General features: G+C 38.4%; 105 protein-coding genes (1 of these 105 only partly in view). 48 read left to right on the forward strand and 57 right to left on the reverse strand.

All coding sequences use genetic code 11. The features are described from left to right. The 44 genes from G592_RS0106045 to G592_RS0106260 form a co-directional block, all read left to right on the forward strand. Nucleotides 1–257, forward strand: the 3' portion of a protein-coding gene (locus tag G592_RS0106045; protein WP_015549795.1) for a co-chaperone GroES. Its footprint begins 28 nt before the window's first position; only the last 257 of its 285 coding nucleotides appear in the window; the start codon falls outside the window, past its left edge; its stop codon occupies nucleotides 255–257. Between the two features lie 36 nt (nucleotides 258–293). Further along, a complete protein-coding gene (gene groL, locus G592_RS0106050; protein WP_028247031.1) occupies nucleotides 294–1928 on the forward strand; it encodes a chaperonin GroEL in 1635 nt (544 codons plus the stop codon). Between the two features lie 92 nt (nucleotides 1929–2020). Then, nucleotides 2021–2893: a DegV family protein gene (locus tag G592_RS0106055; RefSeq protein ID WP_028247032.1), complete on the forward strand. Its 873-nt coding sequence runs from the start codon at nucleotides 2021–2023 to the stop codon at nucleotides 2891–2893. Between the two features lie 27 nt (nucleotides 2894–2920). After that, nucleotides 2921–4195 (forward strand): adenylosuccinate synthase, encoded by a 1275-nt coding sequence (locus G592_RS0106060; RefSeq protein WP_028247033.1) that lies wholly within the window; start codon nucleotides 2921–2923, stop codon nucleotides 4193–4195. A 65-nt stretch (nucleotides 4196–4260) separates the two neighbouring features. Beyond that, entirely contained in the window at nucleotides 4261–4884 is a 624-nt protein-coding gene (locus G592_RS0106065) for a DUF4340 domain-containing protein (protein WP_028247034.1), read from the forward strand. Between the two features lie 150 nt (nucleotides 4885–5034). Continuing rightward, nucleotides 5035–5301 carry a 30S ribosomal protein S15 gene (gene rpsO / locus G592_RS0106070; protein WP_028247035.1) on the forward strand — a complete coding sequence of 89 codons (267 nt, stop codon included), beginning with the start codon at nucleotides 5035–5037 and terminating at the stop codon, nucleotides 5299–5301. A gap of 181 nt (nucleotides 5302–5482) precedes the next feature. After that, nucleotides 5483–7564, forward strand: coding sequence for a polyribonucleotide nucleotidyltransferase (locus G592_RS0106075; protein ID WP_028247036.1), 2082 nt, complete (start codon nucleotides 5483–5485; stop codon nucleotides 7562–7564). 59 nt (nucleotides 7565–7623) lie between these two features. Continuing rightward, entirely contained in the window at nucleotides 7624–9543 is a 1920-nt protein-coding gene (locus G592_RS0106080; RefSeq protein ID WP_028247037.1) for an ABC-F family ATP-binding cassette domain-containing protein, read from the forward strand. A gap of 76 nt (nucleotides 9544–9619) precedes the next feature. Beyond that, entirely contained in the window at nucleotides 9620–10249 is a 630-nt protein-coding gene (locus tag G592_RS0106085) for a redox-sensing transcriptional repressor Rex (RefSeq protein WP_028247038.1), read from the forward strand. 12 nt (nucleotides 10250–10261) lie between these two features. After that, nucleotides 10262–11023 (forward strand): hypothetical protein, encoded by a 762-nt coding sequence (locus G592_RS15790; protein ID WP_051194777.1) that lies wholly within the window; start codon nucleotides 10262–10264, stop codon nucleotides 11021–11023. Nucleotides 11024–11126: 103 nt separating this feature from the next. Then, nucleotides 11127–12011, forward strand: a complete 885-nt coding sequence (locus G592_RS0106095; RefSeq protein WP_028247039.1) for a hemolysin family protein — start codon at nucleotides 11127–11129, stop codon at nucleotides 12009–12011. A 61-nt stretch (nucleotides 12012–12072) separates the two neighbouring features. After that, a complete protein-coding gene (locus G592_RS0106100; RefSeq protein ID WP_028247040.1) occupies nucleotides 12073–12801 on the forward strand; it encodes a YebC/PmpR family DNA-binding transcriptional regulator in 729 nt (242 codons plus the stop codon). 37 nt (nucleotides 12802–12838) lie between these two features. After that, the gene (locus tag G592_RS0106105) at nucleotides 12839–14287 is read left to right on the forward strand and encodes a glycogen synthase (protein WP_028247041.1); all 1449 of its coding nucleotides are present in this window, start codon (nucleotides 12839–12841) and stop codon (nucleotides 14285–14287) included. Nucleotides 14288–14395: 108 nt separating this feature from the next. Beyond that, complete coding sequence (locus G592_RS15795) at nucleotides 14396–17122, forward strand: FtsK/SpoIIIE family DNA translocase (RefSeq protein WP_036951836.1); 2727 nt, start codon at nucleotides 14396–14398, stop codon at nucleotides 17120–17122. Between the two features lie 16 nt (nucleotides 17123–17138). After that, on the forward strand, nucleotides 17139–18809 hold the full coding sequence (locus G592_RS0106115) for a formate--tetrahydrofolate ligase (RefSeq protein ID WP_028247042.1): 1671 nt from the start codon (nucleotides 17139–17141) through the stop codon (nucleotides 18807–18809). Between the two features lies 1 nt (nucleotide 18810). Further along, on the forward strand, nucleotides 18811–19968 hold the full coding sequence (locus tag G592_RS15800; protein WP_036951839.1) for a chitobiase/beta-hexosaminidase C-terminal domain-containing protein: 1158 nt from the start codon (nucleotides 18811–18813) through the stop codon (nucleotides 19966–19968). Nucleotides 19969–20189: 221 nt separating this feature from the next. Continuing rightward, the gene (gene rlmH, locus G592_RS0106125) at nucleotides 20190–20669 is read left to right on the forward strand and encodes a 23S rRNA (pseudouridine(1915)-N(3))-methyltransferase RlmH (protein WP_028247043.1); all 480 of its coding nucleotides are present in this window, start codon (nucleotides 20190–20192) and stop codon (nucleotides 20667–20669) included. Nucleotides 20670–20690: 21 nt separating this feature from the next. Further along, on the forward strand, nucleotides 20691–21995 hold the full coding sequence (locus G592_RS0106130; RefSeq protein WP_028247044.1) for a pyrimidine-nucleoside phosphorylase: 1305 nt from the start codon (nucleotides 20691–20693) through the stop codon (nucleotides 21993–21995). Nucleotide 21996: 1 nt separating this feature from the next. Then, nucleotides 21997–22983, forward strand: a complete 987-nt coding sequence (locus G592_RS0106135; RefSeq protein ID WP_028247045.1) for a PhoH family protein — start codon at nucleotides 21997–21999, stop codon at nucleotides 22981–22983. Nucleotides 22984–22996: 13 nt separating this feature from the next. Beyond that, a complete protein-coding gene (locus G592_RS0106140) occupies nucleotides 22997–24190 on the forward strand; it encodes a hypothetical protein (protein WP_028247046.1) in 1194 nt (397 codons plus the stop codon). After that, nucleotides 24187–24684 carry an rRNA maturation RNase YbeY gene (gene ybeY / locus G592_RS0106145; protein WP_028247047.1) on the forward strand — a complete coding sequence of 166 codons (498 nt, stop codon included), beginning with the start codon at nucleotides 24187–24189 and terminating at the stop codon, nucleotides 24682–24684. Before G592_RS0106140 ends, ybeY begins: the two co-directional genes overlap by 4 nt. 19 nt (nucleotides 24685–24703) lie before the next feature. Further along, the gene (locus G592_RS0106150; protein ID WP_028247048.1) at nucleotides 24704–25840 is read left to right on the forward strand and encodes a DUF3048 domain-containing protein; all 1137 of its coding nucleotides are present in this window, start codon (nucleotides 24704–24706) and stop codon (nucleotides 25838–25840) included. Between the two features lie 7 nt (nucleotides 25841–25847). After that, nucleotides 25848–27530, forward strand: coding sequence for a putative polysaccharide biosynthesis protein (locus G592_RS0106155; protein WP_028247049.1), 1683 nt, complete (start codon nucleotides 25848–25850; stop codon nucleotides 27528–27530). Between the two features lie 4 nt (nucleotides 27531–27534). Continuing rightward, nucleotides 27535–28746 carry an aminoacetone oxidase family FAD-binding enzyme gene (locus G592_RS0106160; RefSeq protein ID WP_028247050.1) on the forward strand — a complete coding sequence of 404 codons (1212 nt, stop codon included), beginning with the start codon at nucleotides 27535–27537 and terminating at the stop codon, nucleotides 28744–28746. Continuing rightward, nucleotides 28747–30330 carry an NAD(P)/FAD-dependent oxidoreductase gene (locus G592_RS0106165; protein ID WP_028247051.1) on the forward strand — a complete coding sequence of 528 codons (1584 nt, stop codon included), beginning with the start codon at nucleotides 28747–28749 and terminating at the stop codon, nucleotides 30328–30330. A 20-nt stretch (nucleotides 30331–30350) separates the two neighbouring features. After that, a complete protein-coding gene (mutS, locus tag G592_RS0106170) occupies nucleotides 30351–32960 on the forward strand; it encodes a DNA mismatch repair protein MutS (RefSeq protein WP_028247052.1) in 2610 nt (869 codons plus the stop codon). After that, nucleotides 32960–34843, forward strand: a complete 1884-nt coding sequence (gene mutL, locus G592_RS0106175) for a DNA mismatch repair endonuclease MutL (protein WP_028247053.1) — start codon at nucleotides 32960–32962, stop codon at nucleotides 34841–34843. The genes mutS and mutL overlap by 1 nt, the downstream gene beginning before the upstream one ends. Then, a complete protein-coding gene (miaA, locus tag G592_RS0106180) occupies nucleotides 34843–35781 on the forward strand; it encodes a tRNA (adenosine(37)-N6)-dimethylallyltransferase MiaA (RefSeq protein ID WP_028247054.1) in 939 nt (312 codons plus the stop codon). Before mutL ends, miaA begins: the two co-directional genes overlap by 1 nt. Before the next feature lies 1 nt (nucleotide 35782). Further along, nucleotides 35783–37069 carry an aminotransferase class I/II-fold pyridoxal phosphate-dependent enzyme gene (locus G592_RS0106185; RefSeq protein WP_028247055.1) on the forward strand — a complete coding sequence of 429 codons (1287 nt, stop codon included), beginning with the start codon at nucleotides 35783–35785 and terminating at the stop codon, nucleotides 37067–37069. A 48-nt stretch (nucleotides 37070–37117) separates the two neighbouring features. After that, nucleotides 37118–38131: a rod shape-determining protein gene (gene mreB / locus G592_RS0106190; protein WP_028247056.1), complete on the forward strand. Its 1014-nt coding sequence runs from the start codon at nucleotides 37118–37120 to the stop codon at nucleotides 38129–38131. A 12-nt stretch (nucleotides 38132–38143) separates the two neighbouring features. After that, on the forward strand, nucleotides 38144–39007 hold the full coding sequence (gene mreC, locus G592_RS0106195; protein ID WP_028247057.1) for a rod shape-determining protein MreC: 864 nt from the start codon (nucleotides 38144–38146) through the stop codon (nucleotides 39005–39007). Continuing rightward, nucleotides 39000–39545 (forward strand): rod shape-determining protein MreD, encoded by a 546-nt coding sequence (gene mreD / locus G592_RS0106200; RefSeq protein WP_036951844.1) that lies wholly within the window; start codon nucleotides 39000–39002, stop codon nucleotides 39543–39545. Before mreC ends, mreD begins: the two co-directional genes overlap by 8 nt. Then, nucleotides 39532–42381, forward strand: a complete 2850-nt coding sequence (locus G592_RS0106205; protein WP_051194778.1) for a penicillin-binding transpeptidase domain-containing protein — start codon at nucleotides 39532–39534, stop codon at nucleotides 42379–42381. The genes mreD and G592_RS0106205 overlap by 14 nt, the downstream gene beginning before the upstream one ends. Before the next feature lie 28 nt (nucleotides 42382–42409). Beyond that, nucleotides 42410–43090: a septum site-determining protein MinC gene (locus tag G592_RS0106210; protein ID WP_028247060.1), complete on the forward strand. Its 681-nt coding sequence runs from the start codon at nucleotides 42410–42412 to the stop codon at nucleotides 43088–43090. Next, entirely contained in the window at nucleotides 43091–44206 is a 1116-nt protein-coding gene (locus G592_RS0106215) for an FtsW/RodA/SpoVE family cell cycle protein (protein ID WP_028247061.1), read from the forward strand. Continuing rightward, complete coding sequence (locus G592_RS0106220) at nucleotides 44207–44602, forward strand: methylglyoxal synthase (RefSeq protein ID WP_028247062.1); 396 nt, start codon at nucleotides 44207–44209, stop codon at nucleotides 44600–44602. It begins immediately after the preceding gene. Continuing rightward, on the forward strand, nucleotides 44586–45566 hold the full coding sequence (locus G592_RS0106225; protein ID WP_242830145.1) for a D-alanyl-D-alanine carboxypeptidase family protein: 981 nt from the start codon (nucleotides 44586–44588) through the stop codon (nucleotides 45564–45566). The genes G592_RS0106220 and G592_RS0106225 overlap by 17 nt, the downstream gene beginning before the upstream one ends. 194 nt (nucleotides 45567–45760) lie before the next feature. After that, nucleotides 45761–46183 (forward strand): hypothetical protein, encoded by a 423-nt coding sequence (locus G592_RS0106230; protein WP_028247064.1) that lies wholly within the window; start codon nucleotides 45761–45763, stop codon nucleotides 46181–46183. Nucleotides 46184–46248: 65 nt separating this feature from the next. After that, complete coding sequence (locus G592_RS0106235) at nucleotides 46249–47634, forward strand: HlyD family efflux transporter periplasmic adaptor subunit (RefSeq protein WP_028247065.1); 1386 nt, start codon at nucleotides 46249–46251, stop codon at nucleotides 47632–47634. Nucleotides 47635–47650: 16 nt separating this feature from the next. After that, nucleotides 47651–48355 carry a YggS family pyridoxal phosphate-dependent enzyme gene (locus tag G592_RS0106240; protein ID WP_028247066.1) on the forward strand — a complete coding sequence of 235 codons (705 nt, stop codon included), beginning with the start codon at nucleotides 47651–47653 and terminating at the stop codon, nucleotides 48353–48355. Between the two features lie 15 nt (nucleotides 48356–48370). Next, nucleotides 48371–48883, forward strand: coding sequence for a cell division protein SepF (locus tag G592_RS0106245; RefSeq protein ID WP_028247067.1), 513 nt, complete (start codon nucleotides 48371–48373; stop codon nucleotides 48881–48883). A 62-nt stretch (nucleotides 48884–48945) separates the two neighbouring features. Continuing rightward, nucleotides 48946–50034 carry a 3-dehydroquinate synthase gene (aroB, locus tag G592_RS0106250; RefSeq protein WP_028247068.1) on the forward strand — a complete coding sequence of 363 codons (1089 nt, stop codon included), beginning with the start codon at nucleotides 48946–48948 and terminating at the stop codon, nucleotides 50032–50034. Beyond that, nucleotides 50034–50555, forward strand: coding sequence for a signal peptidase II (gene lspA / locus G592_RS0106255; protein ID WP_051194779.1), 522 nt, complete (start codon nucleotides 50034–50036; stop codon nucleotides 50553–50555). The genes aroB and lspA overlap by 1 nt, the downstream gene beginning before the upstream one ends. A 1-nt stretch (nucleotide 50556) precedes the next feature. Continuing rightward, nucleotides 50557–51471, forward strand: a complete 915-nt coding sequence (locus G592_RS0106260) for an RluA family pseudouridine synthase (protein WP_028247070.1) — start codon at nucleotides 50557–50559, stop codon at nucleotides 51469–51471. Here G592_RS0106260 and G592_RS0106265 read toward each other — a convergent pair. Continuing rightward, on the reverse strand, nucleotides 51468–52529 hold the full coding sequence (locus tag G592_RS0106265) for a tyrosine-type recombinase/integrase (protein ID WP_028247071.1): 1062 nt from the start codon (nucleotides 52527–52529) through the stop codon (nucleotides 51468–51470). The two genes, G592_RS0106260 and G592_RS0106265, sit on opposite strands and share 4 nt — an antisense overlap. A 167-nt stretch (nucleotides 52530–52696) precedes the next feature. Between G592_RS0106265 and G592_RS0106270 the strand changes: the two genes are divergently transcribed. Further along, on the forward strand, nucleotides 52697–53845 hold the full coding sequence (locus G592_RS0106270) for an acyltransferase family protein (protein ID WP_028247072.1): 1149 nt from the start codon (nucleotides 52697–52699) through the stop codon (nucleotides 53843–53845). A 174-nt stretch (nucleotides 53846–54019) separates the two neighbouring features. Here G592_RS0106270 and G592_RS0106275 read toward each other — a convergent pair whose 3' ends face one another. Then, on the reverse strand, nucleotides 54020–55333 hold the full coding sequence (locus G592_RS0106275; RefSeq protein WP_028247073.1) for an IS30 family transposase: 1314 nt from the start codon (nucleotides 55331–55333) through the stop codon (nucleotides 54020–54022). 176 nt (nucleotides 55334–55509) lie between these two features. On the opposite strand from G592_RS0106275, the gene G592_RS0106280 reads away from it, so the two are divergent. Continuing rightward, nucleotides 55510–56073 (forward strand): HD domain-containing protein, encoded by a 564-nt coding sequence (locus G592_RS0106280; protein WP_028247074.1) that lies wholly within the window; start codon nucleotides 55510–55512, stop codon nucleotides 56071–56073. Between the two features lie 298 nt (nucleotides 56074–56371). Here G592_RS0106280 and G592_RS0106285 read toward each other — a convergent pair whose 3' ends face one another. From G592_RS0106285 to G592_RS15810, 4 genes are all read right to left on the reverse strand, one after another. Then, nucleotides 56372–57118, reverse strand: a complete 747-nt coding sequence (locus tag G592_RS0106285) for a hypothetical protein (protein ID WP_036951849.1) — start codon at nucleotides 57116–57118, stop codon at nucleotides 56372–56374. A gap of 177 nt (nucleotides 57119–57295) precedes the next feature. Next, on the reverse strand, nucleotides 57296–57760 hold the full coding sequence (locus G592_RS0106290; RefSeq protein ID WP_028247076.1) for a hypothetical protein: 465 nt from the start codon (nucleotides 57758–57760) through the stop codon (nucleotides 57296–57298). A 188-nt stretch (nucleotides 57761–57948) separates the two neighbouring features. Next, nucleotides 57949–58698: a lysophospholipid acyltransferase family protein gene (locus G592_RS15805; protein WP_051194780.1), complete on the reverse strand. Its 750-nt coding sequence runs from the start codon at nucleotides 58696–58698 to the stop codon at nucleotides 57949–57951. Between the two features lie 101 nt (nucleotides 58699–58799). Then, a complete protein-coding gene (locus tag G592_RS15810; RefSeq protein WP_051194781.1) occupies nucleotides 58800–59129 on the reverse strand; it encodes a LysM peptidoglycan-binding domain-containing protein in 330 nt (109 codons plus the stop codon). 178 nt (nucleotides 59130–59307) lie between these two features. Here G592_RS15810 and lexA point away from each other — a divergent pair, with 178 nt between their 5' ends. Further along, on the forward strand, nucleotides 59308–59922 hold the full coding sequence (lexA, locus tag G592_RS0106305; protein WP_028247077.1) for a transcriptional repressor LexA: 615 nt from the start codon (nucleotides 59308–59310) through the stop codon (nucleotides 59920–59922). A gap of 32 nt (nucleotides 59923–59954) precedes the next feature. On the opposite strand, the gene rsfS is transcribed toward lexA, so the two are convergent. The 30 genes from rsfS to G592_RS0106455 all read right to left on the reverse strand — a co-directional run bounded on the left by rsfS (nucleotide 59955) and on the right by G592_RS0106455 (nucleotide 83274). After that, nucleotides 59955–60302, reverse strand: coding sequence for a ribosome silencing factor (rsfS, locus tag G592_RS0106310; protein WP_028247078.1), 348 nt, complete (start codon nucleotides 60300–60302; stop codon nucleotides 59955–59957). Between the two features lie 3 nt (nucleotides 60303–60305). After that, nucleotides 60306–61499, reverse strand: a complete 1194-nt coding sequence (gene nadD, locus G592_RS17820) for a nicotinate (nicotinamide) nucleotide adenylyltransferase (protein ID WP_242830146.1) — start codon at nucleotides 61497–61499, stop codon at nucleotides 60306–60308. Between the two features lie 9 nt (nucleotides 61500–61508). Then, entirely contained in the window at nucleotides 61509–61796 is a 288-nt protein-coding gene (locus G592_RS0106320) for a YhbY family RNA-binding protein (protein WP_028247079.1), read from the reverse strand. 13 nt (nucleotides 61797–61809) lie between these two features. Continuing rightward, entirely contained in the window at nucleotides 61810–63093 is a 1284-nt protein-coding gene (obgE, locus tag G592_RS0106325; RefSeq protein ID WP_028247080.1) for a GTPase ObgE, read from the reverse strand. Between the two features lie 59 nt (nucleotides 63094–63152). Beyond that, nucleotides 63153–63437, reverse strand: a complete 285-nt coding sequence (rpmA, locus tag G592_RS0106330; RefSeq protein ID WP_015549701.1) for a 50S ribosomal protein L27 — start codon at nucleotides 63435–63437, stop codon at nucleotides 63153–63155. Between the two features lie 3 nt (nucleotides 63438–63440). Continuing rightward, nucleotides 63441–63767 carry a ribosomal-processing cysteine protease Prp gene (locus G592_RS0106335; protein ID WP_028247081.1) on the reverse strand — a complete coding sequence of 109 codons (327 nt, stop codon included), beginning with the start codon at nucleotides 63765–63767 and terminating at the stop codon, nucleotides 63441–63443. A 2-nt stretch (nucleotides 63768–63769) separates the two neighbouring features. Further along, nucleotides 63770–64078 (reverse strand): 50S ribosomal protein L21, encoded by a 309-nt coding sequence (gene rplU, locus G592_RS0106340; RefSeq protein ID WP_028236391.1) that lies wholly within the window; start codon nucleotides 64076–64078, stop codon nucleotides 63770–63772. A 162-nt stretch (nucleotides 64079–64240) separates the two neighbouring features. Further along, nucleotides 64241–64609: a hypothetical protein gene (locus G592_RS0106345; protein WP_028247082.1), complete on the reverse strand. Its 369-nt coding sequence runs from the start codon at nucleotides 64607–64609 to the stop codon at nucleotides 64241–64243. A 24-nt stretch (nucleotides 64610–64633) separates the two neighbouring features. Then, complete coding sequence (locus G592_RS15820) at nucleotides 64634–65206, reverse strand: thermonuclease family protein (protein ID WP_051194782.1); 573 nt, start codon at nucleotides 65204–65206, stop codon at nucleotides 64634–64636. Between the two features lie 24 nt (nucleotides 65207–65230). Continuing rightward, the gene (locus tag G592_RS16960; protein ID WP_028247083.1) at nucleotides 65231–66115 is read right to left on the reverse strand and encodes a ribonuclease E/G; all 885 of its coding nucleotides are present in this window, start codon (nucleotides 66113–66115) and stop codon (nucleotides 65231–65233) included. Next, nucleotides 66105–66821: a TIGR03936 family radical SAM-associated protein gene (locus G592_RS0106360; protein ID WP_028247084.1), complete on the reverse strand. Its 717-nt coding sequence runs from the start codon at nucleotides 66819–66821 to the stop codon at nucleotides 66105–66107. Before G592_RS0106360 ends, G592_RS16960 begins: the two co-directional genes overlap by 11 nt. Next, nucleotides 66811–68679 carry a TIGR03960 family B12-binding radical SAM protein gene (locus tag G592_RS0106365; RefSeq protein WP_028247085.1) on the reverse strand — a complete coding sequence of 623 codons (1869 nt, stop codon included), beginning with the start codon at nucleotides 68677–68679 and terminating at the stop codon, nucleotides 66811–66813. Before G592_RS0106365 ends, G592_RS0106360 begins: the two co-directional genes overlap by 11 nt. 9 nt (nucleotides 68680–68688) lie before the next feature. After that, nucleotides 68689–69969: a bifunctional phosphoribosyl-AMP cyclohydrolase/phosphoribosyl-ATP diphosphatase HisIE gene (gene hisIE / locus G592_RS0106370; RefSeq protein WP_028247086.1), complete on the reverse strand. Its 1281-nt coding sequence runs from the start codon at nucleotides 69967–69969 to the stop codon at nucleotides 68689–68691. Nucleotides 69970–69990: 21 nt separating this feature from the next. Then, nucleotides 69991–70587, reverse strand: coding sequence for an imidazoleglycerol-phosphate dehydratase HisB (gene hisB / locus G592_RS0106375; protein WP_028247087.1), 597 nt, complete (start codon nucleotides 70585–70587; stop codon nucleotides 69991–69993). Nucleotides 70588–70713: 126 nt separating this feature from the next. Further along, nucleotides 70714–72006, reverse strand: a complete 1293-nt coding sequence (gene hisD, locus G592_RS0106380) for a histidinol dehydrogenase (RefSeq protein WP_028247088.1) — start codon at nucleotides 72004–72006, stop codon at nucleotides 70714–70716. Next, on the reverse strand, nucleotides 71993–72649 hold the full coding sequence (hisG, locus tag G592_RS0106385; protein ID WP_028247089.1) for an ATP phosphoribosyltransferase: 657 nt from the start codon (nucleotides 72647–72649) through the stop codon (nucleotides 71993–71995). Before hisG ends, hisD begins: the two co-directional genes overlap by 14 nt. A gap of 1 nt (nucleotide 72650) precedes the next feature. Continuing rightward, nucleotides 72651–73637, reverse strand: coding sequence for an ATP phosphoribosyltransferase regulatory subunit (hisZ, locus tag G592_RS0106390; protein ID WP_028247090.1), 987 nt, complete (start codon nucleotides 73635–73637; stop codon nucleotides 72651–72653). A 75-nt stretch (nucleotides 73638–73712) separates the two neighbouring features. Next, on the reverse strand, nucleotides 73713–74246 hold the full coding sequence (locus G592_RS0106395; RefSeq protein ID WP_028247091.1) for a Holliday junction resolvase RecU: 534 nt from the start codon (nucleotides 74244–74246) through the stop codon (nucleotides 73713–73715). After that, nucleotides 74233–75168, reverse strand: a complete 936-nt coding sequence (locus G592_RS0106400) for an RluA family pseudouridine synthase (RefSeq protein WP_028247092.1) — start codon at nucleotides 75166–75168, stop codon at nucleotides 74233–74235. The genes G592_RS0106395 and G592_RS0106400 overlap by 14 nt, the downstream gene beginning before the upstream one ends. Next, on the reverse strand, nucleotides 75137–77101 hold the full coding sequence (locus tag G592_RS0106405) for a YgiQ family radical SAM protein (RefSeq protein ID WP_028247093.1): 1965 nt from the start codon (nucleotides 77099–77101) through the stop codon (nucleotides 75137–75139). The genes G592_RS0106400 and G592_RS0106405 overlap by 32 nt, the downstream gene beginning before the upstream one ends. 57 nt (nucleotides 77102–77158) lie before the next feature. After that, nucleotides 77159–77854, reverse strand: coding sequence for an ATPase (locus G592_RS0106410; RefSeq protein WP_036951855.1), 696 nt, complete (start codon nucleotides 77852–77854; stop codon nucleotides 77159–77161). 6 nt (nucleotides 77855–77860) lie between these two features. Beyond that, nucleotides 77861–78349, reverse strand: a complete 489-nt coding sequence (gene coaD, locus G592_RS0106415; protein ID WP_028247095.1) for a pantetheine-phosphate adenylyltransferase — start codon at nucleotides 78347–78349, stop codon at nucleotides 77861–77863. A gap of 1 nt (nucleotide 78350) precedes the next feature. Then, entirely contained in the window at nucleotides 78351–78902 is a 552-nt protein-coding gene (rsmD, locus tag G592_RS0106420; protein ID WP_028247096.1) for a 16S rRNA (guanine(966)-N(2))-methyltransferase RsmD, read from the reverse strand. A gap of 2 nt (nucleotides 78903–78904) precedes the next feature. Further along, the gene (locus G592_RS0106425; protein WP_028247097.1) at nucleotides 78905–79384 is read right to left on the reverse strand and encodes a CinA family protein; all 480 of its coding nucleotides are present in this window, start codon (nucleotides 79382–79384) and stop codon (nucleotides 78905–78907) included. Continuing rightward, nucleotides 79384–79926 (reverse strand): CDP-diacylglycerol--glycerol-3-phosphate 3-phosphatidyltransferase, encoded by a 543-nt coding sequence (gene pgsA / locus G592_RS0106430; protein WP_028247098.1) that lies wholly within the window; start codon nucleotides 79924–79926, stop codon nucleotides 79384–79386. Before pgsA ends, G592_RS0106425 begins: the two co-directional genes overlap by 1 nt. After that, nucleotides 79923–81251 carry a 30S ribosomal protein S12 methylthiotransferase RimO gene (gene rimO, locus G592_RS0106435; protein ID WP_028247099.1) on the reverse strand — a complete coding sequence of 443 codons (1329 nt, stop codon included), beginning with the start codon at nucleotides 81249–81251 and terminating at the stop codon, nucleotides 79923–79925. Before rimO ends, pgsA begins: the two co-directional genes overlap by 4 nt. A 5-nt stretch (nucleotides 81252–81256) precedes the next feature. Next, entirely contained in the window at nucleotides 81257–81499 is a 243-nt protein-coding gene (gene rpoZ, locus G592_RS0106440) for a DNA-directed RNA polymerase subunit omega (RefSeq protein ID WP_028247100.1), read from the reverse strand. Nucleotides 81500–81501: 2 nt separating this feature from the next. After that, the gene (gene gmk / locus G592_RS0106445; protein ID WP_028247101.1) at nucleotides 81502–82137 is read right to left on the reverse strand and encodes a guanylate kinase; all 636 of its coding nucleotides are present in this window, start codon (nucleotides 82135–82137) and stop codon (nucleotides 81502–81504) included. Further along, the gene (locus G592_RS0106450; RefSeq protein ID WP_028247102.1) at nucleotides 82130–82393 is read right to left on the reverse strand and encodes an extracellular matrix/biofilm biosynthesis regulator RemA family protein; all 264 of its coding nucleotides are present in this window, start codon (nucleotides 82391–82393) and stop codon (nucleotides 82130–82132) included. Before G592_RS0106450 ends, gmk begins: the two co-directional genes overlap by 8 nt. Nucleotides 82394–82395: 2 nt before the next feature. Continuing rightward, on the reverse strand, nucleotides 82396–83274 hold the full coding sequence (locus G592_RS0106455) for a YicC/YloC family endoribonuclease (protein ID WP_028247103.1): 879 nt from the start codon (nucleotides 83272–83274) through the stop codon (nucleotides 82396–82398). Nucleotides 83275–83389: 115 nt separating this feature from the next. Between G592_RS0106455 and G592_RS0106460 the strand changes: the two genes are divergently transcribed. Continuing rightward, nucleotides 83390–85141, forward strand: coding sequence for an Rqc2 family fibronectin-binding protein (locus tag G592_RS0106460; RefSeq protein WP_028247104.1), 1752 nt, complete (start codon nucleotides 83390–83392; stop codon nucleotides 85139–85141). Here G592_RS0106460 and recG read toward each other — a convergent pair. The 21 genes from recG to G592_RS0106565 form a co-directional block, all read right to left on the reverse strand. Next, nucleotides 85109–87157: an ATP-dependent DNA helicase RecG gene (gene recG / locus G592_RS0106465; protein ID WP_028247105.1), complete on the reverse strand. Its 2049-nt coding sequence runs from the start codon at nucleotides 87155–87157 to the stop codon at nucleotides 85109–85111. The two genes, G592_RS0106460 and recG, sit on opposite strands and share 33 nt — an antisense overlap. A gap of 5 nt (nucleotides 87158–87162) precedes the next feature. Next, nucleotides 87163–88674 carry a DAK2 domain-containing protein gene (locus G592_RS0106470; RefSeq protein ID WP_051194783.1) on the reverse strand — a complete coding sequence of 504 codons (1512 nt, stop codon included), beginning with the start codon at nucleotides 88672–88674 and terminating at the stop codon, nucleotides 87163–87165. Between the two features lie 14 nt (nucleotides 88675–88688). Continuing rightward, complete coding sequence (locus G592_RS0106475; RefSeq protein WP_028247107.1) at nucleotides 88689–89048, reverse strand: Asp23/Gls24 family envelope stress response protein; 360 nt, start codon at nucleotides 89046–89048, stop codon at nucleotides 88689–88691. 117 nt (nucleotides 89049–89165) lie between these two features. Next, nucleotides 89166–89351 carry a 50S ribosomal protein L28 gene (rpmB, locus tag G592_RS0106480; RefSeq protein ID WP_015549663.1) on the reverse strand — a complete coding sequence of 62 codons (186 nt, stop codon included), beginning with the start codon at nucleotides 89349–89351 and terminating at the stop codon, nucleotides 89166–89168. A gap of 121 nt (nucleotides 89352–89472) precedes the next feature. Next, nucleotides 89473–90942 (reverse strand): peptidoglycan D,D-transpeptidase FtsI family protein, encoded by a 1470-nt coding sequence (locus G592_RS0106485; protein ID WP_081660321.1) that lies wholly within the window; start codon nucleotides 90940–90942, stop codon nucleotides 89473–89475. After that, entirely contained in the window at nucleotides 90899–92227 is a 1329-nt protein-coding gene (locus tag G592_RS15830) for an FtsW/RodA/SpoVE family cell cycle protein (protein WP_051194784.1), read from the reverse strand. The genes G592_RS0106485 and G592_RS15830 overlap by 44 nt, the downstream gene beginning before the upstream one ends. Nucleotide 92228: 1 nt before the next feature. Beyond that, a complete protein-coding gene (locus G592_RS0106495; RefSeq protein ID WP_028247109.1) occupies nucleotides 92229–94337 on the reverse strand; it encodes a peptidase U32 family protein in 2109 nt (702 codons plus the stop codon). A gap of 54 nt (nucleotides 94338–94391) precedes the next feature. After that, the gene (zapA, locus tag G592_RS0106500) at nucleotides 94392–94817 is read right to left on the reverse strand and encodes a cell division protein ZapA (RefSeq protein ID WP_028247110.1); all 426 of its coding nucleotides are present in this window, start codon (nucleotides 94815–94817) and stop codon (nucleotides 94392–94394) included. A 103-nt stretch (nucleotides 94818–94920) separates the two neighbouring features. After that, nucleotides 94921–95166, reverse strand: a complete 246-nt coding sequence (locus tag G592_RS0106505) for a hypothetical protein (protein ID WP_028247111.1) — start codon at nucleotides 95164–95166, stop codon at nucleotides 94921–94923. A gap of 12 nt (nucleotides 95167–95178) precedes the next feature. Then, nucleotides 95179–99087 (reverse strand): type VII secretion protein EssC, encoded by a 3909-nt coding sequence (essC, locus tag G592_RS0106510; RefSeq protein ID WP_051194785.1) that lies wholly within the window; start codon nucleotides 99085–99087, stop codon nucleotides 95179–95181. Between the two features lie 147 nt (nucleotides 99088–99234). Beyond that, nucleotides 99235–100413, reverse strand: coding sequence for a lipase family protein (locus G592_RS0106515; RefSeq protein WP_028247113.1), 1179 nt, complete (start codon nucleotides 100411–100413; stop codon nucleotides 99235–99237). A gap of 493 nt (nucleotides 100414–100906) precedes the next feature. Further along, a complete protein-coding gene (locus G592_RS0106520) occupies nucleotides 100907–101620 on the reverse strand; it encodes a hypothetical protein (protein ID WP_155942162.1) in 714 nt (237 codons plus the stop codon). Between the two features lie 13 nt (nucleotides 101621–101633). Further along, on the reverse strand, nucleotides 101634–101960 hold the full coding sequence (locus tag G592_RS0106525; protein ID WP_028247115.1) for a hypothetical protein: 327 nt from the start codon (nucleotides 101958–101960) through the stop codon (nucleotides 101634–101636). A gap of 183 nt (nucleotides 101961–102143) precedes the next feature. Then, nucleotides 102144–102461 carry a hypothetical protein gene (locus G592_RS0106530; RefSeq protein ID WP_028247116.1) on the reverse strand — a complete coding sequence of 106 codons (318 nt, stop codon included), beginning with the start codon at nucleotides 102459–102461 and terminating at the stop codon, nucleotides 102144–102146. Nucleotides 102462–102644: 183 nt separating this feature from the next. Then, nucleotides 102645–102938, reverse strand: a complete 294-nt coding sequence (locus tag G592_RS0106535; protein ID WP_028247117.1) for an RHS repeat-associated core domain-containing protein — start codon at nucleotides 102936–102938, stop codon at nucleotides 102645–102647. An 81-nt stretch (nucleotides 102939–103019) separates the two neighbouring features. Then, a complete protein-coding gene (locus G592_RS0106540; RefSeq protein ID WP_028247118.1) occupies nucleotides 103020–103235 on the reverse strand; it encodes a hypothetical protein in 216 nt (71 codons plus the stop codon). A gap of 90 nt (nucleotides 103236–103325) precedes the next feature. After that, nucleotides 103326–103526 (reverse strand): hypothetical protein, encoded by a 201-nt coding sequence (locus G592_RS0106545; protein ID WP_028247119.1) that lies wholly within the window; start codon nucleotides 103524–103526, stop codon nucleotides 103326–103328. 161 nt (nucleotides 103527–103687) lie between these two features. Beyond that, nucleotides 103688–104008: a hypothetical protein gene (locus G592_RS0106550; protein WP_028247120.1), complete on the reverse strand. Its 321-nt coding sequence runs from the start codon at nucleotides 104006–104008 to the stop codon at nucleotides 103688–103690. 14 nt (nucleotides 104009–104022) lie between these two features. After that, nucleotides 104023–105597: an RHS repeat domain-containing protein gene (locus G592_RS17330; protein ID WP_081660323.1), complete on the reverse strand. Its 1575-nt coding sequence runs from the start codon at nucleotides 105595–105597 to the stop codon at nucleotides 104023–104025. Between the two features lie 400 nt (nucleotides 105598–105997). Next, nucleotides 105998–106432 carry a hypothetical protein gene (locus G592_RS0106560; protein ID WP_028247121.1) on the reverse strand — a complete coding sequence of 145 codons (435 nt, stop codon included), beginning with the start codon at nucleotides 106430–106432 and terminating at the stop codon, nucleotides 105998–106000. Between the two features lie 2 nt (nucleotides 106433–106434). Further along, on the reverse strand, nucleotides 106435–111579 hold a 5145-nt coding region (locus G592_RS0106565), incomplete at its 5' end, for a DUF6531 domain-containing protein (protein WP_028247122.1).

Here is a 111579-nt window from a genome sequence, read left to right on the forward strand (position 1 = left end):
TTGTATTAAAGCAGTGCGAGGCAGAAGAGACTACAAAATCAGGAATTATTCTTGCATCAGCAGCTCAGGAGAAGCCACAGGAGGCTCTCGTTATCGCTGTTGGTCCAGGTGGGGTTGTAGATGGTAAGGAAATCACAATGCAGGTAAAGGAAGGCCAGAAGGTTATTTACTCTAAGTACGCAGGTACAGAGGTAAAGCTTGAAGGCGAAGAGTACATCATTGTACGTCAGAACGATATTCTTGCAGTAGTAGAGTAATCTAGATTTTAAAATACAGAAAAGAGGTAGAATATAATGGCAAAGGAAATTAAGTACGGTGCTGAAGCTAGACAGGCTTTAGAAGCAGGCGTTGATAAATTAGCAAATACAGTTAGAGTTACTATTGGACCTAAGGGACGTAATGTTGTTCTTGCAAAGCCATATGGTGCTCCACTTATCACAAATGATGGTGTTACTATCGCAAAGGATGTTGAGCTTGATGATCCATTCGAGAACATGGGTGCTCAGCTTGTAAAGGAAGTTGCTACAAAGACAAACGATGTAGCAGGTGATGGTACTACTACAGCTACAGTTCTTGCACAGGCTATGGTTAAGGAAGGTATGAAGAACCTTGCTGCAGGTGCAAACCCAATCGTTCTTAGAAAGGGTATGAAAAAGGCTGTTGAGTGTGCAACAGAGGCTATTTCAGCTATGTCAAAGGCTGTTGATGGTAAGGAGCAGATTGCTAGAGTAGCAGCTATTTCAGCTGGTGATGATGAAGTAGGTCAGATGGTAGCTGACGCTATGGAAAAGGTTTCTAACGATGGTGTTATCACAATCGAGGAATCTAAGACAATGCAGACAGAGCTCGACCTTGTAGAAGGTATGCAGTTTGACAGAGGATACATTTCAGCTTACATGTGCACAGATATGGACAAGATGGAAGCTAATCTTGATGATCCATATATCCTTATCACAGATAAGAAGATTTCTAACATCCAGGAGCTTCTTCCAGTACTTGAGCAGATTGTTCAGTCTGGTGCAAGACTTCTTATTATTGCTGAGGATATCGAGGGCGAGGCTCTTACAACACTTATCCTTAACAAGCTTCGTGGAACATTCAATGTAGTAGCTGTTAAGGCTCCAGGTTATGGTGACAGACGTAAGGAAATGCTTCAGGATATCGCTATCCTTACAGGTGGACAGGTAATCTCTGAGGAAGTAGGTCTTGAGCTTAAGGATACAACACTTGCTCAGCTTGGACGTGCTAAGTCAGTTAAGGTTAATAAAGAGAACACAACAATCGTTGATGGTGTTGGCGATAAGGATGCAATCGCAGCTCGTGTAGCTCAGATTCGTGGTCAGATTGATGAGACAACATCAGAATTCGATAAGGAAAAGCTTCAGGAGAGACTTGCTAAGCTCGCTGGTGGCGTTGCAGTTATCCGCGTAGGTGCTGCTACTGAGACAGAGATGAAGGAAGCTAAGCTTCGTATGGAGGATGCTCTTAATGCTACACGTGCTGCTGTAGAGGAAGGTATCATCTCTGGTGGTGGTTCTGCATACATCCACGTTCAGAAGAAGGTTGCAGAGCTTGCTGAGACACTTACAGGTGACGAGAAGACAGGTGCTAACGTAATCGTTAAGGCTCTTGAGGCTCCACTTTTCTACATCGCTGCTAATGCTGGTCTTGAAGGATCAGTTATCATCAATAAGGTACGTGAGTCTGAGGATGCTGTAGGTTTCGATGCATACAAGGAAGAGTATGTAAATATGGTTAAGGCTGGTATCCTTGATCCAGTAAAGGTTACTAGAACTGCTCTTCAGAATGCAGCATCTGTTGCATCTACACTTCTTACTACTGAGTCAGTTGTAGCTGATATTAAGGATCCTGCAGCTGATGCAGCTGCTGCAGCCGCTGCAGGTGCAGGAATGGGTGGCATGTACTAATTTCAATAAATTGGTTCACTTTCACCGCTGGTTATGGTATCATAATCAGCGGTGCTTTTATTTTAGAGGCAATACATTTTTTGAGGTGAATTATGAGTAAAGTAGCGATACTTACAGATAGCAATAGTGGCATTACTCAGGAGGAATCTAAGAAGTTAGGTATCTTCGTTGAGCCAATGCCTTTTTATATTGATGGACAGTTATATTATGAGGATATTGACCTGACTCAGGATGAGTTTTATGAGAAGCTCACACAGGGTGGTGAGATTACCACATCGATGCCTATCACAGGAAATCTCATGGATGACTGGGACAAGATCTTAGAGGAGTACGATGAGCTTGTTTACATTCCTATGTCATCAGGTCTTTCATCATCTTGTGCTACAGCAAAGATGCTAGCAGATGATTACGATGGAAGAGTTGTAGTTGTAGACAATCAGCGTATTTCAGTTACACAGAAGCTTTCAGCTTTAGAAGCTAAGAAGCTTGCTGACATGGGTAAGAGTGCTCAGGAAATCTGCGATGCTCTTATGGAAATCAAGTCAGCATCTACTATATACATTACAGTAGACACTCTTGAATATTTAAAGAAGGGTGGCAGACTTACACCTGCAGTAGCAGCTATTGGTTCATTGCTTAAGATTAAGCCAGTTCTTTCTATCTACGGAGAGAAGCTTGATAAGTACAGCATGGCCCGTACTATGAAGGCTGCAAAGCAGACTATGATTGAAGCATTAAAAAAGGACATGAAAGATGTTCTTCATACAGATAATTTTGATGATGTTGTTATTTCAGTAGCACATACTCAGAATCAGGCAGCAGCTGAGAAATTCGCAGAAGAGTTATTACAAGAATTTCCTGTTAAAAATATTTGGATAGATCCGTTATCATTATCAGTTTCTTGTCACATCGGACCAGGCGCTTTAGCTTGTACAGTTACAAAGAAATTGATTGATATAGAATAATTTAGGTAATATTTTAGGAGGATTGTTATGGTAAAAGCAGTTGTAGGCGCCAATTGGGGCGACGAAGGAAAAGGCAAGATTACTGACATGATGGCTGCGAATGCTGACATTATTGTTCGTTTTCAGGGAGGAGCTAACGCTGGACATACTATCGTTAATAACTACGGTAAGTTCGCTCTTCACACATTACCTTCTGGAGTATTTTATAGTCACACTACCAGCATCATTGGTAACGGTGTAGCTCTTAATATTCCAATCCTTATTAATGAGATCAACTCCATTGTTGAGAAGGGAGTACCTGCACCAAAGATTTTGGTATCAGATAGAGCTCAGATTGTAATGCCATATCACATTCTCTTTGATCAATATGAAGAGGAACGTCTTGGAAAGGCTTCCTTCGGTTCTACAAAGAGCGGTATTGCTCCATTCTATTCAGATAAATATGCAAAGATTGGCTACCAGGTTCAGGAGCTTTTCGATGAGGAGCTTTTAAAGGAAAAGGTAGTTCGTACATGTGACCAGAAGAACGTTCTCTTAGAGCATCTCTATCACAAGCCACTTCTTACTCCAGAGGAACTTCTTGATACACTCCACGAGTACAGAGATATGATTGCACCATATGTTTGCGATACATCTGCATTCCTTTGGAACGCACTTAAGGAAGATAAGACAATCCTTCTTGAAGGACAGCTTGGTACTCTTAAGGATCCGGACCATGGTATTTATCCTATGGTTACATCTTCATCAACACTTGCTCCTTACGGTTGTGTTGGTGCTGGTATCCCAGCTCAGGAGCTCAAGCAGGTTGTTACTGTATGTAAGGCATATTCTTCAGCAGTTGGTGCCGGTGCATTCGTTTCAGAAATCTTCGGAGATGAGGCAGATGAGCTTAGACGCCGCGGTGGAGACGGCGGTGAGTTTGGTGCTACAACAGGTCGTCCACGTCGTATGGGTTGGTTCGACTGTGTTGCTTCTAAGTACGGCTGCAGAATGCAGGGTACAACAGATGTTGCATTTACAGTAGTTGATGTACTTGGATATCTTGATGAGATTCCTGTATGTGTTGGATATGAAATCGACGGAGAGGTTACTACAGACTTCCCTGTTACATCTAAGCTTGAGAAGGCTAAGCCAGTTCTTAAAACACTTCCAGGTTGGAAATGTGATATTCGTGGAATTAAAAAATACGAAGATCTTCCAGAGAACTGCCGAGCATACATTGAATTTATTGAGAAAGAGATTGGCTTCCCTATCACAATGATTTCAAACGGTCCAAGCAGAGATGACATTATTTATAGATAATATTTCAAAATTGCTTTACAATATTTATTGTAAGGCAATTTTTTTATTTAGGAGGGGTTAGAGTTATGGAGGCGTTTTTTAAATCCAAGAAATTAAAAATAGCTTTATTGATTCTTGCGCTTATAATAATTTGCTTCTTGGGTATTATCTATAGGATTTACCAGGTTAATTCCACAAACCCACCATTAGGTCTTAAAAACCCTGATGATGACCCGGTTACAGGTAATCCATCCCATGCTGAGAAACTTGACAAAAAGAGTACAGACAAAGACAAGGGCGACCAAATTATTTTCATGGAAAAGGATGAGGTATACAGTTTCTCTTTTCCGGATTCCAATGGAATAGTTCTTGGTTTTGAAAAGATTGATGGAAAGTGGATTTATTCAGACGATACTGATTTTGAAATAAATCAGGACAGAATTGACAGTATCCTAAATTATCTTTGTGACATTCATTGTGTTGAATATATAGAAGATGCAAATGGTGAAGATTATGGACTGGATCAGAATTCAAAAACCTTCACTATTCAGGACTCAGCAGGAGATACAATCATAGTTTCTATAAATAATGATAGTGAAGATGGGAAAATATATTATGCCCTAAATTATGATTTCTCTACAATATATGTAAATGGTGGCAAATTGGGCAATGTATGCGAATATGCGATACAGGATTTAATTCAGTTATAAAATAAGCATATGTCCAAATATTTTCCATGTTTACATATTACAAGGGCTGTGCTATTATACTAAAGTACGATTTACTGTAACTCAGGTTTTGGACACTCCGACCTTTGCCTTAGTTACGGCATATTTATAGTTTTATTAGGAGGTAGTAAAATGATTACAAAAGAGAAGAAGCAGGCTATTATCAATGAGTACGCTAGAACAGCTGGTGACACAGGTTCTCCAGAGGTTCAGATCGCAGTTCTTACAGCTCGTATTTCAGAGCTTACAGAGCACCTTAAGGCTAACCCAGGTGATCATCATTCACGTCGTGGTATGATGAAGATGGTTGGTAAGAGAAGAAACCTTCTTGCATACCTTAAGAACACAGACATTGAGAGATATCGTTCAATTATTGAGCGTCTTGGCTTAAGAAAGTAATCTATAAGAGCGGAGTGTATTCTCCGCTCATTTTTCTATGATTTAGTTTTCGAGCCCAATCCGAAGCCACTGAATTTGTTAGCGAAAGGCATTTTATATGCCGAAGGTTCTAGAAGTTCGCTTCATTTTCAGTAGTTTCGGGTTAGAGCTTAATATAATTTAAGTTTATAAGGAGAAAACCATGAAGACATTTACAATGGATTTAGCTGGTAGAACACTTCGTGTTGATATCGGCAGAGTTGCAGCTCAGGCTAATGGAGCAGCTTTTATTCAGTATGGTGATACAACAGTTCTTTCAACTGCTACAGCATCTGACAAGCCACGTGATGGCATTGATTTCTTCCCACTCTCAGTAGAGTTCGAAGAGAAGACATACGCAGTAGGTAAGATTCCTGGCGGTTTCAATAAGAGAGAGGGTAAGGCATCTGAGAATGCAGTTCTTACATCTCGTGTTATCGACAGACCTATGCGTCCACTTTTCCCAAAGGATTATCGTAACGACGTTACACTTAACAATATGGTTATGGCTGTTGATCCACAGTGCCGTCCAGAGCTTGTTGCTATGCTTGGTGCTGCTATTTCAACATGTATTTCTGATATCCCATTTGACGGCCCTTGCGCTATGACTCAGATGGGTATGGTTAATGGTGAGTTAATCGTTAACCCTTCACAGGAGCAGTGGGATAAGGGTGACCTTAAGCTTACAGTTGCTTCTACAAGAGAAAAGGTTATTATGATCGAGGCTGGTGCTAACATCATCCCTGAGGATAAGATGATTGAAGCTATCTACAAGTGCCACGATGTTAACCAGACAATCATCAACTTCATCGATGAGATGGTTAAAGAGTGTGGTAAGCCAAAGCACGAGTACACATCATGCGCTATTCCAGAAGAGCTCTTTGCTAAGATGAAGGAAATCGTTCCTCCAGCAGAGATGGAAGAGGCTGTATTCACAGATGAGAAGCAGGTTCGTGAGGAGAACATCCGTCAGATCACTGAGCGTCTTGAAGAAGCTTTCGCAGAGAATGAGGAATGGCTTGCAGTTCTTGGTGAGGCTATTTACCAGTATGAGAAGAAGACAGTTCGCAAGATGATTCTTAAGGATCACAAGCGTCCAGACGGACGTCAGCTTGATCAGATTCGTCCACTTGCAGCTGAGGTTGATATTATTCCACGTGTTCACGGTTCTTCAATGTTCACTCGTGGACAGACACAGATTTGTGACGTAGTAACACTTGCTCCTCTTTCAGAGGCACAGAAGATTGATGGTCTTGATGCCTTCGTTACAGAGAAGAGATATATGCACCACTACAATTTCCCTGCATACTCAGTAGGTGAGACAAAGCCTTCTAGAGGACCAGGACGTCGTGAGATTGGTCACGGTGCACTTGCAGAGAGAGCACTTCTTCCTGTACTTCCTACACCAGAGGAGTTCCCATATGCAATCCGTGCCGTATCTGAGACATTTGAATCAAACGGTTCTACATCAATGGCTTCTACATGTGCATCTTGTATGTCACTTATGGCTGCTGGTGTTCCAATTAAGGCTATGGTAGCTGGTATCTCTTGTGGTCTTGTTACAGGCGATACAGATGACGATTTTGTACTTCTTACAGATATTCAGGGTCTTGAGGACTTCTTCGGAGATATGGACTTCAAGGTTACTGGTACTAAGGAAGGTATCACAGCTATTCAGATGGATATTAAGATCCACGGTCTTACACGTCCAATCGTTGAGGGCGCTATCGCTCGTTGTCGTGAAGCTAGATTCTTCATTATGGACAACTGCATGAGCAAGGCTATTGCAGAGCCACGTCCACAGGTTGGCGAGTACGCTCCAAAGATTATCCAGCTTTCTATCGATCCAGAGAAGATTGGTGATGTTGTTGGACAGCGTGGAAAGACAATCAACGAAATCATTGCAAGATGCGATGTTAAGATTGATATTACAGATGAGGGCAACGTTTCTATCTGCGGTACAGATGCTGCAAAGATGGATGAGGCAAAGAGAATGATCGAAATCATCACTACAGATTTCGAGAAGGATCAGATCCTTACAGGTAAGGTTGTCAGCATTAAGGAATTCGGTGCATTCATCGAGTTTGCTCCAGGCAAGGAAGGAATGGTTCATATTTCTAAGATTGCTAAGGAGAGAATTGATAGAGTTGAAGATGTTCTTACTCTTGGTGATACTGTTAAGGTTATCTGCCTTGGCAAGGACAAGATGGGACGTATCAGCTTCTCTATTAAGGACGTTCAGTAATTTACTAGAATTAAATGCGCCTGGCATTTTGTCGGGCGCTTTTTTTAAGGAAAAATATTATGTTATTAAATGTTTCACATATATATAAATCCTTTGGAGAGGATTCCATAATTAAAGATGCTACTTTTACTGTAGATGAGGGCTCAAAGGTAGCCATTGTCGGCAATAATGGTACTGGAAAGTCTACACTCCTTAAAATCATCATCGGAGAACTTCCTGCAGATGATGGTGAGGTTACACTTAAGAAAGATGCTACTATGGGCTATCTGGCTCAGTACCAGGAAGATTCTTTCGGTAGCAACATTTTAGATACTGTTCTTGGTGCCAGAGAAGACCTTCTTTCCATGGAGAAGCGTCTTGCTGAAATGGAACAGCAGATGAGCGATATTTCCCATGATGAAATGGAATCTTTCATGGAAGGCTATCACAAGCTTCAGCATCAATTTGACCTTAAGGGTGGTTATACATTCCGTTCAGAAGCTGTAGGTATCTTAAAGGGACTTGGCTTTGAGGGGGATGACCTTTCAAAAAGCATGAATGAACTTTCTGGTGGACAGAAAACAAGAGTCAGCTTAGGTAGACTCCTTGCATCTTCACCAGATTTACTTCTTCTTGATGAGCCTATAAACCACCTGGATTTGAATTCAATTATGTGGCTTGAAGGATATCTTGCTTCATATAAGGGCGCTGTTGTAATTGTAGCCCACGATAGATATTTCCTTGATAAGATGGCTGATCATGTGGTTGATTTATCTTATGGAAGAACCAGCGTTTACACTGGTAATTATTCTTCATTTGTAGCACAAAAAGAGCTTGCTCAGATTTCATATGAGAATGCATATGAAAAGCAGCAGAAGGAAATCGAGCACCAGAAAGCTGTTATAGAAAAGCTTCAGTCATACAACAGAGAAAAGTCTATTAAGAGAGCAGAAAGTCGTAAGAAACTCCTTGATAAGATGGATGTTATGGACGCACCTGATAAGGATTTACCAAAGATGCGTCTTACACTTGAGATTGAAAAGGAAAGTGGTAAGGATGTTCTTGATTTTTCTCATGTAACAAAGTCATATGACGATAAAAACATCTTTACTGATTTATCTTTTGACATTCATAAGGGCGATAGAATCGCTATCCTTGGCGATAACGGTACAGGAAAAACTACAATTTTAAAGTGTATTAATGGTCTTACTGATTTTGAATCTGGTGAGATTCGTTTTGGTGCCAATGTTACTGTTGGATATTACGATCAGGAACAGCAGGGGCTTACAGAATCTAACACTATTTTCAGCGAGCTTCACGATGCCTATCCATTCCTTACTGAAACTAAGGTCAGAAACACTCTGGCTGCATTTATGTTTACAGAGGATGATGTATTTAAGCGTATTAGCGATTTATCCGGTGGTGAGCGCGGAAGAGTTTCACTTGCAAAGTTAATGCTTTCAAAATCTAACCTTCTTATCCTTGATGAGCCTACAAACCATTTGGATATGGATTCAAAGCAGATGCTTGAAGAGGCTCTCAATGAGTATGATGGCACTCTTTTATACGTAAGCCATGACAGATATTTTGTAAATAAGACAGCTAACACAATCTTAGAACTTTCGAATGGTGGACTTACAAAATACTTAGGCAACTATGATGACTATATTGCAAAGAAAGAGCAGTTATACGGCAATACATCTACATCTAACTTGTCTCAAAGCTCTGGTTCTAATCAGGAAGAGACTGCAGCAAAGCTTGATTTCAAAGAGCAGAAACGTATTGAAGCAGAGAAGAGAAAGCTTCAGAACCGTATCTCGAAGATTGAAGAAGAAATAGAACAGCTTGAGGCTGAAAAAACAGCAATTGACGAGGAATTTGTTAAGCCTGAGAACATGACAAACTCTGCAAAATTAAATGAATTAACTGCAAAACAAAATGAAATAAACGTTAAACTTGATAACTTGTATCAACAGTGGGAAGAAATTAGTAGTTTATAGTGTAGAAATTGTTAATTTGTTGACAAACTTTTTTGAGGATTCTATAATGAAATTAATCATTTTATAGGAGGCGTTTATTTTGGACAAACAAATTTCGCAGGCGGTAATCAGGAGACTTCCTAGATACTACAGATATTTAGGAGAACTTCTTGATGATGGTGTTGAACGCATTTCTTCAAACGATTTAAGCAAGCGTATGCACGTTACGGCATCTCAAATAAGACAGGATTTAAATAACTTTGGTGGTTTCGGACAGCAGGGTTATGGTTACAATGTAGCTTATCTTCATGATGAGATTGGTAATATCCTTGGTGTTAATGAGACCCATAATGTTATTGTAATTGGTGCAGGTAATCTTGGACAGGCTATTGCAGGTTACGTTAAGTTTGAGCGAGTTGGCTTCAAGATTATTGGTTTATTTGATACAAACCCTGAATTAAAGGGTAAAATGGTTAGAGACTTACCTATACAGATGCTGGATGAATTGCCAGAATTTGTTAAGAATAATGATGTTGAGATTGCAGCCCTTACACTTCCAAAGGCAAATGCAAAATCAACAGCTTTAAAGCTGGTTTCACTTGGCGTTCATGCTATTTGGAATTTTGCACACGTTGATTTGGATGATATTCCAGATGTTGTTATTGAAAATGTTCATCTTTCTGATAGCTTGATGCAGTTATCATATAATATTACCAAGCAAAAATAAGTAGGTGATTTTATGGCAGAACATGATTTTCAAAATGCAATTGCTAAAATCAAGGTTCCGATGCTTATATTAGACCAGAAATGGCACAGACTCTTTGCTCTAGGTGGAAAGCCAGACGATGTAAAAGAGCTTGAAAATAAAGAAAGTGAGCTTCTCAAAAGAGACGCAGAGCTTAAAAAGGAACTTAAAGATTTAAAGAAAGTCAAGGAAAGTCTTATGGCTTCCGTCATGGAAAACATGGAAGGTACATCAGATCTTGTTTCAAAAAAGCTTGATGACGATAAGAGACTTTTGGAAGAATGCAATGAGAGAATCGCTGCTGCTGAGGATGAGCAAAAAGATTTACCAGGTGAGACTGATCAGGTTAATAGAGACCTTATGATGGCTACCATGGATTATTGCTATGATAAGCTCAGAACCAATTCTTCTGAAGCTGAGGAAATCACTAATTGGATTAAAGACATCAGAGTACAGCTTAAGAAAAACGTTATTAGAAAGCATAATCGCGAGATAAATAATAAAGAGATTTATTCATACATGCACGATGTATTTGGCATGGAGGTTTTAAATCTGTTTGATATGCAAAATGGAGATTTCTATATTGGCATAGCTGATGATAAGATTTCAGAAGGTCACACCAAGAAATCTACAGATGCAGAGGTGGCAGATTTATCTAAAGTTGATTTGGAAGAAGTTGATTTAGATGCAGTTTCAAAAGAGACTAGAGAGTCTGAAGAAACTGAAGTCGAAGACAGTCCAGCCGAATCTGAATAATCTATGAATTTTTAAAGACTAAGCTATATAAAGTTTAGTCTTTTTTTTACGATTATGGTAAAATATAAGTCGTGAAACATATTGTTTTCGAAAGGAGAAACTAATGGACGACGGGTCGAATCCCTATATTTTTATAGTTCTTCTGGCTATTCTTGTTATAGCCGAACTTATAGCAATAATTATCTTATATCGCAAATCAAAACAGGAGAACGTTACAGAAGAGGATGTAATATCCCTTGTAAACGAAGGCCATGAAGATGGCAATATTTTAGCCTCAGAAGCCGCTATGATTCAGAATATTTTTGAATTTTCAGATACTGATGTTAAAGATATTATGACTCACCGAAAAAACATCGTGGCTATTGATGGAGAGCTTACTTTAAGAGAGGCAATTTCCTTTATCAATGATAACAACATGAGCCGTTATCCTGTATATTTAGAGGATTTGGATAATATTATAGGCATCTTACATATCAAAGACATTCTCATGTATTTTGATAAGGATGTTGATAATGTAAAAATAAAGGACCTTCAGGATTTAATGTCCGTTGCGGAATTTGTTCCTGAGACTCATGGTATAAACACACTGTTTGCCAAAATGCAGTCTAAAAAGCGACATATGGTCATTGTGATGGATGAATATGGTCAGGTTTCAGGTATTTTATCCCTTGAAGATATTTTGGAAGAGATAGTTGGAAATATAGAGGATGAACACGATGAAGAAGAAGCTTCCATAGAGATTCGTACTGCTGATTCATTTATGATGGATGGCAGCACTACCTTAGAGGAAGTGGAAGAGATTCTTGGAATGAATCTTTCAGAAGATTATGAGACTCTCAATGGATATTTGATTTCTCTTCTAGGTAAGATTCCGGATGACGGCTCCAGCTTCAAGCTTGAGGACGACAATTTTACATATTATGTAAAAAATGTCTCAGAAAAGGTTATCGGACAAGTATATGTTCGTAGGAAACGCCACGTTGAATAACAGATTGTTATTTGATATAATTTTTTGAGATTTTAAAATAAGAAAAGAGGTATATAAATATATGTCAGGACATTCAAAATTTGCTAATATTAAGCACAAAAAAGAAAAGAATGATGCTGCAAAGGGTAAGATTTTTACAATTATCGGTCGTGAGATTGCCGTAGCAGTTAAGGAGGGCGGTCCAGATCCTAATAATAATTCAAAGCTTCGTGATGTTATCGCTAAGGCTAAGGCTAACAACGTTCCTAATGCTACTATCGAAAGTGGTATTAAGAAAGCAGCTGGTAACGCTGACGCTGTAAACTATGAATCAGTTACATACGAAGGATACGGTCCTAACGGTACAGCTATTATCGTAGATTGCCTTACAGACAACCGTAACCGTACAGCAGCTAACGTTCGTAACGCTTTCACAAAGGGTGGCGGAAGCATCGGTACTCCAGGTTGCGTATCTTTCATGTTCGATAACAGAGGTCAGATCATCGTTTCTAAGGAAGAGTGCTCTATGGAAGCTGATGATTTAATGATGGTTGCACTTGATGCAGGCGCAGAGGATTTCTCTGAGGAAGAGGATTGCTTCGAGATTTACACTACACCAGAGGATTTCTCTAAGGTTAGAGAAGCTCTTGAGGCTGAGAATATTCCTATGGCAGATGCTGAGGTTACAATGATTCCTCAGACATATGTTGAGCTCACAGACGAGCAGGATTTATACAAGATTAATAAGATTCTTGATCTTCTTGATGAAGATGATGACGTGCAGAACGTTTATCACAATTGGGACGAGTAATGTAGTTTTACTATAAAATATGCGGGGTTAAAAACTAATGAACAAAATTTTATTTGCGTCTAGTGAATGCGTACCATTTGTAAAGACCGGAGGTTTGGCTGACGTTTGTGGTGCACTGCCAAAGGAATTTTGTAAGGATTATTTTGATGTCAGAGTAGTTTTACCATATTACACATTCATTCCTGAGAAATATAAAAAGGATTTCAGATACCTTACCAGTTTTCAGATGAATATGGGACCACTTGTTGGCACAAAATACGTTGGTGTTTTTGAGTATGAATTAGATGGTGTTACTTTTTACTTTATAGACAATCATGATTACTTTGATTGTTTCTATCCTTACTCAGAGGATAGATGGGACCTTGAAAAGTTTATTTTCTTTGATAAGGCTGTTCTTTCAATGCTTCCACTTATTGGATATCAGCCTAATCTTATTCACTGCCATGACTGGCAGACTGGTTTTATTCCAGTATATTTAAAGACAGATTTCCAGGGAGATCAGTTCTTCTGGGGTATGAAATCTGTTATGACTATTCATAATCTTAAGTTCCAGGGAATGTGGGACACTAAGACTGTATCTGGTATTTCAGGCCTTCCAATGGATTTATTTACTCCAGATAAGCTTGAGTACAAGAAATGCGGAAACATGCTTAAGGGCGGTTTAGTATATGCTGATTACATCACTACAGTTTCTTCAAACTACTGTGATGAGATTCAGACTCCATACTATGGTGAGGGCCTTGATGGTCTTCTTAGAGCCCGTCATTACGACATGCAGGGTATTGTAAATGGTATTGATAATGTTGTTTACGACCCAGCTACAGATTCTAAGATTTTTAAGAATTACGATGTTTCCAACTTCAGAAAGAATAAGAAAATCAACAAGACTAAGCTCCAGCAGGAGTTAGGATTAGATGTAGACCCTAAGAAATACATGATTGGTCTTATTTCAAGACTTACAGATCAAAAGGGATTAGATCTTATCAATTACTGTATTGAAGGTATCGTAGATGACTTCACACAGCTTGTTGTAATCGGTACTGGCGAATCTAAATATGAGAACATGTTTAGACACTACGCATGGAAGTACCCAGAGAAGATTTCTGCAAACATCAGCTATGATGATGCTATGGCTCACAGACTTTATGCAGCAGCGGATGCATTCCTTATGCCATCCAGATTTGAGCCATGTGGATTGACTCAGTTGATTTCTTTCAGATATGGAACTGTACCAATCGTTCGTGAGACTGGTGGTTTAAAGGATACAGTAGAAGCATACAATGAATACATGAAGACAGGTGATGGATTCTCATTTGCAAATTATAACGGAGATGAGCTTCTTAACACTGTTAATTACAGTAAATTTGTATTCTTCGATAAAAAAGCTCAATGGAATAAAATGGTTGAGCGTGGTATGAATAAAAATTATTCTTGGTCCGTACAAAAGGAAAAATACGAAAATATTTACAACTATCTTATTGGTTGATAAATACAAGCTTAAAAAGAGAATAGTTTTTGCTATTCTCTTTTTGATGATTTGTAGTTATTTTAGTATAATTACAAACAGCGAAGAATAATTGGATGAGGTTTTATTTTGGCAACAAAAGGGAAGAATAGTTCTAGAAAAAAATCTAATACCAGGTCAAGGACCGGGGGCTCATCTAAGAGAGCTTCCACCAGGAAAAAGACTACTAGAAAAGTTAAAGACGAAGTAGAATTTGAGGATCCATTCTTCGAGGATTCTTCAAAAGAGATTGTTTTATGGTCTTCAATAGCACTTTGTATTTTGCTTTGCATTAGTAATTTTGGACTTGGCGGTGTTGCTGGTAATGCTGTTGCCGATTTTCTATTTGGAGTTTTCGGCATTATTCAGTATGTCCTGCCTTTCATGGTTGCATTTTCAGCATTTTTTATAATTTCAAATTACGGTAACAGAGTAGCAATTGCAAAAGTAATTGCTGGTTTTGTTTTGCTTATGTTCGCAAGCGCTTTTGTAGAGCTGATACTTAATGGTCAAAACATTTTGCGACCACTTGATGCCTTTTCTTTTGCCAAGGAAAAGCATTACGGCGGCGGATTAGTTGGTGGCGGTATTGTTTTTGGCATCAATGACAGTTTTGGTCTCTTTGGCGCATATTTAATCGTACTGATTGCAATGATTGTTTGTACTATTATCATCATTGAGCGTTTTGCTTTTGACAGAGTACAGCAGTCTTCAAGATATCATGCTGACAGAGCGGCAGAAAAACGCCGTGTTCGCAGAGAACGTCAGCTTATGGAAAGAGAAGCTAATCAGACTCGCTTTAATAATGACAGAAGAGCGATTATTGATAAAATCCAGCAGGATAGGGAAGCGGAGCTTCAGCAGATGAAGCAGACCGAGGGAAATCGCAGAGACAGAAGATTTTCCGGTGTTACATCAAACACCACACTTATGCCTGACCACACTGAAGCAGCTATGAGTGCTGACGGTGTCAATGAAATAAGATTCAATCTTGCCGAAGGCGAAGAAGATATGGAAATCACCAAAACCAGCAGGCATCGTTTAAGAAGCGGGGACAAGCGTTCAAAGAGCGCCCACGCCTTTAGTGAAGCTGAGCCTGTTGTTCAGGAAGTTATTCCGGAGGATGTTCCACTTAATAAGCCTGTCGAACCTAAAAAGAGAGGCATTTCCTTTAAGGGAGCGGCTCTTATGGAGGCTGAACAGGAGGCTGAAGGTCTTAGAGCAGAGCAGGAGGCGGAGCCTGTACGTCACGCCAAAGCTTCTGTCGCCAGTGCAGATGAAATTGAAAATTCTTCAGAGAGTTTACGCGCATCAATAGATGCAGATAAAAAGAAACCTAAGAAGCCTTATAGATATCCACCTCTTACACTTCTTAAAGATGCTAAGAAAAATGGTGGAGATTCAAAGGAATATCTTACAGAAATGGCGAATAAGCTTGAGACCGCTCTGAGCAGCTTTGGTGTTCAGGCTAAGGTTACTGAGGTCACACTTGGCCCTTCAGTTACCAGATATGAGCTTGAGATTGCTGTGGGTACCCGTGTATCAAAAGTTGTTAACCTTGCTGATGATATCAAGCTTAATCTTGCTGTTACTGATGTTCGTATAGAGGCACCTATCCCTGGCAAATCAGCTATTGGTATTGAAGTACCTAATAAAGTTAAATCAATGGTTGGCTTTAAAGAACTTGTTTCATCCAAGGACTTTAAGAACGCTAAATCAAAGATTTCATTCTGCGTAGGTAAAGATATTGCAGGCAGTGTTATTGTTGGAAATATCGAAAAGATGCCTCATTTGCTTATTGCCGGAGCCACAGGTTCAGGTAAATCAGTTTGTATCAACACAATCATAATGAGTATGCTTTATCATGCCAGCCCGGATGATGTAAAGATGATCATGGTTGACCCTAAGATGGTAGAGCTCTCAGTATATAACGGCATTCCACATCTGTTACTTCCTGTTATCACAGATCCAAAGAAAGCTGCTGGTGCTTTGCATTGGGCAGTTAAGGAGATGACAGACAGATATGAGCTTCTTGCTCTTGCAGGGGTTCGAAATATCGAAGGCTTCAATGAAAAGGTAGAGTCAAATTCTTTACCAGATGAGGTTCCTGAAAACAGACGTGATAAGATGCCTAAGATAGTTATAATCTTAGATGAGGTTGCAGATCTTATGATGGTCGCAGCTGCTGACGTAGAAGATTCCATTGTTCGTCTTGCACAGCTGGCCCGTGCTGCAGGTATTCATCTCATTATAGCTACTCAGAAGCCTACAGTTAATGTTATTACAGGTTTGATCAAGGCAAATGTACCATCCAGAATTGCCTTTTCAGTATCCAGCGGTAATGATTCACGAGTTATTCTTGATATGAATGGCGCGGAAGATTTGCTGGGTAATGGTGATATGCTTTATTATCCTCAGAATCTATCTAAACCAGTTAGAATTCAGGGAGCATTTGTAAGTGATGATGAAGTAAGCGCTGTTGTTGATTTCCTTAAGAACAACAACGAGCCTGCAGAAGATAATTCAGAAATAGAGTTACAAATTCAAAACTCTGAGACAAGTTCAGGTGCAGTGAGCATCTCCGGGGAGCCGGATAATTCCCGAGATCCACTTTTCGCTGAAGCTGGACGTCTTGTTATAGAAAATCAAAAGGGTTCTATTGGCTATCTGCAAAGAAATTTCAGGATTGGCTTTAACAGAGCAGCCCGTATTATGGATCAGCTGGCAGAAGCCGGCGTTGTTGGTCCGGAAATGGGCACAAAGCCTCGAGAGATTCGAATGGCAATATCAGAGTTTGAAGAACTAATAAATGCATAGTAAAGGGAGTTTGTAAATGAAGTCAGACATTCAAATCGCACAGGAAGCAAAGATGGTTCACATTAAGGAGGTTGCTTCATCCTTAAATATTCAGGAGGATGATCTTGAGCTTTACGGCAAGTACAAAGCAAAATTCTCAGATGAGCTGTTAAGCAAAATTGAAAGCAACAAGAATGGAAAGCTCGTTCTTGTAACTGCAATCAATCCTACACCTGCTGGTGAGGGAAAAACAACTACATCAGTAGGTCTTGGCCAGGCCATGGGCGTTCTTGGTAAGAAAGCCTGCCTTGCTCTCAGAGAGCCATCTTTAGGACCTTGTTTTGGAATTAAAGGTGGTGCTGCTGGTGGCGGATACGCCCAGGTAGTTCCTATGGAGGATCTTAACCTCCACTTTACAGGTGATTTCCATGCTATTACATCTGCTAATAATTTATTGGCTGCAATGCTTGATAATCATATTCAGCAGGGTAATTCTCTTGGAATTGATCCACGTCAGATTGTGTGGAAGAGATGTCTCGACATGAATGACAGAGCTCTTAGAAATATCGTTGTAGGTTTAGGCTCAAAGATGGATGGAATGGTTCGTGAGGATCATTTTGTTATCACCGTAGCATCAGAAATCATGGCTATCCTTTGCCTTGCAGATGATATGCATGATTTAAAGAAGAGACTTGGAAGAATCATCGTAGCATATTCTTTCGATGGCAAACCAGTTACAGCTGATGATTTACAGGCTACTGGTGCTATGGCAGCCCTTCTTAAGGATGCTCTCAAGCCAAACCTTATTCAGACACTTGAACATACACCAGCTATTGTTCACGGTGGTCCATTTGCTAATATTGCCCATGGATGTAACTCAGTTCGTGCTACAAAGGCTTCTATGAAGCTTGCTGATATCACAATCACTGAGGCTGGTTTTGGCGCTGACCTTGGTGCTGAGAAGTTCTTTGATATTAAGTGCAGAATGGCTGGTCTTAAGCCAGATGCTGTAGTTCTTGTAGCTACAGTTCGTGCTCTTAAATACAATGGTGGCGTACCAAAGGCAGAGCTTACAACAGAAAATCTTGATGCTTTAAAGAAGGGTATTGTTAACCTTGAAAAGCACATTGAAAACTTACAGAAGTACGGTGTACCAGTAGTTGTTACACTTAATTCTTTTGTTACTGATACTCAGGCTGAGACAGATTTCGTTCGTGATTTCTGCCAGGAGAGAGGATGTGAGTTCGCTCTTTCAGAGGTTTGGGAAAAAGGTGGCGAAGGCGGCGTAGAGCTTGCCAAGAAGGTTCTTTATGTTCTTGAAAATAAGGAAAGCAACTTCAAGCCACTTTACGAAGATTCTTTATCACTTAAAGATAAGATTAAGACAGTTGCTACAGAGATTTATGGTGCTGATGACGTTACATATTCTCCAGCTGCTGAGAAGGAACTTAAGAGAATTGAAGAGCTTGGCATGGGTAATTTCCCTGTATGTATGGCTAAGACTCAGTATTCTCTTTCAGATGACCAGACAAAACTTGGTCGCCCAGAAGGCTTTACTGTTAACGTAAGAGAAGTATATGCTTCTGCAGGCGCTGGTTTTGTTGTAGCGGTTACTGGTAGTATAATGACTATGCCAGGTCTTCCAAAACAGCCAGCAGCTAATAATATTGACGTTACAGACGACGGAGTAATTACAGGACTTTTCTAATATGAATTGTAAAAAATGCGGAGCTGAAATTGAATCAGGATTCTTATACTGCCCAAAATGTGGGGAGTCTATTCAGCTTGTGCCAAATTACGATGTAGTAGAAGAAGAGCTTCTTTCCAGAGTGGTAGAAGACAAGGATAAAGCAAAGAATAATCGCTTTGCTACCGGCGTTTATAAGCCTGTTAAGGTTGAAACAAATAAACAACAGCAAACAGAAAAGAAAACTTCCAGCCCTAGTGCTTTAAGTAGAAATAAAGATTTCTTTATAAAGCTTGCTGTATTTCTTGGAATAGTAATATTAGGACTGATTATCATCATTCCATTACTTGGAAGTCATTCCTACGATAATGTTATGAATAGTGCCATTGCTGCTGAAAGCGATTCACAATACGCTAAAGCACTGGGCTTATACCAGGAAGCCTATGAAATTGATAATGCATCTTTTGAGGCCGTGTATGGCCTTGGAAGAATGTATTACAAAGTCAAGGAATATGATAAAGCCATCGAATACCTTACCATAGCATTAGAAGAGGACAGTACCAACAAAAAAATATACACTTTGTTGTTGGATTCATATTCATCTACTGGAGATATGGATAGCATCTATAAACTCCAGAGCAAAGCTCCAAATCAGGAGATTCTGGCCCTGTTTGATGCATATGTTGTGCAGCCACCAGAATTTAGTGATTTAGGTGGAGACTACGATGAAGATGTTTATCTGGTACTTACAAGCAGCAAAGGAAATCAGATTTTCTATACCTTAGATGGCAAGAATCCTACAACTTCAGGAAAGCTGTTTTCTAAGACAATCAAACTTGAAGAGGGAGTAACAGAGGTGAAAGCTGTATCTCTGAGTTCTTCTGGAGATTATTCTGAGGTGGTTAGCGAAACCTACAATATTGTTCATCCATCCCTTGGCACTCCAGTGGTGAGCCCTAACGGCGGCACATATACTCAGCAGGAATATATTACAGTTACAGTACCAGAGGGATGTAAGGCATATTATACCTGGGATGGAACAGATCCATCAGAAGTTGGTATTTTATACACAGATCCTTTCCCTATCCTAAAAGGTGCCAGTGTTCTTACTGTTGTAATTGTCGATAGCAAGGGAAACACCAGCCCATTGTATCGTGGGGATTATATTTATAATCCTTGATAATGTTCACAGTTTTTTCACATTTAGTACTTTATTTATACATAATTTATTAGTAATATAAGCCTATCTCATTAAGAGATACATTTTTCATAACATTATTCTCCCTTTTAAAAGACACGTCACCGCAGGCGTGTCTTTTTATTTTATCTATAGTTTATATAAACCACTAAATCTATGTGATTCTATTGTTAAATCCTACTAAATGTTCTAAAATATAATTCATGAATGTTAAAATTCTTTGTGTAGGAAAAATCAAAGAAAAATTCTATAGAGATGCTATAGATGAATATGTTAAAAGGCTTTCAAAATACTGTTCAGTCACTATTACAGAAGTACCTGATGAGAAGACATCAGAGAATGCTTCTGGCACAGAAATCGACATAGTGAAAGACAAAGAAGGAGAAAGACTTTTAAAACATATCAGCGAAAGAGATTATGTTATCGCCTTGGCTATTTTAGGAAAGCAGATGGATTCCGTTACTTTCTCTAAATTTATCGAGGATTTGGGAATCCAGGGGAGAAGTTCATTAGTTTTTGTTATCGGAGGTTCACTTGGACTTTCTGATAATGTCCTTAAAAGATCTGATTTCCAAATATCTTTTTCAAAGATGACTTTCCCACATCAGCTTATGCGAGTTATTTTATCAGAGCAAATTTATAGGGCTATGCGTATTATGAAAAACGAGCCTTATCACAAATAAATATTATAGAGGTATTTTTCTATGAGAATGTATGATTTGATTGAAAAGAAAAAATTAGGACAGGAGCTATCTACAGAGGAGATTTATCATATTATCGATGGATACACAAAGGGTGATATCCCTGATTATCAGATATCAGCTCTTTTAATGGCCATCTACTTCAACGGTATGAACGTGAGAGAAAGATATGACCTCACTATGGCTATGCGTGATTCTGGAGATATTCTTGATTTATCATCTATCGATGGAGTTAAGATTGATAAGCACTCTACAGGTGGTGTGGGCGACAAGGTTACTCTTGTACTTGGACCTATCATCGCATCTATCGGCGTTCCAGTAGCAAAGATGAGCGGTAGAGGTCTTGGCCACACTGGTGGTACTATCGATAAGCTTGAGGCTTTTCCAGGATTTAACGCCGAACTTTCAGATGACCAGTTTATTAATCAGGTTAACAGCATCAAGATTGCCGTTACAGGCCAGTCTAAGAATTTAGCTCCTGCTGACAAGAAACTTTACGCTCTTAGAGACGTTACAGCTACTGTTGATGAGATTTCACTTATCACCGGTTCAATTATGTCTAAGAAGCTTGCCGCTGGTACAGATGCCATCGTTTTAGATGTAACTGTAGGCGACGGTGCTTTCATGAAGAATAAGGAATCTGCTTTAGAGCTTGCCAAGTCAATGGTTGATATTGGAAAGCGCGCAGACAAGAAGATTGCTGCAGTTCTTACAAATATGGACGAGCCTTTAGGATATGCCATTGGTAATGATTTAGAGGTTATCGAGGCTATTGATGCTCTTAACGGCAAGGGACCAGAGGATTTAATGACTGTTGTTTATGAGCTTGGCTCACAGATGATTGTTTTCTCTGGCATCGAGACAGATAAGGCTAAGGCAAAAGAGCTTATGAAGGAAGCCGTTGCTTCTGGAAAGGCATTTGATAAATTCGTTGAATTCATCGATGCTCAGGGTGGCGATTCTTCGTACGCTAAAGATACTAATAAATTTAAGCCAGCTACACATATCATTCCTGTAAATGCAGAAGCAGATGGATACGTTCACGCTATCAAAGCTGAGGCTATTGGTCTTGCTTCAATGTCACTTGGCGGTGGCCGCGAGACATTTGATGATGTGATTGATATGGCTGTTGGTATTGTATTAAATAAAAAGGTTGGAGACGAAATCAAAAAAGGTGAGCCTATTTGCTATATTCATGCAAATGATCAGGGTAAAATTGCTCACGCAGAAGAGATGATTAGAAATGCCACTGTTATCTCTCCTGAGAAATGCAATCACATGGATTTGATTATTGATATTGTAGAATAGTATGGATGAATTTACTTTAAATATCAGTATTCCCTCTGACCATATAGACAATATTTTTGGTCAGTTCGACAGAAACATTAAATCTATCGAAAATGGCATGAATATCTCTTTTATTCTTAGAGATGATGCCATCAAGCTGATAGGTGACAAAAAGAGAGTAGAACACGGTAAAATCATTATCGATGAACTTTTAGCTCTTTCAGAAAAAGGGAATATTATCACAGCACAGGATGTAAACTACGTTATGTCTATTGAAAAAGAAAAAATTGAAAGTCATGATGTGTCTGAAGCGAGAGGTGAAATTATTTGTCATACCACCACAGGCAAGCCTGTAGCGCCAAAGACACTTGGTCAGAAAAAATATGTGGACGCCATCAGCAATAACATGATTGTTTTTGGTGTTGGTCCTGCCGGTACAGGTAAGACATATCTTGCCATGGCAAAGGCAATTACTGCTTTTAAAAATGAAGAGGTTTCCAGAATCATTCTTACCAGACCAGCTATTGAAGCAGGTGAGAAGCTGGGATTCCTTCCTGGAGATCTTCAGAGCAAAGTTGACCCATATTTGCGTCCATTATACGATGCGCTTTATCAGATAATGGGAGCTGAGGCATTCCAGAGAAACATGGAAAAGGGACTTATCGAGGTAGCACCTCTTGCTTACATGAGAGGACGTACACTTGATAATTCTTTCATCATTCTTGATGAAGCTCAGAACACTACACCAGCTCAGATGAAGATGTTTCTTACACGAATTGGTTTTGGTTCAAAAGCAGTTATCACTGGTGATCAGACTCAGAAGGATTTACCAAACGGTCAAAAATCCGGTCTTGATGACGCCATGAAAGTTCTTAAAAATATTGATGATATAAAGATTTGTACATTAGATTCAAAGGATGTTGTTAGACACCCACTTGTACAAAAGATAGTTAACGCATACGAAACACACGAGAAAAAATTACAAAACAAAAATAAAAGGGCAAAATAAAAAGGGTTGAATAATGAAACACACCAATAGGTTCTCTTCAATTAGGATTGGATATACCGTTGGAATGGCATTGATTTTCATTATCGCAAATACAGTATTATGTATGTTAAATGCCGTACTCATAGATAAGTTTATTTGCATAATGGGCATTAATGTATGCTTCTTCTTGTTGTTTGTGTTACTTCTTATCAGGAAAAGGTTAGAAGGGGCGCTTCCAGAGTTTAACTATATTACATACGGAAAAATCACTTTTATAGTACTGCTGACATGGATAATTACGTTCCTGTGCGCATTACTGGCGCCTGATTTTTTCGCGCCATTCATATTGTTACCTATTATTTGCAAAACAGTATTTGATGACAGTCTGTCAAACGTACTGAGCCTGTATCTTGTTATTGTCACATCCATATGTCTGGATTACAGCATATTTATTGTTCTCTGTTATGTTACTTTAGTAGCCTTTGGAACAATATTTGCTCAGTTTATAAAAGAAAAAGAAGGCTTGGAAAGACTGTATATTTTAATTCTGATTTTTGCAATCACCACAGTTGTTTCCATTACTTTTTATTACTTTAATTATTTGGAATTATCATTATCGATTTTGTTTTTCGGTCTGGTTGATGGTTTTATAGCCAGTGTATGTACACTTGCAATAGTGCCATTATTCAAAAAGTACGTTGATGATTCCCAGCATACCAATTACGAGATGTTCCTCAGCCAGGACTACACTCTGGTACAGGATATTAGGAATTTTTCATTCATCGAATATCAGCATGCCAGCAGAGTATCGATTTTATCTCGTAAATGTGCGGAAGCAATAAACGCTAATTCAGAACTGGCAGCCTGTGGCGGTTTTTATTACAGGCTTGGCAAAATAGAGGGCGAGCCAATGATTGATAACGCTCTGAAAATTGCTGCTGATTATTGTTTCCCAAATGATGTGACTCAAATTTTGGCTGAGTATGGCGGCATTATTTATTTGCCTAGTTCAAAAGAATCTGCCATAGTTCACATGGTTGATTCTGTAGTTACAAAAGTGGAGCTGTTTGATAAAGATGCAATGAGCTCTACCTGGAATCAGAATATGGTTATCTATCAAACCATTAATGAATTATCACAGAAAGGTTTTTATGATAACTCAAGCCTTTCTATGAATCAGTTTTTGGTAATTAGAAATATATTAGCTAACGAGGACATTTTAGCATGACAATTTTTATTGAAACTGAGTGTGATTTTGATTTTGACTTTGATTATGAAAAAGTAGCAAATGATGTAATCAACACAGCTATCGAGCATCTTGAATTCCCATATGAAGCGGAGATCAGTCTTACAATTACTGATAACGACGGAATACAGGCTATTAATAAAGAATTCCGTAATATAGATGCTCCTACTGATGTTCTTTCATTTCCAATGATAGAATATTCAGAGCCAGGCGTTTTTGATGATATCGAAAACGACGATGATTTATTTAATCCCGAGACAGGAGAAGTTATTCTTGGAGATATAGTTCTTTCAGTTCCTAGAATTTTATCCCAGGCTGAAGAATACGGTCATTCCGTTCTCCGTGAGTACGCTTTTCTTATAGCCCATAGTATGTTACATTTATTTGGGTTTGATCACATGACAGAGGCTGATGCTGCTGTTATGGAAGAAAAACAGAGAGAGATTTTAGATATTCTTAAAATATCTCGAAACTAAGAAAAGGAGACACTAATCTATGAAGAAAAGGGTAGTATCTGCAATGCTCATTCTCACTATGGCAATGTCATTAATGGCATGTGGTAAGAAGGATGAAGAAGTTCCAGCAGCTGAAGTTGAAGATTCTGCAGTTGCCGAGGAGCAGGAAAATGTTGAGGTTCTTGATGATTCCGCAGCATTTTGGGATCAGGTATCAGAGGACGGAAGAGTTCGAAGCTACCTTAATGGTGAATGGGTAGATCCAAAATATGGAAGACAACGCCCAGTCGCAGTAATGATTGAAAACACAAAGGCATGTTTGCCTCAGTATGGTATTGGTAACGCTGGTGTAATTTATGAATGTGTAGTTGAGGGTGGCATCACACGTATGATGGCTATTTTCGATGACTATACTGGAATTGACCAGATTGGTAACGTTCGAAGCGCAAGACCATACTATGTATATTTTGCAAGTGAGTATGATGCAGTTTATATGCACGCAGGTGGAAACCCAGCAGCATTTGAACTTATTGACGGCGGTTTAGTTCAGAACCTTAACGCTCTTAAGCTTGAGGGTAAGAAGGGTAGCGCTGCTACATACAGAACAGGTACTAGCGAGCATACTTTATATACCAACTCTGATGGTATCGGAATTGGTCTCGAGAAGATGAAGTATGACATGACATTACCTGCAAACTACGAGCCACATTTCAAGTTTGCTCAGAATGGTAATACACTTGAAAATGGTGAGGATTGCCAGGCAATTCAGCTCTACTATTACACAAACAAGCCTTATTGGATTTACAATGAGGATGATGGATTATATTACAGATATGAGTTTAACCAGAAGCAGGTTGATGCTACAACTGGTAAGCAGCTCACAGCCAAGAACATTATCATCGAAGATGTTGCATGGTGGATTTATCAGGGTTCTGAGTACCTTGGATACCTTCTTTCATACAACACAGGTACAGGTAAGTACATCACAAATGGTAAGATGATTGATATTGCTTGGTCAAAGGATGGCGATAGCGACATCACTCACTACTATGATTTAGCTACAGGCGAAGAAATTCAGTTAAACATTGGTACAACTTGGATTCAGGCTTGCCAGCATGATTACAGCGATGAGAATGTATTCTACGCAAACAAAAACGATTTTAGTAAGGCAAAATAATTAATTTATGACTACGAGAAATAAACGTAGCGATACCAAATTCCTGATGCAGGGTAGTATCCTTGCTATGGCATCAATTATCAGCCGTATTGTGGGACTTATTTACAGAGTCCCACTTACGGCTACTATTGGTAAAACGGGTAATGATTACTATGGTACCGCTTATGAAATTTATAACATAATATTGCTTATATCTTCTTACAGCATACCTCTTGCAGTTTCAAAACTGGTATCAGCAAGAATGGCTAAAGGGCACGTAAAGGACGCAAACAAGGTTTTGCACGGAGCCCTTCTTTTTGCGTTTATAACAGGTGGTAGCGCATCATTAATAGTTTTCTTTGGCGCAGAATTTTTCACAGGTTCTCTTTTAAAGACACCTCTTTCTGCAATCGCACTTAAAGTCCTTGCTCCTACACTTCTAGTAGTTGCTATTTTAGGTGTATTCAGAGGTTTCTTCCAAGGTCTTGGCACCATGATTCCAAGTGCCATTTCTCAGATTGGAGAGCAGATAGTAAACGCAATCGTTTCTGTAGTAGCTGCCAACATTTTATTTAGTTATGGTAAAAAAGTGGGTGGTGTACTTGGAAATGTTAAAGGTTATGCTGCCGCATATGGTGCAGCCGGAGGTACTCTTGGTACATCAACAGGTGCAGCCTTTGCCTTAATATTTGTACTTTTCATTTTCTTTGCTTTCAAAAAAGTATTTAAGAAGATGATTCAAAAGGATAAGCACAGAAATTCTGAAGGATATAATGAGATTATGTCCACTTTAATTATGACAATTATACCTGTACTTTTAAGTACTACGGTTTACAATATTAGTTCTATTATCGATCAGGGTATTTTTAAGAACTTTGCCCTTTATCAGGGACATGACGCTGCAGCCATCAGCGAGAGCTGGGGTGTATTTACAGGTCAGTATAAGGTTCTTATAAATGTGCCTCTTGCTATTGCATCTGCTATGGCAGCATCCACTGTTCCTAGCCTTACAGCAGCATTTAATTCTAATGATAGTGCTCTTGTAAAGAAGCAGATTAATATGGCCAATCGATTTGTTATGGTTATCGCATTCCCTTGCTGTGTGGGAATGATGGTACTTGCTTCCCCAATTATGCAGTTGTTATTTAACGATACTGAAAAGTCATCAGGACTTATGCTTATGATTGGTGGATGCTCGATTATTTTCTACTCATTATCTACACTTTCAAATGGTATATTACAGGGATTGGATAAGATGACTATTCCTGTTAAAAATGCACTTATAGCATTATTTGCTCACGTAGGATTTTTATTCCTGTTAATGGAAGTATTCGATCTTCACATTTATGCTGTAATTATCGCAAATGCGTTTTATGCACTCCTTATGTGCTTCCTTAATCAATCTGCAGTACTTAAATATTCAGGTGCCAGAATTGATATTAAAAAGGTATTTCTTGCTCCACTTGAGGCAAGTGCACTTATGGGCATAATTGTATACCTGGTTTACAGACTTCTTTATGGTCTTGTTTCACTAAATACTTCTTCTAACATTGCCAATTTCGTTGCTTGCATCGTTTCTATCATTGCAGGCGTTATTGTATATTTTGTTTCTATGCTTTTATTTAAGGGTGTAGATGAAGAGACATTAATGAAGTTCCCAGGTGGAGCTAAGCTTTGCAGCATTGCTTATAGCTTACATTTATTGAGGTAGACTTATGGATAGTAACGAAAAGATTTACGACGTCTGTATAGTTGGAGCTGGATTCTCAGGACTTGTTCTTGCAATTAAACTTGCAAGGGCAGGTCTTTTGGTCTGTTTAGCAGACCTTAACAGAGTAGTGGGCAGACGTATTCTTTCAACTGGAAATGGAAGATGCAATTTCACAAACAGACGAATGGGAGACCAGTTTTACTATAGCCAGCATGATCTTTCATTTATCGATGATAAACACGAGGAGGTAATTGCTTTCCTCAGAGAACTTGGCATTATCGAAAGAGATTTTGATGGATATTATTATCCAATTACAAATCAGGCTAAGACAGTTAGAGATGCACTTGAAAACGAGATTAACGCTTTGGGAATTGACGTTTATTTAGATAATCGTGTTACAGATATCGCAAAGGATGACATCTTCACTGTTACCACACACAGATCCGTTATTAAAGCAAAGAAAGTATGCGTGGCATCTGGTGGTCTTTCAGCAGCTACACTTGGTTCTTCAAAATTCGGATACAAGATGGCTACAAAATTTAAAATGAAGGTGACTAAGCTCGCTCCAGCTTTGGTTGGTGTAGTTTCAAAGGATATTTGCCTTAAGGATTTGGCGGGAGTTCGTGCAGTTGGAAAAGTTTCTTACAGAGACGCTAGCTGTGAAGGTGAGATTCAGTTTAATAAAGATGGTGTATCAGGATATCCTGTTATGTGCATCAGTAGATACATAGGATTTGATGAGCTGGATAAAAAGCTTTCTGATTTAACAATAGACTTCGTATATTTCATGACTGATGATGAGCTAAAAGAAGAGTTAAAAAACAGATTTAGCCGAAATGGTGAAGCTGCAATTCTTGCCAGTCTTAATGGACTTTCAAACGAAAAGGTTATTCAGACAGTTGTGAGCTATGCACGTATATACGGAGACACCGTGGTTTCAAAGCTTGATGATGAGGATATAGATAATCTGGTTTATTTCTTCAAGCATTTTGCAATCAGTTTAGAGGGTACAAAGGGCTTCGACAATTCTCAGGTTACAGCCGGTGGTGTTGATTTAGATGGTATTGACCTTGAGACGATGGAAGCCAAGACTTGTCCAGGTATGTACTTCACAGGGGAAGTACTTGATGTAGATGGTATTTGCGGTGGTTATAATCTTACATGGGCTTATCTGTCAGCTTCAAAAGCAGCAGATGCAATAATAAAAGAGGTGTAAATGATTAAAATTGACCAGCTGAAGCTTGATATTTCAGCAAAAGATAATCAAATAATTAATTCAATAGCTAAAAAACTTAGAGTAAACGAAAAAGACATTAGAGATTTTCAGATTTTAAAGCGTTCTATTGACGCCAGAAAAAAGCCTGATTTATTTTTCGTTTATTCCGTTGTTGTTACTTTAGATGGCGCTTTGGAAGCCAAGGTTCTAAAAAAATGTACTAAAGACAATAACGTAAATACGTACAAGCCAAAGGTATATACTTTACCATCAGCTAATAACAATTCGTCACGTCCTATCGTTGTTGGCGCAGGCCCTGCAGGTCTTTTTGCAGCATATGTATTTGCGTTAAACAATATGAATCCTATCGTTTTTGAACGTGGTAAAAAGGTAGATGACAGAACAAAAGATATCTTAGAATTCTGGGAGACCGGTGTATTAAACACAGCTTCAAACGTTCAGTTTGGTGAGGGTGGTGCCGGTACATTCTCTGATGGAAAGCTCAATACGCTTGTTAATGACAAGCTTGGTAGAAATAAATTTGTGTTAGAGACGTTTGTAAAGTTTGGCGCTCAGTCCAATATTTTATACGATGGAAAGCCACACATTGGCACCGATATTCTAAAGCAGGTTATTGCCAACATGAGAAATGAAATTATCAGCCTTGGAGGCGAGTTCCATTTCGATTCTCAGGTAGATAATTTTGTTATTGAAGACAGAAAAATCAAGGGTGTTGTCTCAAAGGGCGAGACTTACTACAGTGATTCTGTTGTTCTTGCCATTGGCCACAGTGCCAGAGATACATTTAAGACTCTTTATGATCTTGGCTTTGATATGGAGGCAAAGGATTTTGCTGTCGGATTCAGAATCGAGCATCCACAGGCTATGATTTCTGAGACCATGTACGGACCGCAGTATAACAAACTCGAGCCCGCTCCATATAAGCTTGCTCATAATCTTGATAATGGCCGTGGTGTTTACTCATTCTGTATGTGTCCAGGCGGCTTTGTAGTTAATTCTTCTTCTGAGGAGAATCGTCTGGTTGTAAACGGAATGAGCTATTCAAAACGTGACAGCCATAATGCTAACAGCGCTATTGTAGTTTCTGTCGGCGCTTCAGAATTTGACAAAAGCAATCCTCTTGCTGGAATCGAATTCCAAAGGCAGATAGAGGGCAAAGCCTTTATTCTTGCCTCAGGAAAGATTCCACAGCAGCTTTACGGTGATTTTAAAGAGAATCGCATGTCTAATGGATACGGTGATTTTTCTTCAGAAACAAAGGGTTACACAGCCTTCGGTCTTCTTTCTGATATATTTTCTCAGGAAATTAACCAATCTATTATTGACGCGATGGGTCATTTTGGTTCTAAAATAAAGGGATTCGATAGATACGATGCAATTCTTTCAGGTGTCGAAAGCAGAACTTCTTCACCAGTCAGAATTAACAGAGATGAACAGTTCCAATCCAACATCAGAGGATTATATCCTTGCGGCGAAGGAGCTGGATTTGCAGGCGGTATCACATCTGCAGCCATGGACGGACTTAAAGTAGCTGAGGCTGTGATAGCAAATCAGAATTTATAAGAATAAGGTGGGAATAAATAGTGGCAGAATACACTCCAATGATGCAGGAGTATCTTAAGACTAAAGCAGAATACGAAGATTGTATCTTATTTTACCGATTAGGTGATTTTTACGAGATGTTTTTTGAGGATGCCAAGACAGCCTCAAGAGAATTAGAGCTTACACTTACAGGAAAATCATGCGGTATGGAAGAGCGCGCACCTATGTGTGGCGTTCCATTTCATGCTGCAGATGCTTATATAAACAGACTTGTGGCAAGGGGTTACAAGGTAGCTATCTGCGAACAGGTAGAAGATCCAAAGGAAGCCAAAGGCCTTGTAAAAAGAGAAGTAATCAGAGTTGTTACACCTGGTACAAATATTGACCAGATGGCTCTTGATGAGGGTAGTAACAATTACATTATGTCTATCTTTTATAACAGAGGTGTATTTGGTGTCAGCTCCTGTGATATTTCCACAGCGGACTTTTACCTTACAGAAGTAGACAGCATCAGAAAGCTTATTGATGAGCTTTACAAATTCAATCCAGCTGAGATTATCTATTCAAAATCTATTTTTGAATCAGGTATTGATATTACTGAGGTTTCACAGAAAATCGAAAGTGCCTTGTCTCAGCTTGATGAATCATTCTACGACGATACACTTTCTACAAGAGAGTTGTTAAATCATTTCCATGCTCACTCATTAGAGGGACTTGGTTTGATGGATTTCCAGTATGGTAGGGTGGCAGCAGGTGCACTTTTAAGCTACTTAAAAGATACTCAGAAGACTGAGCTTGCTCACCTTACACATATCACTCCATACACAGATGGAAAATACATGCTTCTTGATAATTCAACAAGAAGGAACTTAGAGCTTACAGAAACCATGCGCGACAAGCAAAAGCGCGGCTCACTTCTTTGGGTTTTAGACAAGACAAAGACAGCTATGGGGGCAAGACAGCTTAAAAGCTTTATCGAGCAGCCTCTGGTATCAGTTGATGAAATTATAAAACGTCAGGACGCTATTTCAGAGATCAATGAATCTCTTATCGATAGAGAAGAGCTGAGAGAATATCTTTCTTCAGTTTATGATTTAGAACGTCTTATCACAAAGATAACTTATCAGTCAGCTAATCCACGTGATTTGATAGCTTTCAAGCAGTCTATTGGAATGCTTACACCAATAAAGACTTTACTTTCAGGCTTCCATTGTCATCTTTTGGATGATACCAATTCAAACATTGATGACATGAAAGATTTATTCGAGCTTATTGATTCAGCGATTGATGATGAGCCACCTATTTCATCTAGAGACGGTGACATCATCAAAGCCGGTTTTAATGAAGAAGTAGACAGACTTCGTGCTGCAAAGGTAGATGGAAAGCAGTGGCTTGCTGATTTAGAGGCAAAGGAAAGAGATAAAACTGGTATCAAAAATCTCAAGATAAAGTTTAACAAGGTATTTGGATTCTATCTTGAGGTTACCAATTCATATAAGGATTTAGTTCCTGATTACTACGTAAGAAAGCAGACCCTTGCAAATGCAGAAAGATACTACACTCCAGAATTAAAAGAGCTTGAAGACAGTATTTTAGGTGCAGAAGACCGTCTCAACACTATCGAGTACGAGTTCTTCAAAACAGTCAGAGATACCATCGCTTCAAACGTGGACAGAATTCAGATTACTGCAAAGGCTATCGCTCTTTTAGATGCCATTATTTCTATGGCAGTAGTTGCAGAGAAGAATCATTACGTTCGACCAGTAATTGATAATCGTGGCATCATTGATATCAAGGATGGACGTCATCCTGTTGTTGAGCAGATGATTAATGCAGATCAGTTCATTTCAAATGATTGTGAACTTGATTTGGATTCCAGAACAATTGCAATTATTACCGGTCCAAACATGGCTGGTAAATCTACCTACATGCGTCAGGTGGCTCTTATTGTTCTTATGGCTCAGATAGGAAGTTTTGTTCCCGCATCTGAGGCCAGAATCGGTGTTGTTGATCGTATCTTTACCCGTGTAGGTGCCAGCGATGATTTATCTACTGGCCAGTCTACATTCATGGTAGAGATGAATGAAGTAGCAAATATTCTTCATAATGCCACTAATAAATCTCTTTTGATTTTAGATGAGATTGGACGAGGCACATCTACATACGATGGGCTTTCAATTGCATGGGCAGTTGTAGAACATATCGCATATACGATTGGCGCCAAGACACTTTTTGCTACTCATTACCATGAGCTTACTGAGCTTGAGGGTCAGATAAAAGGTGTGCACAATTACTGTATTGCAGTGCAGGAACTTGGTGAGGATATTATTTTTCTTAGAAAGATTATTCCTGGCGGTGCAGACCAGAGCTACGGTATTCAGGTAGCTAGACTTGCCGGCCTTCCAGAGGAAGTACTTAGCCGAGCAAGAACAATAGTTAATTCTTTAAATGAGAATGATATAGCGGCTGTTGCCGATAGAATTTCCATCAGGGAGCAGGTAGAAGAGAAGTTAAAATCTCTTGAAGGGGTAACCATTTCAGAAAACGAAGCTGAAATAATCGCAGGTTTAAGAGAGCTTGATGTTACAAAAATCACTCCACTTGAAGCCATGAACATATTATTTGAGTTTCACAATAAGGTTGATGAATAATGGGAAAAATTAATTTACTTAGTCAGGAAACAATTGATAAGATTGCTGCCGGTGAGGTGGTGGAGCGTCCAGCTTCTGTTGCAAAAGAGCTTATTGAAAACAGTATCGATGCAGGTGCCACTGCCATTTCTGTAGAAATCAAGGGCGGTGGAATAGAGTATCTTCGTATAACCGATAACGGATCTGGAATCGATAAGGACCAGATACAAATTGCATTCCTTCGCCATTCCACATCAAAGATCTCATCTGCAGTAGATTTGGATAATGTGCGTTCCCTTGGTTTTAGAGGTGAAGCACTTTCCAGTATCTCAGCTGTTTCAAAGGTGGAGCTTATTACAAAGACAAAGGATTCACTTCTTGGTGCCTGCTATATTATAGAAGGTGCAAAGGAGATTTCACTTACAGATATTGGTGCACCTGATGGCACTACATTTATTGTACGACAGCTTTTTTACAATACTCCTGCCAGAAAGAAATTTTTGAAATCAGAGAGCACTGAAGGAAGCTATGTGTTTGACGTTGTTGAGCATCTTGCTCTTTCGCATCCAGAGATTTCATTTAAGTTTCTTCTTAACGGAAAAGAAAAACTCATGACATCCGGCAACGGTTCATTATCTGATACCATCTATCAGATTTATGGTCGTCAGATAGCATCAAACGTTTTGGATATAGATTATAGTGACGATAAAGTCTCGATTAACGGCTTTATTGGCCAGTCCATTATTGCAAGAGGAAACAGAGCTTTCGAGCATTTCTTTGTAAATCAAAGATATATCAAAAGCAATAATTTATCACGTGCATGCGAAGAAGGTTACTACGGATTTTTAATGGGGCACCAGTATCCATTTTTCGTAATCAATATCGCATTTACGGATTCAGCTGTAGATGTAAATGTACATCCTACAAAGCAGGAAGTTCGTTTTGAAAATGAATCCCAGATTTGTGAGCTTCTTACAAAGATAATTAATCAGAGACTACGCAAAAGAGAAGATGTGGTTGAGTCTCCCATAGATGAACCAAAAGTAAAACCTCAGCCTATTATTCAGCAGCCTGCATATACATCACAGCCTGCGCCACAGACTGAAGTTAAGCCTGCAGCATCACAAGCTGTCAGGGAACCAGAGATAATACCACCTCCAAAGCCAGTAAAAACTCCTGAACCTTTTGAGAGGGATAGATTAGAGAGAATCAAGCAGTCTATAACAGCACAGATTCACAGCGACACACCTTACGAAAAGAAATTCGCTGAGAAAAACAGAGGCGGTGAGAAATACGAACAGATCAGCTTCCTCAACAAAGAGGCTGTTAAAGAACATAAGATAGTAGGTCAGGTTTTTGATACATACTGGATTGTTGAATACGATAAAAACATGTATATCATCGACCAACATGCGGCCCACGAAAAAGTCTTATTTGAAAAGACTATGGCCAGACTTAAAAATAACGAGATGACTTCTCAGATGATAAGTCCTCCTGTTATAGTTTCCCTTTCACCACAGGATGTGCTGCTTTTTGAAAACTACAGAGAGGCTTTTGAAAAGCTGGGCTACAGAGTAGAGTCCTTTGGTGGCAATGAGCTTGCTATTAACGGCATTCCAGGCAATCTTTTGAATCTTGATCCAAAGGCCTTTTTCCTTGAGGTATTGGCTGACTGCCAGTCATACAAGGCCAGTGATTCCTTTGATATGATTATTGAAAAGGTAGCTTCAATGTCATGCAAGGCTGCAGTAAAGGGAAATAACAGACTTTCCATTCCGGAAATCAAAACACTTATAGATGAATTGCTCGAACTGGAAAATCCATATCATTGTCCTCACGGCAGACCAACAATGATTTCATTTTCGGAGTACGAGCTGGGTAAAAAGTTTAAAAGGATAATTTAATGAAAAATTTAGTAGTACTCACAGGTCCAACAGCAGTTGGTAAAACTTCACTTTCAATTAATCTCGCCAAGGCTATAAACGGCGAGATTATTTCTGCTGACTGCATGCAGGTATACAAAAGAATGGACATAGGTACTGCGAAAATTATGCCTGATGAAATGGATGGTGTTTCCCATCATCTTATTGATGTTATCGAGCCACAGGAAGATTTTCATGTAGTTCGTTTTAAGGAAATGGTTCTTGAAGCAATGGATGAAATCTATGCAAAGGGAAAGATTCCAATTATCTGTGGTGGCACAGGCTTTTATATTCAGGCGATTTTATATGACATTCAGTTTACAGACCAGGAAATTGATCAGGAATACAGAGATTATCTTGAAAAATACGCTGATGAGAATGGCAACGAAGCCCTTCTTGAAAAGCTTAGACAGGTGGATCCAGATTCAGCAGAATCAATTCCTGCCAACAACAGAAAACGCGTAATACGTGCTCTGGAATATTTTAAACAGACCGGAGAACAATTCTCAGTACATAACAAGCGTGAAAGAGACAGAATTAGCCCTTATAATTTCGCATATTTTGTATTAAATGATGATAGGGAATTGTTGTATAATCGCATAGATTTGAGAGTTGATAAGATGGCTGAAGCTGGTCTCATAGAAGAAGTTAAATCACTTCTTGAAGAGGGCTGCAAGCCTGGCATGACTTCAATGGATGGCATTGGTTATAAAGAAATCATTTCAAGCCTCCATGGTGACATGCCTATTGCTGATGCCTTAGAGCTTATCAAAAAGAACTCAAGAAACTATGCAAAGCGACAGCTTACATGGTTTAGAAGAGAAAAAGAAGTTGTCTGGCTAGATAAAACCGAGCTTAAAACAGAACAACAGCTTTTAGATAAAATTTTACAAACCTTAAAAGAGAAAGGAATTATATAAGGTGTTAAATATTTATAAAGAATTTGGAATTTCAAACGAAGTTTACAATTACGGCTCTTCTGTAATTAAGGATTTGGAAGCTCGCTTCAACGAGATTGATGAAGTGGCAGAGTACAATCAGCTAAAGGTTATTAAGGCAATGCAGGAGCACAGAGTTGCTGCAGAGTGCTTTAACACATCTACAGGTTATGGCTACGATGATGTGGGAAGAGATACACTTGAAAAAGTATACGCTTCAGTTTTCAAGACAGAGGATGCTCTTGTTCGTCCACAGATTACATGTGGTACACATGCACTTGCACTTGCTCTTATGAGTAACTTACGTCCTGGTGATGAGCTTTTATCTCCAGTAGGTAAGCCATATGACACATTGGAAGAAGTTATCGGTATTCGTCCTTCAAATGGTTCTCTTGCTGAATATGGAATCACATACGCACAGGTTGATTTACTTGAGGATGGCGGATTCGATTTTGACGGTATTAAGGCAGCCATTAACGAACGCACAAAGCTTGTTACTATTCAGCGTTCAAAGGGATATGCAAATCGTCCTACACTTTCAGTAGAGGCAATTGGAGAGCTTATCTCATTTATCAAGGGAATTAAGCCAGACATCGTCTGCATGGTAGATAACTGCTATGGTGAGTTTGTTGAGAAGATTGAGCCTACAGAGGTAGGAGCTGATATGTGCGTTGGTTCTCTCATTAAGAATCCAGGTGGCGGTCTTGCTCCAATCGGCGGTTATATTGTTGGTACAAAGGCATGCGTAGAAAATGCTGCCCACAGACTTACAAGCCCAGGCCTTGGAAAGGAGGTTGGCGCTTCACTTGGAATCATGCAGTCTTTCTATCAGGGATTTTTCCTTGCCCCAACAGTAGTAGCAGGAGCATTAAAAGGCGCTATTTTTGCAGCAAATGTATACGAGAAGCTTGGATACCTTTGCATTCCAAATGCAACAGAGCCAAGATACGACATTATTCAGGCTGTTACATTTAACAAGCCAGAAGGTCTTATCGCTTTCTGCGGGGGAATTCAGGCGGCAGCACCTGTAGATTCATACGTTACTCCAGAGCCTTGGGATATGCCAGGATACGACAGCCAGGTTATTATGGCAGCAGGAGCATTCGTACAGGGTTCATCTATTGAACTTTCTGCAGATGGCCCACTTAGAGCACCATATACAGCCTTTTTCCAGGGTGGTTTAACATGGAATCATGCCAAGCTTGGTATCCTTAAATCACTGCAAAAACTTGTAGATGCCAACCTTGTGAACCCTAGTCAACTGTGCTAAAATTTTAATGATTATGGGTTTTTACTAAAAATTTTTTGGAGGAAAGCTATGCCAGGTTCATTCGGTATTGATATAGGAACACAGAATCTCAAGATTTTCAGTGGTTCTAACAGTCAAATTTTAAACATCAAAAATACTATCGCTATTGTTAACAAAAATCAGATGTACTCATACGGAGATAGCGCTTATTCAATGTATGAGAAGGCTCCAGATACTATCGATGTTTCATTCCCAATAGTTTCAGGAGTTATCGCTGATTTCGATAATATGCAGACAATGCTTTTTGAGGTTCTTGAGAAGGATCTTAAGGGCAAGATTAAGGGTTCTGACATCGTTGTTGCAGTTCCAACAGACATCACAGAAGTAGAGAAGAAGGCTTTCTCAGATTTATTCACAAAGTCTAAGAACAAGCCACATTCAATAAGAGTATGCGAGAAGCCTATTGCTTGTGCCATCGGTATGGGTCTTGACGTTTCTGAGCCTACAGGTGTTATGGTTGTAGACTTAGGTGCAGACACTACTGAAATCTCAGTTATTTCTCTTGGTGGCCTTGTTTTATCTGAGCTTCTTCCATTTGGCGGCAATCAGATCGACGAGTCTATTGTTACTCACCTTAAGAGAAACTACAATCTCGTTATCGGTCAGAAGACAGCAAAGCAGCTTAAGGAAGAGATTGGTTCAGCACTTTCTGGCAGAGGAGAGAAGCTTACAGTTGTTGGTCGTGACGTTGTCAGCGGTCTTCCTATCGAGATGGAAATCGAAAGCGATGTTATCTACAACGCTATTAAGAATGACTTAGAGAGCTTCTGTACAAACGTTAAGCTTATTCTTGAGAAGGTTCCACCAGAGCTTGCAAAGGATATCGTTCATTCTGGTATCTATCTTACAGGTGGTACATCTCAGCTTCATCAGCTTACAGATTTATTCTCAGAAGTTACAAACATTAAGGTTAATGCTATCGAAGATCCTCAGGAATCATGCGTACGTGGCCTTGGTCAGGTCCTTTCTGATACAAAGTACAAGCAGTACGGCTATAGCATGAAGACTAGAATTTTCAAATAATACAGAGGTACTATGAGACAAAGAAAAGCAAGTGGTGGTATTCCAAGTAAATATTTGCTCACAATATTATCTATTATTTGTGTAATGCTTTTATTCTTCAGCTATTCCACAGGTTTTACAGGTGGCCCACTTGAGACTATTGCCAACCACATTTTCATCCCTATGCAAAAGGGTATTGATTATATTGGCAGTACTATAGCCATTTCTTCAGCGGACACCAAGACCAGAAAAGAGCTTGTTGCTGAAAACGAAGAATTACAGGCTCAGGTTGAAGAGTTAAATTCCAGAATCAGCAACATGGAGCTTAAGCTGGATGAGCTTGATGAGCTTCAGAAGTTATATGAGCTGGATCAGAGCTATTATGATTACGACACCACAGGTGCTCGTATCATTGGAAAGAGCACTTCTAATTGGTTTAACACCTTCACAATAGACAAGGGTACTAAAGACGGTATCAAGGTCAATATGAATGTTATTGCAGATGGAGGATTAGTAGGAATCGTTTCATCTGTAGGTGATTCATATGCTGTAGTAAGAGCGATTATTGATGACACCGCAAATGTCAGCGCTACTATTTCATCTACAGAGGACAACTGTATCGTTTCTGGTTCTCTTGAAAAAATGACATTAAACAACCTTATTACATTTTCAAACTTAGATGACAGTGCAGATAAGGTTGCCATTGGTGACATGGTTGTCACCTCTAATATTTCTGATAAATATGTCCCAGGTATCCTTATCGGATACGTATCAGAGGTCAATAAAGACGAAAATGACCTTTCTAAATCAGGAACAATCACTCCAGTAGTTGATTTTAAGCATTTGTCAGAGGTACTTGTTATTAAGCAGCTAAAGGAGTCCTATAAGAGTGAGTAAATTCAAACAATATTTAAAGAAAATATTGGTTATAGCACTTATCATATATGTTTGTTTTTTACTTCAAACAAGTATTTTTTCCCGCTACAGATTAGCGGGAGTTACTCCTAATATTTTGATTTGTGTTGTTGCTACCTACGGATTTATGAAGGGTAGACGCCATGGTATTGTAGTAGGGTTCTGCACAGGACTCCTGCTTGATATTTTTTCTGGTACGTTGTTTGGATTTTATGCTCTTGTATATATGTACATTGGCCTTCTTAATGGTCTTTTTAAAAAGCAGTTTTTCGGAGACGATTTAAAGCTGCCTTTGATTCTTATTGGCACCAGTGATTTTATTTACGGAGTATTTTCTTACTTAGCGCTTTATGCTGTCAAATCTCAGTATAATTTTACATTCTATTTAATGAATCTTATTTTACCTGAGGTTGTTTATACTTTACTTGTGTCTATTTTTGTTTATTACATAATTTTATACATTAATAACTGGCTAGAAAAATTAGAAAAGAAAGGTTCTGATAGAATTGGAAATTATTAAGGACTTTTTTGTAAATGCATTTTCTTCACGTATTCGCGTGATTTCAGTAGTAATGGGTCTTTTTGCTACTGTCCTTATTTCACGTCTTTTTTATTTGCAGATTATCAATGGTAGCGAATATCAGGACAACTATAATTTGAAGCTTGAAAAAACTGAGACTATACCAGCTACACGAGGTAATATATACGATCGTAACGGAAACCTTTTAGCTTATAACGAACTTGTTTACGCTGTAACTATCCAGGATAACGGTTCTTATTCAAGCAAAAAGGAGAAGAGTCAGTCCCTCAATTCTGAAATTGCAGAAATCATTACCAAGCTAGAATCAAACGGTGATGCAATAGATAACAATTTCCCAATTTATATAGATTCATCCGGTTCATATCAATTCATGTACTCAGGCAGCACACTTCAGCGTTTTAGAGCTGATGTTTTCGGAAAAACAAGTGTAGATGACCTTGAGTTTAATGAAAAGCTTGGCATAGACGAAGCTAATGCCACAGCAGATGATATTATTGGATATCTTCAGGGAGAGAGAGTATACAACATTTCCGATGAATTCGACAAAAAGCTTCGCTATGAAATAATGGTAGTCCGTTATAACATGGGTCAGAATTCATATCAGAAATACATCTCAACAGTTATCGCGTCAGATGTTTCTGACAGATCTGTTGCTTTTATTGAGGAAAATGTTAACGAACTTACAGGTGTAGCTATCGAGCAAAAATCATTAAGACGCTACGCCAACAGCGAATATTTTGCCCATATCATTGGTTATACAGGACAGATTTCTACTGATGAATACAAGGCAAGATCAGCAAAAGATGATACTGTAGAAGCTACAGACATTGTCGGTAAATCTGGTATTGAAAAATACATGGACGATTACCTTTCAGGAACAAAAGGTACTTCGACTTTATTCGTAGATAGTGTAGGTAACACTATCGCAGAGGGTGATTACACAGCTGCCGTATCTGGAAATGATGTTTATCTTTCCATTGATATGGATTTACAGAAAGCTACATATACACTTCTTGAGCAGGAGATTGCTGGTATTTTATATTCAAAGATTGCCAATATAAAGCAGTACCATGCATCTGAGCATGCATCTTCTTCAGATGTAGTTGTTCCTATTTACGATGTATATAACTCTTTAATTGCAAACGGAATCATTGATACTACAGCTTTTGAAGATGAAAATGCTACAGATACAGAAAAGGCTGTTTTAGCAGCATATAAAGTAAAAGAAAAAGAGGTTCTTGCCGCTCTCAAATCGCAGTTAAACGTTAACAACGAAGCAGTTTACAATGAATTGCCAGATGAGTATCAGGCATATTCTACATACATTGTCACAAAGCTTAAGAGTCTTGGAATCTTTGATTCTTCAGCTATCGACACATCTTCTGAAGTTCAGGAAAGCTGGACATCAGAAAACATGGCCGTTAATAAGTATTTGTTATATGCCATCGAACAGAACTGGATTGATATTACAAAATATGAGAGTGAAGCTAAATATGCAGATACAGAGGAGTTGTACAACGACTTAATCGACTACACTCTAGAGTATCTCGGAAATGATAAATCATTCCAGAAGCTTATTTACAAATATTTGCTCTTAGATGACCGTATTTCCGGTACACAGCTTGGCTTAATTCTTTATGACCAGGGTGTCTTAAAAGAAGATCCTGAGACATATGCAATGCTTAGCAGCGGAAGAATCTCATCTTATGAGTTTATGCTTTCAAAAATCAAGAATCTTGAGCTTACTCCAGGTCAAATTGCTTTGGATCCATGTTCAGGTTCTACAGTTATTTTGGATGCCAAGACTGGCGAAGTATTAGCTATGGTTACATATCCAGGCTATGACAATAATCGCCTTGCCAACTCTGTTGATTCGGATTACTATGCATACCTTACAAACAGTGCATCAAATCCGCTTTACAATTATGCTACACAGCAGAGAACAGCTCCTGGTTCTACATTTAAGATTGTCAGCTCTACAGCAGGTTTGGCAGAAAACGTTATCACAACATCTACAGAGATTGTGGATCTTGGTCAGTATACTAAGGTTTCAAATAATCCTAAATGTTGGATTTATCCTAGTAACCACGGTAGCATCAATGTATCAGAAGCTATCAGAGATTCATGTAACTATTTCTTCTACGAAGTAGGTTGGAGATTATCTGGTGGTGACGGAGCATACAACGATGTTACTGGTATCGAAAAGATTCAAAAGTATGCTTCTCTTTACGGACTTGACGAGACAACAGGTGTGGAAATAGAAGAGAATTCTCCTCATATTGCCACTGAATACCCTGTCATGGCCGCAATCGGACAGTCAGATAACAACTTTACAACTGTTGGTCTTGCAAGATATGCAACTGCAATTGCCAGCAGAGGTAACGTTTACAATCTTACTTTATTAGACAGTGTTAGAGATTCAGAAGGCAATGTTGTAAAAAGCTACAGTCCAACCATTAGAAATCAGGTAGATGTACTTAACGCTGGACAGTGGGATGCCATCCACTATGGTATGAAGATGGTTACAGAGTCACTTTCATCCTTCAACAATTTCTCAGTACCAGTTGCAGGTAAGACAGGTACTGCTCAGCAGGTTAAAAGCAGACCTAACCACGCTTTGTTTATTGGATTTGCTCCATATAACAATCCTGAAATTGCAATTGCAACACGTATCGCCTATGGTTATACATCACATAATGCAGCTGCTGTTTCAAAAGATATTATGTCTTATTATTTCGGTGTTTCTTCTACAGAAGACCTCCTTAATGGTGAGGCTAACTCAGTATCTAATTCAGAAAACGAATTTACTGATTAATACATTTTAAAATTCTAGGAGGTACATTTTGGCTAACGATCCTGTAGTATTAAAAAGTAATAAATACGGTTTGTCGTTACAACTTGATGCCACAATTCCTTTTGAGGATTTAGTGCGGGCTATCTGCGAGAAGTTCGCAAAGTCTGCCGATTTCTTCGGTGAGACTTCCATGATTCTCGAGACCTTTGGACGTGAAATTTCCAACGAAGAAGGACTTGTTATCATCCAGGCAATCGAGCTTAATTCAAAAATAAAAATTATACTTCTAAATGAAAATAATCAGTATAAAGACACTCGCATGTTAGGTGAGATAGACAGATTTTATACTGATGAGATTTTCGAGAATGCAAAGATTATCAGAGGCAGCGTAACAAAACAGGACGAAATCACATCTGATTCCAGTCTTATTATTCTTGGCGACGTAAAATCAAAGGCCAGCGTGAGAGCAAAGGGCAATATCATTGTTCTTGGCAGCCTTGATGGCACATGCCACGCTGGATACCCTGACAACACTGGTTGCTATATCGTAGCTGGTGAGCTTAATTCCAAGAATATTCAAATTGGAACAGTCACCGGCGAAATAAAGCTTCAGGAGAAATGGTCACTTAGAGTTAGACGTTCAAAAGAAGAGCCTATTGGTATTTCCGTATGGAACCACGAGCTCTTGGCAGAACCACTCAGCAGTGGATTATTAAAAAGGATAAAATAAATGTTTCACAATTATAGATTTAAAAATCTTGATATAAAGTTAATATTAGCAGTCATCACACTTACCATTATTGGTATTTTTGTAATAGGCAGTGCTAATGAATCAAACCAGCAAAAGCAGATTATCGGTATGATTCTTGGTGTAATTGTAATGGGAGTAATGACTCTTATAGATTATGATTTTATTCTTCATTTCCATTGGGTTTATTACGGATTGGTTATTGCCTTACTTATTGCCGTTCTATTATTCGGCGATGAAGCCGGTGGTGCCACCAGATGGATTGAAGTGGGAGTTCGTTTCCAGCCATCTGAGTTGGGTAAAATTCTTTTGATTTTGTTCTTCTCCTGGTTCTTAATGTTGCATGAAGAAGACATAAATAAGCCAAAAGTTCTTGCTTTGACCATACTTTTATCTGCTTTTCCGTTATTTTTAATAGAAAAAGAGCCAGATTTATCCACTACTATAGTCACAATGATGATAATTTGTGTTATGATGTTTGTAGTGGGATTAAGTTACAAACTTGTAGCTATTGTTTTAGGAGTTACAATTCCATCAATTATCATTCTGCTTATACTTGTAATGCAGGACGGCCAGACTATATTAAAAGACTATCAGGGTGGTCGTATCCTTGCCTGGCTCAAGCCTGAGAAATATCCTCAGGGTGCATATCAGCAGCAGAACTCTATTATGGCAATCGGTTCAGGTCAGCTTTTAGGAAAGGGACTTGGCAATGATTCCTTCGATTCTGTTAAGAATGGTAATTACATTTCAGAACCTCACACAGATTTTATCTTTGCAGTTGCGGGAGAAGAGTTAGGATTTGTTGGTTCGGCTTTAGTTATACTTTTGATATTTTTTATCACGATAGAAATACTACTTATCGCAAAGAGAGCAAAGGATGTTTCTGGAAAGCTTATTTGTGTCGGTATGGCCACACTTATTGGTTTCCAGAGCTTTGTAAACATTTGCGTAGTCACCGGTTTGATGCCAAATACCGGTTTGCCTCTTCCTTTCGTAAGCTATGGCCTTACGTCACTGGTTACAGTGTATTTTGGAATAGGTATTGTATTAAATGTTGGCATCCAATCAAAAAATAATAACGGGAGGCTATTTTAAATGAACATTGGATTGGTAGCTCATGATTCCAAAAAGAAGCTTATGCAGAATTTCTGTATTGCTTACAGAGGAATTCTTAGCAAAAATGAAATTTTTGCCACAGGAACTACTGGCAGACTGGTAGAGGAGGTAACAAATCTTTCAGTGCATAAATATCTTGCTGGCCACCTTGGCGGTACACAGCAGTTAGGCGCACAGATTGAACAGAACGAGATTGATTTGGTTATTTTCCTTAGAGATCCACTTACCGTAAAATCCCATGAGCCTGATGTAAATAATATTGTAAGGCTTTGTGACGCCCATAACATTCCACTGGCCACAAATCTGGCTACAGCGGAGCTGCTTATAAAGTCATTAGATAGAGGAGACCTTGAGTGGCGTGAAATGTATAAATAAATTATTATCCTGTATTCTTATAGCATCACTTTCTATTTCTTTAGGAGGATGTGGCAAGGAACAGGAGGATGTGACCAGCTATAAGCTTTACGACACATCCTTTGAGTATGGTTTGACTCAGAACGGTGCGTCTTCTGATGTTGAATTGTTTGCAAAGAATTTATGTGTAGCTAACTCAGATGATTTAGGAACTTCTGCTGTAGATTCACAGGTTGCGTCTGGAGCAGGAGCTTTTAATGTAACAGAGCAGTCTACAGTTTATGCTCAGTCTATACATGAAAAGCTTTATCCGGCATCTACTACCAAAATTCTTACAGCATATATTGCCTGTATGAATGGTAATCTTGATGAATACTATACAGTCAGCGCCAACGCTGTTAAACAGGCAAGTGATTCCTCTGTTATAAATTTAAGAGAGGGAGATGTAATTTCATTACGAGATTTATTATATGGTCTTATGCTTCGCTCTGGTAACGATGCAGCCATCGCCATAGCAGAGGGCATTAGTGGTGATGTTGAGACATTTGCCAATCTTATGAATGAGACAGCAAAGTCCCTTGGAGCCACAAATTCCCATTTTATTACTCCTAATGGATTACACGATGAAAATCATTACACAACTGTATATGACATGTATTTGATACTAAATGCGGCCATAGAGAACCCAGACTTCTATAGTATTTTTACTGCCACATCTTACACTGCAAATTACACCAGTGGTGGCAAATCAAAAACAGTAGACTGGACTACTACAAACCAGTATCAATCCGGTAAGATCAAAAAGCCAGCAGGTTTTACGATTTTAGGCGGAAAGACTGGAACTACTGGAGCCGCAGGATATTGTCTGGTACTTTTATCAGAGAACGAAGAGCATGATAAGATTATCTCTATAGTTTTCAATGCAGATTGCAGAGGAAACCTGTATCTACTGATGAACGAAATACTAAGTAATTATTGTATATAATTTCTGAAATTTCAGATGTTTATGGCCAATTATTCTATACATTAATAACCTTATAAGCATATTTTTTGAACAAATCTTGTTTTTGTTATTTAGGTTTTCTACACATTATGTTAGAATGTATATAACAAATAAATAGTTACTCTTGAACGACAGAGGGCACTATAAAATATTACTTATAAGGGAGGTATTTTGACATGGTGGAGATTATTTCAGGCGAGAAGGGCAAGGGCAAGACAAAGTATTTACTTGATAAGGTAAACAGTGACATCCAAAAGGTGGATGGTTCAATTGTTTACATCGACAAGAATACAAAACACATGTATGAGCTCGATTCTAAGATTCGTTTGATTAATATGGGGGATTATCCAATCGATTCTTCTGATGAATTTTTAGGTTTCTTAAGCGGAGTTTTATCTCAGAACTCTGATATCCAAGAGGTTTTCTTAGACAGTTTCCTTACAGTATCAAATATTGACACAAATGAAGGTATTACAGTTGCCCTTGATAAGCTTGATAAGATTTGCAACATGTTTGATGTTAAATTTGTTTTGTCAGTTAGTAGAAATGAAAAGGATTTACCTGAGAATGCTAAAGGCAAGATAGTTATATCTTTATAATATCAAAAATAATGGGGCACGGAGACGTGCCCTTTTAAAATGTTTCAGGAGTATTTTGTATTTACATGCGTAAAAAGAAGGATGAGAAAATAATTAAATATCCTAAACAATATCATATATCTATTGGATTCATCACAATCGGTGTAATGTTTATTTATATGTTATTCCATTTGCTAACATACATTACCGAAGCCAATATTACAGTTTATGAAGTATCTCAGGGTTCTATTTCTTCAAATCTGGAATACAATGCTTTGGCAATCCGTCAGGAGCAGATAATAAACGCCGACTCTAATGGTGATATTTTATATTTAGCTGAAAATTATACTAAAGTAGGCTCTAAGTCACAGGTATATGCATTAGATTTATCTGGAGAAATCCTATCCTCATTGAAAAGTTCATCTCAGAGCATAGATGTAAGCCTTGATGAAGATGATTATCTAAAGCTTCAAAACAGCATTTCAACATATTCATTCGATTATTCAAATATCGCATTTAATAAGCTATATTCATTTAAAAATGAATTGGAATCACAGGTACAGCAGCTTTACACTGTATCAGCCATGGAAGCCATGAATGATTCTGTTCAATCAGCTATTGCCAGCGGTACTTTTAATATATATTCAAGCCCTCAGCCTGGTCTGATAGTTTATTCTATTGATGGTCTTGAGAATTTGACTGTAGATTCCTTTATATCTGATTCTTTCGATATGTCAAAATATGCAGCTACAAATCTTAAGTCTCAGGAATCTATTGTAGCAGGACAGCCTGTTTACAAATTGATTACCTCAGATCACTGGAATCTTATCTGCGAGGTAGATAAAGACTTATATGATTCTTTGCAGGGTGAATCTTATATCAAAATTAAATTTTTAGAGGATGAAAACGAGACATGGACTGCTTTGTCATTTAGCGAAAAAGCAGGTAAATATTATTTGATTCTTTCTTTAGACGATTCCATGGACAGATATGCAGAAAGCAGATATGTTCATATTAAGCTGATAAACAATAATATTTCAGGCCTTAAGATTCCTAATTCATCCATTGTACAGAAATCCTTCTACACCATTCCTAAGTCTTATGAGATGAGAGGAAGCAATGACGATGAAGCAGGATTCCTTAGAAAGACTTCTGACTCCAGCGAATACGTCAGTCCAACTATCTACTATGAGTCTGATGATTATTATTACGTGGATAATGAGGTCCTATCCAGAGGAGATACCCTCTGTAAGCCTAATTCGAATGAGACTTACGTGGTAGGTTCCGATATGGACAAATTAAATGGCGTATATAACGTAAACAAAGGATATGCTGTATTCAAACAGATTGAGATTCTGTATCAGAATAATGATTACTCAATAATCAAGACTGGAACCAATTATGGTATATCAATGTATGATCACATAGTGTTACAGGGTGATGAGGTTGAAGAAAATTCAATCATAAATTAAGAAATAGAGGTGTGTAATGAGAGCAGATGAATTAAAAGAGAATTTAACTAATGTAGAGAAGCGCATTGCGGATGCGTGTGCAAGAGCAGGCAGAAATCGAGATGAGGTTACACTTATAGCTGTCAGCAAGACTAAGCCTGTAGAAGATTTACAGGTAATCTATGATTGCGGAATCAGAAGCTTTGGTGAGAATAAGGTTCAGGAGCTTACTGGTAAGATTCCTGAAATGCCTAATGACATTGACTGGCATCTCATTGGACATCTTCAGAGAAATAAGGTTAAGTACATTGTAGATCAGGTTAAGCTTATCCATTCTGTAGACAGCTACAGACTTGCAGAGGAGATTAACATTCAGGCCAAGAAGAAGGGCGTAGTAGTCCCTATTCTTATCGAGGTTAATGCAGCTAACGAAGCTACAAAGTTTGGCGTTAAATTAGAAGAGGCTGCACAGCTTTGTGAAGAGATTTCACACCTTGATGCTGTTCACATTATGGGATTAATGACAATAGCACCAAATGTTGTGGTTCCAGAAGAAAATAGAGCAATTTTTCACAAAATAAAGGATTTATCGGTTGACATTGCTAGTAAAAACATCGATAATGTAGATATGAGAATTTTATCTATGGGAATGACCAATGATTTTGAAGTTGCCATAGAGGAGGGTGCTACTCATGTTCGCGTGGGTACAGCCATTTTTGGAGAGAGAAATTACAATATCTAAAATAGGAGTAATGTTATGTTTGAAAGAATGCTTGATGCAATGCATCTTAGTGATGACTACGATGATTATGAGGACGAAGAACTTTACGAAGAAGAGGAAAAAGATTCTTTCTTCAATAAGTTTTCAAAAAAAGATGAAGAGGAAAAGCGTCCAGTTTTGAACAAGCCTTCTGACAAGGAGACTAGAGCTTCTAAACCAGCGCCAAAGATTACACCAATGAGAAACAAAGGGAAAGGAGCTGTTATGGAAGTTTGTGTTATTAAGCCATCTTCTTTCGAAGATGCCCGTGAGATTTCTGAGACACTTTTAGCTGAGCGAACAGTTCTTCTAAACATGAAGGGATTAGATTTAGGAGTTGCACAGCGTATTATAGATTTCACATGCGGAACCTGCTACGCTATAGATGGTAATTTACAGCGTATTGAAGATTATATCTTCATTATTACACCTGCAGGAGTTGAGCTATCTGGTGATTTAGCAGGAATCGTTGATGCCTTTGACTTTACAGGGATTCAGACAGGATTTTAAATTTTAAGCACCAGAACATATCTGGTGCTTTTTTTATACCAAAAGAAGGAGACTAGAATTTTATGGAATGCTTAAATGTTAAATACGAGAACAAACCTTGCTACAATATTCATTTTCGCCCAGATTTTACAGACCTTGCTACTGTTTTTAAATCAGACTTAAACAAACAATACGACAATATTTGTGTTGTTTCTGATTCAAACGTTGCTGGTTTATATTTAGCTGAGGTTGTACAGATATTTAAGGGCTTATGTGATAATGTTTGTTCTTTCAGCTTTGATGCCGGCGAGGCTTCTAAAAACCTCGATACAGTCAGTCTCCTTTACGAACATCTTATAATGAAAAAGTTCACCCGCAGCTCCTTACTTGTTGCTTTAGGCGGTGGAGTAGTAGGTGATTTAACAGGTTTTGCTGCAGCTACATTCTTAAGAGGTATCGATTTTATTCAGGTTCCTACCACATTATTATCTCAGGTAGACAGCTCTGTAGGTGGAAAAACAGGTGTAGATTTTAACCAATATAAGAATATGGTTGGTGCCTTTAAGATGCCTAAAATGGTTTACATGAACATTGGCACATTAAAGACTTTGGATGCAGATAATTTTGCCTGTGGTATGGGCGAAGTCATTAAGCACGGACTCATTTCTGATAAAGATTTTTATCAGTGGTTAAAGGATAACAAAGACAAAGTTATGGCCAGAGAATACGAGGCTCTTGCATACATGGTTCAAAAGAACTGCGATATTAAACGTTATGTAGTGGAGATAGATCCTACAGAAAAAGGAATCAGAGCTTATCTTAATTTCGGTCACACATTAGGCCACGCCATTGAAAAGCTTTGCAACTTCTCATTAGGCCATGGTCAATGTGTAGGTGTTGGTATGGTTTGTGCCAGCTATCTTTCTATGAAGCTTGGCTATATTACAGAGTCTGAGTACAATGATATTATCGACTGCCTGAAACTGTATAATATGCCAGTCAGCGTTTCAGGACTTACAGCAGCAGATATTTTAGAAGCTTCAAAATCAGATAAGAAAATGACTGGCAAAAAAATCAAATTTACAATATTAAAGGCTATTGGCGAAGCAGCATCATATCTTGATTTCACAGATGAAGATTTGCTCGAGGCAATAGATCAGGTGTTAGATTAATGTTTTACAAGGTTAAAAAAAGTACATCAATTATTTACAGTTTTGCTTTGATTTTAATATTTATTGTTCTTGATCAGGTTACAAAGTACCTTGCTGTACAGCATTTAATGAACAAAGATGATATTATCCTGATTCCAGGCGTCTTACAGTTACATTATCTTGAGAATACAGGAGCTGCCTTTTCCCTTTTAGAAGGTAAACAGCTGTTATTTGGCATCATAACACCTATTCTTTTGATTTTACTTACTTATGTCCTTATTAGATTGCCACAGAACAAGAAGTATACACTTTTAAACTATATAATTATATTTGTTATTGCAGGAGCTATCGGCAATTATATCGACCGTGTAACAAACAATTACGTAGTTGATTTTATTTATTTTTCACTGATTAACTTCCCTGTATTTAACGTAGCTGATATTTATGTCACATGTAGCGTCATAGCTTTATTTCTTGTTATTTTGTTCTATTATAAGGATGAAGATTTAGAGGAGATTAAGCAGCGCTTATTATTTAAATAATATGGATGAAATCACAATCATAATTGAAGAACCATCTGAAGAGAATATTCGTATAGACAAATATCTTGCGGAAAATCTCCCTGAAAAATCACGAAGCTATTATCAAAAAGCAATTGATAATGGCTTTGTTTTAGTGAACGGAAAACAGGTTAAGTCTAAATATCAGACAAAGCTGGGGGATGAAATAATTGTCAGCATCGAGCCTGTAAAGGAAATCGATATTCTTCCAGAAGATATTCCAATAGAAATCTTATACGAAGATTCTGATGTTATCGTAGTAAACAAGCCAAAGGGCATGGTTGTACATCCAGCTCCTGGCCATTATTCCGGTACACTTGTAAATGCTCTTATGTATCATTGCAAGGATTCTTTATCTGGAATTAACGGCGAGATCAGACCTGGAATAGTTCATCGAATCGATATGAATACAACTGGCTCTTTACTGGTTTGCAAAAATGATAAAGCTCACAATGATATTGCAGCTCAGATAAAAGTACATTCAGTTAATAGAATTTATAAGGGTATTGTTGTAGGAAACTTTAAAGAAGAGACCGGAACCATAAATGCTCCTATAGGCCGAAATCCTAAAGACAGGAAGAAAATGGCTGTTGTAAACAATGGAAGAGAGGCAATCACTCATTTCACCGTTTTAGAGCAATTTAAGGGCTATTCATATGTCCAGTTTAAATTGGAGACTGGCCGTACTCACCAGATACGTGTTCATATGGCTCATATTGACCATCCATTAGTGGGAGACGACGTATATGGAAAGCCTGTAAAAGGCCTGGAGGGACAAACACTCCACGCACAGACCTTAGGCTTTGTACAGCCAAGCACAGGTGAATACGTGGAGGTAAATGCTCCATTACCAGCATACTTTGAAGATTTACTGGCTAAATATCGTAAAATGACTTAGTTATCTTTTCTGCTAAAATCTACAGCATTACGTGCCAGACGCTTGTGTTCGTCCTCAATGGCTGCGTAATAATCGATAGTAGTATTAATATTCTCATGGCCAAGAACGTCAGCAACAAGACGAATATCGCCTGTTTCGCGATAGAGGGCAGTACCGTAGGTGCTACGAAGCTTATGAGGTGTGATTTTCTTGTTAGGAACTACCATTTTAGCGTATTTCTTAACAAGATTTTCTATTGCATCCACGCTTATTCTCCTACCCTGTAAGGAGTAGAAGAGTGCAGTCTCCTGGCCTTCAACTGGATTAATATATTCACGTTCTCCATTAACATAATCCTGTAAAACCTGAGAAACTTCATCATTGAAATAGATTATATCCTGTCCGCCACCTTTACGGACAATAGTTAATGAGTTGACATTAAAATCAACATCATTTAAATCAAGTCCGTTGCATTCGCTGACACGAATTCCAGTATTTAACATTAGGGTTAAAATGGCTAAATCACGGCCTCGGGTCTTTTGATTATATTTTCTTTGTCTTTCAGATGTAAAGGCATTTCCGTTGTCTATGGCCTCTAAAATGGCCTGAACTTCATAATTGTTCATACGAACGATATTTTTATCTTTTTTTATCTTAGGAAGCTCTACAAGCTGTGTTGGATCTGATTTAACATATTCACGGACCATCAGATACTTATACATGCCTCGCAGTGGCGATAATTTACGTGCTATAGCCTTTTTACCGTTTTCGTGTTGTTCGCCCACAGTATTGAGCTCTAGGTAACGTTTATATTCCTCAATATCATCTGGTGTAATTTTATTTAGAATATCATAATCAATTTTCTTTAAATCATTTCCAACTATAGGATTAGAGTCAGATAAAAACCTAAAGAAGGTAAGCAAATCGTAGCAATATGAAATAAGTGTGCTGGTCTGAGCATTTTGCTCCTTTGAGTGGACATAATCTAATGCAGGTTTTGGAAGCTGATCCTCAAGCTCACGCAATTTAAGTTTTAAATTTTTATTTTTATCTTTATAGAAAGATGAGTCTTTTCCCATAAATAATTCTCCGTTTTATTTCAATAACTTCATTCTAATTATAGAAGTTTTTGGGGATATTGTCATTAGGTGAAAAAAGTGCATTTTTACGTAGTACTTACTTGATTAGATAGTCTATAATTTGATAAAATTTTGCTTAGAGACTAGAAAGGAATACTTGAATAATAATGAATAATATTAATTTGAAAAAAGCTGATCAGATACAGTTTTTTAGATTTATCTGTTTTGGGATGATTTTTTTATGGCATGCAAAAGTTTGGCAGATAAAATTCTTACCATCAAACGTTGGCGCTCAGACGGGATTGTTTTTCTTTTTCCTTCTTACAGGTGTTGTAAGTTCTTATTCACTTGAATCAAAAGATTTAGCCCCTACAAAGAAAAATATAATTGAATATGTAATAAGAAAAATTATAAAGATATATCCTTTGTATTTCTTAACAAATCTTGTTACATTCCTATACGAAGGAGGGCAAGAGTACGTAACAACTCATAATGTAAAAATGTTTATATTCATGATTGGCTCCTTTATTATATCATCTCTAATGCTCCAAACATGGTTATTCATGCCATTTGTATGCAATACTGTAGGATGGTATTTAGCTTCTATGATTTGGCTAAGTATTGTAAATATTCCATTTACTAATTGGGCTAAATCAAAAAGAAATCAGAAAAAGCCTATTTTACGTATGTTAGGAATAATTTGTTTGGCATTTATATACTTAATTGTTTTATCATCATTGCAATTTATTATTCCATTTGGAGCTGGAGCATATTTCTTTCAAACACCTGTTTTTTGCCTTGGTTTTCATATAATTGGTCTTGCATTAGGTCAAATCATTTTGATAGTAAAGAACAATTATCCAAAGTGGTCACTTCAGGTAAATAAGTTTACTGCTATAGAAACAATAGTTTTATTAATATGGTTAGTGATAGTATTTATTCCAGGTGAGATGGCTCCATTACCAATCGCACTGGGAATATTATTTGATATTCTTTTAATTTTTGTTTTTATGTTGGGATATGGAAAGATTTCCGTAATACTGAGAGCAAAACCATTGGTATTCCTTGGAGACATATCTTTTGAATGTTATATAATTCATCAGGTTATAATTAAAATATATTCAGGTATAAATGGCTGGGAGAGTTTCGGTTTCTTTGGAAATGCCTATGCACTTGCAATATGTTTTACAATAACAGTAGCTATAGCATTGTATACTTCAAAAATAACGTCACTTCCAGAGGTAAATGCAAAAAATCCTATATACCATGATTTTACAAAGGTTACTGCAAAAAATGTGGTAGCCTTTTTTAGTTGACAGGAACGGAAAAATAGTATCTAAGAGCCTTATTTTTCAATATTTAAGCATGCCAAAAAGGCCTTTAACACAAGCTTTCCAGAACTTAATGCTAAATGCCTAGGTAGAATCCATATATTGCATTAAGTTCTGCAAACCGATAATTGTGTTATACTTTACTCGAATTAATTTTTATTAATACTCAGGTTTACGCAACAACCAAGGCTTTAAAACAACGTCATCACGCTCAATTTTGACAGCATTTAAAGCCTTCAAAAATTCATCACCTAGAAGAAGCTTAGCTAATTCGTATGGGGATACATTATTTAAGCTTTCACGGGGATAATTGTTGATGTGGTTCATCAAAAGATGAATGTCAGATTGGGAAAGGTCATTAAAGCTTTTCCCTTTCGACAGAACCTGTCTAATAAACTCATGATTTCTTTCGAGCATCCCTTTTTGCCATGAGCAATAAGGATCGCAGTAAAACAACTTCGTTTTGATTTCTCCATTTCTATCGCATTCAATAGCATACGGATTACCAAATTCTGTTCCACGGTCAGCTAAAATGACCTGAAAGAGCTTTTGAAACAGCTCAATTCCAAGCTTATCGCATATGTCATTTATAGCTTCAATTACGGCCATTTGATTGTGTTCTTTCAGAAGACATATAATCATAAATCCTGATTTACGATGTAGCATTGTCATGAAGCTGTAGCCGCCTATGACTCCTATCACAGTATCTAATTCCCAAATGTTTAAATCAGGTTTATCCTCAATGAATTTTTGAAAATCATTGTAGGTTCTCTTGAATACAAAGTCCTGGAAGCTCTTTGGTCGATTTCCGTGGCTATAACGAGGCTTAAATCGGACTTTTCTTGGCATATCTATGTTTCTAGCGGTAAGATAGCAGCGGTCTACGTATTCATAGAGTGTACTAGCTGAACAAGGGATTTCATCCTTATGATTTGCATAAATAGTCCTTATAGATTGGCCTTTTAGAAGAAGAGGAGATACTAAGTTATCAAGTTGTTCCATTTCTTCTGCAGAAAGTGTTATTCCGCCTCTAGACTCTTTAAGCTTATCTTCATATACAATCTGAGCTCGTCTGGCTTGATACTTGTATTTAGCAGAAAATGCGCTTATACGGCAAGGATTTTCACTGCAGCCATTGCATACATATGGAGATTTTAGTAGCTTAGGGCAAATGTATGGCTTATATTCAGGGCATTTATCGCTGTTACAGTAGTCATCGCAACCGCTACAAGACATATGTCTGCATTTACCACTTTGGCATAGATTTATGACTGTACATGCACCGGCACCAAACTGAAACTCGCATTTCTCTTTAGTGGCAGTATGACAAACATATCGGTTTCTTTGTACTTCACGAACGATAGAAGAGTCAGGCCTGCCAAGCTTTTGGGCAATCTTGTGGATTTTTTCTCCCTTATTTAGTAGATCTTCAATTATAGAACGTTCTTCAAATGTAAGATGTTTATTATTCATGTGATTACCTCCAAATTCTATAGGTAATCGATTTGCAGAACAGTATTAGTATAATTCTAATGAACAAATATTGAAAATATGGTAATTAAAGCTTTCTTTAGGCTGTTAAATCAACTAAAATAAAGACATTAATAAATCGCAATTTGTAGGGCAGATACAACGAATGGGAGGATACTATGGATGCTAGAGAGTACTTGGAAATATTGCATGTTGCGGAAAGGCTAAAAGATACGCCAAGGCACTGTACAACAACAAAACGTAGGACAGAAAGTGTGGCTGAACATAGCTGGCGAATTTCGCTTATGGCCTTTTTATTAAGACATGAATTCAAAGATTTAGATATAAATAAGGTAGTTGATATGTGCCTTATACATGATCTTGGCGAGTGCTTTACAGGCGATATTCCAACTTTTGTAAAGACTGACTCTGATAGAGAAGTTGAAGATTCATTATTAAATCAGTGGGTAAAAACGCTTCCTGCAGAATTATCTGAAGACATAGCGGCACTTTATAAAGAAATGGATGCGCAAGAAACTAAGGAAGCTAAACTTTATAAAGCACTAGATAAACTAGAAGCCTTGATTCAGCATAATGAATCGCCACTTGATACTTGGTCTGAAAATGAGTTTGAACTCAACAAGACCTACGCATTCGATACAGTAGCGTTTTCCTCTTGGCTTACAGAATTACGAGAAGTCATTTTAGAAGACACTATGAAAAAGATAGAATCGGGGAGTTAAGCAACTTCCAATTTGTCTAACTAAATAAACATATTATAAGGAGCTGGTTTAGCTCCTTTAATTTTACCTATTATTTCTAGTACTAAATGCAACAGTACTATAAGTATTGCTTTTACCTGTAGAAACTTGCATTAACTTCAAGAAATTTGCATTTACTAAAAAAAGTTACTTACTTCAAAAATAAAAAGGCTATCCTTTAAATAGGAATAATTTGCATATATCTATCGGTAAAACAGATATTTATCCGATAGATTGATATAGAATAAAACCACCCTCTTCAGGGTGGTTTTTCTAAAATTTAACTGTAATATGCATCATATACAACCATCTTAACAACTGGTGAATCCCATGTTGGATATTTAAGTGATGCATTTCCTCGTTCGTAAATATCTTTACGAATTGTTTTTTCGTCTATAATAAATTCACTACAGCATCTTGATCTATATGTGAAGATGTTTGTAGAATCTGTATCTATATCGGCTTTGGCATCTCCCATAATACATTTAATAACTACACCATTTTGCAATATTAAATCAATATACTGTCCTGGCAAGGTGTTAAACCTGCTTCCTACTGCTATGAGGTATCTGTCTTCAAGCTTCATGAATCCGTCCGAATCAGGTGTAGCTATACTATTCAAATAACCACATTTACCATAGGTAATTTTGTTTGAACGCTCCATTGTCTTGCCGCCTTTATAGCTTACAGTCTTTCCTGTAACCGGACTAACAAAGCTGCTAGGAATATCATATGCAGTTTTTGTAACTTCCTCTAAAGGCTTTTTAGGACCTGCCAATACTGCAGATTCTTCTTCGATTGTTATTGTTACTGTAGTGCATTCAGCAAGTGCGCTAAGCATTGCTGTGTTCTCAAATGTTAATGTCTCCTCTGTGTCTGCTGTTTCTTCTGTTTCTGCTGCCTGTACTGGCATCGCATAACTTCTGTTGTAGCAATGATAAAATAAAATTAATAAAAGTGAAATAATTAAAATAATACTACAGGCCAGACGGCCCGATCGAATGTCTTTTGAACTCATTCCTTTCATAAATATAACTTCCTTCCTTTCACAAAGTCGCCATTCTAACAGAAAAAATTTCAACTGGCAACGCCTATTTATCATTTTTGGGGTTCTATTCACTAGTCGACAAAAACCGTGTAAAAAAAATCAAAATAAAAAAGGTTACCGCATTTCTGCAGTAACCCCTCAATTATTCTGAAACTTTTAATTCTGGGAATATAATATTGCAACTTCTACACCATCTTTTGATAGATAAATCGTAGTGTTATCTGATCTCAAATAACGGTAGTGATTTTCTGTCATTTCGTATGGCTCGCCATAAAGACTTTCTAATTCTGAAGCAATATTTTTAAAAGTAACGTCTTTTTCTTCGTCTGACTCAATAGTGATATATCCATGATTCAACTTATTATCTTCTGTGAAGCAATAAGTAATATTAGAATCATATCCAAATGATTTATCCCAGTACATAAGACGACCATCGCCTTCAAACATAATAGGCGCCGTCTCCTCCTTGCGAACTAAATAACCAGGAACGCCCCATTCAAATGTGCGGAAACCTGTCTCCTCAGAAGAAAACATATTAGTAACATCTTCTGTACCGCATCCAATTAAAATAAGCATCATTAAAGATACACAAATTAAAGTAATAAAATTTCTAGCCTTCATTATTCTCTCAATTCCTTTATTAATTTAAAAACACAAGTGTATCTAGTATAGCGGAATTGATAAAGTATAACTATTGCTTAATTGTTAAACGTTATTTGCATAATTGTGAATTTTTTATGAATTATCACTAAAATGTATCCTAAATTAGATTAAGTAATAAAGAAAACTCTATTGTCCGTAAATACAGATTAAGTAAGAATATTAGGTGACTGATTCCTATTATCAAATACTCCATATTCTTCCATTGTGGCAATTATTGTGCTTCGAACTAAGTCTGCCACTTCGTGTGTCTTTAAGTCTTTGTACTCTTCGTATAAAATCGGTTTGCCAAAAATAACTTTAGTATTAACAGGTCCTGGCTTAATACTGTTAAATGCTATATAAGAATCAATAAGTGTGACAGGAATAATAGGAACCTTAGCTCTCATGGCGCATTTAAAGCTTCCTGGCTTAAAACGCTGCACTATATTTCCATTATTATCATATCCACCTTCTGAAAACAGTATATATCTCTTGCCTTCTTTTAATTCCTTGGTAATCTTATCCATGATGACTATATTTTGTCGAACATCATCAAGCTTAAGACGCTTTGCTCCAAGCAAATCTACCATTTCCCGGACCATAAAACCATATGACTTGGCTTTATCCATAACAAAGGTGCAGGGGTCTCTATGACCGAACATAATACCCAGTACATCATATTTACCCTGGTGATTTGGATACATGACGTATCCCCCCTCCTTAGGAAGGTTCTCTACACCGTAAATGTTAGTGGAAATCCTGGCGCTTTTCATCAGAAAGCGAACTATCTTTAACGCATATGCGTATTTATCTCTTTCTGAATATTTCTCAGGATGTTTTGTCATCTTTCGCATGGTTCGTATAAACGAAGGACCACGTTTTAAGTTTGTAATAATCGCAATTAAAAATCTAAGCATATCTACTCCTATATAGAAATAGATTATCAGTATTATAGGCAAATAACAAGATGATTAATTGCACAAAATATATTTCTAATCTCTTCTTATAAATAATCTTTTTATAATTCCTCATAAGAAGAATATTCAATCACTATATATTTACCAGCTGTTATATTATCCCCGCCAATATGATTAATATCCTTAATATTTTCTATGAAAGCTTCTTTATCAGAAACCTCTGGCGACATAAACTGATCTGCAATAGTCCAAAGTGTATCACCAGGCTGAATCTCGTAGCTAGTGTAATATGTGTATACAGGACGGCTGTTCTCTGCCACTGCTCTATTGCTGTATAACATGAATGCAAATATAAATGAAATGATAAGCCCAATAGCTAACATAATCTTTCTGTTTCTAACGATTCTCTCTGCTTTTGTATACCTTCTCATAATTCTCCTCCAACAAAAAAAGAAAAATATGTTCGAAAACATCTGTTCTGAAAACAATATAAAACACGAACAGCCGTTTGTCAACAATTTTTCGAACAAAATTTCGGAAAATTTGTTTGCAAAACTATGTTCCGTATGATACTCTAAATATAGATTAAAAGTGAAAGGAGATTTTCATATGGCATATGGAAAAATATCTGCGAAGCAGCGTGAAATTCTCGAAGTTATTAAATCTGAAATTTTAAATAAAGGCTATCCACCTACAGTTCGTGAGCTTTGTGATGCTTGTAATCTTAAATCCACTTCTTCTGTTCACTCTCACCTTGAGACACTTGAGAAGAACGGATATATCAAGCGTGACCCATCAAAGCCTCGTGCTATAGAGATTGTCGATGATAGCTTTAATATGGTTCGTCGTGAGGTTGTTAATGTACCTGTTGTTGGAAAGGTTGCGGCTGGCCAGCCACTGTTAGCTATTCAGAATATTTCTGAGTACTTCCCTATTCCTGCAGAGCACATGCCTAATCAGCAGTCATTCATGTTAAGAGTTCAGGGAGAATCAATGATTAATGCAGGTATCTTAGATGGCGATACCATTTTAGTTAAACAGCAGGAAACTGCTAAGAACGGTGATATGGTTGTGGCTCTCGTTGATGACAGCGCTACAGTAAAGACTTTCTACAAAGAAGATGGTCACATTCGTCTTCAGCCTGAAAACGACACTATGGACCCTATTATCGTAGATAATTGTATTATTCTTGGAAAAGTATTCGGAGTTTTCCGATTCTTCTAAAAAAGGACGACCAAACGGTCGTCCTTTTCATTTTAAAGATCTTTTGCGTCAATTAAGATTCCATCTTTCCAGATTCTCTCAAGATCATAGAATAATCTGTCTTCCTCTGAGAAAAGATGAACAATAACATCTTCATAATCCATAAGTACCCATGTGCTCTGTCTGTTTCCTTCGATTGACTTAGCATGGATTCCCTGCTCATAAAGAAGTCTGTCTACCTCATCCTGCATAGCGTTAAGCTGACTCTGGTTTGAAGCAGATGCAACGATAAAGTAATCAGCCATAATGCTGATATTTGAAATATCTATAGCCTTAACGTCAATAGCCTTCTTATCATCAAGGGCTTTGCATACAATCTTTGCCATTTCTCTTGCGTCCATTGTCTACCTCTTTTCTTTCATGTACTGTTTATAGTAATTGTATGTATCTACTGTAGTAGGGTCTACCATATCTGGATTATTGTTTAAATAAACCACAGAATCCTCTAAAATCATATAGACACATCTATCTAAATCTGTATAAGCTGTTGCTCTTAAAATATCAAGACGAGGCTGCTTATCCCTGCCTGGCTCAATATAATCTGCCACGAAAATAATCTTATCCAGCAAATTCATATTAGGACAGCCTGTCGTATGATAAGTGATTGCATGGGCAATCTGTGGATCATACACATCGTATTTTGAAGAACAAAAATATGCGCCAACCTTACCATGTAAAAGGTGAGGATATTTGGCCTCAATCTCACTGATAGGTAAATCATTCTCCTTGCAGATAGAAATTCTTTCCTCATCAGTGATGCACTTAGCGCAATCGTGAAGCATTCCAGCAACCATGGCTGTATATGCAGGATAATTCCATCTTAATGCTAAAGCCTGGGCTGTAGTGGCCACTCCCAGAGTGTGTACATATCTGCCCGGTTTAAGCGCCTTTTTCATTTCCTCAGATAATCTAAGAACGTCATCATAGGAATAATTATAAGGACTGTAAAGATTGTGTTCTTTTATATAGTCAATGACCTGTGGTGCCATATCAGCACTAACATCAGGATTGCTATAAAATTCACCGCGAATCTTTGATGATGCGATTCCATTTGCCTCATAATCTATAAGCTCAAAATCTCCATCGAATATATCACGGCACTCTTTCATGGCGTTGTTAAGCTCTTCGAGATCATCTCCTAATCTAGGAGCTACCAAAATAGTAGCTGCTTTTGAAATGATTTCTGGCTTAACCCATTTTTGAAAATTAATAAGACTGTCGCTACCCATAATAAAGAATAAATCATCATCAGGATATTCATTCTTTAACTCTGTCATTGTAATGTAAGAATAGCTTTTTCCAGAGCGATAAATCTCTCTGTCATCAATAAAAAGCCCTTCAATATTTTCGATAGCAAGGCGCACCATATCAAGTCTGCAGGTATCAGCAATAGACTCTGCAGTATCCTTGTGTGGTGGTGTGCCCGCAACCAAAAGATAAACTTTATCAAGCTTGAACTGGTCAAATGCAGCCTTAGCAATCTCTATATGTGTGTTGTGAATTGGATTGAATGTCCCGCCATAAATACCAATTCTCATGATGTCTCCTTACTGAGGAAGCTTAATAGTAGGCTTCTTCGCTGCTCTATAAAGAATAATTTTTCTTCCAATAACTCTGACAACCTCAGAATGTGTACGCTCTGAAAGAACCTGAGCGATTTCCTTTGGATCATCAAAGCAATTCTTTAAAACGTTAATTTTAATAAGCTCTCTTGCCTCAAGTGCCTCATCAACAGCGTTTGTGTACTCTGGTGTAAGTGAAGCCTTACCAATCTGAAGGATTGGGCTCATATCAGCTGCAAGAGATGATAAATATGCTCTCTGTTTATTAGTCATTTTAATCTCCTAATTACTTGTAATAATCAAATACAAGGCCATACATTCTAACTGTATCACCTTCCTGGATACCCTTAGCCTCAAGCTCCTTTAAGATGCCCTGCTCCTTAAGGAAATTCTGGAAGAATAAGAATCCCTTCTCAGATTCGAGGTTAGTATAACCAAGCATTTTCTCGATACGAGGACCTTCAACAACAAAGTCGCCTTCGTCATTAATCTCAACTGTGTATGGTTCCTCGCTAAATGCACGGATTGTAGGGTCAAATTCCTGCTCATAAACGATAAGCTCGTCATCGCATGTATCAAGAAGTCTTACAACCTCGTAAAGAAGCTCCTTAAGGCCCTTTCCACTAACTGCAGAAATAGGATAAACCTTGATTCCCTTTGGCTCGAATTCTGCTCTTAAAGCTTCGATAACTTCGTTAGATTCCTCGCCAATAACATCCATCTTATTAGCAGCAATAACCTGTGGCTTCTTAAGAAGCTCTGGGTCGTATGCTTCAAGCTCTGCTGAGATAGTCTTAATATCTTCAACTGGATCACGGCCTTCTACAGAAGCACCGTCTACCATATGGATAATGACCTTTGTGCGTTCGATGTGACGAAGGAACTCATGTCCAAGACCGATACCTTCTGAAGCACCCTCAATAAGACCTGGAATATCAGCAATAACGAATCCATTTATATCATCAACATCAACAACACCTAAGTTTGGAGAAAGTGTTGTAAAATGATAATTTCCAATTTTAGGCTGAGCGTTAGTTACACGAGAAAGGAATGTTGACTTACCAACGTTTGGATAACCAACAAGACCTACATCAGCAATAACTTTAAGCTCAAGGATAACTTCAAGCTCGATGGCATCAACACCTGGCTTAGCATACTTTGGAGCCTGCATAGTAGATGTTGCAAAATGTTGATTACCAAGACCGCCCTTACCACCTGGAAGAACAATCTGACGCTTGTTATCGCCTGACATATCAGCAATAACTCTGCCGCTCTCGGCATCCTTTATAACTGTGCCTTCAGGAACCTTAAGGATGAGATCCTCACCATTCTTACCATGGCAATTGTCCTTGCCACCCTCTTCACCTGCTCCTGCAGCGAATTTGCGTCTGTGACGGTAGTCAACCAAAGTATTGAGACCTGGATCAACTTCAAAAATAACGTCGCCACCATTACCGCCGTCACCACCATTTGGACCACCATTTGGTACATATTTCTCACGGCGGAAGCTTACGTGACCGTCGCCACCTTTACCTGATTTTATAATAATTTTTGCTCTATCAGCAAACATAGATTTCTCCTCAAATTTAAAATTGACCCGACTTACATAATGTTAGTCGGGTCAAATGATTACTGTTCTACTGGATAGACAGAAGCCTGCTTCTTGTCTCTACCTTTTCTTTCGAAACGAAGTACTCCATCTACTAAAGCAAAAAGTGTATCGTCTCCACCGAGACCTACATTGTTGCCTGGAAGAATCTTTGTACCACGCTGTCTGTAAAGAATATTGCCAGCCTTAACGAACTGACCGTCTGCTCTTTTAGCGCCTAATCTCTTAGACTCTGAATCTCTACCGTTCTTTGTAGAGCCTACACCCTTTTTATGAGCGAAGAACTGAAGGTTCATCTGTAACATGTCTTACACCTCCTTGTATTGTAATGAAATATATTCATCACCGTATTGTTTTTGAATTTCGTCCAAACCTAATATCATAGAATCAAGCAAAAGCTTTGATTTATCCGAAATACCTTCCGGGAATGCCATGGTCATATAACCACCATCCTCGGCAGCCTCACTAGCAAATGCATCGTCCGTAAACTGTTCAATACTGTTAAAAGTATTAATAACAAGAACCGATACCGCCGCACATACAATATCCTGACCGTGATCAGCATATCCCGCGTGACCTTCAAGTGAAACATTAACTATTTCATTATTATGTCTGGTAATTGTTACGCTAATCATAATTAGCCGTTAATCTTTTCGATCTTAACCTGTGTGAAAGCCTGTCTGTGGCCATTCTTCTTGTGGTAACCTGTTTTTCTCTTATACTTGTAAACGATTACCTTCTTACCTCTGCCTTCCTTAACAACAGAAGCCTCTACTGTAGCACCCTTAACTGTTGGGTCGCCTACCTTGAGATCCTTGTCGCTAACAGCAAGAACCTGATCAAAAGTAACCTTCTCACCAGCCTCAACGCCGAGCTTTTCAATGGTAATGATATCGCCTTCAGAGACTTTGTACTGCTTACCACCTGTTGCAATAATTGCGTACATGGTTTGTTCCTCCTTTTTATCATTACTCGCCAGTTTCGGTGGTGTCTCGGAATGAAACACACTTTAAAAACCACACTGAGCGGCATACTCAAGTATATTAACACAGGATTATCACTACGTCAATCTAAATTGTTCATAAAACTTAGAAAATTTATGTATTGCTTAGTCCACCTGGTGAACGTCCCCAAGATGCTTCTTAAGGTATGCATCCAATGAACTAAGATTCTTATTATTTGATTCCCTGATCTTCTTGGCCTCGTCCTCAAGACAATGTCTGCAGGTACGTCTAAGGTCTTCCTCTTCATTTTGAGCAAACCAGCTTTCAAACTGCTCGTCCAAATCTACTTCCTTATGAAACCTAAACTTGCTCAGCTGTAAAGTAAGCTGAGAGGTCGAGCGAATACGAACAGCCTCCTTTGCCTCGTCCGTAAGCGTAATCTCTGGGAAATCCTTATTATATTTAACGATTTCCTCTTCAGCGATATCTTCTGCCTTTTTCTCTACAACCTGAATGATTTCATTAATTTCCATAGCTGCACCCCCGCAGATAAGCAATTAATCCCACAATTTTCTAAAACCTTCATATTTCCAAAGACCAGTCTCGTTTTCTCTGGCCTTTTTCATAATGGCCTGCAAGCTGTCATCATGGGCAACAGTTGGCTCATATCTTTTAGCCACTCCGTACCCATTCTTCACGATTATAGCATTAACCATTGAATTTTCTATGTTTTCCTCGTCAAATGTATTGCTTACATCCTCAAGCCAAACATAAGCCAAAATTCTGTCATACTGATCATCATTATCTACATCATATTCCAGATAAAGCTTATCTGTATTTGAAAGGAGCTCCTTGGTGTAATCGCTGGCCATAACCCCATATTCATTGTTACGTTCTTCCTCAGCCGCAACAGACTCAGGGGTATCGATGCCAATCAGACGAACACGTTTCTGCTCACCTACAGCGTCCTCTACTATAATAGTATCTCCATCTACAGTTCTCACGAATTTTACAGCATCCAAATTTGCTTCCTCGTAACTATGAATATTGTTAGAAACCATCGGACCACTACAACCAATAAGTAAAATAAAGAAAATCACAAGTGCTCTTTGCAATTTTTTGTTTTTCATAAATATATTCTCTTTCTGTCTCAATTAAAATGTCATCATTATAGGAGAAAACATCCTGCTTCTGGTAACCTCAAGTAAGCCAAGATTAGTAAAGCCATGAACTGTCACCTGAGAGAAATCCTCCTTGCAAGCCTCCTTAAATGTATCGATTATCTCTTTTTGTTCCTCTTTGGAAACTTTAAGTAAATCTACAATTACTATGCCGGAAATCGACCTTAGCCTAAGCTGTCTTGCCAGCTCTTCCACAGCCTCCATGTTTGTATCAAAAGCGCATGTCTTCCCATAATTCTTGGATGAATTTACATCAATTATTGTCATGGCCTCAGTAGGCTCAATAATAAGATTTCCACCACTTTTCAGATGTACCACCTTTGACAATGCTCTGTCTAAAAGAGCTGTCAGCCCATATAAGTCCCATAGGCTATAGGAATCATCCTCATATAATCTTACTTCAAAAGCTCTTTCAGAAATCTCAGGTAAATCTGAAATAACTTCAAAATCATCTCCAGCCATTTCAGCTACATAATAATCGATAAAATCTCTTTCACGGGTATGTTCTGCCACGAATTTGCATGAATAAGGCTTTGTATTTTTTCTGTCCTGTGTAATCTCAACCCAGAATTTATCTTCCTGGCAAACAGTCTTCTTTTCCGAATGTCTGACCGTAAAAAATTCTGGCTTTAGCTTTTTATTCTCGATAAAACCTTTATCGCCAGTAGAAAGTTTCAATATGCAGGCATCAATATCATTTAATACCTTTTCTACTGTCGCCTCACAAACTGTACCTACCTTTGTCACATCAAGATTAATCAAATCAAGAACCTTTTCTTTTTCGTCAAAAGAAACAAGGAGCCGAAGCTCCCTATCTAAATATGTTCCTTTTGTAATTACAATTTTCTTAATGCTCATCTCCTATATCTCCAAGAGAAACAAAGCTGTCTGGCTCACCAGTGAACATGTCAATTCTTCTGATATCAAGTGAAAGCTCATCAAACTCAGGCAATCCGATAAACTCATGGAATGCCTTGATAACCAGTTCAGGCTTGATATTGTCAGTGCTTCCGCTTGAAAGAAGAAGGTCATATTCTGGAACGCCTTCTTTAATAATTAAATTGAAACGGTAAATGAGTGGCTTTAAATCAAGCTCTCTTTCACCCTTCTTGGTCTTCTTAACGATGTTAATAGAACCTGACTCATCAAAGAATCTTTCCTTTAAATCGATGATATTATCGATATAGCAGGCATCATCCTTTGAATCCTTATAAGTAACAACGTAGCTTGCAGCAGTAACTGCAGACATACATTTTTCAGCATCATCAGGAAGATACTTGAAACCTGTAATCTCAAGTCCCTCTACCATGTTATCATTTAAAGCCTTCAGTGCTGAGGCAGCATCTACCTTTTCCTTTAAATCAATATCCATGTACTCACCCTCTGATGTAAGACCTACACCAAGTGGGGACGCGAAGGACATAATCTGATGAGGATTAAATCCTTCCGAATATCTGATAGGAAGCTCTGAACGCTTCACGGCCTTCTGGAAAAATCTCATAAGGTCCAGATGACCTACATATCTCATTATGCCTGTCTTGGCAAATTTAACTCTAACGCGCATTATGACATACCCCCGATCCAATAATTCCTGCACCGCAACCGTTACAGTTCATTTTACAATTAGGAGTAACCTTTGCGTTCATGGCATTGTTCCACTCTCTCTTAAGGAAATCCTTTGTAACGTGACAATTAATGAAATCCCATGGAAGAATCTCATCCAAATCACGCTGGCGGTATGCATAGTAATCTATAGAAATGTTGTTCTTTTCAAATGCAGCAAGCCACTTGTCAAAATCAAAGTACTCGCCCCATGCATCAAAGAAACATCCACTCTTATAAGCATCTAAAATAGCTGGGCAAAGACGTCTGTCACCGCGGGCAAATACACCCTCGAGAACAGTAACATCTGAATGATGCCAGTTGTACTTAAGTGACTTCTGATTGAGCTGTGCCTTCATCTCGTCATTAACAACCTTAGCACGGCGTAAATATTCTCCAGCCTCGTACATAGGAGCCCACTGGAATGGTGTAAATGGCTTTGGTACGAAGAATGATGTAGAAATAGTAATCTGGCAACGGCCCTGACGCTGCTCCTTTGGAACAGTATCGTAATATGCAGCAGCTACTTCATTAGCAAGCTGTGGGATAGCCTTCATATCCTCATCAGTCTCTGTAGGAAGACCAAGCATGAAATAGAACTTCACCTTGTTCCAGCCACCCTTAAATGCAAGTGTAGCACCACCGATGATATCCTCTACAGTAAGACCCTTGTTAATTACATTACGCATTCTCTGGGAACCTGCCTCAGGCGCAAAAGTGATGCTGGACTTTCTAACATCCTGAACCTTTGACATAACATCAAGAGAAAATGCGTCAATTCGTAAAGACGGTAATGAAACATTAACGCCCTCTGATAAACAATCATCAATAAGAAAATCCATAAGCTCACCAAGTGCATGGTAATCACTTGATGAAAGTGAACTGAGGGAAATCTCCTCGTGACCAGTAGATGCAAGAAGCTCTCTTGCCTGTTCCTTAAGGACATCAACAGACTTCTCTCTATTTGGACGGTAAATCATACCTGCCTGACAGAAACGACAACCTCTGATACATCCACGCTGAATCTCAAGAACAACTCGATCCTGAATAGCGCGAACAAATGGAATAAGCATCTTTGTAGGATAGCTTGAAGAATCCATGTCTTTAACAACCTGACGGTCGATTACAGCTGGCACGTCATCATAAATAGGCTTGAAGCTTTCGATGGTGCCGTCTGATTCCTTATAAGTAACCTCATAGAAAGCAGGTACATAAATTCCAGGAATCTTTGCAGCATCTCTAAGAAATGCCTGACGATCAAATCCCTTAGCCTTATGCTCCTTATATAAATCAAGAAGAAGTGGATAGCTGGTCTCACCTTCTCCCACGTAAACCAAATCAACAAAATCTGCGATAGGCTCAGGATTAGTAGCACAAGGACCACCTACGATAACGACAGGATCATCATTCTCACGGTCCTTAGACTCCAAAGCGACACCTGCCAAATCAAGAATCTGAAGAATATTTGTATAGCACATCTCGTACTGAAGTGTCATACCAATAAAATCAAAATCCTTGATAGCATCCTGTGATTCTAACGCAAAAAGAGGTATATTACGCTCCTTCATCAGATTATGTAAATCTGGCCATGGCGAATATACCCTTTCACAATATGTATCCTCACGCTTGTTGAGCATATCGTAAAGGATAGCTATTCCAAGGTGAGACATACCTACTTCGTAGACATCAGGGAAGCACATAGCAAATCTGATGTCCACGTCAGCAGGATTCTTTTTCACACTATTAAATTCGTTGCCGATATATCGTGCAGGCTTATCAATCTGCATCAGAATATCGTCAGGTAATGCAAGTTTTTTCATATAATAATTTTATCTTTGAGCAAGCTCAGATGTGATATCTTCCCAGGTAACTCCTTTGGCAACCATAAGAACCATCATGTGATACAGGAAATCTGAAATCTCATATTTGGTCTCTTCAGAATCAGGATTCTTGGCTGCAATAACAATCTCTGTAGCCTCTTCACCCACTTTTTTAAGAATCTTATCCAATCCCTTATCGAAAAGGTAATTGGTGTAAGAACCTTCCTTAGGATTCTTCTGGCGGTCTGCGATAACTGCATAAACGTCCTCGAATACCTTAAGTGGATTACGCTCAATATACTCCTTTTTTACTATCTCATTGAAGAAGCAGCTAGGTGCGCCAGTGTGGCATGCTACTCCAACCTGAGAAACTTTCGCCAAAATAGTATCAAAATCACAGTCAGCAGTCAATGACTTGACAAACTGGAAGTGTCCGCTTGTCTCACCCTTAACCCAAAGTGACTGTCTTGAACGAGAGTAATATGTCATCTTGCCTGTACGTATAGTTGTGTTGAATGATTCCTCATTCATGTAGGCAAGCATAAGCACCTCGCCTGTCTGGAAATCCTGAATAACCGTAGGAACAAGTCCATCAGCGTTTGGCTTTAAATCAGACCATGCAAGCTTTGGCTCGAAGTTGTCCATCTTGATGCCAGAATCAGAAAGCTCACTCTTCATCTGCATGATATTGAAATTAGTATCATTGATGAACTGTCCGGAAATACCACGAATCTGATCTGACTTTAATACCTTAAGCACCTTATCAAGATCATAATCATCAATCTGAGCAATGTATGGAATCTCAGTGATGTTCTCCAGGCCCTCTAAAAGAGATGTGTTCATGATCAGTAATTCATGAATGCTGCTTGGAAGGAAATCCTTTGTCTTGAACAGAAAATCTACTGTGGAAAGACTAACAAGCATCTTCTGTGCACCAAATCTGGCGCTGGCTTCTTTGATAAGGTCAATAGTCTCTGGCTTTGAACCGTTAAGAATAACCTCTACGCATCCAGCATAGAGAAGCTTTTTTACATCCTCAAGACGCTTAATATTTCCGCCGCCTGCTGTCTTCACCTGAACGTTACGATTAATCTCCCTGATTGCAAGTATGTTCTTCTCGTGCTCCTCATCGTCAGTAGATAAATCATAACAAATAATTTTATCTATACCGCTGTCATCATAAACTGATGCAAGCTCTAATACGTCCTTTTTTACCTCAAGCTCAGTAGGGCTCTTTACCGCCATACCGTCCTTGATATAAATAGTAGCAACTATGTTTTTGTGTTCCATGTCAAGTCCTGCTCCTTTAAATTAAATTGAACCCTTTGTCGTCATAGTGGAATTATTAAGTCTTGGGTCAATAGTTGTAGCCTCATCCAAAGCCTTGGCAAATGCCTTAAACATTGCCTCGCACATGTGATGTGAATTTCCCGGTGTAAGAACCTTAATATGTAAATTCATTCCTGCTGAATAAGAAATAGCATAGAAAAATTCTTTTACCATTTCGGTGTCCATATAACCGATTTTTTCTGTAGGGAATTCAGCTTCAAAAGATAAATATGGTCTGTTACATAAATCCACAGCAACAAGTACTAATGTCTCGTCCATAGGAAGGATGCAACTGCCATAACGCTTAATTCCAAGTTTCCCCCCGCAGGCCTTTTTGATTGCATTGCCAAGCACTATTCCTGTGTCCTCAATAGTGTGATGACAATCAACCTGTAAATCCCCCTTTATAGATGCAGATAAATCAAAGAGACCGTGTCTTGTAAATGCATCAAGCATGTGATCAAAAAATCCAACACCTGAACTTACCTGACACTCACCTGAACCGTCGATTGAAAAATCGATAGTAATATCTGTTTCTTTTGTTTTTCTGGCAACCTTTGCCCTGCGTTCCTCTGACATAATTTCACCTAATTATTTATAATTTCCACGCCTTTAATTATAACGTAAATACGTATCTAATTAAAGGATGGTAAACTACACAAAATCCGCTAATAAATTTATATAAAATTCCCTTTTTGATAAAAACTAAATATCCTCAAATCGTACCTTGATTGAGTTGGCATGAGCTGTAAGCTGCTCGTTATTTGCAAACTTAACAATGTCTGGATAAACAGCCTCAAGTGCTTCTTTTGAGTACGAAATGATGCTAGATTTCTTAACGAAATCATCCACTGAAAGTGGTGAGAAAAATCTTGCTGTTCCATTTGTTGGAAGTACGTGATTTGGTCCTGCAAAATAATCTCCAAGTGGTTCAGAAGAATACTGACCAAGGAAAATAGCTCCAGCATTTTTCACGTAAGTCATAGTCTCAAATGGATTAGCTGTGACAATCTCCAAGTGCTCTGATGCAATAGCGTTTACGCAGTCCACTGCATCCTTCATATTGTCAGCCACAAGAAGATATCCAAAGTTATCAAGTGACTTCTGGATGATATCTTTTCTTGAAAGGATCTTTACAAATCTTTCGATTTCCTTTTCTACCTCATCAGCCAGCTTCTCTGATGTGGTAACAAGAATAGCTGATGCAAGCTCGTCATGCTCTGCCTGTGATAATAAATCTGCAGCCACGTATGTAGGATTGGCAGTCTCATCTGCAAGAACTAAAATCTCTGATGGACCTGCAATAGAATCGATTGATACATATCCAAATACAGCCTTCTTTGCAAGGGCTACGAAAATGTTTCCAGGACCTACGATCTTATCAACCTTGGCAATTGACTCTGTACCAAATGCCATGGCTGCAATAGCCTGAGCGCCACCACACTTGTAAATAACATCACAGCCTGCTTCTTTTGCTGCCACAAGTGTACTTGGATTAACCTTTCCTTCTTTGTCACATGGAGTACACATGTAAATGCATTCAACTCCTGCAACCTTTGCTGGCATAATGTTCATAAGAACTGATGAAGGATAAACAGCCTTACCACCTGGCACGTAAACACCTACCTTTGCAAGTGGTGTAACCTTCTGTCCAAGGATGATACCTTCTTCTGATGTAAACCAGCTGTTCTGCTTCTGCTTTGAGTGGTATTTTTCAATGTTTACAAGAGCCTTACGTATAACATCAACAAGCTCCTGTGGAACAAGAGTATATGCTTCTTCAATCTCCTCTTTTGTAACTACGATGTTACCGGCATTAATATCAGCACCATCATATTTCTTCGTATATGCGAATATTGCCTCATCGCCATTTTCTCTAACATTATTTACGATTTCATTAACAGTAGCCTCATACTCTGTGTACTGGTTTGGACTACGCTTAAGAAGTGTCTCTAAAATATTATCTATAGTGTTTGCTGTAAGCTTAAGCTTTCTCATTTTCAAGTGCTCCCTTCAGCTTCTCAATAAGCTCAGTAATTCTTTCATATTCCATCTTCATGGACACCTGATTTACTACCATTCTTGCTGATAGTGGACATACCTCCTCGAGAACCACAAGTCCGTTTTCTCTAAGAGTAGAACCTGTCTCTACGATATCCACGATAACCTCAGAAAGGCCAACGATAGGTGCCAGCTCAATAGAACCGTTTAATTTAATAATCTCAACTGTCTGATTCTTTGTGTTGTAGAAATGATCCTTTGCAATGCGAGGATATTTGCTTGCAACACGGATAAGCTCATGATGCTTAAGAAGCTCAGCTGCCTCGACTGGACCGCAGACACACATTCTGCACTTTCCAAAACCAAGATCTAAAACCTCGTAAATATTACGGTTCTCTTCGAGGATAGTATCCTCTCCAACTACACCGATATCCGCTGCGCCATACTCTACATATGTAGGAACATCAGGACCTTTTGCAAGGAAGAATTTCAGTTTTAATTCCTCGTTTGTGAAAATAAGCTTTCTTGTATCAGGATCCTTCATTTCCTCGCAGGTAATACCAATACTTTCAAATAAAGCAAGTGTCTGTTTTGCAAGTCGCCCCTTTCCCAGGGCAAATGTTAAATATCTATCGCTCATTTTATTGTCTCTCCAATGCTAACATCAGCTGGTCAACGGTAATAGCAAAGCCAATGGCAGGTGAATCCTTGCCAAAAAGGCTAAGTAATGAATCGTAGCGGCCACCCTTTACAAGTGGTTCGCCAACGCCATAGGCATATCCTGTAAAAATGATGCCAGTGTAATATTTGTACTCAGAAATCATACCAAGCTCGAAGGAAATGAAATCCATCACCTTATTCTTATTAAGTAATTCGTAGAGCTTTGTAAGATACTCTAAAGCATCGTAAACTTTCTTGTATTTCTTTGCCTTTTCCATATAAGGCTTCCACTCTGAAGGTGAGTTTAAAATCTTTCCAGTAAGATCAAATAAATCGATGAGACTCTTTGACACACCGGCACTTTCAAGAAGTTCCTTTGCTCCAAAGAAATTCTTGTTGGAAATAAGTCCCACAAGCTTTTCTTCCATATCCTCTGAAAGATTAGCAGCGTCGATAAGCCCACGAACAATATCGAAATGACCTACACCGATTTCAAATTCCTTTAAGCCACTTTCCTTCAAAGCATTCACAACGATTGTAAGAATCTCTGCATCTGCATCCACTGAGCTGTCGCCGATAAACTCACAGCCAGCCTGTGTGCTTTCCTTTAAGCGTCCCTGAAGGCTATGGTAATTGATAAATACATTGCCCTCATATGAAAGCTTTACAGCACCATCTGTGTCTGAAAAATACATTGCAGCAGCTCTTGCAATAGATGGAGTAATATCAGGTCTTAAAACAAGTGTGTTTCCATCTCTGTCAAAGAACTTAAACATCTCATTTGACTCACATGAACCTACTTCTCTTGAGAATGTATCAAAATACTCAAAGGTAGGTGTAGAGATTGGTGCATAGTTATATTTTTTAAAACATTTTCTAAGATTGTATAAGGTGTCAAGTCGACGTTCATATTCACTGTTGTAGATGTCGCGGACACCCTCTGGTGTGTGCAAAGTTAAATTTTTCATATTGTTTTCACCTCATCGGTTTCACTTTAGTCTGCTAATGTAATAAAGTAACAATATCAAAAAACAGCCACAAAGTCAACCTTTGCGACTGCTCAAATCAATATTAATCATATCAAGGTACGGAACCAGAAGGTTTGGTTTTGTTTCAAAGAAGTACTTTTCATCAAGCTCTTCTATCCTAAAACTTTTCCTTCCGCCCTCTACCATTCTGTCCCAGAAAGTCTTTAGCTGGGCGTATGTAAGATAATAGTAAATATCTCTTTCGCTGAAGAAAATAAGAATAAATGCCAGGCCATCCTGGTCTTCCCATTTACCCATGAAATCAATCTGATGCTGGTGTATGTTCTGTAGCGGAAATGTATCTTTATTACACTCCTTTGCATCAAAACATACTGGAATGCCCTGAATGGCGCCCACATAATCGACAGTAGATTTCTGGTCAAAGTAAGCCAAAGTAATGTGGCCCTTTTTATCCATATCTATAGGCGTAATAGGTGTTGGGATTTTCTGAATCAGCGCCAAACCATTTTCTTCATAAACCTGATTAGTCTTATTAATAAACTCCTCGAAGGTAGAACCTCGAAGTCCCCTTGATTTAAAAGTAGACATTAAACTCCTCCGGCTCTTTTGCCTCGAAGCTTCTTCCATCTTCAAACTCAATTGAAAATGCATGAAGCAACTGAGATTTTACATTAAGCCTTTTGTTGATATTCGTATTTCCGTATTTCATGTCACCTAAAATCGGATGACCTATAGATGCAAGATGTGCTCTGATCTGATGTGTTCTACCAGTAATCAGATGAATCTCAAGTAAGGTCAGGTCATTGTCCAGATGCTTAATAGGACGATATGATGTCTTTATAGGCTTTGCATCCTTGGTCTCCTTATTAAGAATAGAAACCTTGTTGGTAGTCTCGTCCTTGTAAAGAAATCCATCGATAGTCTGAGCCTCAGCAATCTTCCCAAGAACAATAGCATGATAAAGCTTTTTGCAGCTACGCTCCTTTAAAGCCAGGCCAAGACTTTGTGCTGTTTTAAGATTTTTGGCAAACAAAACGATTCCTGAGGTATTTCTATCAAGTCTGTTACATATGCTAGGATGAAAATGCTTAAAGCTCTCCTCAGTAAGCTGACCTGTCTTAATCATATAAGAGATGGCCATCTCATTGATGGATACTTCCCCGTCAGAATCCTTCTGTGATTTTATTCCCGATGGCTTATTGATAATAATCATATCATCATCTTCGAAAACGATATTGATATTATTTGGCCCTTTAGCGATAGCTTCATACAAAGGGTCAGCCTGTGAAGCACCGCTCATCTTCTCGAAGGTCTCATCTGAAAACCAAATCTTTACCACATCACCTGTATTAAGTTTCTCTGAACCATCAGCTTTTTTGTCATTTAAAGTAATGTTTTTCTTGCGCAGCATCTTGTAAATAAAAGAAGTGCTGGCCTCAGATAAAACTCTCTTTAAATACTTATCAAAACGCTGATTGCTATTTGCGTCGTCTATTCTTAGTTCTTTCATTTGAAGTCTTTTTATTCTTATTATTTTTATTTTCTGTTGGTCTTACATTCTTACCATTAGATTTCTTATTTTGAGCATTGCCAGATTTATTGGCTGGCTTCTTATCAGAATGATTCTTAGAGAAATCTTTACCCTTAATCTTTCTAGGTGGGATAAGGCACTCTTCACCAAATCCAATCAAATCTTCCCTGCCGGCCTTCATAAGAGCCTCTTTTACAAGGTCATAATTCTCAGGTCTCTTGTACTGAATAAGAGCACGCTGCATAGCCTTCTCGTGAGGATTCTTACAAACGTAAACAGGCTTCATATCCCTAGGATCAATCTCTGTGTAGTACATGGTAGTAGAAATTGTGCTAGGTGTTGGATAGAAATCCTGTACCTGCTCTGGAGACAAATGATGGTCTCTCAAGTATTCCGCCAATGCTATGGCATCGTCCAATGTAGAACCTGGATGAGAACTCATTAAATAAGGCACCAAATACTGCTTTAAACCAAGCTCTTTATTAATCTTGGCATATTTATCACAGAAGGCATTGTAAACGCTTATATCCGGTTTTCCAAGGTAACTGAGTACATTATTAGAAATATGCTCAGGTGCTACCTTTAACTGGCCGCTGATATGGTATTTACAAAGGTCTCTAAGGAATGTGTCATCCTTGTCGTACATAACATAATCGAAACGTACACCTGAACGAACAAATACCTTCTTTACCTTTGGAAGTTTTCTAAGCTTTGTAAGAAGCTGTACATATTCCTTGTGATCCACCTGAAGATTAGGACACTTTTTAGGGAAAAGACACTGTCTGTTTGTACATACACCCTTTTCCAACTGCTTCTTACATGATGGATTTCTAAAGTTGGCTGTAGGACCTCCTACGTCATGAATGTATCCCTTAAACTCAGGGTCCTTAGTAATAAGCTTTGCCTCATCAATAATAGATTCCTGGCTGCGGGACTGTATAATACGTCCCTGATGGAACGTAAGTGCACAGAAGTTACAGCCACCGAAACACCCTCTGTTGCTGATAAGGGAGAACTTTACCTCCTTAATAGCTGGGATGCCGCCGTCCTTCTCGTACATAGGATGATAAGCACGCATATACTCGATAGCATATACATCATCCATCTCCTGACGTGAAAGTGGCTTCTGTGGAGGATTCTGAATGACGTACATTGCGCCGTCATATGTCTCCACAAGCTTCTTTGCTGTAAATGCATCCGTATTTACGTATTGAGTGTAAAAACTCTGTGCGTAAGTCTTTTTATCTGCTTTAATCTCCTCAAAGGAAGGCAGAATAATTCCGTCCTCTGTAAAAGACTTATCTCTTGTCTTATAAACTGTACCGTCAATATATGTAATATCCTTAACATCCATTCCAGATGCAAGACAATCTGCGATTTCAACAACTGAGCGCTCGCCCATACCATAGGAAATAATATCTGCACCAGAATCAAGAAGGATGGAACGTCTTACCTTATTAGACCAGTAATCGTAATGAGCCAGTCTTCTAAGGGAAGCTTCAATACCACCGATGATGATAGGCTTAGTCTTGTAGGTATGACGAATAAGATTACAGTAAACGATAGTGGCATAATCCGGTCTAAGACCAGCCTTTCCACCTGGTGAGTAATTGTCATAATCTCTGTGGTGCTTTGAAACACTGTAATGGTTTACCATTGAATCCATGTTTCCTGCAGAGACAAAGAAACCAAGACGTGGCTCACCAAGGATATTGATGGAATTGTCATCCTTCCAGTCTGGCTGTGGGATAATTCCAACTGTATATCCGTGTAACTCTAATATTCGACATATAATTGCAGCTCCAAAAGAAGGATGGTCTACATAAGCGTCACCACATACATAGACAAAGTCCAGCTGCTCAATGCCTCTTTCCTTCATATCCTTTTTAGAAACTGGTAAAAACTGTTGCATAAATACCTCTTAAATAATTAAGGCATCCAACCTGTGGATGCCCCTAAATTTTGATGATTACTCTTTATTAAAGAACTGGTCTGGAATATCAAGTGCTGGTACGTCTTCCTCGTCGTTTGAAGCTGTAGCTGAAATAGCTGACTCCTCAGCAACTGGTGTAGGCTCTGAAACTGAAGCACTTGTTGTATCAGAACTTCCTTCGCTAAGTGTATCTGGAAGAAGTGATGCTCTGTTTGCATCTACTGTATCCAAATATGTCTGCATAGTAGCAAGGAATGTTTCGTTGCGATTCTTTGCAGTCTCAATAGAGTTTGCAAGGATAGTCTGAATATTTGCAAGAAGCTCATCCGTATATGCTATAGCTCCCATACGAATATTGTTTGCATCCTCAGTAGCTCTGTCAATCTTCTCCTGAGCATTCTTCTGAGCTATAAGAATAACTTCATTTGCCTGAGCATATGCCTGTTGCATAATCTGGTGCTCAGAAACAAGCTCATTAGTCTGAATCTGTGCTTTGCTAATAATCTCATCAGCCTTTGCCTTTGCGTCTGCTAAAATCTGCTCGCGGTTGGCAATCATACGCTGATACTTCTTTATTTCATCAGGTGTCTTTGTTCTAAGCTCCTGAATTAATGACTCTAATTCGTCTCTGTTAACAACAATCTTGCTTGTAGAGAATGCTGTTGGCTTACAATCATCGATGTAAGCTTCAATCTCATCAATAATATCTTCTATTTTACTTGCGTTTGGCATGATGTTTTACTTCTCCTTGTTTTTAATTTTGGCTTCTATAAGAGGTATAACCTGAGATGGAACAAATAGGCTGATATCTCCCCCGTAAGACGCAAATTCCTTTGCGACTGTAGAACTCAAATAAGAATACTGTAAAGATGTTGTCATAAACAACGTTTCGAGCTCAGGGTACTGAACCTTATTTGACTGAGCCAACTGAATTTCGTTTTCAAAATCAGTAACAGCTCTAAGGCCTCTGATAATAACCTGTGCATCTTTTTCTTTTGCGAAATCGACCAATAGACCTTCAAAGCTTTCTACTTTGACATTATCTAAATTTTCAGTCAATTCCTTTATCATACTAACACGTTCGTCAATGGAAAACAACGGATTTTTTTGGTTGTTGTTAAGAACGCCAACTATTAATTCATCGCATAATTTGCTTGCTCTTTTAATAATATCCAAATGACCAAAAGTGATTGGATCAAAACTTCCAGGATAAATTGCTCTTTTCATTTTACGCCTTCTTTAAAAATATATGTTTATTAGTCTTATAGACCTTCTCTTTAACAATGGAATAACCTAAATCTGAAACGTAATCAAAACTTGTTTCGATACTGGCTTCCACAATAATTATTGTGTTATCAGAAATATAATCTCTGGTAATAAGAGCCTCCAAAACCTGCTTTTCTATAAGCTTATTGTAAGGAGGGTCCATAAAAACTATGTCAAAACCATCAGAGCATTTTAGCCTGCTGATAGCAGAAAAAACATCTTCATTATAGACTTTAGAACAATCCTCAAACTTTGCCTTTGCAATATTGTGATTGATGCAAGTAAGAGCTTTTTTATCCTTTTCAACGAAGACTGCTTCCTTAGCGCCACGGCTAAGTGCTTCTATACCCATCTGACCGCTTCCAGAAAACAAATCTAAAAAATTGCAATCAGGAATATCAAAAGCAATCATATTGAAAAGTGTCTCTTTTATTCTGTCTGAGGTTGGTCTGGTATCTAATCCTTCTGGAGTTTCAAGAACCATTCCACGTTTACTACCGGATATTATTCTCAAAGTTATTCACCTATTTTGTTAATGCATTCTTCAAGAAGCTCCAAAGCTTCTTTAGTGGCTGATGTACGGACTGTAGTTCTGTCACCTTTTAAGCGAAGCTCCTTAACGATACATTCGTCGTCACCGTAGGCACAACCAATATACACAAGGCCAACTGGCTTTTTAGGAGAACCACCACCTGGACCAGCAATGCCAGTAGATGATACACCGAAATCTGCCTTAGCCTTTTTTCTAACGCCCTTAGCCATCTCCATAGCTGTCTCGTAGCTAACTGCGCCATAAGCCATTAATGTAGAATCTTTTACCCCAAGATTCTTCATCTTTGCTTCATTGGAATAGGTCACATAACCTTCATTGAAGCAATCGGAAGCACCTGGCACATCCACAATAGTACTGGCAATCATACCACCAGTGCATGATTCAGCGGTGGCTACAGAATAGCCACCTGCCGTCAATGTGCTAATGATAGAATCGATATTCATTAATTCTGCTCCTTAAGCACATCAATATTCTGATAGATATAAATTACAAGGGATAAAATTGTCATGATGAGTGCAACCCATTTGAAGATTTCTCCAAGAACCATGAGCCATCCAAATGAAAGATTTGCTACTAAAATAACAATCATAATCATCTGTGTTGTAGTTTTAATCTTGCCGAAAATATTTGCAGCAATAACAAGACCATTCTCGGCTGCGATAAGTCTGAATCCAGATATGATAAACTCTCTTGCAATAATGATAATTACATACCATGCTGCAAGCTGCTTTGTCTGGATGAGACAAATCATTGCAGAGCAAACAAGAAGCTTGTCTGCAAGTGGATCCATAAACTTTCCGAAGTTTGTTACAAGATTGTATTTACGTGCAATCTTGCCGTCGGCCATATCTGTAAGTGATGCTGCGATAAAGATAAGGTCAGCGATAATTCTAAGTGCTGTGCTTTCTGGATTGATAAGCAGAAAGAACACGAAGAATGGGATCATGATAACTCTTAACAGTGTCAATTTGTTTGGTAAATTCATAACGCTACATCTCCTATCAAATCATATTCATCAAAACTTGTAACAGTCACATCAATAAACTGACCGCTTACAAGCTCGGTGTCACTATTAATAAAAATGAAGCCATCTACTGATGGAGTGTCTCGATAAGTACGCCCGATAAACACACCATCTTCAGGAAGCTTACCCTCGACAAATACAGGGATAGTTCTTCCAACATAATTCTGATTATTGGACATTGAAATGTCCTTCTGGCAAAGCATAACTTCTTCCTGCCATTTATGCTTTAAATCTTCGTCTACCTGATTATCCCAAGTAGCTGCGACAGTGCCATCCTCTTTCGAATATGCGAAAGCACCGAGTCTGTCAAACTTCATATCTTTGATGAACTGAAGTAACTCCTGATGCATCTCTTCTGTCTCACCAGGGAAACCACAAATAAGTGTGGTACGAAGCGAAATATCTGGCATTGCCTTTCTTAAACGATCAGCAATATTCATAATATCAGCCTTGTTAGTCTTGCGTCCCATCTTTCTGAGAAGCTCGTCGTTACAATGCTGAATAGGCATATCAATGTAGTGACAAATCTTTGGCTGTGAAGCCATGCATTCTATAAGCTCATCAGTAATCTCTTCTGGATAAGCATATAAAATACGAATCCATTTAAGGTCCTCAATCTCGCAAAGCATATTTAAAAGCTCTGGTAAAGATTTCTTACCGTAAATGTCCATTCCATAAACAGTAGTCTCCTGAGCTACAAGTATGAGCTCTTTAACACCGTCAGCCACAAGCTGCTTGGCCTCAGCCAAAATCTGCTCCATAGGAACAGAACGGTAATCGCCTCTGATATATGGAATGATGCAGTAAGTGCAACGCTTGTTGCAGCCTTCTGCGATTTTAAGATAAGCATAGTGCCCGCCTGTAGTAAGCACTCTTTTGCTATCCTTTGGAAGGCCTGTAAGAGGCTTCTTGTAAACAGGCTTCTCACCATTCTTTTCAAGTACTTTATTAATTGCATTTAAAAGCTCATCATATGAATTAGTTCCTATGATGGCATCGACCTCTGGGAGGTCTGAAAGAATCTCATCTGTGAAACGCTGAGCAAGACAACCAGTAACAATAAGACCTTTAAGATTGCCAGTCTCTTTGTACTGACCAAGATCGATAATGTTCTGGATACTCTCCTCCATGGCGTCAGCAATGAAAGAACATGTATTTACAACAATGATATCAGCTTCAGCTTCGTCATCGCAGATTGTAAATCCCTGTTCCATCAAATCTCCAAGCATATGCTCAGAATCAACCAGGTTTTTATCACAGCCAAGAGAAACAAATAAAACTTTCATATAAATTAGTTATTAACTTCCTCGTTTAAGATTTTGATAGCACCGTCATTAAGCTCGTTTACAGCAATTGAAAGTGGCTTATCACCCTTCTGATACTTGATAAGTGGATCAGCACCGTCGATGATCTGACGAGCGCGCTTTGCTGTAGCAGCAACGATAGTATAACGTGAGTTAACTACTGGCTCCTCACCAACCTCAACGTTCTCATTAACCTTTTCCATAAGTTCTACATAAGATGGATGTATCATAATTAATTACTCCTTTCAAACACCTTTAATTCATTCTTCATATCATTGATGGCCTTTGTATTTCTGGAAACCTTGAAATGCTCGGCCTGAATTATATTATGAACCTGATCTACAGCTCTTTCTAATGAATCGTTTACAATCAGGTAATCATACTGTTCCATGTACTGAGATTCTCTGCATGAAATAGCAAGTCTCTGCTCGATGACCTCTGGAGTCTCAGTGCCTCTGCCTACTAATCTGTTCTCTAATTCTTTTGCAGATGGTGGCATTGTAAATAACAATAACGCATCGGGATACATCTCCTTAACCTGAAGTGCTCCCTGAATCTCTATCTCAAGGATAACATCCTTTCTGCGCTCAATAAGCTGCTCAACATAAGCTCTTGGTGTGCCGTATGAATTGCCATTGAATGTGGCATATTCTAAAAGCTCATTATTCTTAATCATATCATCAAACTCTTCACGAGTTTTGAAGAAATATTCTCTGCCATCCTTTTCTCCAGCACGCATACCTCGAGTGGTGGCTGAGATTGAAAGATTATAATCATTTGGATGGGCTTCCAGTAAATGCTTCATAATAGTCCCTTTACCGGCACCAGAAAAGCCTGAAAGAACTATCACAAGCCCTTTATCATGCATCATAATCTGCTTCCTCCTTCGTGGAATTTTCACTTATTCTATTGGATATTGTATCTGGCATCAGAGCAGATAAAACAACATGCTGGTCGCAGATGATAACACATCTGGTACGGCGGCCCTGAGTGGCATCGATAATATTGCCCTTCTCCTTCGCATTTGCGATAATGCGCTTCGCAGGCGCAGAATCTGATGTTACCATGGATACAATTTTTTTGCTATTAATAATATTTCCAAATCCGATATTTACAAAAGCCATAATTATTCTATGTTCTGAATCTGCTCCCTAACTTTTTCGATAAGAGTCTTGAGAGTGATTCCAATATCTGCAATTTCAACATCAGTAGATTTAGAAAGGATGGTGTTCGCTTCGCGATTTAGCTCCTGTGCAAGGAAATCAAGCTTACGTCCAACCTCTTTATCCAAGTCGAATACTGAGCGTGTCTCAGCAACATGACTCTTTAAACGAACCATCTCTTCGTCGATGCAAATCTTGTCTGCATATAAGACTACTTCCTGAGCGATTCTGTTCTCGTCGATTTTAGTGTCCTCTAAAAGCTCGTGAACTTTTCCAAGAAGCTTTGTTCTATATTCCTCGATAATCTTAGGGCTTCTCTCCTCAAGCTTATCAACTAAAACAAGCATCTCATCCATCTTTGAAACTAAATCATTCTCAAGACGATTTCCCTCGGCAATACGAGCCTCTATAAACTGCTTAATGCAGTCGTCTAAAGCTTTAAGTACAAGCTCCTTTAAGCTGTCCTCATCAGCCTCCATCTCCTCAAGCTCGATTACATCTGGAAGACGTGAAATGCTGCTTGCTTTCATATCATTATCAACACCGAGCTTCTCAGCCATAGCAGAGATAGATTCATAATACTTTAACGCGATGGCATCATTAATAGATACCTGATAGCAGGCATCTGAATGCTCGTTAAGCGTAATATAAACATCTACTTTTCCCCTGAAAATACTCTCGCTGATTTTATTACGAACTGTGCTCTCTAAGAAGTTGAGCTTCTTAGGAAGTTTAATATTAAGATCAAGATATCTGTGATTTACAGACTTCATCTCAATGGTGACCCTAGCGTCACTATTTTCGGCAATTCCTTTGCCATAACCTGTCATGCTTCGTACCATGTGAGTCTCCTTTTGGCTATGTATGTCGCAAACTATCCCACATTTACATAGTTGTATTTAATTATAATTAAAGATACAATAATAGTCAATTACAGATTGAAAGGACTTAGGTTTTATGGCACTTGACGGAATTTCTATACATGCTTTGGTTCATGAATTTAATGAGAACCTTTTAAACGGGAAAATCAATAAAATATCTCAGCCTGAAAAGGAAGAGTTATTAATCACTATAAATACCCAAAATGGAAACAAAAGACTTTTAATTTCAGCAAACGCTTCTCTTCCATTTATGTATATAACCTCTGATAACAAGCCTGCTCCTGCCACAGCTCCAGGCTTTTGTATGCTTCTTAGAAAGCACATCGGTGCGGGTCGTATCATCGAGATTTCTCAGATGGAATTAGAGCGTGCTGTTCGTTTTAAAATCCAGCACCTCAACGAAATGGGTGACATCACTTTCAAATACCTTTATGTGGAGATAATGGGCAAGCATTCCAACATCATCTTCTGCAATGAGGACAATATGATTTTGGATGCTATCAAGCACGTTCCATCATCAGTCAGCTCTGTCCGCGAGGTACTTCCAGGCCGCGAGTATTTCATTCCAGCCCAGGAAGGAAAGATTAATCCTCTCACAGTTACTGAGGACCACTTTAAGAACACCGTATTAAAAAGAAGTGAATCCATCTTCAGAGCTATCATGTCATCCTTCATCGGAATCAGCCCTACTATCGCAAACGAAATCTGCTTCAGAGCAGGCATTGATTCTGATGCCAGCTGTGCCTCTCTTTTCGACGAGCACAAGGACGCTTTATATAAGAGCTTTTCCGATCTGATGAATGATGTTTCCTCAGATAAATATAATTACAACATGGTAATCGACGAAGCCAAGGGTGAGCCTGTAGAGTACGCTCCTGTTATCCTTTCCATGTATCAGGATAAATCTTCAAAGAGCTATGAAAGCATGTCAGAAGTGCTGGTAGATTTCTATGCAAAGAGAAACCAGTACACAAACATCAGACAGAAATCCTCTGATTTAAGAAAGATTATCTCAAATCATATCGAGCGAGCTTCTAAAAAGCTGGATTTACAGCTCAAGCAGCTTAAGGATACAGAAAAAAGAGACAAATATAAGATATACGGTGAGCTCCTTCACACTTACGGATACGAGGCGAAGCCTCAGGATAAATCCATTACTGTTATCAATTACTACAACAACGAAGAGCTTACCATTCCACTTGATCCAGATTTTTCAGCTTCTGAAAATGCCAAGAAATACTTCGACAAATACGCAAAGCTCAAAAGAACAGCCGAGGCACTTGATACTTATATCGAGCAGTCTCAGAATGAGCTGGAGCTTTTAAAATCAATCGAGACTTCTCTTAATATTGCAGAGACTGAGACAGACTTGGCTGACATCAGACGTGAACTTTCAGACCACGGCTTCATTAAGAAGCACTCTGGAAACAAAAAAGAAAAGGTAAAGAAAAGTAAACCTCTTCACTTCGTTGATGACAACGGCTTCGACATATACGTTGGTAAAAACAATTATCAAAACGATGAGCTTACCTTCAAATTTGCCACCGGAAATGACTGGTGGTTCCACACCAAGAAGATTCACGGAAGTCACGTTATCGTAAAGACGAATGGTAAAGAACTCCCTGACAGCACATACGAATATGCAGCTGAGCTTGCAGCTTACTACTCTTCTGGCCGAGACACCGATAAAGTAGAAATCGATTATCTCCAAAAGAAGAACGTAAAAAAGCCCGCCAGTGCTGTGGCAGGCTTTGTAGTCTATTATACAAATTATTCCATGGTTGTTACTCCAACCTTAGAGCACGTAAAACTGGTTAGCCAGGAATAAATTCAATGTGGACCTTAAATCTGGATGATTTTCCAGGTTTGGGTCCTCTTTTATTATGGCATCCACGTCGCTTGAGGCCAGCTCCAGTTCATCGGCATCCTGATAAATATCAGCCACTTTAAAACTAAACTCACCACTTTGTCTCACGCCAAACATATCTCCCGGACCTCGTAGCTTCAAATCCTCTCTGGCAATGTAAAATCCATCGTTAGATTTAAGCATAATATTCAGACGGTCACTTTGCTTATCATCCTTACTTTCATTCATCAGGATGCAATAGCTTTGAGCATCTCCTCTTCCTACACGACCTCTAAGCTGATGCAAGGCAGCCAGACCAAATCTGTTGGCATTTTCAATCATAATAACAGTAGCATTAGGCACATTTACACCAACTTCCACAACAGTAGTAGAAACCAGAATCTGTGTCTTGTGCTCAGCAAAATCAGTCATAACCTGATTCTTCTCGGCAGGCTTCATCTTTCCGTGAAGCACTCCAATCTCGTACTGATCCTTAAAATATTCCTTTAATTTCTTACTGTAATCAGTAACATTCTGTGCTTCTGTAGTCTCTGATGCCTCCACCAAAGGACAGATAATATAAACCTGATGGCCCTTCGCTATCTCATCTGAAACAAATTTATAGGCGGTAGGCCTCATGCTTTCCTTTATCACGCAGGTCTTGATTGGAAGTCTGTTGGCAGGAAGCTCCTTAATAGCTGAAACATGCATATTTCCATAGAGAATCATAGCCAGCGTTCTAGGGATAGGTGTAGCCGACATAACAACTATATGAGGATGATTTCCCTTTGATGAAAGCTTATCCCTCTGCTGTACTCCAAATCGGTGCTGCTCATCAGTGATAACAAGGGCTAAATCGCCAAACTCGCGCCCTTCTGATATAAGCGCATGGGTACCAATAATAAGACATGCATCGTTCTCATCCACAAGCTTTTGCATGGCCTTCTTCTCAGAAACCTTCATAGAACCTGTAAAAAGAGCCACCGGAATATCAAGCCCAGCCTCATTTATCCAGGTTACAAAAGTCTCATAATGCTGCTTTGCCAACACTTCTGTAGGAGCCATGATGGCAGCCTGATAACCCGAAAGAGCCACATCAAGCATAGCAAGAAAGGCCACTATAGTCTTTCCACTACCTACGTCTCCCTGAATAAGTCTCTGGGTAATATAATCTCCAGTCAAATCTGAAAGGATTTCTTCCAAAACCTTGGACTGATCATTAGTTAAAGCAAATTTCAAACCAGCTCTGAAATCATCCGCCTCTTTATGATGGGTAATCTGAAATTCGTTAGGGAACGAGACAGCATCCCCTTCCTGCAATCTGGAATTCAGAATAAAGAAAAACATCTCCTCGTAGGCAAGACGCTTTCTGGCAGCCACCAAATCCTCAAAGGTATCAGGAAAATGGTAGGTATTAATAGCCTTGGAATAAGACATAAGCCCATTCTTTTCCTCAAGCTCAGCAGGCAATCTGTTATCAGAAATCCTGCAGTGAGCAAGGGCCTCCTTAACAGCTTTCAACACCGCTGTGTTACCAAGCCCCTTTGTAAGGTGATAAATAGGCTGAATCTGATTTCTAAGCTCCATATACTTTTCAGGCTCGAAAATAGCTGGTTGGGACATCTTGAATCGTCCCTTATCAAATACCAGTCTTCCGTAGAATATATAGACTTTTCCTGGCTCAAAAGTACCTTTAAGGTAATTTGAATTGAACCAGACCAAATCTACCGGAATATCTCCACAGAAAGCTGTAGCCGAAAGCACATCCATCCTGTTCTTTGAACGAAAAGCCTTTGGGGATGTTTTGATTCGCCCTGAAATACTAATTAATGAATTGACACTATCCTTATCTGGTGCCTGTGGCTCTGGATAAACTAAATATGTACGTGGAAAAAAAAGGAGTATATCCTCAATGGTATATACTCCTAACTTATTAAAATATTTAGCTGTCTTTTCGCCAACACCTTTTATAGTGTCTACTGGTGACAACATTTCCATTACATTTACTCCACTGAAACAATGTAAGCGTAAACGGCCTGACCACCTTCAGAAATCTCTACCTCGAGATCTGGATACTTCTCTTCGATTTCCTTACCAAGTGCCTCAGCCTTTTCCTGGTCACTGCCTTCGCCCCAGTAAATAGATACAACAGCAGAATCCTCAGAAACCATCTCATCGATCATCTCCTTGAATGCTACAGAAATATCAGCATTTACTGAAAGAAGTCCTGAGTCGCCCATTCCCATCCAGTCATCCTTTGTGATCTCCTTGTCGTCGATCATAGTATCACGGACAGCGTAGGTAACCTGACCTGTCTTAACATTCTTGATTTCCTCAGTCATGTTAGACTCATTATCCTCAACGCTAGCGTCTGCATCGAAAGAAATAAGAGCTGTAATACCCTGTGGAATAGTCTTTGTAGGGATAACTACAATCTTCTTATCCTCGCAGATAGCAGCTGCCTGATTTGCAGCAAGGATAATATTTTTATTGTTAGGTAATACAAAGACTGTCTTTGCATTAACCTTTTCTACTGCGCTAAGAATATCATCAGTACTTGGGTTCATTGTCTGACCACCTGGAATCATGTAGTCGCAACCAAGCTCTGTGAAAATAGATGTAAGGCCTTCACCTGTAGCAATAGAAACGAATCCCATTTCCTTTGCTGGCTCTGAAGGAGCAGCCTTTGTCTCTTCCTTAGTCTCTGTAGCCTCATCACCAATCTTAATATCACTAACTGCACCAACAGAAAGTGACTGAATCTTAGACTGAATCTCTTTAATCTGGTATGTAGCAAGTGGCTTGTCTGTTTCGATAACAAACTCAATAGTAGTCTTAACCTTTTCAGGCGCCTTAACAACACCTTCACCAACTGCTACTGGCTCGTAGTCTACTTCCTTACCAATGAGAGCATCATAAGCACCCTGAAGTACACATACAAGACCCTGTCCGCCGGAATCAACTACACCAGCCTGCTTAAGAACAGGTAACATATCTGGAGTCTTTGCAAGAACAGCCTCTGCCTCAGCGATAACTGCCTCAGCGAACTCAACGATATCATCTGTCTTACCCTTCATCTCAGCAGCCTTATCAGCAGCACCTCTTGCAACTGTAAGAATAGTACCTTCCTTAGGCTGCATAACAGCCTTGTAAGCTGTCTGAACGGCTTTTTCAAAAGCCTCTGCTAAAATATCAACTGTTACCTCATCATAATTAGCCATGACCTTTGTAAGACCACGGAAAAGCTGAGATAAAATAACACCTGAGTTACCTCTTGCTCCACGAAGTGAACCAGAAGAAATAGCCTTTGAAACTGTCTTCATATCTGCATCCTTAAGCTCAGAAACAGCATTTGCTGCAGACATGATAGTCATTGTCATATTGGTACCTGTATCACCATCAGGTACAGGGAAAACGTTTAACTCATTTATCCATTCTTTTTTAGCTTCGAGATTTCTTGCTCCCGAAAGGAACATCTTTGCTAACAAAGACGCATCGATAGTTTGGATCTCCACTATAAATTGCCTCCTTAATCGATAACACGTACGCCTTCGACGTATATATTGATTGTATCTACATTTAATCCTGTAAATGATGATACCTTGTACTTAACTGTTTCAATAAGATTCTCAGCTACTGCCTCAATGCTGACACCATAAGAAACAATAACATGAAAATCAAGCGATATAGCGTTGTTCTCATCGATAGAAACGCTGATACCGTGATTTAAATAATCCTTCTTTAAAAGCTTAACCAAGCCGTCTTTCATATTAACAGCTGCCATACCAACAATGCCGAAGCACTCTACAGCAACTGAACCAGCATAGGTCGCAATTACGTCTGTGTCTATAACAATCTTACCAAGTTCTGTTTCCATTTGACCTTGCATAAAATTCAACCTCCAAATTCGCATATTTCTTCATGATGAAGTAATTATATACTAATCTGAGAAAAAATAAAAGCCACTCCCCATAAAGAGTGACTTTCAATATCGTGTCATGTAAGATTAAGCACGCTCAACCTTGCCAGAACGTAAACAAGAAGTACATACATATAACTTCTTAGGTGTTCCATTCACATTACACTTAACGGACTTCACATTAGACTTCCACATATGATTGGATCTTCTATGAGAATGGCTCACATTGTTACCGAAATGAGCGCCTTTTCCACAAACTGCACATTTTGCCATGATTGCACCTCCTTGTAAAATATTTCAAAAACCAAGTTGCTTCGAATTAAGCAACAAATGGATTATAGCAAAGCAATTTAGAAATTGCAATCATTTTTTCCTAAATAAATATGAATAATTGCTATTTTCCAAAATAAGCATCGAAAACACTAGCTGCCAGAGGGGCTGCATACTTGCTGCCATAGCCTGCTCCCTCCATAATTACTGCGATTGCTAACTTCTTGCCATTTTCATCCTTGGCATAACCTACAAACCAGGAATGAGTAATCTTTTTATTCTCAGTATACTCGGCAGTACCTGTCTTTCCATATACCTTTAAATCGCCAAAATCCACCTTTTCCGCTGTTCCGTCTGTAACAACAGCTTCCATATACTCATTTAGCAAATCAGCCTCTCTGCTTGTAATAAGAGGCCCATATGATACAGGCTCTGTCTCGCTAACCACTTCCCCATCATCACTGATTATACGGTCCACAATATAAGGCTCCATCAGCTGGCCATTATTAGCAATAGCCGAAACAAGCATACACATATGAAGGGGCGACACTGTAGTCTTTCCCTGACCGATGGCTGTCTGGGCCACAATGCTCTCCTTCGTATCACTATTAATAGAGAACTTGGAAGCTTTTGTGCCATTAATCATGGTAGGCAAAGTATCATTAAACAATAATGCTTCTGCCGTAGACTGGAATTTACCCCTGTCTATTTCCACACCCATAGCCGCATAGGCACTGTTGCAGGAATTAGAAAAGGCCTGCAGCAAATCCTCCTGGCCGTGAGACTTGTTGCTACTGCAGTGGATAGTGTAATCATCCACGTCAAACTTTCCATTACATTTATAAGAAAAATCAGATGGGTCATATCCATCTCTTAAATAAGCAAGAGTAGTCACAATCTTAAAGGTGGAGCCCGGAGGATAAGAACCGTTTGTAGCTCTGTTTAAAAGGGCTGAGTCACCTTTTTCGCTGTCATTTATATCATCCCAGTATTTATCGATAGTATTAGGATTATAGTCAGGCTTAGACACCATGGCGATGACTTTACCTGTGTCTGGATCTATGGCTATAACTGCCCCATCAAACATTCCAAGCCCGTCGTAAGCCGCTTTCTGGGCGTCGTAATCCAGTGTAGTGTAAAGACTGTCACCCATACTTTTCTTCCCAGTGAGACTGTTATTAATCTGGTCAGAAAGCGTAATGTGGCTCTTCAGTAAATCAAAGGAATAATAGGCTTCCAATCCTGCCATACCGTGGCCTACATAGCCAACAGCATGGGAAAACAGCCTCTCGTCTGGATAGACACGTACTTCCTTACCTTCTTCATCCTTGGTAGTCTTGGCAATAGCTCTTCCATCTGCGGTGTAAATACTTCCGCGCTCCACATCATCTGCAAATACAGAAAATCTGGAATTGTAGGAATTATAAATAAAGCTGTTTGCATCGACCACAAGAAATCGCACGAAATAAGAAATCATTCCCACAAAAAGAATCCCAAATATTACAGCTGTAACATATATTTCTTTGCGAATTGATTTCTTGTTGTGATTATTAGTCATATCTTCTTCTGCCTTTCGCTGAAACCCATAAATCATCGGAACATTCAGCTATGAAAAATCCTGTAAACATAGATACCAGTGAGCTTCCACCATAACTGATAAATGGCAAAGTAACACCGGTAGAAGGAATAAATTTAATAACGCCTCCTATATTTAATACAGTCTGAATAGCAAAAATAATAGCCAGGCCGCTTACCACCAGCATGTAAAAGCTGCTGGAACAGTTAAAAGCCATATTAAGGAACATCACTGTAGAACACATGTAAATAATAATGAGACAGATGGCCACAACCGCTCCCATTTCCTCTGAAACAGCCGCAAAAATAAAGTCCGATAAAACTACTGGAATCTTGGCTGGCATACCATTACAAATGCCTGAGCCCAGCCATCCACCAGTGCCGATGGCAAACAAGGACTGGGAAATCTGGTACCCCTGATTGTCTACTACAGAAAGCGGATCAAGCCATGCTATAAATCTGGTCTGGATATGAGGAAACGTATTAAAAGCAATAATGCCTCCTATGATAGCTCCACCTATTTCCAGACCCAGTAAAATATAATTTTTGTATGCAATAAATGTAAGAAATACATAGGCCACCAGGAAAATAAGGGCTGTTCCCAAATCCTTGGAATGAACCAGCACCAGTACATGAATACCTGCACCTATGGTAGAAAACAGATAACCTCTGAAATCTCTAAAAGTAACTATGCAGCCTGCTATGAAAAACAGGTAAGTAAGCTTCACTATTTCACTTGGCTGAATACGAATGCCCAAAACATTAAATGAAAGTCTGGCACCATATTCAACATTTCCAAGGAAGCTGATTGCCAGCAGCGAAACAATACCTATAGCTGCAAATATAAACAGATATCGTGAAATCTCTAGGATTTTTCTAAGAATGAATATAACTGCAGTAGCCACAATCAAAGCAAAAACGCCATTGATAAGCTGGCGGATAGATTTATTAAAGTTCAATCTCTCAATAAAGATAAAACTAAAACAAAGCATCAACAGCACATTATTAATCAGTGCCTTTGAAGCAGGCACTGACAGATTGTTTAAAATAATGGCTATAACTGCCAGGAATAACAGTTGAATAATAGTCGTAAGAATTATGTAGGGATTTTCCTTTGCAAAATAAACAACAGCTGCCGAATTGCAAAGAAATAAAACTATCATAACAGCCTGAATCGTGGTAAGAATACTGCTCACTGCCTCGTTTAACTTAGGCTCGAACATCTGAATCAGGTCTATAACAGTGAATATAATAATATAAGATAATATTGTAATTCTGGAAAAAGAAGTAATTACGCTAACCACTTTACTCTACGCCTCTTTTTAAATGTCCTTTTGTGTAATCTTCTTTAATATGAACCATCTGATTATTGTTAAATACATTATCGTAAATACGAAGTATCTCCTGAGTCTCTTTATAATCCTCCAAAGTGAAATCAAGTCTGAATTCCCTGACACCAAGTCCAAGTAAATCATCCTTCAAATCAAAGGCAATATACTTCTTGCTATTGTAGATAGTGTTGTAGCAATAATCGCAGTTGCACTTGATTATATGGTTTTCATTTTTACGGTCTACAAGAGTGACCGTATCATTATTTTTCTTGCAGCCCACTGTGTTTTTAATAGTGCAGTTGGCTGTAATCATCATAGGAATACGGCTATATACTATCATCTGTGAATTAGCATTATCTCTGTGCTTTAATTCCTTTAAGGAAAGCTCATAGGAAATGCAGTCACGATGTAAACCAAGAGCTCTAAAGCCCTGAATGCTACGGTTGTTAAAAGTATAAAGCCTGTGATCAAGAATAACCTTCTCGAAAGGATATCCCATATCTTTAAGCCAGCCTAATTCATCAAATGATGCAGCAATAACTCCAGCCGCTGTATCTGGAATGGAAATATCAGTATATTCTGCTCTTAAAATAGGTGGCAGATAAATATATAAATCTCCATCAAAAATTCCGCGGGCTTCATTATATAAGTTAGCTGGTACAGCAATTGATTTTATGAAAGAAAAATCAGCTGCTGCCTTAAGCTGCTCAATAGTGGATACCGTAACAAAAGTATCCTGCCTCTGAGAAAGATTTCCCTTAAATGTAAGTTTCTCAAATTCGTTGATGGTAGGATTAGAAACCTCTCCTGAAATATTAGTCAAAAACTTTTCAACAGCTTCTCTTCTGGCATTTTTAATCACAGATACAGGAAGGAAAATATCATCATCAACATCTATATCAAGCTTTCCTAATTCCAAAGGTGTATTTCCAAGACCAGAAACAGCCTTTTCAATATCTTCTCTTGAAGTAGGCTTTTTGCTAGCCTTTTCAATAATCTGACCTACAGCAGAACCTTCATGTCCTTCATTATCGTAAAAACGAACTGAAAATTCTTCTCCAAGTAGTGCTTTAACTCGACAGTCCACCTTAATCTTAGATGAATTCTCATAGGCAATATCTGTATCAGCCTTTGTATGTGATGGTGCCTCAAAAGTAATCATTTCTGGCCCATTATGCTTGTGTAAATAAAGATCTGTGAAACCACTTCTGTTTCCGTAATCAAGAAGCTTCTGGATATCCTCCTGAGAAACAGAATAATTGCGAGCACCTTTATATAAATATTCATCCAGATAATGTCTGTAAACACTAACTACACCTGTAGCATAAGAAAGCTGCTTCATACGTCCTTCAATCTTAAAGGACATGACTCCAGCCTCAATCATCTCAGGCAGATAGTTTATAGTGCAGAAATCCTTTGGTGAAAGAATGTAATTTCCTTTTTTATTAAGCTTCTTGCCATTCTCGTCGAAAGCATCATATGGCAAACGACAAGGCTGAGCGCAGCGGCCTCTGTTACCAGAGCGGCCTCCCAAAATTGAAGACATGAGACACTGACCTGAATAGCAGACACAAAGAGCTCCGTGAATAAAGCTCTCTATCTCCAAATCAGGGCACATCTTGTGAATCTTTGAAATCTCCTCACAGGAAATCTCACGGGCGGTAACTATTCGTGCAGCCCCTAAATCCTCTAATAACTTTGCACCATAGCCTGTGCAGGTGCTCACCTGGGTACTTACGTGAATGTGAGTATCTGGAAAATACTGGCGTATAAAATTGAAGACGCCAAAATCCTGAACAATAAATGCATCAATGCCATTTTCTACATAGGCTCGAAGGTATTTGTATAAATCACCTTCTATCTCAGGATTTTTAAGAAGTGTATTAACTGTAAGATATGCCTTTTTCCCATGAAGATGGGCATAATTAATGGCCTCTGCAGCCTCTTCAATAATGAAATTCTTAGCATAGGCTCTGGCTCCAAATAAATCGCCACCGAAATAAACGGCATCAGCGCCTGCATCTACCACTGCTTTGAAGATTTGTAAGTCACCAGCTGGTGAAAGTAATTCTAATTTGTTCATAAAATTCCTTTATAAAAATGAAAATAAAAACGAGTCCCTATGAAGGGACTCTGATTAATTGTCTGATAACGAACCTAGAAGAGCATCCTCTAGGGAAGCCTCAAGCTTTGTCTTTTGAAGAAGAAGTTCTTTGTTCTCCTTCTCAAGCTTTGCAATAGTCTCTTCTAATGTCTCAGTTTTCAGCTGAGCTGAAATTAAATCATGCTTAAGATTGTATATTTCTTTGTCACGAATATCCAAATCTGACTCCAGAGATTCAACCTGTGTTTTGGCCTTGAAGTAGTCGTCAGCAATATTCAGCTCTAATAATGTTGCTTTAAGGTCAGCTGAAATACGCTTATAACCATCAATCGAATTAAACTCATCAAGCTTAGAATTGATGTAATTAGCTACGCGCTGAAGATATTCTTCCTCCTCGTAACCACTTAACGTATATACTTTTCCGCCTATAAGCACCTTTGCGCTTTTCTCGGAAACCATAACGCATCCTCCCGTCAGAAATTCAATATTTATTATAGCTATCTTTGTATGTAAAAACAAGAGAACTATACGATACAAATTGAATTTCTAACAAGAAAAATGATTATTCATGCAAAATTACTGTGGCACCATCCATCAGTCCCACTTCCTCCAAAGTCTTCTCGCCTTTTATAGCTGATTTTGCCACATCGCAGCTAAACGCAAAACTATCAGCATTATTAACATCAAGCCCCAGACCGATGCCTTCATTCAAGGCATAAATCAGTTCATCACATGTAAGAGACTTTGGAACTTCAATATCCTGTTTGCTGTCACCCCAACAAAATTCAATTATCATTTTATCCTTCATAATGCTAATCTCCTATTCCACAGTCTTCACTCTCATAATCTTTCCATCGCTGATAAAGAATGCATCACCCTTGGTATTTGGCTTTTTAACCTGGCGCTTGATATTAACATTAATATCAACGAACTTAATATCAGCCATATCCTCGAAGCAAAGAACATTCATGCAATTTCGGATAACGATTAATACTGGATTAGAAAGTGCATTCAAAGTTACGTTTTCCACGTTTGTAAAGATAATTGAAACCCTGCAGTTTGCATATTTTGTAATAAGGCTCTTAAATTTATCGTATACTTCCCCGCTTTCTCTGATAACATCCGTAATCTTAGGACTGGCAAGTACGATAACCTGTAATGGCTCACCTAAAATAGATTCTCCGGTCATCTTCTTATTGAAGCGACCCTTTGCAATATTATAGGCGTCTTCAATAACGTCGATAATCTCCATCTGATCCTCAGTGTAATGCTTCAGGGCAGGGTTGTCCTGGCAGTATGAAAGACTTCCCTTCTCATCATCAATGATAGTGATTTCTACAGGGAAATCGCCAACACTTTCACCAAACTTATCCATGGTGTAACGAATAAAATCGCTGCGTCCCAAATCATCCCTTCCAAGGATAGCAAGCAACGGCTTTTTAACCAGGTCATTGTACTCAGGATTAGCCTTGGCATAGCCCAGACCTACAAGCATCTTGTAGTCTGTCATCTTGGCACTTCCAAATCTTGTGATAAGGTACTCATCATTCAAAACATTTGGAACATAATCAACCTGCTCGGCAGTGGTTGTCTTGTATTTTCTGTTAATCTTCTCAATATATTCCTTAATCTTGGAAATTCGCTCCACTTCCTTGCCCATAGAAAATGCAAGATAAGTCTGGAACTCCATAACCTCGTTATCAATAGTTATAAGACCACGTCCCGGCATCTCATCTGGCTGAGTCCTACACTTATCGATAAGCATAGAATACTGGGCACGGTCGTTACAGTTCATGGCAATCTTTGTCGAGAAATTAGTAATGAGTCTGTAGCCGATTCCACTCATCTGCTGATTCGTAATTACGATAGAAATACCAAGAGCCACACCGTCTCGACAAATCTTAATAAACTGACTCTCATAATTGGCATAAACATCCTTGAAGGCTGTATAGTTCTCGAGGAAAATGACAATCTGAGGAATATCAGTATTTCCTGCATCTCTATATGCGCCAAAAGAACTAAGTCCTGCATTTGCAAGAACTTCTCTTCTTTCATCTATCTTCTTCTGAAGCATATCAAGGAAATGTTTCAGTTTATCCTCGTCAGCCAGACTGATTACAGAACCTACATGTTTCAACTGCTCGAAGACCTTCATAACCATTGACGCGAAATCAAGGATGTAAATGTTGACCTCTTCAGGAGTGTACTTTGTGGTAAGACCATAAATCATATTCTGAACAAGGTAAGTCTTTCCAGAAAGTGATGAACCCAAAATAAATACATGATTCTGGGTAAAGTTCACCACAAGCTCCCTCTGAGCCTGACGTGAAGGATCATCGTAAATACCCACAGGCACCACAATATCAGTACCCTCTTTAGTAAGATTATCAGGGTACGGAATAACATCCCCCAATGGAGGAAGACAAATTTCCTGTAATTTGGTGATGCCAGCATCTTCACAATAATTATGAATATATTCAACAATAGCATCCAGCTCTGTAACTGTGTTATCGTTCTTCTCAGGCTTTTGGGCAAACAATGTCTTCCTTCGGCCAGCAAGATCAATAGAAGAAATCTCAAACTTCTTTACAGCCCTGGCATGAGCGTCAGTGATGTAAGCTCCACTGTAAGCTGACTGGAAGAGCTCGAAGATTTCATTGTTACCTACCTGTATATAAGCACGACCAGGCTCACGGATTTCTGCAGCCAAAGGTGATTTCAACACTTCGTTACTGTCTGATTTATCCTGAACCTTCAGACACAGCTTGAACTTTGAATTACTCCAAATCTGGTCATTTACCACGCCTGCTGGCTTCTGAGTGGCAAGTATCAGATGAACGCCAAGGCTTCGTCCAATACGAGCAGCACTAATAAGCTCCTTCATAAATTCAGGCTGCTCACTTTTCAGCTCTGCAAACTCATCCACAATAACAATCAAATGAGGTAGCGGCGTAGGTGTTGTGCCATTTTTAAAGAGCTTAATATAATCATCTATCTTATTAACATCATATTTGGCGAAGAGCTCCTGTCTTTTAATAAGCTCAGCCTTAATAGACATCAGCGATCGATTTATCTGTTTGCCGTCAATGTTTGTGATGGCTCCATTTAAATGTGGCAAGTCCTTAAACTGGTTGGCCATACCACCGCCTTTGAAATCGATGATAATGAATCCCACCTCATATGGATGGAACAGTGTGGCAAGGGACAGAATGTAACTCTGAAGAATTTCTGACTTACCAGAACCTGTAGTACCAGCCACAAGACCGTGTGGGCCATGGAATTTCTCATGAATATCAAGAGCCACAACATCTCCACCGCTCTTCAATCCAAGTGGCGCAGCCATAGATTCATATATTCTTGAATTATTCCATCTGTTAGCCAATGAGAGCTCATTAATGTTCTTAATACCAAGTAGCTGATAAAGGGTAATGCTCTTTACCAAGTCATTCTCAAGGGATGGCTCCTTAATAAAAACAGGCGCCAGCTTTCTTGCACATTGCTCTGCTATTTCTTTGCTTACATGAGGATATGTAAACTCCTGTATTTCAGTGGCATCCTTTAAATCCTTTACCCAGCCCACATTATCGCTGTCACTTAATGTAACACCGATTTCGCACGCTTTATGTAAAAGAGCCTCTGTCTCCTCAAAGAAAATAAATGTAAATCCATATTTTCTTGCTGTATCAAAATACTTACTTACAGGATGTTCAGACAAACGCTCTGATCTAAACGCGAATACGATATAATCCGGAAGCGCCTTAACATCATCAGGTCGCAGTCCTTCACGCTTTGAAATCTCTCCGTAAATATTTCCAAGCACAAGCTTGCTGGTTTCATCATCATACATGATGTTTCTGGAGCCAGTCTCCTCATCATAGGTATTTTTCAGCCAGCGAACCCATTGCATATATGGAGCATAAACTTCATCCAACAAAAATACCATCTTTACATCTGTAAATGATTCCTGTCCTGCAATAGTAAGTACCAGATTCTTCATGATGTGATAAAGCTTGGTTCTGTTTCCCACAAAACCTAATGCATTCACCTTACCAAGTGGTAGTACCACCGGCATCTGAGGAATGTATTCATATTGATTGTGGATGCGCTCTGGAACATTTATTAAATCATCATAAACATGGACATACTCCTGCTTGGAATATTCCACTTGTAGAAGTGATTTTACATTTCCCGTACCTACACGAACATCGAGATAATCTTCATGTTCCTTACGCTTTTCAAAAAGGTCTGGAGAAAAATTAAGAATCCTATCTACAGTTGTTTCTAGTGATGGATTCCTTCGAGTAATAATATTCTTTTCCTTGTTGCGAAGCTTATTAATCTCCTCAACCTTATTATTTATGTAATCGCTGTATTTCTGTTCTCGTTCAGCCATCTTTTTCTTGTAATCCTTACCATTATCGATGTAAGTCCAAACAGACATGGCTGCGCCAATCATCATAGATGCGGCAAAATAAATAACATACATAATTCCGCCGCTCATCATACGACTTCTGACAAATACCATGAGAAGCAGCATAAGAAAAACAGGAGTAAGAGTCATAATCAGATTCTTCTTAGGCTCCTGTGGTGGATTTTCTGGATTCAGCACCTCCAGCTTTTCATCCGGCAGCTCATAAAGCTCCCTTGCCTTCAGAAAGAACTCTGGATATTCTAATGCTTTTCCCTGCTTCTTCGGCTGATTATTTGATTTAAAATCCTGTGTAATCATATATTACCTTCCATAAAAGATGTGAGATAATTTCATTTCGCGTAATTATTATAAAGCATAGATATGAAAAAACTGCAAAGCCTAAATGGCCTTGCAGTTTAAAGTTATCTTTATCTATTTTATTAACGTTATATTTACGAGAACAATTTATTCTACTACAGCTTCATCCTCAGCAACTGCTGTATCATCAAGCTCTGTATCAATAACTTCTTCTATATCATCCTCAGTAGTGTCAGCTTCAACCACTTCAGCATCAGACTCCATTACCTCAGAAACTTCTGTTTCAACAGAATCCTCGTTAGTTGCAGGAACAAAAGTTGTATATTTAGCAAGAACATCCTCAGATATATAGCCGTCAGCAACTGCCTGCTTAGCTAAGTCAAGGCTCTCAACTGGTGTCTTTGTAGGAATAATTGATGTTCCAACTACTGATGTTGTTCCATAAAGTGAAGTATAGAATGATGTTGTAGCGAAGTTTAAAGTAAGCATTCTAGTACCTGTTTGTACCCATAAAGTACTTCCTTTCTTCTCACCACAGCAATCGTAGCTTCCCCAAACGTCTTCGCGTAAGTAGCTATCACAATGAGCAGCTGGTGAATCTCCATTATAACCACCATCTTCGTGATTAACACCGGCATACTGCCATGCAATATTAAGAAATGTAGAAACACTGTAGAATGGATTCTTATCACTAGTATCTCCAAGTCTCTTTACCATACCTTCACGAGTGAAGCCCTTGATAAGAGGTGAACCAAATGTAACTGTATTAAGTACCTCGTAATTGTCCTTAATATACTTATCAGCTGCCACCTGCTGTGCAATCATTCCACCAAGACTATGTCCTGCAAGAATAATATTGCTACCTGCGGGAATTCTATCAATGATAGCATTCTTTACATTTGTCTTATACTCATTACTTAATTCAAAGCCTGATAACAGATCTTCCTTAATAGTTGTAGTCTGATTCTCAACGATTGTCTCTGTTCCTGAAAGTGCTACTACATAAACTTCCTTATCTTCAGTACCCCAGTAGGTATTATAAGTCATTCTACCCTCCGTGATAGAAATAGGACCAGCTGTCTGATAATCTGCATAACCAACCTTAGTAAGTGTTGCCATCTGAGCAGCATTCTCAAAAGTTACTGTCTCACCATTCTGGATTTTATAAACCATATCCATAAGCTTAAAATCAGTTTCTGTGTGAAGAACGTAATTATATTCTCCGCCTGATGGAAGAATTGATCCAGCCTCTGAAACGATTGGATTAACAAAAACAGTTGTAACAGCAAGAGCTGTAGCTAAAAATCTTAAAACTCTTTTCTTCATTGTTTTTCTCCTTTTCTAATGCGGAAACTAATATATCAAGATTAGTATCCGAATGCTTGCCAAAATCAAATCAATAAAAAGAGTTTTTTTGTAAGTATTGCGATTTGTCACACAATATATTTATAAAAGTCAAACTTGTTATTATTCTATTCTTTTATTTCCAAACAACCTTGTTCCACAATATTTTTCTCAAATTAAAAAAACAGACCAATATCTGCAAGTATGAAAAAACTGCAAAGCCTAATTTGCTTTGCAGTCTCACCGTTAACTGTGCGCTCAAGAAGGTTATAGTAGTCTCTTGAAAGGTCGCAAAGATATTCAATTCTTTTGTCTGGTTACCACGCTTATCGTAGGATTGGACTAATCATCAGATTAGTTTAATCCGTACATGGCATAGATTTTTACGATAGTCCGTGTTATAAAAGTGACTTTTCATCTTACTAGTAGCTGTTTATATACAATTATTAATCTTTCACAATTAAGCACTTATTTTTTATTGATCAAAATAGGAACTAATGAAATCCTTTAACCATGTTTCGCAATCGCACTCAATATAAGCATCATATATTAACTGAATAGGAGCTTCAGACACAACAATTGAAATATCTTTTATTCTATCGACATAATAATATTCTGCATTATCATAACGTGTAATATATGTACCTGAGAAAAAATGTAACATTACTACAGTTAATGCTGCTGATAGTTCAATTAATTTTTCCTTTGCTGCAATCCATTCTACTTTAAACAATTTTTCTAAATCATTCGATATAATATCTATAGCATCATTAACATCAATTTGTAATAAACGCCTATTTGAAACATATTCTCTTGCAAGCATTTCATAATTTTTCTCAACATACAAAACATCTTCGCGCGAAAATTTATTTATTTGAAGATTTTTATCAAGTATAAAATATCCTTCATTTTCTAAGTATTCTTCAATCTTAAGGATGCATTCCTTAAATGAATTCTCGTCAGTATAATAGTATTTTTTTTCCACTCCAAAACCACGAAAAATAACTGTACCATCATCAAGCAAATCTTGAATTATTTCATATCCCTGCTTTTTTCCTTCTACAATTCTGTCATAATAAGCTAATGGTTTTGTCGCTATCATCCTTCGTCCAGAAGAGTAAACAAATCCTCGTTTAGAAGCTTCGGGTTCCAATATATCTCTTATAATAGATTTATATGTTTTAATCATAGATTTCTCCATTCTATCCAGCACATAAACTAGGTGACGAATTAATCAATTGAGAAGAATAATTTATCAAAAATTGAATATCATTAGTCAGCACCGATATTAGCGGTACTAATGCTCCATCATCCATTGTTCCTATACCAGATAAATCATCCGCTGCAATAACAGCAATTAAAACTACCATAAGTACTGCAGCAGCTATTGCACCTCCTACTAATATTTTATCCATCGTACTATCATCAATATGTAGATTATACTGTAAAGCTTTTAATGCTGCATTTGGTTCTGGTGCGCATTCAACGCAATCAACAGGTACCTTATTTTGATAATTATATGTAATCAATCCATCACCATATGTGCGATATACAATATACTTACTTGGTTCTAGTATAGAAGGTATTGCTACACCGTTAAATATTTCATCATATGAAGTCCCGAAGAACCGGTGCCTAACCCCTTTACGATTTTATTACAGCGTAATTATTTTGTAATGGGGTCAAACGAGGCACTTTAACATTCATTGAAACTATTTACTCTTATTGCATATTTCACATGCTTTTGCTATAAACAACTTAAATAATTCTGCTCTTCGGTCATCCAATTCCGATATTTCAATTTGAACATCATATTTGTAAAAGAATCGATCAGAGATTGCCACTTCAAGAGAATGTACTTCCTCCACATCTATATGATTTTTCAAATAATCAAACCATTCATTAGCTTCAAGCTCATTATTTAACAGAAGAGTATCATTATTACTCAATCGCATTTTTTTGATTGTGTAAATAAGCTCTTCCAAAATTTCAAGTAATTCTTCGTGCTCTTTCTCATTTATATTTTTCATTTTTCTACCTCAACCAATTTGTCGGCGTTACATTTATCCAATCTTGAGGAACTGATCGATAGTCTATATATACCTGATGTGCTCCTCCATACAATCCCATTCCTTGTGAACCGACAGTACCTTCTAAGCCAGACAAAGTCGATCCACCAGGTATAGTCATCGTATATAATTTTGATGCATCATTTAGAAAATCCATAACCAGCTGCAGTAGCCATAATGGTTCATTGTAAATGGACTATCAATAAATCCCTTTACATTATCCTCACTCTGGAATCTGCCTGTATTGGCATCATAGAATCTCGCCTGTGCAAACTTAAGGCCAGATACTTCATCCTCCTGGTAGCCTGTGAAAGCAAATGGCTGGATAATGTTGCCAACAGTGGTGTAGCTGTGCTTATGGTTTGCCTCTTTGATTTTGCCTGTAAATGGATCTACGTTTCTACCAAAGTCATCGAAAGCATATGAACTTACAGCCACTCCATCTGTTCGGGGAGACTCGCCATTTATAATCAGCTTCGCTGATGGGCTCGTCGCTGTTCACGATTTTCAATGCTTATGCTAGAAAATCGTGAAATTGGTCATGTACATTGAAGAACCAAGCTCATCCTGTAGATAATAGTAGTTATTGCCTGATTTGCTCATGCTTACCACATTATTATCGTAGATGAATGACTCTGTTTCGCCGTTAACTGTGCGCTCAAGAAGATTATAGTAGTCTTTTGAAAGCATATTTGTTGCATCAAAAGAAAAGGTCTTTGATAAAAGACCATCCACAAACTCTTTTGTCTGGTTACCACGCTTATCGTAGGATTGGACTAATCATCAGATTAGTCCAACCCGTACATTGCATAGATTTCTGAAACATTATCCCCAGAAAAAGAAAACATCCTTTATAATATCCAAATCCACTTCTTCATAACTTTTAGTCTTATATCTATCTATCTCTTCCAAAATATACTTTACGCTATCTGTATCCTCCTTGATTAATTCCTTTAAATCAATTCTATCAGGTATATATTTTTCTATTAATTTTATTACTGCACTCTGCATTGAATCCTTGTCCATTTCTATTCTCCTACAATACTAACATCATTGAATTTAATTGTACCATTGTATTTCAATTGAAAATGCAGTCGCTCTAATGTGGTCCAATTTGAAATGCATCTTGTACTTTAATATAATAATTGAGTCAAATAGACATATTAATTATTTTCATATTCAAATGATTACAGTATATATCTTTTCAATATTTTCCAAACTACATCTACATTCTTAGTATATTTTTCATTAAGCTGATTTCTAAGTTCATTATCTTTATCATAAACAACAAAATCGCTCAATCCGCCACGCGATGTAAAAATACTTTGGTAACTCTCCACCAAATACTGCAATTTATCATCATCAGCCTCTGTAGAATCAATACATTTGATTTGATTCATTAGAATAATTAATATGGAGTCATACTCTCCATATCCATATTTTTGAACAAGCTTTCCAATCTCAATATATGCATTTCTCAAAAGTAAATATTCTTCTTGATTAAGCATTTTCTACCTCCAACTCAATGTAATGGCCAACTACCTACAACTTCAAAATCCCATGGCGCATCAATATATGTTTGCATCTTATCGTATCCGCCAACATATGCTCCACCTTGTGGTCCAACTGGTCCAGGATATGTTGTAGTACCTTTTGGAACTTTAATAGCATATACCGTATCTATATATGATGTCCCCTCTAAAACCCCAGTTTGAGGATTAACCCAATTTGGTTTTACTGCTGTATCAATTCTAACATTTGCTACAGAACTTGGTGGCTCATTTGTAAACCACCTACCATATGGATTAGTAGAATTACCTGCTCTATACATAATTCTATCCTCATGTAAAACATCAATGTTATATCGTCCACCATAATAATTCTTAGCTGGTTGATTAGGTAAATCTGCTAAAGGTCCAGGATTCTCTATCATATTATATTCATAATTTGCAATATCATTAGAACCATAAGTAACAGATGAATTAGTTGACTCAGATGCACATTCTTGAGTAACATTTACTCTTCCAGGATTCAGCGCCTTAGCTACACCATAACCTGCGCCAGCAAGTAATGCTCCTCCCGCTGCGGATACCGCTACTTCCTTAGCGTTTATTGGACCACCTTTTGTTCTATACGCCTGTGCCGCTATATCTCCAGTCGCGCCTGATACACCGCCCGCCATCATGGTTGCACCTAAACTAGTGCATGCAGGTCCCATTAATCCCATGGCGCCGCCACCGACCATTGAACCTACCATTGCACTATTATCTATGCTTTTGCGGGAACCCATAACCATCTCCATGCTTTGGCATGTAAGACATGATACCCCACCACAAATAGCACCTGCTGCTACCACAGTTCCAACTGTACTAGCCGAAATTGTTCCTGCTGCTATAGCTGCTACTGCTGGTGCAGCTGCTCCACATGTAACTACAACCGCTGCAGCACCAACTGCAGCTATACCAACACATGCAGTTACTTTTAGTGCGGTCTTTGCCCACTTCGGTAAATTTCCATCTATATCTACGATACCTATTGGGTTATCCCAACAATAACCGTAGTGATTTGTTGTAAATGGCGTACTGATACAACCTTTCGCATTATCCTCGCTCTGGAATCTTCCTGTGTTTGCATCATAGAATCTCGCCTGAGCAAACTTAAGGCCTGATACCTCATCCTCCTGATAGCCTGTAAATACAAATGGCTGAATGATGTTGCCATCAGTGGTGTAGCTGTGCTTATGGTTTGCCTCTTTGATTTTGCCTGTAAATGGATCTACGTTTCTTCCAAAGTCATCAAAAGCATAAGATGACACTGCTACACCATCTGTTCCTGTCATGTACATTGGAGAACCAAGCTCATCCTGGAGGTAGTAGTAGTTGCTTCCAGCCTTAGACATAGATACTACATTATTATCGTAGATGAATGACTCTGTCTCGCCGTTAACTGTGCGCTCAAGAAGGTTATAGTAGTCTCTTGAAAGGTCACAAAGATATTCAATTTTCTCTTCAGGGCGGGTAGATGCAACTCTAAAGCCAAGACCGTTATACTGGTTCTCTACCTCTCCCTTATTTGAGTCAACCACTTTTGATAGCATATTTGTTGCATCAAAAGTAAAGGTCTTTTGTAAAAGACCATCTACAAATTCTTTTGTCTGGTTACCACGCTTATCGTATTCGTAAGATTTTACGATAGCCTGGCTGTTATTAAGTTCCTTAGCCTGAACAAGTCTGTCTAATACATCATATGTGTATGATGTCCTTGTCTCGTTCTCAGCAAGTAATGTTCTGTTTCCAAATGCATCGTAGGATTGGACTAATCATCAGATTAGTTCAATCCGTATATGGCATAGATTTCTGAAACCCCTTTCAGAAATCTATGTTTTGCTTTAGCAAAATTAAAATGCAGCTTTCCTTGGCTGCATTTTAACCCAAGTCTTAGCTCTAGCTGATATTTTTAAATAATGAGATTAGTCTCTTTTATTTTTTCATTATCGTTTATTGAGCTATAAACCCTTGCTTTGTATTTTTAAGATAATATACGGTAACATAGTCCCCCTTGTAAACATCTTTCTGCGGCTTTCTTATGTGAATAGTCATATTATCTTTATCTGTTTGAATTTTTAAATCACTAAAATATTTGTTTTCTTGAACAGTATTATCGGCGTAACCATCTATACGGGATATGTTACCTTCCTTTAACAATTTAATATCTAAAAAACCCAATATAAAAGTCACATAAAACAAATATATCACAATTAGTCCAAGAACAATCTTAACTATTAGTATATCTCTAGAACTCATTTTAAATGATTTTGTAATAGTTTCCGATAATAATATTTTATTTCCAAAGAGATCAATCAAATACATTACTACAGCTATTCCAACTAAAACCATATTTAATACTAGCGTGATAAATAATTCTTTTTCCATTATTAGTTCTCTCCACAAATATATTCCTGATATAATTGCTCTAATGCAAAATTAGCATATTCTTCTAATATCTTATATACTTCTTCACCATAATTTTTACCAGTTAAAAATTTTACATCAAATGGTAGGCAATACCCAATAACAGGAGATAATATTCCAGAAGTTACACCAGAAAATATACTGTGTAAGGCAGTTGATAATACAGAGTGTTCTTGTCTATCATTAATTACTTCTAATGCATCCCCCATTAGAACACTTACTGAGCCGCCTAAAAAACCTGCGGAAAACATATTTTTTAAAATAGCTATATCCGACATCCCTTTAATATTAACTTCGGGAACAATTGCTCCTGCAAACATTGCTCCGGTGTACGCTTCTATGGAAGACTGTTCTCCAGAAACAGCATCTGATATTCCTTGAATTATAAAGCCTGATCCTGCACCCACTGGATTAAGTGCCAACGAAGCACCTGCAATCATTCCATTTAATGTGCCCTTGCCGGCCTCACTTACTATGTTATTCATATTAATGGTTTGCCCATTTTTTATTTCATTAGTCGCTTCAATAGTTGCACTAGCCGTTCCAACGGCTCCACCACCTACAGCTATTCCCGTTGCTACTGTTGCAGAAGCTCCTGCGCATTCAGCTAACATTGCTGCTGCTCCAACACCAGTACCAATCGCTGCACCAGCGCCTACTCCTATCAAGGCATTTTTACCAACCTCTTTCCAACTTATATCTTCTCCTTTAACCAAAGAAGATACAACAGTAGCTCCACCTCCAATAACTCCACCAATGGCTGCTCCAATTACAATTGTTGCAAAATTACCATCCAAATCCTCTTTATCAACAGGTGAATTCCAGCAATACAGATAATGATTAATTGTATTTGGACTTCCAACAAATCCCCTAACCTTATCCTCACTAACAAATCTTCCTGCATTACTGTCATAGTATCTTGCCTGTGCAAAGTAGCTGCCAGTAATCTCATCATGCTGGTAGCCTGTGAATGCTAAAGGCTGAATGATATTACCTTTCTTTGTATAAGCCGGCTTTTCCTTCTGCCCTGTGAATGGATTGATATTTCTACCAAACTCATCATAAGCGTATGTTGATGTAGCAACACCATCTGTTCCTGTAAGATACATGCCTGTACCAAGCTCATCAAGCATATAGAAATAATCATTTCCTGCTTTTGACATGGATACAACATTGCTATCATAAGTGTAAACTTCTGTTTCTCCGTTTACGGTACGCTCAAGCATGTTGTGGTAATCTTTTGTAAGATCAAGCAAATATTCAATTTTCTCTTCAGGATTAGCAACAGCTACACGCTTACCAAAGCCATTGTAGCTATAGGTTGCTTCACCCCTTACAGCATCGGTAGCCTTTGAAAGCATATTTGAAGCATCAAATGTAAATGTCTTTTCAATTATGCCATTTACAGAAACACTTGTCTGATTTCCTCGCTTATCATAACCATATGCTTTTGTTTCAACATCATTTACTGACTCAATTAGTCTATCAAGTACATCATAATTATACTGTGTTGAAATACCATCCTCAACTAAAGAACTTCTATTTCCAAAAGCATCATAGCTGTAGCTTCTTAATGGGTCACCATTAAAACTTACCTGAGTAAGTCTGTTTTCAAGGTCATATTCATACTTATATTTTCCAGAGATATCATTTAAATCTCTTCTAAATCTTTCAATCTCAGCCCTGTTGCCCTGGACATCATATTTATATGTATACTTATCCAGTACACCATTTGAATCAAACATTTCAAGGCTGTTCAAATATCCTCCTGGAAGATAAGAGCACTGAGTTGAAGCACCATTTGCTAAAAGCTTAAGAGTAAGTCTACCAAACTCATCATATACATAGTTTGTTGTATCAACCCCGCTTCTAAGCTCACTTAACTGAAGCTTATCATCATAGATATAATCTACTTTCTTTCCATCTGGATATGTAATAGATGTACGTTCTGAAACCTTACCATAAGTGTAAGATACCTTTTTACCATTGTAATCTATTACAGATAATACTCTTCCCATAGCATCTCTTTCAACTGATGTTACTCCAAGCCAATCCTTAAATTGAATAAGTTTTCCAAGAGCATCATAAGAAAGCTCTACACATCTGCCGTCTGCATAATTAATAGAACTTACCTGACTTGTTATGTCATAAACATATGTAGTTTTATATCCATCTCTATCATTCTTAGACACGAGACGTCCATACTGGTCGTACTCGTAAGTCTCTTCCTGCCCAAGGGCATCTGTTATCTTTGTAAGCTGTCCTGAAAGGTCGTAAGAGTAAAGTGTTACGTGACCATCCTCACCTACTACAGGCATCTTGTCATCTTCAACTCTGCCTTCAGCTCTGTGAACACTCTTAAGGTTATCAAGGGCATCATATGTGTATGCCGTCTCGTTGCCAAGAGCATCCAATACGCTCTTAAGACGTCCTGTAGCTGTGTAAGTATAAAGTGTTGTGCTTCTGCCATCTGCAACCTTTGTGGCACGTCCCATGGCATCATACTCGTATGAAACTGTACGGCCATCCGAGCCTTCTACTTTTGCTACACGACTTAAGACATCATAGCTGTAAGAAATCTCATAGCCATCAGCAAAGCTTCTCTTTACAATTCTTCCGACTGTATCATAATCAAGGCTCTGCTCTAATCTTCCACAGAAGTAAATAGCCTTAAGCTTTCCACCATCTGTGTATTCGTATTTACGAACTCTTCCAGCTGGATCAGTTATAGTTTCGATATTTCCAAGCTTTGTATATGTATATGATGTCTTATTTCCAAGAGCATCTGTCTCAGAGATTACTCTGCCAAGTAAGTCATAGTCTCTTGTGAACTTATTACCTAAAGTATCTGTTGCTTCAATTACATTTCCATTTTCGTCATAAGCATAGGTTTTCTCATGACCAAGAGCATCTGTCTCTTTTGTTACACGATTAAGCTCATCATACTCAAGACTTCTTACTCTGATATCACCAAGATACTCAGCTGTTACATTTCCATTCTTATCATACTCATATCCACTTGTTCTTCCCTCTGGATCTGTAACCTTAGTAAGACGCATAAGTGGGTCATACTCATATTTAATGGTACCACCATTAGGCAGGATAACCTCCTCCTGCTTGCCCATTACGTTATAAGTGATTTCTGTTACAAAGCCAGCCTCATCAACTACCTTTGAAACACGTCCCATGATATTCATCTCAAAGGACTTGACTGTGCCGTCAGCTTCCTTTACAGATGTAACCTTACCCATTTCATCATAGGTATACTCTCTTGTATTACCAAGAGCATCTGTAGTCTTTACGATTCTATCAGCTTTATCATATTCGTATGTTGTAACTGCCCCGTCAGCTGTGGTAGTCTCCACCACACGGTTAAGCTCATCATAAGCATACTCTGTAACCACTCCGTCTGGATCAGTTATTGTATTTACGTTACCCTTTTCATCATAATCAAAAAGAGTCACACCACCGTTTGCATTTCTGGTCTTATAAAGATTTCCATCCTTATAGTAGAATCTGTTAGTCTCATCAAGAGGATTTCTAAGCTCAAAAAGCTTACCCTCAAGGTTGTATCCATACTTATATTCCTCACCCTTAGGCCCCTTTACAGCCATAGGCTTGCCATCAGCTCTGTAGGTGATAAATGTCTTATTACCAAGGGCATCCACAATTTTTGTAAGGTGGCCCTTGTTATCATAGGCAAAACGTGTTGTATTACCACGCTTATCTGTGAAGCTAGTCTTCTGGTTTCTTGTATTATAAGTGTAATACTCAGTACCGTCATAGTACTCTGTAGCTGTATGACGCTCCAAATCATCATGAGTATAGACTACCTTATTACCGTTCTGCTCTGTTGCAGTGGTAGTCTTATTGATATCGTCATACTCGTAAGTCATTACCGAGTTATCAGGGAAGCTCTGCTTTACTGTACGATGCTGCTTATCATACTCATTTGTGATGGCTACGATTCCCTTTGGATTAATTACATCCTTAATCTTTCCATCTTCTGTATAAGTAAACTTTCTTACAGCACCATCAAGCTCTGTGATTTCTGTAAGCTGCATTTTCTCATCATAGGTATAGCAAACAAACCTGCCTGTATGGTCGGTCACTTTACTGATTAGTCCGGCATTAACGCCATCCTCATAGTATGTAAATAAAAGAGAATTGCCGTTCTTTGTCTCTACGCTCTTAAGTCTTCTGCCTCTATCCTCAAAAAGCTCATAAGAAACAACCGTATGATCTCCATCGATATCACCAAAGGATACAAGAAGACCTGCCCCGTCAAACTTCTCATAGCTTCCGTCATCCTGTCTGATGATATATCCCATACCATCCTCAAGCTTTTCAAGAATACCTGGTTCACCGTGCTCTTCCACGTAGAAGTTTTTCTCTTTTTTGAAGGTACCCTCACTACCATCCGCATATGCGATACGGATTTTGTCAGCTCCCTGGATATCGTATATACGAACCTCAAAGTTATGAGTCCAACCCCAGCCAAGGTCTTTAAGCTCATTAGCGATAGAGTTATAGAATCTTTCAAACTTAAGCTCGTATCTTCCACCAAGAGTAATGTCTGTATGCTCATTGATGTAGTTACCGTTACACATGTTTACAGGGTCGTACTTGTAAACCTCGCAACGCTCCTTCTTACCCTTTAAGTATGCATGCATGTCTTCTACATACTTAAGGTATTCTTCAAGAGCTGCACCAGAAAGGTGGTTTAATGGACTGTCCCACTTAAGGTCAAAGTGCTTACCATTATATGTTCTGATATCATAGCTTGTGCCATTTCCGATACCATTAATAAATGACTCAATATTAGACATGATGGTATCGTAAAGAGTCTGGTAAACACTCATGCTTACATCATTTGCATGTGTGGAATCAAAGTTCTCAAACTTCTTTTTTGTATCAGGAGCAACACCACTCATACCATCATTGCTGGCAAGAGTCTCCATTGTAGCAAAATAATTTCTGTAATCTGGTGCAAGATAACTTCCTACCTCGGAACAGGTAGCATTCAAATCTGCAGCCAGATTTTCAATCTGCTCGCCAATGCCCTTGAGTGAGTCCTCATATTTACCAAAATCAAGAGTAACCTTATC

This window comes from Pseudobutyrivibrio ruminis CF1b, from assembly GCF_000424005.1.
Lineage (GTDB): Bacteria > Bacillota > Clostridia > Lachnospirales > Lachnospiraceae > Pseudobutyrivibrio > Pseudobutyrivibrio ruminis_C.

What these genes read in the sequence shown, in the direction of transcription:
- groL (WP_028247031.1), top strand. Translation starts at nt 294, where the DNA reads ATGGCAAAGGAAATTAAGTACGGTGCTGAAGCTAGACAGGCTTTAGAA.
- G592_RS0106055 (WP_028247032.1), top strand. Translation starts at nt 2,021, where the DNA reads ATGAGTAAAGTAGCGATACTTACAGATAGCAATAGTGGCATTACTCAG.
- G592_RS0106060 (WP_028247033.1), top strand. Translation starts at nt 2,921, where the DNA reads ATGGTAAAAGCAGTTGTAGGCGCCAATTGGGGCGACGAAGGAAAAGGC.
- G592_RS0106065 (WP_028247034.1), top strand. Translation starts at nt 4,261, where the DNA reads ATGGAGGCGTTTTTTAAATCCAAGAAATTAAAAATAGCTTTATTGATT.
- rpsO (WP_028247035.1), top strand. Translation starts at nt 5,035, where the DNA reads ATGATTACAAAAGAGAAGAAGCAGGCTATTATCAATGAGTACGCTAGA.
- G592_RS0106075 (WP_028247036.1), top strand. Translation starts at nt 5,483, where the DNA reads ATGAAGACATTTACAATGGATTTAGCTGGTAGAACACTTCGTGTTGAT.
- G592_RS0106080 (WP_028247037.1), top strand. Translation starts at nt 7,624, where the DNA reads ATGTTATTAAATGTTTCACATATATATAAATCCTTTGGAGAGGATTCC.
- G592_RS15790 (WP_051194777.1), top strand. Translation starts at nt 10,262, where the DNA reads ATGGCAGAACATGATTTTCAAAATGCAATTGCTAAAATCAAGGTTCCG.
- G592_RS0106095 (WP_028247039.1), top strand. Translation starts at nt 11,127, where the DNA reads ATGGACGACGGGTCGAATCCCTATATTTTTATAGTTCTTCTGGCTATT.
- G592_RS0106100 (WP_028247040.1), top strand. Translation starts at nt 12,073, where the DNA reads ATGTCAGGACATTCAAAATTTGCTAATATTAAGCACAAAAAAGAAAAG.
- G592_RS0106105 (WP_028247041.1), top strand. Translation starts at nt 12,839, where the DNA reads ATGAACAAAATTTTATTTGCGTCTAGTGAATGCGTACCATTTGTAAAG.
- G592_RS0106115 (WP_028247042.1), top strand. Translation starts at nt 17,139, where the DNA reads ATGAAGTCAGACATTCAAATCGCACAGGAAGCAAAGATGGTTCACATT.
- G592_RS15800 (WP_036951839.1), top strand. Translation starts at nt 18,811, where the DNA reads ATGAATTGTAAAAAATGCGGAGCTGAAATTGAATCAGGATTCTTATAC.
- rlmH (WP_028247043.1), top strand. Translation starts at nt 20,190, where the DNA reads ATGAATGTTAAAATTCTTTGTGTAGGAAAAATCAAAGAAAAATTCTAT.
- G592_RS0106130 (WP_028247044.1), top strand. Translation starts at nt 20,691, where the DNA reads ATGAGAATGTATGATTTGATTGAAAAGAAAAAATTAGGACAGGAGCTA.
- G592_RS0106135 (WP_028247045.1), top strand. Translation starts at nt 21,997, where the DNA reads ATGGATGAATTTACTTTAAATATCAGTATTCCCTCTGACCATATAGAC.
- G592_RS0106140 (WP_028247046.1), top strand. Translation starts at nt 22,997, where the DNA reads ATGAAACACACCAATAGGTTCTCTTCAATTAGGATTGGATATACCGTT.
- ybeY (WP_028247047.1), top strand. Translation starts at nt 24,187, where the DNA reads ATGACAATTTTTATTGAAACTGAGTGTGATTTTGATTTTGACTTTGAT.
- G592_RS0106150 (WP_028247048.1), top strand. Translation starts at nt 24,704, where the DNA reads ATGAAGAAAAGGGTAGTATCTGCAATGCTCATTCTCACTATGGCAATG.
- G592_RS0106155 (WP_028247049.1), top strand. Translation starts at nt 25,848, where the DNA reads ATGACTACGAGAAATAAACGTAGCGATACCAAATTCCTGATGCAGGGT.
- G592_RS0106160 (WP_028247050.1), top strand. Translation starts at nt 27,535, where the DNA reads ATGGATAGTAACGAAAAGATTTACGACGTCTGTATAGTTGGAGCTGGA.
- G592_RS0106165 (WP_028247051.1), top strand. Translation starts at nt 28,747, where the DNA reads ATGATTAAAATTGACCAGCTGAAGCTTGATATTTCAGCAAAAGATAAT.
- mutL (WP_028247053.1), top strand. Translation starts at nt 32,960, where the DNA reads ATGGGAAAAATTAATTTACTTAGTCAGGAAACAATTGATAAGATTGCT.
- miaA (WP_028247054.1), top strand. Translation starts at nt 34,843, where the DNA reads ATGAAAAATTTAGTAGTACTCACAGGTCCAACAGCAGTTGGTAAAACT.
- mreB (WP_028247056.1), top strand. Translation starts at nt 37,118, where the DNA reads ATGCCAGGTTCATTCGGTATTGATATAGGAACACAGAATCTCAAGATT.
- mreC (WP_028247057.1), top strand. Translation starts at nt 38,144, where the DNA reads ATGAGACAAAGAAAAGCAAGTGGTGGTATTCCAAGTAAATATTTGCTC.
- G592_RS0106215 (WP_028247061.1), top strand. Translation starts at nt 43,091, where the DNA reads ATGTTTCACAATTATAGATTTAAAAATCTTGATATAAAGTTAATATTA.
- G592_RS0106220 (WP_028247062.1), top strand. Translation starts at nt 44,207, where the DNA reads ATGAACATTGGATTGGTAGCTCATGATTCCAAAAAGAAGCTTATGCAG.
- G592_RS0106230 (WP_028247064.1), top strand. Translation starts at nt 45,761, where the DNA reads ATGGTGGAGATTATTTCAGGCGAGAAGGGCAAGGGCAAGACAAAGTAT.
- G592_RS0106235 (WP_028247065.1), top strand. Translation starts at nt 46,249, where the DNA reads ATGCGTAAAAAGAAGGATGAGAAAATAATTAAATATCCTAAACAATAT.
- G592_RS0106240 (WP_028247066.1), top strand. Translation starts at nt 47,651, where the DNA reads ATGAGAGCAGATGAATTAAAAGAGAATTTAACTAATGTAGAGAAGCGC.
- G592_RS0106245 (WP_028247067.1), top strand. Translation starts at nt 48,371, where the DNA reads ATGTTTGAAAGAATGCTTGATGCAATGCATCTTAGTGATGACTACGAT.
- aroB (WP_028247068.1), top strand. Translation starts at nt 48,946, where the DNA reads ATGGAATGCTTAAATGTTAAATACGAGAACAAACCTTGCTACAATATT.
- lspA (WP_051194779.1), top strand. Translation starts at nt 50,034, where the DNA reads ATGTTTTACAAGGTTAAAAAAAGTACATCAATTATTTACAGTTTTGCT.
- G592_RS0106260 (WP_028247070.1), top strand. Translation starts at nt 50,557, where the DNA reads ATGGATGAAATCACAATCATAATTGAAGAACCATCTGAAGAGAATATT.
- G592_RS0106265 (WP_028247071.1), bottom strand. Translation starts at nt 52,529, where the DNA reads ATGGGAAAAGACTCATCTTTCTATAAAGATAAAAATAAAAATTTAAAA.
- G592_RS0106270 (WP_028247072.1), top strand. Translation starts at nt 52,697, where the DNA reads ATGAATAATATTAATTTGAAAAAAGCTGATCAGATACAGTTTTTTAGA.
- G592_RS0106275 (WP_028247073.1), bottom strand. Translation starts at nt 55,333, where the DNA reads ATGAATAATAAACATCTTACATTTGAAGAACGTTCTATAATTGAAGAT.
- G592_RS0106280 (WP_028247074.1), top strand. Translation starts at nt 55,510, where the DNA reads ATGGATGCTAGAGAGTACTTGGAAATATTGCATGTTGCGGAAAGGCTA.
- G592_RS0106285 (WP_036951849.1), bottom strand. Translation starts at nt 57,118, where the DNA reads ATGAAAGGAATGAGTTCAAAAGACATTCGATCGGGCCGTCTGGCCTGT.
- G592_RS0106290 (WP_028247076.1), bottom strand. Translation starts at nt 57,760, where the DNA reads ATGAAGGCTAGAAATTTTATTACTTTAATTTGTGTATCTTTAATGATG.
- G592_RS15805 (WP_051194780.1), bottom strand. Translation starts at nt 58,698, where the DNA reads ATGCTTAGATTTTTAATTGCGATTATTACAAACTTAAAACGTGGTCCT.
- G592_RS15810 (WP_051194781.1), bottom strand. Translation starts at nt 59,129, where the DNA reads ATGAGAAGGTATACAAAAGCAGAGAGAATCGTTAGAAACAGAAAGATT.
- lexA (WP_028247077.1), top strand. Translation starts at nt 59,308, where the DNA reads ATGGCATATGGAAAAATATCTGCGAAGCAGCGTGAAATTCTCGAAGTT.
- rsfS (WP_028247078.1), bottom strand. Translation starts at nt 60,302, where the DNA reads ATGGACGCAAGAGAAATGGCAAAGATTGTATGCAAAGCCCTTGATGAT.
- nadD (WP_242830146.1), bottom strand. Translation starts at nt 61,499, where the DNA reads ATGAGAATTGGTATTTATGGCGGGACATTCAATCCAATTCACAACACA.
- G592_RS0106320 (WP_028247079.1), bottom strand. Translation starts at nt 61,796, where the DNA reads ATGACTAATAAACAGAGAGCATATTTATCATCTCTTGCAGCTGATATG.
- obgE (WP_028247080.1), bottom strand. Translation starts at nt 63,093, where the DNA reads ATGTTTGCTGATAGAGCAAAAATTATTATAAAATCAGGTAAAGGTGGC.
- rpmA (WP_015549701.1), bottom strand. Translation starts at nt 63,437, where the DNA reads ATGTTACAGATGAACCTTCAGTTCTTCGCTCATAAAAAGGGTGTAGGC.
- G592_RS0106335 (WP_028247081.1), bottom strand. Translation starts at nt 63,767, where the DNA reads ATGATTAGCGTAACAATTACCAGACATAATAATGAAATAGTTAATGTT.
- rplU (WP_028236391.1), bottom strand. Translation starts at nt 64,078, where the DNA reads ATGTACGCAATTATTGCAACAGGTGGTAAGCAGTACAAAGTCTCTGAA.
- G592_RS0106345 (WP_028247082.1), bottom strand. Translation starts at nt 64,609, where the DNA reads ATGGAAATTAATGAAATCATTCAGGTTGTAGAGAAAAAGGCAGAAGAT.
- G592_RS15820 (WP_051194782.1), bottom strand. Translation starts at nt 65,206, where the DNA reads ATGAAAAACAAAAAATTGCAAAGAGCACTTGTGATTTTCTTTATTTTA.
- G592_RS16960 (WP_028247083.1), bottom strand. Translation starts at nt 66,115, where the DNA reads ATGAGCATTAAGAAAATTGTAATTACAAAAGGAACATATTTAGATAGG.
- G592_RS0106360 (WP_028247084.1), bottom strand. Translation starts at nt 66,821, where the DNA reads ATGCGCGTTAGAGTTAAATTTGCCAAGACAGGCATAATGAGATATGTA.
- G592_RS0106365 (WP_028247085.1), bottom strand. Translation starts at nt 68,679, where the DNA reads ATGAAAAAACTTGCATTACCTGACGATATTCTGATGCAGATTGATAAG.
- hisIE (WP_028247086.1), bottom strand. Translation starts at nt 69,969, where the DNA reads ATGGAACACAAAAACATAGTTGCTACTATTTATATCAAGGACGGTATG.
- hisB (WP_028247087.1), bottom strand. Translation starts at nt 70,587, where the DNA reads ATGTCAGAGGAACGCAGGGCAAAGGTTGCCAGAAAAACAAAAGAAACA.
- hisD (WP_028247088.1), bottom strand. Translation starts at nt 72,006, where the DNA reads ATGAGAAAGCTTAAGCTTACAGCAAACACTATAGATAATATTTTAGAG.
- hisG (WP_028247089.1), bottom strand. Translation starts at nt 72,649, where the DNA reads ATGAGCGATAGATATTTAACATTTGCCCTGGGAAAGGGGCGACTTGCA.
- hisZ (WP_028247090.1), bottom strand. Translation starts at nt 73,637, where the DNA reads ATGAAAAATTTAACTTTGCACACACCAGAGGGTGTCCGCGACATCTAC.
- G592_RS0106395 (WP_028247091.1), bottom strand. Translation starts at nt 74,246, where the DNA reads ATGTCTACTTTTAAATCAAGGGGACTTCGAGGTTCTACCTTCGAGGAG.
- G592_RS0106400 (WP_028247092.1), bottom strand. Translation starts at nt 75,168, where the DNA reads ATGAAAGAACTAAGAATAGACGACGCAAATAGCAATCAGCGTTTTGAT.
- G592_RS0106405 (WP_028247093.1), bottom strand. Translation starts at nt 77,101, where the DNA reads ATGCAACAGTTTTTACCAGTTTCTAAAAAGGATATGAAGGAAAGAGGC.
- G592_RS0106410 (WP_036951855.1), bottom strand. Translation starts at nt 77,854, where the DNA reads ATGCCAAACGCAAGTAAAATAGAAGATATTATTGATGAGATTGAAGCT.
- coaD (WP_028247095.1), bottom strand. Translation starts at nt 78,349, where the DNA reads ATGAAAAGAGCAATTTATCCTGGAAGTTTTGATCCAATCACTTTTGGT.
- G592_RS0106425 (WP_028247097.1), bottom strand. Translation starts at nt 79,384, where the DNA reads ATGAATATCGATTCTATCATTAGCACATTGACGGCAGGTGGCTATTCT.
- pgsA (WP_028247098.1), bottom strand. Translation starts at nt 79,926, where the DNA reads ATGAATTTACCAAACAAATTGACACTGTTAAGAGTTATCATGATCCCA.
- rimO (WP_028247099.1), bottom strand. Translation starts at nt 81,251, where the DNA reads ATGAAAGTTTTATTTGTTTCTCTTGGCTGTGATAAAAACCTGGTTGAT.
- rpoZ (WP_028247100.1), bottom strand. Translation starts at nt 81,499, where the DNA reads ATGATACATCCATCTTATGTAGAACTTATGGAAAAGGTTAATGAGAAC.
- gmk (WP_028247101.1), bottom strand. Translation starts at nt 82,137, where the DNA reads ATGCATGATAAAGGGCTTGTGATAGTTCTTTCAGGCTTTTCTGGTGCC.
- G592_RS0106450 (WP_028247102.1), bottom strand. Translation starts at nt 82,393, where the DNA reads ATGGCTTTTGTAAATATCGGATTTGGAAATATTATTAATAGCAAAAAA.
- G592_RS0106455 (WP_028247103.1), bottom strand. Translation starts at nt 83,274, where the DNA reads ATGGTACGAAGCATGACAGGTTATGGCAAAGGAATTGCCGAAAATAGT.
- G592_RS0106460 (WP_028247104.1), top strand. Translation starts at nt 83,390, where the DNA reads ATGGCACTTGACGGAATTTCTATACATGCTTTGGTTCATGAATTTAAT.
- recG (WP_028247105.1), bottom strand. Translation starts at nt 87,157, where the DNA reads ATGGAAATGTTGTCACCAGTAGACACTATAAAAGGTGTTGGCGAAAAG.
- G592_RS0106475 (WP_028247107.1), bottom strand. Translation starts at nt 89,048, where the DNA reads ATGCAAGGTCAAATGGAAACAGAACTTGGTAAGATTGTTATAGACACA.
- rpmB (WP_015549663.1), bottom strand. Translation starts at nt 89,351, where the DNA reads ATGGCAAAATGTGCAGTTTGTGGAAAAGGCGCTCATTTCGGTAACAAT.
- G592_RS0106485 (WP_081660321.1), bottom strand. Translation starts at nt 90,942, where the DNA reads ATGATTTATGGGTTTCAGCGAAAGGCAGAAGAAGATATGACTAATAAT.
- G592_RS0106495 (WP_028247109.1), bottom strand. Translation starts at nt 94,337, where the DNA reads ATGAACAAATTAGAATTACTTTCACCAGCTGGTGACTTACAAATCTTC.
- zapA (WP_028247110.1), bottom strand. Translation starts at nt 94,817, where the DNA reads ATGGTTTCCGAGAAAAGCGCAAAGGTGCTTATAGGCGGAAAAGTATAT.
- G592_RS0106505 (WP_028247111.1), bottom strand. Translation starts at nt 95,166, where the DNA reads ATGAAGGATAAAATGATAATTGAATTTTGTTGGGGTGACAGCAAACAG.
- essC (WP_051194785.1), bottom strand. Translation starts at nt 99,087, where the DNA reads ATGATTACACAGGATTTTAAATCAAATAATCAGCCGAAGAAGCAGGGA.
- G592_RS0106515 (WP_028247113.1), bottom strand. Translation starts at nt 100,413, where the DNA reads ATGAAGAAAAGAGTTTTAAGATTTTTAGCTACAGCTCTTGCTGTTACA.
- G592_RS0106520 (WP_155942162.1), bottom strand. Translation starts at nt 101,620, where the DNA reads ATGATTAAAACATATAAATCTATTATAAGAGATATATTGGAACCCGAA.
- G592_RS0106530 (WP_028247116.1), bottom strand. Translation starts at nt 102,461, where the DNA reads ATGAAAAATATAAATGAGAAAGAGCACGAAGAATTACTTGAAATTTTG.
- G592_RS0106545 (WP_028247119.1), bottom strand. Translation starts at nt 103,526, where the DNA reads ATGGACAAGGATTCAATGCAGAGTGCAGTAATAAAATTAATAGAAAAA.
- G592_RS0106550 (WP_028247120.1), bottom strand. Translation starts at nt 104,008, where the DNA reads ATGCTTAATCAAGAAGAATATTTACTTTTGAGAAATGCATATATTGAG.
- G592_RS17330 (WP_081660323.1), bottom strand. Translation starts at nt 105,597, where the DNA reads ATGCTATCAAAAGTGGTTGACTCAAATAAGGGAGAGGTAGAGAACCAG.
- G592_RS0106560 (WP_028247121.1), bottom strand. Translation starts at nt 106,432, where the DNA reads ATGGAAAAAGAATTATTTATCACGCTAGTATTAAATATGGTTTTAGTT.